At 46.3% G+C, this 115,343-nt stretch carries 100 protein-coding genes and 1 pseudogene (1 of these 101 running past the window's edge); 33 read left to right on the top strand and 68 right to left on the bottom strand.

Translation table 11 applies throughout. From position 1 onward, the window contains the following. Positions 1–258 precede the first annotated feature (258 nt). The 23 genes from ACFFJH_RS14680 to ACFFJH_RS14790 all read right to left on the bottom strand — a co-directional run bounded on the left by ACFFJH_RS14680 (position 259) and on the right by ACFFJH_RS14790 (position 23,964). Positions 259–1,050 (bottom strand): TIGR00266 family protein, encoded by a 792-nt coding sequence (locus tag ACFFJH_RS14680; RefSeq protein ID WP_390213643.1) that lies wholly within the window; start codon positions 1,048–1,050, stop codon positions 259–261. Between the two features lie 141 nt (positions 1,051–1,191). Further along, positions 1,192–2,256, bottom strand: coding sequence for an acyltransferase family protein (locus ACFFJH_RS14685; RefSeq protein ID WP_390213645.1), 1,065 nt, complete (start codon positions 2,254–2,256; stop codon positions 1,192–1,194). 8 nt (positions 2,257–2,264) lie between these two features. Further along, positions 2,265–3,194, bottom strand: coding sequence for a hydroxymethylglutaryl-CoA lyase (locus ACFFJH_RS14690; protein ID WP_390213647.1), 930 nt, complete (start codon positions 3,192–3,194; stop codon positions 2,265–2,267). A 1-nt stretch (position 3,195) separates the two neighbouring features. Beyond that, positions 3,196–4,128, bottom strand: a complete 933-nt coding sequence (locus tag ACFFJH_RS14695) for a 2-hydroxyacid dehydrogenase (protein ID WP_390213649.1) — start codon at positions 4,126–4,128, stop codon at positions 3,196–3,198. Between the two features lie 249 nt (positions 4,129–4,377). After that, complete coding sequence (locus ACFFJH_RS14700; protein ID WP_390213650.1) at positions 4,378–6,387, bottom strand: acetyl/propionyl/methylcrotonyl-CoA carboxylase subunit alpha; 2,010 nt, start codon at positions 6,385–6,387, stop codon at positions 4,378–4,380. 23 nt (positions 6,388–6,410) lie between these two features. After that, complete coding sequence (locus tag ACFFJH_RS14705) at positions 6,411–6,644, bottom strand: hypothetical protein (RefSeq protein WP_390213651.1); 234 nt, start codon at positions 6,642–6,644, stop codon at positions 6,411–6,413. A 25-nt stretch (positions 6,645–6,669) separates the two neighbouring features. After that, positions 6,670–7,716 (bottom strand): biotin synthase BioB, encoded by a 1,047-nt coding sequence (bioB, locus tag ACFFJH_RS14710; RefSeq protein ID WP_390213912.1) that lies wholly within the window; start codon positions 7,714–7,716, stop codon positions 6,670–6,672. Between the two features lie 22 nt (positions 7,717–7,738). Then, positions 7,739–8,425, bottom strand: a complete 687-nt coding sequence (bioD, locus tag ACFFJH_RS14715; RefSeq protein WP_390213652.1) for a dethiobiotin synthase — start codon at positions 8,423–8,425, stop codon at positions 7,739–7,741. Positions 8,426–8,645: 220 nt separating this feature from the next. Then, entirely contained in the window at positions 8,646–9,830 is a 1,185-nt protein-coding gene (gene bioF / locus ACFFJH_RS14720) for an 8-amino-7-oxononanoate synthase (protein ID WP_390213654.1), read from the bottom strand. Further along, entirely contained in the window at positions 9,827–11,182 is a 1,356-nt protein-coding gene (gene bioA / locus ACFFJH_RS14725; RefSeq protein WP_390213656.1) for an adenosylmethionine--8-amino-7-oxononanoate transaminase, read from the bottom strand. The genes bioF and bioA overlap by 4 nt, the downstream gene beginning before the upstream one ends. Before the next feature lie 163 nt (positions 11,183–11,345). After that, the gene (locus tag ACFFJH_RS14730; RefSeq protein WP_390213658.1) at positions 11,346–12,128 is read right to left on the bottom strand and encodes an enoyl-CoA hydratase/isomerase family protein; all 783 of its coding nucleotides are present in this window, start codon (positions 12,126–12,128) and stop codon (positions 11,346–11,348) included. Positions 12,129–12,294: 166 nt separating this feature from the next. Beyond that, positions 12,295–13,917, bottom strand: a complete 1,623-nt coding sequence (locus tag ACFFJH_RS14735) for a carboxyl transferase domain-containing protein (protein WP_390213659.1) — start codon at positions 13,915–13,917, stop codon at positions 12,295–12,297. Positions 13,918–14,085: 168 nt separating this feature from the next. After that, positions 14,086–14,463, bottom strand: a complete 378-nt coding sequence (locus tag ACFFJH_RS14740; protein WP_390213660.1) for a YchJ family protein — start codon at positions 14,461–14,463, stop codon at positions 14,086–14,088. Between the two features lie 361 nt (positions 14,464–14,824). Further along, entirely contained in the window at positions 14,825–15,154 is a 330-nt protein-coding gene (locus tag ACFFJH_RS14745) for a DUF2185 domain-containing protein (RefSeq protein WP_390213661.1), read from the bottom strand. 22 nt (positions 15,155–15,176) lie between these two features. Beyond that, positions 15,177–15,569 carry a rhodanese-like domain-containing protein gene (locus ACFFJH_RS14750; RefSeq protein ID WP_390213662.1) on the bottom strand — a complete coding sequence of 131 codons (393 nt, stop codon included), beginning with the start codon at positions 15,567–15,569 and terminating at the stop codon, positions 15,177–15,179. A 165-nt stretch (positions 15,570–15,734) separates the two neighbouring features. Further along, on the bottom strand, positions 15,735–16,340 hold the full coding sequence (locus ACFFJH_RS14755) for a 2-hydroxychromene-2-carboxylate isomerase (protein ID WP_390213663.1): 606 nt from the start codon (positions 16,338–16,340) through the stop codon (positions 15,735–15,737). Positions 16,341–16,476: 136 nt separating this feature from the next. Further along, the gene (locus ACFFJH_RS14760) at positions 16,477–17,622 is read right to left on the bottom strand and encodes an acyl-CoA dehydrogenase family protein (RefSeq protein ID WP_390213664.1); all 1,146 of its coding nucleotides are present in this window, start codon (positions 17,620–17,622) and stop codon (positions 16,477–16,479) included. Positions 17,623–17,653: 31 nt separating this feature from the next. Further along, positions 17,654–18,322: an SDR family oxidoreductase gene (locus ACFFJH_RS14765; protein ID WP_390213665.1), complete on the bottom strand. Its 669-nt coding sequence runs from the start codon at positions 18,320–18,322 to the stop codon at positions 17,654–17,656. 4 nt (positions 18,323–18,326) lie between these two features. Next, a complete protein-coding gene (locus ACFFJH_RS14770) occupies positions 18,327–18,722 on the bottom strand; it encodes a DUF4279 domain-containing protein (RefSeq protein ID WP_390213913.1) in 396 nt (131 codons plus the stop codon). Between the two features lie 115 nt (positions 18,723–18,837). After that, positions 18,838–20,019 carry an acetyl-CoA C-acetyltransferase gene (locus tag ACFFJH_RS14775; protein ID WP_390213666.1) on the bottom strand — a complete coding sequence of 394 codons (1,182 nt, stop codon included), beginning with the start codon at positions 20,017–20,019 and terminating at the stop codon, positions 18,838–18,840. A gap of 152 nt (positions 20,020–20,171) precedes the next feature. Then, a complete protein-coding gene (aceK, locus tag ACFFJH_RS14780; RefSeq protein WP_390213667.1) occupies positions 20,172–21,935 on the bottom strand; it encodes a bifunctional isocitrate dehydrogenase kinase/phosphatase in 1,764 nt (587 codons plus the stop codon). A gap of 206 nt (positions 21,936–22,141) precedes the next feature. Beyond that, positions 22,142–23,326 (bottom strand): isovaleryl-CoA dehydrogenase, encoded by a 1,185-nt coding sequence (locus ACFFJH_RS14785; protein ID WP_390213668.1) that lies wholly within the window; start codon positions 23,324–23,326, stop codon positions 22,142–22,144. 236 nt (positions 23,327–23,562) lie between these two features. After that, positions 23,563–23,964, bottom strand: a complete 402-nt coding sequence (locus ACFFJH_RS14790) for a MerR family transcriptional regulator (protein ID WP_212685270.1) — start codon at positions 23,962–23,964, stop codon at positions 23,563–23,565. A gap of 211 nt (positions 23,965–24,175) precedes the next feature. Here ACFFJH_RS14790 and ACFFJH_RS14795 point away from each other — a divergent pair, with 211 nt between their 5' ends. Further along, a complete protein-coding gene (locus ACFFJH_RS14795; RefSeq protein WP_390213670.1) occupies positions 24,176–25,252 on the top strand; it encodes an MBL fold metallo-hydrolase in 1,077 nt (358 codons plus the stop codon). Between the two features lie 120 nt (positions 25,253–25,372). On the opposite strand, the gene ACFFJH_RS14800 is transcribed toward ACFFJH_RS14795, so the two are convergent. Continuing rightward, a complete protein-coding gene (locus ACFFJH_RS14800) occupies positions 25,373–26,359 on the bottom strand; it encodes a sodium-dependent bicarbonate transport family permease (RefSeq protein WP_390213672.1) in 987 nt (328 codons plus the stop codon). 102 nt (positions 26,360–26,461) lie between these two features. On the opposite strand from ACFFJH_RS14800, the gene ACFFJH_RS14805 reads away from it, so the two are divergent. Continuing rightward, on the top strand, positions 26,462–27,346 hold the full coding sequence (locus ACFFJH_RS14805) for a LysR family transcriptional regulator (protein WP_390213674.1): 885 nt from the start codon (positions 26,462–26,464) through the stop codon (positions 27,344–27,346). Between the two features lie 76 nt (positions 27,347–27,422). On the opposite strand, the gene ACFFJH_RS14810 is transcribed toward ACFFJH_RS14805, so the two are convergent. Next, on the bottom strand, positions 27,423–28,271 hold the full coding sequence (locus ACFFJH_RS14810) for a hypothetical protein (RefSeq protein ID WP_390213676.1): 849 nt from the start codon (positions 28,269–28,271) through the stop codon (positions 27,423–27,425). A gap of 80 nt (positions 28,272–28,351) precedes the next feature. On the opposite strand from ACFFJH_RS14810, the gene ACFFJH_RS14815 reads away from it, so the two are divergent. Then, the gene (locus ACFFJH_RS14815) at positions 28,352–29,104 is read left to right on the top strand and encodes a helix-turn-helix domain-containing protein (protein ID WP_390213677.1); all 753 of its coding nucleotides are present in this window, start codon (positions 28,352–28,354) and stop codon (positions 29,102–29,104) included. A gap of 125 nt (positions 29,105–29,229) precedes the next feature. On the opposite strand, the gene ACFFJH_RS14820 is transcribed toward ACFFJH_RS14815, so the two are convergent. Further along, positions 29,230–29,685: an FKBP-type peptidyl-prolyl cis-trans isomerase gene (locus ACFFJH_RS14820; protein WP_390213679.1), complete on the bottom strand. Its 456-nt coding sequence runs from the start codon at positions 29,683–29,685 to the stop codon at positions 29,230–29,232. 295 nt (positions 29,686–29,980) lie between these two features. Between ACFFJH_RS14820 and ACFFJH_RS14825 the strand changes: the two genes are divergently transcribed. Next, positions 29,981–30,583 (top strand): dienelactone hydrolase family protein, encoded by a 603-nt coding sequence (locus ACFFJH_RS14825; protein WP_390213680.1) that lies wholly within the window; start codon positions 29,981–29,983, stop codon positions 30,581–30,583. Between the two features lie 114 nt (positions 30,584–30,697). Here ACFFJH_RS14825 and pbpC read toward each other — a convergent pair whose 3' ends face one another. Further along, complete coding sequence (gene pbpC / locus ACFFJH_RS14830; RefSeq protein ID WP_390213914.1) at positions 30,698–33,064, bottom strand: penicillin-binding protein 1C; 2,367 nt, start codon at positions 33,062–33,064, stop codon at positions 30,698–30,700. A gap of 154 nt (positions 33,065–33,218) precedes the next feature. Further along, entirely contained in the window at positions 33,219–34,148 is a 930-nt protein-coding gene (locus ACFFJH_RS14835) for a LysR family transcriptional regulator (protein ID WP_390213681.1), read from the bottom strand. A gap of 614 nt (positions 34,149–34,762) precedes the next feature. Between ACFFJH_RS14835 and ACFFJH_RS14840 the strand changes: the two genes are divergently transcribed. The 7 genes from ACFFJH_RS14840 (at position 34,763) to ACFFJH_RS14870 (ending at position 43,438) form a co-directional block, all read left to right on the top strand. Beyond that, positions 34,763–37,048, top strand: coding sequence for a TonB-dependent receptor (locus ACFFJH_RS14840; protein WP_390213682.1), 2,286 nt, complete (start codon positions 34,763–34,765; stop codon positions 37,046–37,048). Between the two features lie 195 nt (positions 37,049–37,243). After that, positions 37,244–38,128, top strand: a complete 885-nt coding sequence (locus ACFFJH_RS14845; protein WP_390213683.1) for an alpha/beta fold hydrolase — start codon at positions 37,244–37,246, stop codon at positions 38,126–38,128. A gap of 41 nt (positions 38,129–38,169) precedes the next feature. Continuing rightward, a complete protein-coding gene (locus tag ACFFJH_RS14850) occupies positions 38,170–39,396 on the top strand; it encodes a substrate-binding domain-containing protein (RefSeq protein WP_390213684.1) in 1,227 nt (408 codons plus the stop codon). A gap of 7 nt (positions 39,397–39,403) precedes the next feature. Beyond that, the gene (locus ACFFJH_RS14855; protein WP_390213685.1) at positions 39,404–40,228 is read left to right on the top strand and encodes an ABC transporter ATP-binding protein; all 825 of its coding nucleotides are present in this window, start codon (positions 39,404–39,406) and stop codon (positions 40,226–40,228) included. Next, the gene (locus ACFFJH_RS14860; RefSeq protein WP_390213686.1) at positions 40,221–40,955 is read left to right on the top strand and encodes an ABC transporter ATP-binding protein; all 735 of its coding nucleotides are present in this window, start codon (positions 40,221–40,223) and stop codon (positions 40,953–40,955) included. The genes ACFFJH_RS14855 and ACFFJH_RS14860 overlap by 8 nt, the downstream gene beginning before the upstream one ends. 339 nt (positions 40,956–41,294) lie before the next feature. Further along, on the top strand, positions 41,295–42,302 hold the full coding sequence (locus ACFFJH_RS14865; RefSeq protein WP_390213687.1) for a branched-chain amino acid ABC transporter permease: 1,008 nt from the start codon (positions 41,295–41,297) through the stop codon (positions 42,300–42,302). A 53-nt stretch (positions 42,303–42,355) separates the two neighbouring features. Beyond that, positions 42,356–43,438 (top strand): branched-chain amino acid ABC transporter permease, encoded by a 1,083-nt coding sequence (locus ACFFJH_RS14870; protein ID WP_390213688.1) that lies wholly within the window; start codon positions 42,356–42,358, stop codon positions 43,436–43,438. A 69-nt stretch (positions 43,439–43,507) separates the two neighbouring features. Here ACFFJH_RS14870 and gloA2 read toward each other — a convergent pair whose 3' ends face one another. The 5 genes from gloA2 to ACFFJH_RS14895 form a co-directional block, all read right to left on the bottom strand. Beyond that, positions 43,508–43,915 carry an SMU1112c/YaeR family gloxylase I-like metalloprotein gene (gene gloA2, locus ACFFJH_RS14875; protein ID WP_390213689.1) on the bottom strand — a complete coding sequence of 136 codons (408 nt, stop codon included), beginning with the start codon at positions 43,913–43,915 and terminating at the stop codon, positions 43,508–43,510. 28 nt (positions 43,916–43,943) lie between these two features. Continuing rightward, positions 43,944–44,264 (bottom strand): quaternary ammonium compound efflux SMR transporter SugE, encoded by a 321-nt coding sequence (sugE, locus tag ACFFJH_RS14880; protein ID WP_390213690.1) that lies wholly within the window; start codon positions 44,262–44,264, stop codon positions 43,944–43,946. 117 nt (positions 44,265–44,381) lie between these two features. After that, positions 44,382–44,897, bottom strand: a complete 516-nt coding sequence (locus ACFFJH_RS14885) for a GNAT family N-acetyltransferase (protein ID WP_390213692.1) — start codon at positions 44,895–44,897, stop codon at positions 44,382–44,384. Positions 44,898–44,925: 28 nt separating this feature from the next. Then, the gene (locus ACFFJH_RS14890) at positions 44,926–45,822 is read right to left on the bottom strand and encodes a thioredoxin domain-containing protein (RefSeq protein WP_390213693.1); all 897 of its coding nucleotides are present in this window, start codon (positions 45,820–45,822) and stop codon (positions 44,926–44,928) included. A 375-nt stretch (positions 45,823–46,197) separates the two neighbouring features. Next, positions 46,198–46,983 (bottom strand): SDR family NAD(P)-dependent oxidoreductase, encoded by a 786-nt coding sequence (locus ACFFJH_RS14895; protein WP_390213915.1) that lies wholly within the window; start codon positions 46,981–46,983, stop codon positions 46,198–46,200. A 190-nt stretch (positions 46,984–47,173) separates the two neighbouring features. Between ACFFJH_RS14895 and ACFFJH_RS14900 the strand changes: the two genes are divergently transcribed. Both ACFFJH_RS14900 and ACFFJH_RS14905 read left to right on the top strand, forming a co-directional pair. Further along, the gene (locus tag ACFFJH_RS14900) at positions 47,174–48,085 is read left to right on the top strand and encodes a LysR substrate-binding domain-containing protein (protein WP_390213694.1); all 912 of its coding nucleotides are present in this window, start codon (positions 47,174–47,176) and stop codon (positions 48,083–48,085) included. 162 nt (positions 48,086–48,247) lie between these two features. Continuing rightward, positions 48,248–49,087: a substrate-binding periplasmic protein gene (locus tag ACFFJH_RS14905; RefSeq protein ID WP_390213695.1), complete on the top strand. Its 840-nt coding sequence runs from the start codon at positions 48,248–48,250 to the stop codon at positions 49,085–49,087. A gap of 5 nt (positions 49,088–49,092) precedes the next feature. Here the strand turns inward: ACFFJH_RS14905 and ACFFJH_RS14910 are convergent, their stop codons facing one another. Further along, entirely contained in the window at positions 49,093–49,548 is a 456-nt protein-coding gene (locus ACFFJH_RS14910; RefSeq protein WP_390213697.1) for an Lrp/AsnC family transcriptional regulator, read from the bottom strand. 197 nt (positions 49,549–49,745) lie between these two features. On the opposite strand from ACFFJH_RS14910, the gene ACFFJH_RS14915 reads away from it, so the two are divergent. Further along, positions 49,746–50,381 (top strand): LysE family translocator, encoded by a 636-nt coding sequence (locus tag ACFFJH_RS14915; RefSeq protein WP_390213698.1) that lies wholly within the window; start codon positions 49,746–49,748, stop codon positions 50,379–50,381. A 268-nt stretch (positions 50,382–50,649) separates the two neighbouring features. Here the strand turns inward: ACFFJH_RS14915 and ACFFJH_RS14920 are convergent, their stop codons facing one another. The 4 genes and pseudogenes from ACFFJH_RS14920 to ACFFJH_RS14935 all read right to left on the bottom strand — a co-directional run bounded on the left by ACFFJH_RS14920 (position 50,650) and on the right by ACFFJH_RS14935 (position 53,227). Further along, entirely contained in the window at positions 50,650–51,312 is a 663-nt protein-coding gene (locus ACFFJH_RS14920) for a hypothetical protein (protein ID WP_390213700.1), read from the bottom strand. Positions 51,313–51,403: 91 nt separating this feature from the next. Further along, positions 51,404–51,502: pseudogene (locus ACFFJH_RS14925) on the bottom strand (methyltransferase); the annotation flags it as partial. Between the two features lie 20 nt (positions 51,503–51,522). After that, positions 51,523–52,380 carry an alpha/beta hydrolase gene (locus ACFFJH_RS14930; protein ID WP_390213701.1) on the bottom strand — a complete coding sequence of 286 codons (858 nt, stop codon included), beginning with the start codon at positions 52,378–52,380 and terminating at the stop codon, positions 51,523–51,525. Between the two features lie 319 nt (positions 52,381–52,699). Then, positions 52,700–53,227: a hypothetical protein gene (locus ACFFJH_RS14935; RefSeq protein WP_390213702.1), complete on the bottom strand. Its 528-nt coding sequence runs from the start codon at positions 53,225–53,227 to the stop codon at positions 52,700–52,702. Positions 53,228–53,461: 234 nt separating this feature from the next. On the opposite strand from ACFFJH_RS14935, the gene ACFFJH_RS14940 reads away from it, so the two are divergent. Next, positions 53,462–54,253, top strand: coding sequence for a tetratricopeptide repeat protein (locus ACFFJH_RS14940; RefSeq protein WP_390213703.1), 792 nt, complete (start codon positions 53,462–53,464; stop codon positions 54,251–54,253). Positions 54,254–54,322: 69 nt separating this feature from the next. On the opposite strand, the gene ACFFJH_RS14945 is transcribed toward ACFFJH_RS14940, so the two are convergent. Continuing rightward, positions 54,323–55,297 (bottom strand): hypothetical protein, encoded by a 975-nt coding sequence (locus tag ACFFJH_RS14945; protein WP_390213704.1) that lies wholly within the window; start codon positions 55,295–55,297, stop codon positions 54,323–54,325. A gap of 373 nt (positions 55,298–55,670) precedes the next feature. After that, positions 55,671–56,177 (bottom strand): nuclear transport factor 2 family protein, encoded by a 507-nt coding sequence (locus ACFFJH_RS14950; RefSeq protein WP_390213705.1) that lies wholly within the window; start codon positions 56,175–56,177, stop codon positions 55,671–55,673. A gap of 285 nt (positions 56,178–56,462) precedes the next feature. On the opposite strand from ACFFJH_RS14950, the gene ACFFJH_RS14955 reads away from it, so the two are divergent. After that, complete coding sequence (locus ACFFJH_RS14955) at positions 56,463–57,428, top strand: alpha/beta fold hydrolase (protein WP_390213706.1); 966 nt, start codon at positions 56,463–56,465, stop codon at positions 57,426–57,428. A 138-nt stretch (positions 57,429–57,566) separates the two neighbouring features. On the opposite strand, the gene ACFFJH_RS14960 is transcribed toward ACFFJH_RS14955, so the two are convergent. Both ACFFJH_RS14960 and ACFFJH_RS14965 read right to left on the bottom strand, forming a co-directional pair. After that, positions 57,567–57,989 carry a hypothetical protein gene (locus ACFFJH_RS14960; protein ID WP_390213707.1) on the bottom strand — a complete coding sequence of 141 codons (423 nt, stop codon included), beginning with the start codon at positions 57,987–57,989 and terminating at the stop codon, positions 57,567–57,569. Positions 57,990–58,337: 348 nt separating this feature from the next. After that, entirely contained in the window at positions 58,338–58,814 is a 477-nt protein-coding gene (locus ACFFJH_RS14965) for an RDD family protein (protein ID WP_390213708.1), read from the bottom strand. 515 nt (positions 58,815–59,329) lie between these two features. Here ACFFJH_RS14965 and ACFFJH_RS14970 point away from each other — a divergent pair. After that, a complete protein-coding gene (locus ACFFJH_RS14970; protein ID WP_390213710.1) occupies positions 59,330–59,995 on the top strand; it encodes a TraB/GumN family protein in 666 nt (221 codons plus the stop codon). A gap of 94 nt (positions 59,996–60,089) precedes the next feature. Here the strand turns inward: ACFFJH_RS14970 and ACFFJH_RS14975 are convergent, their stop codons facing one another. From ACFFJH_RS14975 to ACFFJH_RS15000, 6 genes are all read right to left on the bottom strand, one after another. Further along, positions 60,090–63,491, bottom strand: a complete 3,402-nt coding sequence (locus tag ACFFJH_RS14975; RefSeq protein ID WP_390213711.1) for a methylmalonyl-CoA mutase family protein — start codon at positions 63,489–63,491, stop codon at positions 60,090–60,092. 315 nt (positions 63,492–63,806) lie between these two features. After that, positions 63,807–67,403 (bottom strand): indolepyruvate ferredoxin oxidoreductase family protein, encoded by a 3,597-nt coding sequence (locus ACFFJH_RS14980; RefSeq protein ID WP_390213712.1) that lies wholly within the window; start codon positions 67,401–67,403, stop codon positions 63,807–63,809. A gap of 523 nt (positions 67,404–67,926) precedes the next feature. Next, positions 67,927–68,673, bottom strand: coding sequence for a LytR/AlgR family response regulator transcription factor (locus ACFFJH_RS14985; protein ID WP_390213714.1), 747 nt, complete (start codon positions 68,671–68,673; stop codon positions 67,927–67,929). Positions 68,674–68,696: 23 nt separating this feature from the next. Next, positions 68,697–69,794, bottom strand: coding sequence for a sensor histidine kinase (locus tag ACFFJH_RS14990; protein WP_390213715.1), 1,098 nt, complete (start codon positions 69,792–69,794; stop codon positions 68,697–68,699). After that, positions 69,767–70,699 carry a LysR substrate-binding domain-containing protein gene (locus ACFFJH_RS14995; RefSeq protein ID WP_390213716.1) on the bottom strand — a complete coding sequence of 311 codons (933 nt, stop codon included), beginning with the start codon at positions 70,697–70,699 and terminating at the stop codon, positions 69,767–69,769. The genes ACFFJH_RS14990 and ACFFJH_RS14995 overlap by 28 nt, the downstream gene beginning before the upstream one ends. A 106-nt stretch (positions 70,700–70,805) precedes the next feature. After that, complete coding sequence (locus ACFFJH_RS15000; protein WP_390213718.1) at positions 70,806–71,855, bottom strand: GGDEF domain-containing protein; 1,050 nt, start codon at positions 71,853–71,855, stop codon at positions 70,806–70,808. A gap of 638 nt (positions 71,856–72,493) precedes the next feature. Here ACFFJH_RS15000 and ettA point away from each other — a divergent pair. From ettA to ACFFJH_RS15015, 3 genes are all read left to right on the top strand, one after another. Then, positions 72,494–74,161 carry an energy-dependent translational throttle protein EttA gene (ettA, locus tag ACFFJH_RS15005; RefSeq protein WP_390213719.1) on the top strand — a complete coding sequence of 556 codons (1,668 nt, stop codon included), beginning with the start codon at positions 72,494–72,496 and terminating at the stop codon, positions 74,159–74,161. A gap of 74 nt (positions 74,162–74,235) precedes the next feature. Beyond that, positions 74,236–74,652, top strand: coding sequence for a flagellar basal body-associated FliL family protein (locus tag ACFFJH_RS15010; protein WP_390213720.1), 417 nt, complete (start codon positions 74,236–74,238; stop codon positions 74,650–74,652). 55 nt (positions 74,653–74,707) lie between these two features. Beyond that, entirely contained in the window at positions 74,708–75,298 is a 591-nt protein-coding gene (locus tag ACFFJH_RS15015; RefSeq protein ID WP_390213721.1) for an IMPACT family protein, read from the top strand. Here ACFFJH_RS15015 and slmA read toward each other — a convergent pair. The 3 genes from slmA to argB all read right to left on the bottom strand — a co-directional run bounded on the left by slmA (position 75,293) and on the right by argB (position 77,992). Continuing rightward, positions 75,293–75,865, bottom strand: coding sequence for a nucleoid occlusion factor SlmA (gene slmA / locus ACFFJH_RS15020; protein WP_390213722.1), 573 nt, complete (start codon positions 75,863–75,865; stop codon positions 75,293–75,295). The genes ACFFJH_RS15015 and slmA overlap by 6 nt on opposite strands. Before the next feature lie 23 nt (positions 75,866–75,888). Beyond that, the gene (locus ACFFJH_RS15025; RefSeq protein WP_390213723.1) at positions 75,889–76,587 is read right to left on the bottom strand and encodes a pyrimidine 5'-nucleotidase; all 699 of its coding nucleotides are present in this window, start codon (positions 76,585–76,587) and stop codon (positions 75,889–75,891) included. A gap of 481 nt (positions 76,588–77,068) precedes the next feature. Then, positions 77,069–77,992, bottom strand: a complete 924-nt coding sequence (gene argB / locus ACFFJH_RS15030) for an acetylglutamate kinase (RefSeq protein ID WP_390213724.1) — start codon at positions 77,990–77,992, stop codon at positions 77,069–77,071. A gap of 90 nt (positions 77,993–78,082) precedes the next feature. On the opposite strand from argB, the gene ACFFJH_RS15035 reads away from it, so the two are divergent. From ACFFJH_RS15035 to ACFFJH_RS15055, 5 genes are all read left to right on the top strand, one after another. Beyond that, on the top strand, positions 78,083–78,667 hold the full coding sequence (locus tag ACFFJH_RS15035; RefSeq protein WP_390213726.1) for a sigma-70 family RNA polymerase sigma factor: 585 nt from the start codon (positions 78,083–78,085) through the stop codon (positions 78,665–78,667). 7 nt (positions 78,668–78,674) lie between these two features. Next, a complete protein-coding gene (locus tag ACFFJH_RS15040; RefSeq protein WP_390213727.1) occupies positions 78,675–78,881 on the top strand; it encodes a zf-HC2 domain-containing protein in 207 nt (68 codons plus the stop codon). Positions 78,882–79,013: 132 nt separating this feature from the next. Beyond that, positions 79,014–79,718, top strand: coding sequence for a GTP cyclohydrolase I (folE, locus tag ACFFJH_RS15045; RefSeq protein ID WP_390213728.1), 705 nt, complete (start codon positions 79,014–79,016; stop codon positions 79,716–79,718). 48 nt (positions 79,719–79,766) lie between these two features. After that, entirely contained in the window at positions 79,767–80,192 is a 426-nt protein-coding gene (locus tag ACFFJH_RS15050) for a BLUF domain-containing protein (RefSeq protein WP_390213730.1), read from the top strand. Between the two features lie 147 nt (positions 80,193–80,339). Beyond that, positions 80,340–81,422, top strand: coding sequence for an FkbM family methyltransferase (locus ACFFJH_RS15055; protein WP_390213731.1), 1,083 nt, complete (start codon positions 80,340–80,342; stop codon positions 81,420–81,422). Positions 81,423–81,430: 8 nt separating this feature from the next. Here the strand turns inward: ACFFJH_RS15055 and ACFFJH_RS15060 are convergent, their stop codons facing one another. The 5 genes from ACFFJH_RS15060 to ACFFJH_RS15080 form a co-directional block, all read right to left on the bottom strand. After that, the gene (locus ACFFJH_RS15060) at positions 81,431–83,449 is read right to left on the bottom strand and encodes a M48 family metallopeptidase (RefSeq protein ID WP_390213732.1); all 2,019 of its coding nucleotides are present in this window, start codon (positions 83,447–83,449) and stop codon (positions 81,431–81,433) included. Positions 83,450–83,503: 54 nt separating this feature from the next. Beyond that, positions 83,504–84,091 (bottom strand): LemA family protein, encoded by a 588-nt coding sequence (locus tag ACFFJH_RS15065; RefSeq protein ID WP_390213733.1) that lies wholly within the window; start codon positions 84,089–84,091, stop codon positions 83,504–83,506. Positions 84,092–84,205: 114 nt separating this feature from the next. Continuing rightward, the gene (locus ACFFJH_RS15070; RefSeq protein WP_390213734.1) at positions 84,206–84,877 is read right to left on the bottom strand and encodes a BON domain-containing protein; all 672 of its coding nucleotides are present in this window, start codon (positions 84,875–84,877) and stop codon (positions 84,206–84,208) included. Then, a complete protein-coding gene (locus ACFFJH_RS15075) occupies positions 84,870–85,466 on the bottom strand; it encodes a phosphoheptose isomerase (RefSeq protein ID WP_390213736.1) in 597 nt (198 codons plus the stop codon). The genes ACFFJH_RS15070 and ACFFJH_RS15075 overlap by 8 nt, the downstream gene beginning before the upstream one ends. A 205-nt stretch (positions 85,467–85,671) precedes the next feature. Continuing rightward, positions 85,672–86,064 (bottom strand): YraN family protein, encoded by a 393-nt coding sequence (locus tag ACFFJH_RS15080; protein WP_390213737.1) that lies wholly within the window; start codon positions 86,062–86,064, stop codon positions 85,672–85,674. Positions 86,065–86,128: 64 nt separating this feature from the next. Here ACFFJH_RS15080 and rsmI point away from each other — a divergent pair, with 64 nt between their 5' ends. Next, positions 86,129–87,034 carry a 16S rRNA (cytidine(1402)-2'-O)-methyltransferase gene (gene rsmI, locus ACFFJH_RS15085; protein ID WP_390213738.1) on the top strand — a complete coding sequence of 302 codons (906 nt, stop codon included), beginning with the start codon at positions 86,129–86,131 and terminating at the stop codon, positions 87,032–87,034. A 58-nt stretch (positions 87,035–87,092) separates the two neighbouring features. Here rsmI and ACFFJH_RS15090 read toward each other — a convergent pair whose 3' ends face one another. The 6 genes from ACFFJH_RS15090 to ACFFJH_RS15115 all read right to left on the bottom strand — a co-directional run bounded on the left by ACFFJH_RS15090 (position 87,093) and on the right by ACFFJH_RS15115 (position 94,460). After that, entirely contained in the window at positions 87,093–88,286 is a 1,194-nt protein-coding gene (locus tag ACFFJH_RS15090; protein ID WP_390213739.1) for a septal ring lytic transglycosylase RlpA family protein, read from the bottom strand. After that, complete coding sequence (gene rodA, locus ACFFJH_RS15095; RefSeq protein WP_390213741.1) at positions 88,286–89,395, bottom strand: rod shape-determining protein RodA; 1,110 nt, start codon at positions 89,393–89,395, stop codon at positions 88,286–88,288. Before rodA ends, ACFFJH_RS15090 begins: the two co-directional genes overlap by 1 nt. A 1-nt stretch (position 89,396) precedes the next feature. After that, positions 89,397–91,553 (bottom strand): penicillin-binding protein 2, encoded by a 2,157-nt coding sequence (mrdA, locus tag ACFFJH_RS15100; RefSeq protein WP_390213742.1) that lies wholly within the window; start codon positions 91,551–91,553, stop codon positions 89,397–89,399. 90 nt (positions 91,554–91,643) lie between these two features. Next, a complete protein-coding gene (gene mreD / locus ACFFJH_RS15105; RefSeq protein WP_390213744.1) occupies positions 91,644–92,162 on the bottom strand; it encodes a rod shape-determining protein MreD in 519 nt (172 codons plus the stop codon). Next, entirely contained in the window at positions 92,162–93,226 is a 1,065-nt protein-coding gene (mreC, locus tag ACFFJH_RS15110) for a rod shape-determining protein MreC (RefSeq protein ID WP_390213746.1), read from the bottom strand. Before mreC ends, mreD begins: the two co-directional genes overlap by 1 nt. 190 nt (positions 93,227–93,416) lie before the next feature. After that, entirely contained in the window at positions 93,417–94,460 is a 1,044-nt protein-coding gene (locus ACFFJH_RS15115) for a rod shape-determining protein (protein WP_186916616.1), read from the bottom strand. A gap of 549 nt (positions 94,461–95,009) precedes the next feature. On the opposite strand from ACFFJH_RS15115, the gene gatC reads away from it, so the two are divergent. The 3 genes from gatC to gatB all read left to right on the top strand — a co-directional run bounded on the left by gatC (position 95,010) and on the right by gatB (position 98,563). Then, positions 95,010–95,312: an Asp-tRNA(Asn)/Glu-tRNA(Gln) amidotransferase subunit GatC gene (gatC, locus tag ACFFJH_RS15120; protein ID WP_390213748.1), complete on the top strand. Its 303-nt coding sequence runs from the start codon at positions 95,010–95,012 to the stop codon at positions 95,310–95,312. A 106-nt stretch (positions 95,313–95,418) separates the two neighbouring features. Further along, entirely contained in the window at positions 95,419–96,873 is a 1,455-nt protein-coding gene (gatA, locus tag ACFFJH_RS15125) for an Asp-tRNA(Asn)/Glu-tRNA(Gln) amidotransferase subunit GatA (RefSeq protein WP_390213750.1), read from the top strand. A 217-nt stretch (positions 96,874–97,090) separates the two neighbouring features. After that, positions 97,091–98,563 (top strand): Asp-tRNA(Asn)/Glu-tRNA(Gln) amidotransferase subunit GatB, encoded by a 1,473-nt coding sequence (gene gatB / locus ACFFJH_RS15130; protein WP_390213751.1) that lies wholly within the window; start codon positions 97,091–97,093, stop codon positions 98,561–98,563. 169 nt (positions 98,564–98,732) lie between these two features. Here the strand turns inward: gatB and ACFFJH_RS15135 are convergent, their stop codons facing one another. The 6 genes from ACFFJH_RS15135 to cysC all read right to left on the bottom strand — a co-directional run bounded on the left by ACFFJH_RS15135 (position 98,733) and on the right by cysC (position 107,177). Continuing rightward, positions 98,733–99,938, bottom strand: a complete 1,206-nt coding sequence (locus ACFFJH_RS15135; RefSeq protein ID WP_390213753.1) for a glycosyltransferase — start codon at positions 99,936–99,938, stop codon at positions 98,733–98,735. Next, on the bottom strand, positions 99,935–100,582 hold the full coding sequence (locus ACFFJH_RS15140; protein WP_390213755.1) for a class I SAM-dependent methyltransferase: 648 nt from the start codon (positions 100,580–100,582) through the stop codon (positions 99,935–99,937). Before ACFFJH_RS15140 ends, ACFFJH_RS15135 begins: the two co-directional genes overlap by 4 nt. Before the next feature lie 23 nt (positions 100,583–100,605). After that, positions 100,606–103,047 carry a glycosyltransferase family 2 protein gene (locus ACFFJH_RS15145; protein WP_390213756.1) on the bottom strand — a complete coding sequence of 814 codons (2,442 nt, stop codon included), beginning with the start codon at positions 103,045–103,047 and terminating at the stop codon, positions 100,606–100,608. Further along, positions 103,047–105,014: a glycosyltransferase family 2 protein gene (locus ACFFJH_RS15150; protein ID WP_390213758.1), complete on the bottom strand. Its 1,968-nt coding sequence runs from the start codon at positions 105,012–105,014 to the stop codon at positions 103,047–103,049. The genes ACFFJH_RS15145 and ACFFJH_RS15150 overlap by 1 nt, the downstream gene beginning before the upstream one ends. A 104-nt stretch (positions 105,015–105,118) precedes the next feature. Next, entirely contained in the window at positions 105,119–106,180 is a 1,062-nt protein-coding gene (locus ACFFJH_RS15155) for a DUF4214 domain-containing protein (protein WP_390213760.1), read from the bottom strand. Between the two features lie 376 nt (positions 106,181–106,556). Beyond that, complete coding sequence (cysC, locus tag ACFFJH_RS15160; RefSeq protein WP_390213762.1) at positions 106,557–107,177, bottom strand: adenylyl-sulfate kinase; 621 nt, start codon at positions 107,175–107,177, stop codon at positions 106,557–106,559. Between the two features lie 303 nt (positions 107,178–107,480). Here cysC and ACFFJH_RS15165 point away from each other — a divergent pair, with 303 nt between their 5' ends. The 4 genes from ACFFJH_RS15165 to ACFFJH_RS15180 form a co-directional block, all read left to right on the top strand. After that, the gene (locus ACFFJH_RS15165; RefSeq protein WP_390213764.1) at positions 107,481–110,612 is read left to right on the top strand and encodes a glycosyltransferase family 4 protein; all 3,132 of its coding nucleotides are present in this window, start codon (positions 107,481–107,483) and stop codon (positions 110,610–110,612) included. A gap of 70 nt (positions 110,613–110,682) precedes the next feature. Further along, a complete protein-coding gene (locus ACFFJH_RS15170) occupies positions 110,683–113,157 on the top strand; it encodes a sulfotransferase (RefSeq protein WP_390213766.1) in 2,475 nt (824 codons plus the stop codon). 93 nt (positions 113,158–113,250) lie between these two features. Continuing rightward, positions 113,251–113,940 (top strand): class I SAM-dependent methyltransferase, encoded by a 690-nt coding sequence (locus ACFFJH_RS15175; RefSeq protein WP_390213768.1) that lies wholly within the window; start codon positions 113,251–113,253, stop codon positions 113,938–113,940. A gap of 55 nt (positions 113,941–113,995) precedes the next feature. After that, positions 113,996–115,343: the 5' portion of a class I SAM-dependent methyltransferase gene (locus tag ACFFJH_RS15180; RefSeq protein WP_390213769.1), read on the top strand. The gene runs 71 nt beyond the window's last position; the window shows 1,348 of its 1,419 coding nt (coding positions 1–1,348); its start codon is at positions 113,996–113,998; its stop codon lies beyond the right edge, outside the window.

Below are 115,343 nucleotides of genomic sequence, written 5' to 3' on the forward strand. Positions count from 1 at the left end.
GGACAAGGTCGCTTTGACTCTAGACTTCGTCGGATTACTTAACCGAGCACCTGATCCCGTGACCTTTAATGAGATACTTAATCAGCCTCATTCTGATACCGTGACTCTCATCGGGCAGTTTATTCATTCTGATGAGTATATTGGGCGGTTTATGGAGTAATAATTTAACTTAAACACAGTTCTGAAAACCTAAAAGGGGAAAAGCAATTTGCTCTTCCCCTTTTACATTTGAGTAGCTCACATTAAGCGTATCGTCGACTAATTTCTCTCAAACAAATTACCCAAGCCACCCAGCACTGATCCTTCTTCGCCACCACGGCTACCACCGATTTTAGAAGCACCAACGATACGATTCGCCATGCGTGCCAACGGTAAGGATTGCAGCCAAACTTTACCTGGGCCGCGCAATGTCGTGAAGAAAATACCTTCGCCGCCGAACAGAGCGGTTTTCACACCGCCGACAAATTGGACATCGAAATCTACATTGCTAGTGAACGCTACCACACAGCCAGTATCAACACGTAAAGTTTCACCAACTTGCAAGTTTTTTTCTATCAAGGCGCCGCCTGCATGTACGAACGCAAGCCCGTCACCTTCAAGTTTTTGCAAGATAAAACCTTCACCACCAAAGAAGCCCGCGCCTAAGCGTTTTTGAAACGCAATGCCCAATGACACACCTTTCGCAGCACAAAGGAAAGCATCTTTTTGACACAGCAAGGTGCCACCCAATTGATCCAAATGCACGGGTATAATCCGACCAGGATATGGTGCACCAAAGGCGACCTTGCGCTTTACCGATCCTTGATTGGAGTACACCGTAGTGAACAAAGATTCACCAGTTAATAAGCGTTTACCTGCCCCCATTAAAGAACCTAACAAACCGCCTTGAGATGCCGAGCCATCGCCAAAAATAGTTTCCATCTGAATCTGATCTTCCATGTAAAACATAGAGCCAGCTTCACCGACCACGGCTTCGCGCGGATCAAGTTCAATCTCTACGAATTGCATGTCGTCGCCAAAAATCTGATAATCGATTACATCCATTGCCATGATGATTCCCTCTTTTCTTATTAAAAAATTCTGCGGAAGATAATCCAAATTGCAGAAAGTGCTGTGCATTTTAACCAGAATTTTTTGCAGTATTAGAAAATTTTTCCGGTAAAAATTTTCTATGAATACCGAAGTAGGAATTTAGCGCGTGCGTGAACGCAAGGCTAGTATGGGTCGCTCTACGCCATGCCAAGAGCCAGCAGCACAGATCAAAGTCAAATAGCTAGCACAGATAGCAAGCGAAGAAACAGACCAGCCTGAATAGGCTGCAATCAAAGTTTGCTGTAAAGGAAATGCGTATAAATACACACCATAGGAATAGTCACCAAAACGATTGAAACCACGAATCAATCCAGCCGGGACATAGGCTAAATACAGCAGCACATACGGCAAGCTCAGATAATACACCATCAAAAAAGCATGGCCGCTGATGGTCAAACTAATCGCGCTTGCTACGACGATACCCATCATGATTTTTCCTGACATAGGTATACGGTAACGAAGCCAGTAGAAAACACATGCAATAAAAAAGAACCAGACAAAACGCAGCAATTGCAAGTGCAGTAAAAAATAACATTTATCTGATACAAACCAAACGCCTAAAAATACCGTCAATGCAGCGATCAAAGCGACGACATGAGAACGAAATTTCACAACATAGAAGTAAGTAACGCAAGTGAACAACAATAAAACATACATACTCAATTCGTAGATCATGCTCCACAAAGAACCGTTAACGATGCCCGCCAGATGATGTCCTTCAAACACACCGGGTAAGTAAAATTCGACATCCGCCATCAGTACCGCATTCTTCAACAGATAACGCCAGGTCTGTGCTTCATGTAGATAGCTAGAGAAATCAAGTCGACTAAAACAAGCACCCAAGACAAACACGCTGAATAGCAGCATTACCCACAATGCAGGAAAAATTCGCAATGCACGCGCACGCAAATAATCGTATGCGTTTTGGCTGCGCATTAAACTCGTACAAACTAAGAAACCGCTAGTGACGAAGAAGATATCGACCGCCATGGCGCCCAGATTTTTACCAACTCTAGTAGCGAATGGCTCAGGCTGGCCGAGCATGGCAAAGCTATGGCTGATTAAAACAGCAAAGGCTGCCAGCAAGCGTAACAAATTAAAATTATTGTCTTTGCCGACAGCGAGTTCGCCCAGAGTAGATGAGGAAGAAAAAAACTTTAGCACATCAAATATTAAGCAAGACGCTTCGCCGCAATCGCATTCCCTGCGCGACTAACCGCCTTGCGTCCTAGGTGTTGAGAAATGAACTGACCAGCATCGACCACTTGATTGAGATCGATCCCAGTATGCACGCCCAAGCCTTGCATCATGAACAGCACATCCTCGGTAGCCACATTACCCGTCGCACCTTTGGCATACGGACAGCCGCCGAGACCGGCAACAGAAGAGTGGAAAATGCTGACGCCAACTTCCATGCTGGCGTAGATATTTGCTAAGGCTTGACCGTAGGTGTCATGGAAGTGACCAGAAATTTGCGCGATCGGAAATTCCTGCGCAACGCGTTGCATCACGGTTTGTACATGACGTGGCGTACCGACGCCTATCGTATCGGCGATGTCGATCTCATCGCAGCCGAGATCACGCATCAACTTCACCACACCAGCGACTTGTTCTGGTGTGATTTCACCTTGATAAGGGCAACCGAAAGAACAACTGATGCTGCCGCGCAAACGCAGACCATGCTGTTTCGCCGCCGCTGCCACATCGCGGAAACGCTCTATCGATTCCGCAATCGAACAATTAATATTTTTTTGCGCGAAGGCTTCGGATGCCGAGCTAAAGATCACGACTTCATCAGCGCCAGCCGCTAAGGCAGCTTCAAAGCCCTTCATATTCGGTGTCAAGGCAGAATAAATGACACCTGCTTTGCGCGTTATGCCTGCCATGACTTCCTTCGAGGTCGCCATCTGCGGCACCCACTTCGGCGACACAAAAGAAGCGGCTTCAATATTCGCGAACCCAGCCTTCGTCAAACGATCGACGAGTTCAATTTTGACTTCCGCTGGAATCGTCTCTTTTTCATTTTGCAAGCCATCGCGTGGACCGACTTCGACAATCTTGACGCGCAACGGCAAATTCACTTGTTTCGCTAATACGACCATTTCAATATCCTTTCGATTGGTCAACCACACCACGCACAGTTTGGCCTTGTTCCAATGCCTGCATCTTTTCTGCAATTTGCGCCACGCTTTGCTCAAACAAACTTAATGCAGATTCGTGTGGCGTAATCTGTATGCGTGGCTCTTGCCAAAACGGATGATCAGCAGGCAATGGCTCATGTTGAAATACGTCTAAAGTCGCACCAGCAATATGTCCGCTTTGTATGAGCTCGAGTAGATCTTGTTCTACCACATGAGCACCGCGCGCCACATTAATCAAATAAGCTCCACGCGGCAATTGTTCCAGCGTCGCTCGATTCAAAATATGACGTGTTTCTGAAGTCAATGGCAAGATACAGACTAAGACACGTGAAGCGTTCAAAAACGCAGACAGCTCCTGTTGGCCGTGATAGCAAGTCACACCCTCGATGTGTTTTTCACTGCGACTCCAACCATGCACGGGAAATTCAAAATGCTGTACCGCCTGCAAAATGCGCTGCCCTAACACACCCAATCCCAAGATCCCGACGCCAAATTCACTTTTCTTATTCGGTGCCAAACATTGCCATTGTTTGGCATTACGATGCAGCTCATAAGTATCGAAACGACGGAAATGACGCAGTAGCGCATAGCTGACATATTCAGCCATTTGCACCGCCATGCCTGCATCGTCCAGACGAATTAAAGGTACACCGCTAGGCAAAGCACTTCCTAACTGCAATATCGCATCAACTCCTGCGCCTAAGACAAAAATCGCCTTCAGATCTGTACGCCCCTCGAGCATCGCTGCTGGCGGTTTCCAAACAATCGCATAATCGGCTGGCGCCGTATCATTGGGCTGCCATTGCCTCACTTCACAATGAGCAAAGACCTGACTGATTTTCTTAAACCATTTTTCAGCGTTCGGACTATCAGCGCAAAACAGGATTTTTAACATGGATATGGTGAAAATAAAATTCGATACAAAACAATGGCTATTAAACTGAGATTCGCAGTTTTTAGGGCGGGTGCAACCCGCGCCGCCTACATTTTGAGTCACTGCGCAGCGCGGGTTACACCCGCCCTACGAAACTCGGCTAACATCCCCTCCCCCTTCAAGGGGAAGGAGTATTCATCCTACATCACTTGTGCAATCTTCCCTCTCTTTGTTTAGCAGGCATGCGAGCAAGAAGTTCGACTAAGATCTTCACTGCTTAAAATTCAACAAAGGCGCACCTTCTGTCACCTGATCACCAACCGCATACAAAACTTCTTCAACGACACCATCATGTGGTGCAGAGATGGTGTGTTCCATCTTCATCGCTTCCATAATCAACAGCGCCTCACCTTTCTTCACTTCTTGGCCATTCTTCACCACCACTGCGACGATCTTGCCTGGCATCGGGGCGGTTAAACGGCCGCCTTCTGCTTCGGCTTCGCCCGCATGTGCCATCACATCGTTGTAATGCAAATCGTAGTGTGTACCTTGGCTAAATACGTGGAAATGTTCGCCATCGCGGACCACCGTGCCTTTCACGGTTTGCTCAGCAATGGCTAACACGACATCGTCACCACTGCGCGACACTAAGCGTACGGTTTCGCTGTCGCCATTTGCAGCGATGATCCATGCATCTTGCATGTAGGTCACTTGCACTGCGTGCGTTTGATGTTCTTCGGCGAATTGCAATCCACGTTGCATGTAGCTATTCATGCGCCAGCCTTGACTACTTTGCCATGGATCTGCGCCTGTCGATTTTTCTGACTGCAACAAGGACACTGCAGCCAAAGACAAGATTGCTAAATTGGCCGGAGCTGGCGTAGGGAATAAGGCAGCTTGATTGCGTTCGATCAAGCCCGTATCTAAATCCGCCGTTGAGAAAGCTTGACTGGTAATAAGGCGCGATAAAAATGCGATATTCGAATTCAAGCCAACAATCTGATATTGCGCTAGTGCTTGCGCCATGCGCGCCAAGGCTTCGGTTCTGTCTTTGCCCCACACGATCATCTTCGCAATCATCGGGTCGTAGAAAGGTGAAATCGTATCGCCTTCGCGTACGCCACTATCAATCCTAAACGCAGCGGGATCTGGCGAACCACCGAGTTCAAAATTCACAGCGCTCGGCGTACGTGCGTGGCGCAAAGTACCGATCGATGGCAAGAAACCTTTTTCTGGATTTTCTGCATACACGCGCGCTTCAATCGCGTGGCCATGAATCTGCAATTGCGACTGTTGCAAAGGTAATTGTTCACCCGCTGCGACACGTAACTGCCACTCTACCAAATCAGTGCCTGTGATCATTTCGGTGACAGGATGTTCCACCTGCAAACGCGTGTTCATTTCCATGAAATAGAAAGAACCGTCTTCGCCGTTAACACTTTGTTCTGCGATGAACTCCACCGTACCTGCGCCGACATAACCGACCGCTTTCGCTGCCGCTACCGCCGCTTCACCCATCGCTGCACGACGCTCCGCCGTCATGCCAGGAGCCGGTGCTTCTTCCAATACTTTTTGATGACGACGTTGTACCGAGCAATCGCGTTCAAACAAATAAACGCAATTGCCATGGGTATCAGCAAACACTTGGATTTCGATATGACGTGGACGTTGCAAATATTTTTCAGCAAGCACTTTATCGTCGCCAAAAGAATTGATCGCTTCGCGCTTACAAGATGCCAAGCCATCTTTGAAGTCCTTGCTGTGCTCAATCACACGCATGCCTTTACCACCGCCGCCAGCACTGGCTTTCAACAACACAGGGTAGCCGATGCCATCCGCTTCGTTTTGCAAGAAATCAGGATCTTGGTTGTCGCCATGATAGCCAGGCACCAAAGGAACATTGGCCTTTTCCATCAAAGACTTGGCGGCAGATTTACTGCCCATCGCTTCAATCGCTGACGCTGGCGGTCCAATGAAAGCGATACCCGCTTTCGCACAGGCATTCGCGAACTCACTATTCTCAGACAAGAAGCCATAGCCCGGATGGATCGCCTGCGCACCCGTCGCCAATGCGACTTCGATAATCTTGTCGGCACGCAGATAGCTTTCTTTCGCTGGCGCTGGGCCAATCAATACCGCTTCATCGCACACCGCCACATGCTTAGCATTGGCATCCGCTTCGGAGTACACCGCAACAGTCTTAATGCCCATGCGACGGGCTGTCGCGGCAACACGGCAAGCAATTTCGCCACGATTGGCGATGAGGATTTTGCTAAACATGATTTTTGTCTTTCTTCTCTAATTCAAATATTAACAAGCTCGAGTTGAACATCTTTTTCTTGAAAACCGAGCAGCCATACCGTACCGCCTAATTTGTCGCTACATTCCAATTCAAAACCTGGTGGGTTATCATAAATTTCAAGTATCGTCGCTATGTCACCTACTTGCGGAGGCCGAGTATTGAAGGCGTCACCCAAACATAACTCGTCACTATTAATTGCGATCAAGCGAACAACGTCATAGATCTTGAAACTCATTTCATTCTCCATGTAGTCAATCAAATTAACTACAACCACCAGCCTTCTTCTCCACCACACCACGCGTCTTCAAACCTAATTTCTCCAACAGGACTTTATCGTCTTCAGCCTCTGGGTTATCAGTGGTCAGTAATTTATCGCCGTAGAAAATCGAATTCGCGCCAGCCACGAAACACATGGCTTGCACTGCTTCGCCCATTTGACGACGGCCTGCCGACAAACGTACGCGGGCTTTCGGCATGGTGATACGCGCTACGGCGATGGTGCGTACGAACTCCAAAGGATCGAGTGGGTCGAGGCCATGCAAAGGTGTGCCTTCCACTTGGACCAGATGGTTCACTGGCACAGATTCAGGGTAAGGGTTTAAGTTCGCTAATTGCGCGATCAAACCAGCACGTTGACGACGACTTTCACCCATGCCGACGATACCACCACAACACACTTTCAAACCTGCTGTGCGCACATGTCCCAAAGTATCCAAACGATCTTGGTAATCACGTGTCGATATCACGTTGTTGTAGAACTCAGGTGCGGTATCGAGATTGTGGTTGTAGTAATCCAAACCTGCCGCTGCCAAACGCTGCGCTTGCTCTTCTTTGAGCATGCCCAAAGTCGCGCAGGTTTCTAAGCCCATGGCTTTCACTTCGCGCACCATGGTTTCGACTTTTTCCATGTCGCGGTCTTTCGGCGAACGCCATGCTGCGCCCATACAGAAACGGGTCGCGCCGCTTTCGCGTGCTGCTTTCGCTGCATCTAACACCTGACGCACATCGAGCATTTTCTTGGCTTCAACGCCGGTATCGTAACGCGCTGCCTGTGGACAATATCCGCAATCTTCCTCGCAGCCACCAGTCTTAATCGACAACAAGGTCGCGAGTTCAACATCACCGTTCGGGAAATTCTCACGATGGATCTGTTGGGCTTTAAAGAGCAAATCATTGAACGGCAATTCGAACAATGCCATTACTTCATCAACCGGCCAGGTTTCGGCCGTGATGGTCTTTACCGGCGCTTGAAACGTCATCGCCTGTGCATTGCCTTTTGCATCACCGATGCCCGCTGTTTGTTCCATGATTGGTTCCATATTCACTTCCTTACTTCAATAAATTCAAATCTAAATACTGACTCGCTTGCACTACTTGGTCTGCAGCTAAGCGCGGCACTACACCTAAACATGGCGCGCCTAGGCGCTGCCGTAATGCTTCTACATTTTCATCAAAGAACCGCATTTCCGTGTCAACCGTATTCGCCACCCATGCGGCCAAACGCAAACCGCTAGCGCGAATCGCTTGCGCCGTGAGCAGTGCATGATTGATACAACCCAAACGCATCCCGACCACCAGAATCACCGGCAAGCCCAAACGCTGCGCCAAATCGACGGTACTGGATTCATCATCGAGCGGCACACAGAATCCACCTACCCCTTCCACCAAAACCACATCCGCGAGACCTTGTGCTTGTTGATAGCCGTACTGAATATGCTGCACATCCATCTTCACGTTTTCTAACTGCGCCACAATATGCGGTGCCGCTGGGGTGCGCATCAAATAAGGCACCACGATTTCTTGTGGTGCTTTCACGCTGGATGCGGCAAGCAAACTATCGACATCTTCGTTATGCAAAACACCGTCGATTTCATCCGCACCCGAAGCGATAGGCTTCATTCCCAACGTCGATCTTTCTTGCTGGGTGAAAGCGCGCAGCAAAGCCGACGTAATGAAAGTCTTGCCGATTTCGGTATCTGTGCCAGTGATGAAATAATCGTTTGTTCTTGTTTGCATTGCTCAAATTTTTATTCTTAAAACTATTCGTTACTACTCAAATCTCGTAGGGCGGGTGCAACTCATCACGTCATTCCCGCGAAGGCGGGAATCCAGTGTCGTTTAGTTCAGTAACGTCTCGACGTAAAGTCACTGGATGCCGGATCAAGTCCGGCATGACGCTTAATTGAGTTCGCGACACATCTGAAAATCACGCACCCAATTAAGCACTTATTTCAATTCACTCTTCCAAACCATTCACAGCATCAATCAACAAAGCCAAATCTTCTGCCGTATGCGCGGCCGACAAAGTAATACGCAAACGCGCTGTACCTTCTGGCACCGTTGGCGGCCGTATTGCTGGCACCCAGAAACCTTGTTCGTATAAACTTGCCGCGGCTTTCAAACTTTCCGCGTTATCACCGATCACAATCGGTTGCACCGCTGTATCTGATGGCATGAGCGTCCAACGCTTCAACTTTAAGTCACGGCGCAGTTGGGCAATCAACGCCTGCAAATGAGCACGGCGGGCTCGCCCTTCTTCGCCCTGAATAATATCTAAACTCGTCAACAAGGCATGTGCCAAGGCCGGCGGTGCAGCGGTCGTATAAATGTAAGGACGTGCTTTGTTCACCAACCATTCGATCACATCGGCATGTGCCGCCACGAAGGCTCCACCGACACCGGCCGATTTGCCCAAGGTGCCCATGTAGACCAAGTTAAGCGAACGCAGATTAAAGTGTTCTAAGACGCCACGCCCATTGGCACCTAAGGCACCGAAGCCATGGGCATCATCAATCACCAACCATGCATTAAACTCTTCGCACAAGGCGAGCAATTCTGGCACGGGGGCTAGATTGCCATCCATACTAAAGACGCTATCGCTGACCACGATTTTCGTCGGAGCAGAGGAAGCTTGCAGCAAACTGCGTAAGGTCGCGACATCCCCATGCGGATAAACATTCAACTTTGCGCGCGACAATTTAGCGCCATCAATCAAAGACGCATGATTCAGCGATTCGGAAAATAATTCTGTCTCTTTGCCTGAGACGGCAGCCAACCCAGCGAGTACGGCGAGATTAGCCATATAGCCAGTGCAAAAATACAGGGCACGCGCGTTCAGCAGGTGCGGCGACACAAATTCCGCCAAGCGATCTTCAAGCAAGGCATGGGCGCGACTATGGCCGCTAATCAAATGCGAAGCACCGCTACCAACACCATATAAGTCCGCACCTTCTTGCAACGCAGCGATAATTTTTGGATGCGCTGCCAAGCCGAGATAATCATTACTACAAAACGCCAGCATATCGCGACCGTCAACTTTGACACGCGGTGCACTCGGGCTCTCTGCATGACGGCGGCGTCGACGCAAGCTCTTGCTGTCTAGGACTGCTAATTGATTTTGGATTTGATCGAGCAAAATCATGCAGCTTCTCCCATCACATGATTGAAGACTTTCAGCATGCGTTCACCCACCAAACTCACTTCTTCTGGATTCAAAATATATGGCGGCATCAAATACACGGTGTTACCAATCGGGCGTAACAATAATTCTTCTTGCAAAGCCTGCGTAAAGAAACGGCGCGAGAATGTTTTTGCAGCTGCAGCGTTGGCATTATCAAACACGGCATCGAAAGCCCACATCATCCCCTGCTGACGGAAATGTTTGACTTGATGATGTTGCGCGAGTGGCTGCAAAGCCTCGGTGATGCTCGCCGCCTTCACGCGATTTTGCGCCAACACATCATCGGTCTCGAAAATTTCCAAGGTCGCCAATGCGGCGCGGCAGGCCAAAGGATTGCCGGTGTAAGAATGTGAATGTAAAAATCCACGACGCACATCGCTATCGTAAAAGCCTTGATAAATATTCTCACGCGTCATCACCAAAGACAGCGGCAAATAGCCACCACTAATTCCTTTGGATAAGCAAACAAAGTCAGGCCAAATTTGCGCATTTTCGCAAGCGAAGAAAGTGCCGGTGCGACCGCAACCGACCGCAATTTCATCGGCAATCAAATGGACTTGGTATTGATCGCACAAAGCGCGTACCAAACGCAAATACTCTGGATCATGCATGGCGAAACCGGTCGCACATTGCACCAAAGGCTCTAAAATGACCGCAGCGATCTTGCCAGCACGTTCCTGCAAGCAGCGCTCCATATCGGCTGCCGCACGGCGCGCGACATCCATCGCTGTTTCCCCCTCTTGCGCCAGACGTGCATCTGGCGAAGCGACCACATGGGCGTTGCGGATCATGGGCCCGTAAGCGTCGCGGAATAAAGCCACATCAGTTACTGCCAGCGCGCCTATGGTCTCGCCGTGATAACTGCCTTTCAGGCAAATAAATTCTTGTTTCTCAGCTTGACTTTGATTGCGCCAAAAATGGAAACTCATCTTCAAGGCGATTTCGGTGGCAGATGCGCCATCCGAGGCGTAAAAGCAGTGACCAAGCACTCCACTAGTTAAGGCCGATAATTTTTCAGATAAGCGAATCACAGGCTCATGCGTAAAACCTGCCAACATCGCATGCTCTAATTGATCGAGCTGATCTTTGAGCGCTGTGTTGACACGTGGATTCGCGTGGCCGAACAAATTCACCCACCATGAACTTATCCCATCAAGGTAACGCTTACCTTCCATATCGACCAGCCACGCACCACGACCATGACTGACCGGAATCAAAGGCATGGTCTCGTGGTGCTGCATTTGCGTGCAAGGATGCCACACGCTTTGCAGACTACGTTTTACCCAGTCGGATGTGCTAGCTGATGTATTCACTGCGTTCAATCCTACTCCAAGATCTTTTCTTTTCCATCACATCAGAAAACTTCACTGAAAGATACGAGAAAAACAGGCCATTTAGCCGAAATTATGCACATTACGCATCTAACCTAGCTTTCACTTTTTTGCCTGATTAGAGCAAGCCCTCCATTATACTTGATCACCCCAACCAGCTCGGCTTACGCTTCTCGAGGAAGGAACGCACGCCTTCACGACCTTCATCCGAGGCGCGAATCATGGCAATCCCTTCTACGGTATTTGCAATCAAGTCGGGCGTAATTTCACGACCACCGACATCGCGCACCAAAACCTTCGCTTGGGCAACCGCATTGGGACTATTGGTCACCAAAGCTTTCACGATCTCCGCCACTTTGCCTTGTAAAGCATCCGCTGCCACTACCTCATGCACAAAGCCCATACGCAGAGCTTGCGCTGCATCGAAACGTTCTGCGGTTAAGAAGTATCGACGAGCGGCATTTTCGCCCATCGCTTTAATCACATACGGAGAAATCGTGGCGGGAATCAAACCTAACTTGACTTCACTCAAGCAGAACTGTGCAGTATCGACAGAAACGATCACATCACAAGCCGCGACCAAGCCCATACCACCGGCATAGCAGTCACCTTGAATTTGCGCCACCACAGGTTTCGCGCAGGTATAGATGGCAGATAACATCGAGGCCAAAGCACCCGCATCGGCAACATTCTCCGCATGCGTATAGTCGGCCATCTTCTTCATCCAATTGAGGTCAGCACCCGCGCAAAACGCAGGACCATTGGCCGCCAACACAATCGCGCGAATACTGGTATCGCCACTCAATTCATTAAACACCTGCGTAATCTCAGCAATCGTCGTTTCGTTAAACGCATTGCGTACATCAGGACGATTGAGCGTAACGGTGGCAACTTTGTTGTCGCGCGTGAGGGTGAGGGTTTGGTACATAAGACTTCCTTGTTACGATTTTCTACAACTTTTCTGGAGGTACGGACACTACGAAAAATTCAATGATCGGGATGCAGTGCAAGGCGCACACCGGAGCAATATGTCGATATTGCGAGGATTTGCAACGCCGCAATGCGCCCGAGCATTGGATTTAGCGTAGTGGACGTCACATTCTGAATATCCCAAACTTAGCATCTGGAATCGGCGCATTCAAAGCCGCACTCAAGCCCAATCCCAAAACCATACGCGTATCCGCTGGATCAATCACACCGTCATCCCACAAGCGCGCTGATGCATAGTAAGGATGGCCTTGGTGTTCGTATTGATCTTTGATTGGTTGTTTAAACGTCGCTTCTTCTTCGGCACTCCAACTACCGCCTTTGGCTTCGATACCATCACGACGCACCGTTGCCAATACGCTGGCGGCTTGCTCACCGCCCATCACGGAAATACGCGCGTTCGGCCACATCCACATGAAGCGCGGTGAATAAGCACGGCCACACATACCGTAGTTACCAGCACCAAAACTGCCGCCGATAATCACGGTGAATTTCGGTACATTCGCCGTCGCCACCGCCGTTACCATCTTGGCGCCATTACGCGCAATACCTTCGTTCTCATATTTACGACCAACCATAAAACCGGTGATATTTTGCAGGAACACCAGCGGGATCTTACGTTGGCAGCACAACTCAATGAAATGCGCGCCCTTCAAGGCAGCTTCAGAAAACAAGATGCCGTTGTTGGCGACGATACCAACTGGCATACCGTGAATATGCGCAAAACCGCAGACTAAGGTCGTACCATAACGCGCTTTGAATTCATCGAAATGGCTACCGTCAACAATACGGGCAATCACTTCACGCACATCGAAAGGTTTGCGTGTATCGACTGGAATCACGCCATATAATTCTTGCGCAGGAAACTTTGGCTCTTCGACAGGTTTCAACACTACAGTCTGTGGTTTGTGGCGATTCAAATGTGAAACGATGCCGCGCGCCAAAGACAATGCATGCGTATCGTTTTGCGCCAGATGGTCAGCCACACCAGACAAACGCGTATGCACATCACCACCACCAAGGTCTTCCGCACTCACCACTTCACCGGTCGCGGCTTTTACCAAGGGCGGCCCCGCCAAAAAAATCGTGCCTTGATCTTTGACGATAATCGATTCATCACTCATGGCTGGCACGTAAGCGCCGCCCGCTGTACAAGAACCCATCACGACCGCGATTTGCGGAATGTCTTTGGCGGACATATTGGCTTGGTTGTAGAAAATACGACCGAAGTGATCGCGATCTGGGAACACTTCATCTTGATTCGGCAGGTTCGCGCCACCGCTATCAACGAGGTAGATGCAAGGCAAATTATTTTGCTCGGCGATCTCTTGTGCACGCAAATGTTTTTTCACCGTCATCGGGAAATACGTACCGCCTTTCACCGTCGCATCGTTACACACGATCACACATTCTTGACCAGCCACCCGACCGATACCTGTGATCACACCCGCGCTCGGTGCCGCATCCGCATCGTTCTTTTCTTTATACATATTGAACGCGGCCAGTTGTGAGAATTCCAGGAAAGGCGTGCCTGGATCGAGCAACATTTGTACGCGATCTCGCGGCAACAATTTACCACGCGCCAAATGCTTTTCACGCGCGGCCTCGCCGCCACCTAGCGAGATCTGGGCGATCTTGGCTTTGAGGTCATCCACAATCGCTTGCATCGCCGCAGCATTGGTTTTGAAGTCCTCTGAACGAGGGTTAAGTTTGGACTCTAGAGTTGTCATAATTTTTTCCGATTACTGATTGGGCTGTGCTCAATTTCATAAACCTTTTTTACCCCTCAACGCCGAGACGCTGAGGCGCAGAGTAAAACCTTAAGAGAGAGGTTTTCTCTGTTTTCGATGTTCTCAGCACCTCCGCGTCTCGGCGTTGAGGGGTTTTCTACTTATCTTTTATTCATAAATTCCATCTACATAAAACCATTTACCATCGAATTTCACGAAGCGACTTTTTTCGTGCAGTCGATGGGCTTTGCCACCAATTTTGTAACGCGCCACGAATTCCACCATGGCTTCTTTGTCTTGCGTTGTGTGTTTCTTTACTTCCAAACCTAACCACTTGGTCGGATCACCATGAACGATGGCTTCTTTCGGACAAGTCCTCTCATCCCAAGTCGCTCGCAAATACGCTTCGTCGTTGAGCGTATAGGCCGTGTAGCGCGAACGCATTAATGCTTCTGCCGTTGGTGCGGCTTCTGCGCCGCTGATGTAGCGGCCACAACATGCTGCGAATTCTTTGTTGGTGCCACAGGGGCAGATTGTTTTACTCACGCTTTACCTATTTGTTTCTTTGTAGGGCGGGTGGAACCCGCGCTGCTTTCTTTACATCCGTTCGACGCGGACTACCTGCAAACTACTTATTCATTTCAATTTCAAACTGAGCCAAGCTCAACCTTTACAGGTCGGGGGTGGCCCGACAGCCAGTTACCTTTTTTGCTTCGCCAAAAAAGGTAACCCAAAAAAGGCGACCGCACTAAGTCGCCCTTCGGGTTCCCAATGCTGCACAACAAAAAATGGGAAAGTGTTGGAACTCGCCTTCGGCTCAGACAACAACACTTTCTTTTTCCATTTTCTGTTGCGCATCATTGGCGACTTAGAAGCGGGAGGACAACCCAAACTTCAGCCAACCTCTTTACTCGACCAGAACAAAGTCTCCCTCATCATCTCTTTCGAACTTACATCCGCATTCCGAATCTATAAAAGGAAGGATCGATGGGTCGTAATTTACAATTGTATTCACGTCGTAAATATCATGCTTGCTAGAATCAGCCATGTATGCTTCATCTTCATCGCCTGCAAAAAAACACCACCCACTATCTTCTTCCCGAATTGGATCTCGTCGGTACATATAACCAACTGGGCGACCATCTACAACAATCCGGTCTGTTGCGAAGCAGCCTCCCAATCCAAGAGCAATCGGCGCAATTTCTTCTTTCGAAAGCTTATATTTTTTCTCAGCCATATTAATATCCATAATCCCGAAATCACTTTTTCTCTTTCACCGCCGTAGGCGCACCAGCTGCTTTCCATGCACCGAAGCCGCCGTCGATGTGGGCGACGTTTTCTAGGCCCATGTCTTGCACTGTCTTCGTCGTCAATGCACTGCGCCAGCCGGCTGCGCAGAATAGAATGAATTCTTTTTGTTCGCCAAACACAGGTTTGAAATACGGTGAATCAGGGTCGATCCAAAACTCGATCATGCCACGTGGTGCATGAAAGGCGCCGGGAATAATGCCTTCGCGTTCCAATTCGCGAATATCGCGCACATCGATGAACTGCACATTCGGATCTGCAAGTTTCGCTTGCGCTTCGGCCACGCTATACGTTTTGATCTGCGCGTTGGCTTCTTCCACCAATTGTTTGTAGCCTTTTTTCATTTTGCATCCCAATAAGTTCAAGCACTACAGGTCGATAAAAAATTCAGAAAACCCCTCAACGCAGAGGCGCTGAGACGCGGAGTAAAACCTTAAAAGAGAGGTTTTCTCTGTTTTCGAATTTCTCCGGGTCTCTGCGCCTCGGCGTTGAGAGGTTTTATTTCAACATCAAAACCCGCCTGTGGCCAACCATTTTTCTAATTGCGGCAAACGATCGTTGCCCCAGAATGGTTCGCCATCGACGATCATCCATGGCGCGCCAAACACGCCTTTGCTGACTGCTTCTTCGCAGGCTGCTGCCAATTGCGCTTTGTACTTTTCATCTTTGCAGGCCGCTGCCGCTGCTTCACCATCGAGTCCCATGGCGCTCACAAACTCGGCTAACCAAGCAATTTCATTCATGCCAGCCGGGCCTGAGAAGTAAGCCTTGGTCACGGCGCGGGTGAATTCACCGACACGGCTCGGCGCAACTTCTTTCATCCACAAGCACACACGTGCTGTGTTTTGCGTATTGATCGGAAATGGTTCTGGCAAAGTAAAAGGAATCCCCGCATAACGCGCTGAACGTTCCATATCATGCTTGTGATAAGACGCCATGATCGGTGGACGCATCGTCAGTGGACTGGAGTTGGTCGTTTTGAAGACCACCCCTAACAACACGGGTTTCCAATCAATTTCATAACCATACTTCGCCGCCAACTCCTCGATCACCTGCGTGGTCAAGTAGGCATAAGGTGAAACGTAGTCAAACCAATATTCGATGCGTTTGTTCATATCATTCCCTTTATCTAAAACCCCTCAACGCCGAGGCGCAGAGACTCTGAGAAATTCGAAAACAGAGAAACCTCTCTTTTAAGGTTGTCCTCTGCGACTCAGCGTCTCTGCGTTGAGGGGTTTTGGTTTCAACGTCTCAATCCATCAACCCACGGCCAATCAAAATCTTCTGAATATCCGAACTACCTTCATAGATCTGGCATACACGCACATCGCGATAAATGCGCTCGACTGGGAAGTCGCTCACATAGCCATAGCCACCGTGAATTTGGATCGCATCAGAACATACTTTTTCTGCCATTTCGGACGCAAACAGTTTTGCCATGGCGGCTTCTTTTAAACATGGTTTGCCAGCGTCTTTCATACTCGCTGCATGCCAAATCAATTGGCGTGCAGCTTCGATTTGCGTCGCCATGTCGGCCAAGCGGAATTGCACAGCTTGATGTTCAAAAATTGCTTTACCAAATGTGCGTCTATCTTTGGCGTAGGCTAAGGCTGCTTCGAACGCCGCGCGTGCCATGCCCACTGATTGCGAAGCGATACCGATGCGACCGCCCTCCAAACCGGACAAAGCGATCTTATAGCCCATGCCTTCTTCACCAATTAAATTGGCGTCGGGGATGCGGCAGTTTTCGAACAAGATCTGCGCGGTGTCTGACGAGTGTTGTCCCATTTTATGTTCGAGGCTGGCAACGATATAACCTGGCGTTTTCGTATCGACCCAGAATGCACTTATGCCTTTTTTGCCCGCTGCTTTGTCGGTCACCGCCATCACGATCGCAACATCGGCGTGCTTGCCGCTGGTGATGAATTGCTTCACGCCATTTAATACGTATTCATCACCTTCGCCGCCTTTTTCTAACCTCGCGGTAGTACGCAAATCAGAGGCGTCACTACCTGCATGCGGTTCGGTCAAACAAAACGCACCGAGCTTTTCGCCGCTGGCGAGTGGACGTAACCATTGTTCTTTTTGTTCTGCGTTGGCATACATCATACCGATGCTGCAGACCGGGCAATTATTCACGGATACGACAGTAGAAGTACCGCCATCACCAGCAGCGATTTCTTCCAGCACCAAGGACAGTGAAAGATAGTCCATACCAGCGCCGCCCAATTCTTCTGGAACCGCCACGCCATACGCACCCATCGCCGCCAATTCTTTGAGTTCTTCTGCGGGGAAATGATGCTCTTTATCCCAACGCGCGGCATTTGGTGTGATGCGCTCTTGTACAAAGCTACGCACGGCGTCGCGGATCATTTCGTGTTCTGATGTTAGTTGCATGTGTTACTCGATTCTAAAATTTTAAAAAAAGCTACCAAGCCAACGGCGATCCGTCACAATTCAAAAACTGCCCATTCTGCGCACGACTACTATTTGCAATCACCTCGCGCATGCCAGCGACGCTGACATCAACGCTAATCTCTGCGCCTGCGCCACCCATATCCGTTTGCACCCAACCTGGATGAAACGCGATGCACGTGGCTTTTCGCGTGCTGAGCGATGCATCTTTCAAGACCGAATTCAAGGCTGCTTTGCTGGCGCGATACAACCATGCCACATTGTTTTCGCGCAGAGCGATGGAGCCCATGCGTGAAGACAAGACGGCTAACTTGCCACTCGCGTTTTCGACCATGGGCAAAACTAAAGGCAATATGCGCATCGCGGCTAACACATTGGTGTGCATGACTTGATCAAACTCTTCTTGCTGCGGCGATTGCAAGCCATTGGTTCTGCTACCGAAGATACCTGCATTCAAAATGGCGACGTCGATCTTCTCATCGTCTAAGCGCCATGCAAGACCTGCACAGTCGTTCAAATTGTTCACATCGAGCGGCAAGGCCTCACAACCATGCACGGTCAAATCCGCCAGATCTTCGGGCTTTTGTGCTGTGGCAATCACGCGCCAACCTGCGGCTTTGTATTGGCGCGCGAATTCACGACCGATACCGCGTGAGGCTCCGATGATTAATGCTGTTGGCATTGCTTTACTCCGTTACTCTATCAATATCAGACTTCATGTTAGAAAAAATTTCATCATCGTCACCAGCAGCATAAATATCAAAGTCGATGTCGATTCCTCTTTCACCAAGCATCAGAAGTGTTTGAGGTGACAAGGAAAGTCCATCGTTGCTACTATCCAAGAAAATTCCACAAAACATATCAACACGAAAGGTCTGCGTTAAGCTTCTCCACATATTGAGGTCATCAGATGTCTGCAACAAGATTGAACGGATCTGTGTGTCTAGGTTTTCTGGTTCAGCATACTCAGCAAGCAATCGCCAATTACCACATTTCACCAATCTCTCACGCCCAGATGAGTGCTTCACAACTTGCCCCTTAAATTCAGCGACGGTTGGCTGGCATTTAAGTAAACGCGTAATCTCGTCTGGCTATAAATCATCGCCGAAGATTCTTAATGTTGCGGATGAATGATGGACTTTACCCATAATTTCTCTATTGATTGAAAGGCTGACACAATCAACCTTTCGTCATCAATTACACCAACTCAATCGCCATCGCGGTCGCTTCACCACCACCGATACACAAAGAAGCCACGCCGCGTTTGCCGCCACGTGCTTTTAATGCACCGATCAGCGTCACGATAATACGTGCGCCTGATGCGCCGATTGGATGACCGAGTGCGCAAGCACCACCGTGCACGTTCATCTTGTCGTGTGAGATGCCGAGATCATGCATCGCTGCCATAGGCACTGCGGCGAAGGCTTCGTTGACTTCAAACAAATCAACATCCTCTGTCGTCCATCCTACTTTTTTGTAGAGTTTTTCAATCGAGCCAACTGGTGCTGTGGTGAACCAGCCTGGTTCTTGTGCATGCGTTGCATGACCCAAAATTTTTGCGATCGGTGCTAAGCCCAATTCTTTCGCTTTGGATTCACGCATCAAGACCAAAGCTGCTGCGCCATCGTTGATGGAAGACGAAGATGCTGCTGTGATGGTGCCGTCTTTTTTGAAGGCTGGCTTCAAGTTTGGAATCTTGTCGAGCTTGGCTTTCAATGGGCCTTCGTCTTTGTCGATCACCACATCGCCGCCACGACCAGACACTGTTACCGGTGTAATTTCCCAAGCAAAAGCACCACTAGTTGCTGCGGCTTGTGCGCGTGTGACCGAAGCGATGGCAAACGCATCTTGTGCTTCGCGTGTAAAGCCATATTTGCTGGAGCAATCTTCTGCGAATGTGCCCATGGAACGACCCTTATCATATGCATCTTCCAAACCGTCGAGCATCATGTGATCCATGATCGTGCCGTGGCCGATACGATAGCCGCCACGTGCTTTAGGAATGATGTAAGGTGCGTTGGTCATCGATTCCATACCGCCTGATACCAGCACCTCGTTACTGCCAGCGAGCAAGGCGTCGTAAGCCATCATGGTCGCTTTCATCGCTGAGCCACACATCTTAGACAAAGTGACTGCGCCAGTCGAAAATGGCAAACCCGCTGCCAACAAAGCTTGGCGTGCTGGTGCTTGACCTTGACCTGCCATCAAGCAGTTACCAAACAAGACTTCTTCGATCAATTCTGGTTTAACGCCAGCACGTTCAACCGCAGCCTTAATCGCCACAGCACCGAGTTGGCTCGCTGTCAAAGAAGCGAAATCACTTTGAAACGCGCCCATAGGTGTACGAGCGGCGCCGACGATTACGATAGGATCATTCATGGTTTTCTCCAAAATTATTGATAACTACTTTTTAAAATCTTTTTTCAACCGCAGAGGCGCAGAGAACACAGAGGAAATCTCTTATTTTCTGCATGCTTGCACCCGCACTACAAAAACCCTGCGTACTCTGCGCCTCTGCAGTTTACCCTTTTCTAATTCACAAACCTGATACTTTGAGGATAGGGAAACACATCATCCACCTTACCCTTCACAATTCGATCTTTACGTTCTTGCCAATACTGTGCTGTCAGCAAGTCCGCATGGTGTTTCATAAAATACTGTTTGACCTTAGCGTTACCCAGCAAGAAGGTACCGAACTGTTCTGGGAACACATCGTTCTTTGCAATCGGGTACCACGGCTCTGCTGACATTTCATCTTCTTCATTGCGTGGTTGCGGGATGTTCCTGAAATTGCAGTCAACAATGGTTTCAATCTCATCGTAGTCATAGAACACCACCCGCTTATGTCGAGTCACACCAAAATTCTTGTACAACATATCGCCTGGAAAAATATTCGCTCCGACTAACTCTTTGATCGCGTTGCCGTACTCAACTATCGCATGTTCCATCGCTGCGTCATCGCCTTTTTGTTCAGCCTCAGTCAGCCAAATATTGAGTGGTGTCATGCGGCGTTCGATGTACAAATGTTTGATGATCACTTCATCATCGCTCACTTCTAAAATCGAAGGCGCATAGCGACGAATTTCTGCCAATAAGTCTTCGGAAAAACGTGCGCGCGGAAAAGCCACATCGGAATACTCTAAGGTATCTGCCAAACGCCCGACGCGGTCATGGTTTTTAACCAGTTGATACTTTTCTTTAATCAGCGCTTTGGTCGTTTCTTTCGGCGGCGGGAAGCTATCTTTGATGAGCTTGAAGACGTAGGGGAAAGATGGCAAGGCAAACACCAACATCACTAAGCCACGAATACCAGGTGCAGCCTCAATCATGTCGGAGGAATACTTCAGATGATGCAGGAAGTCACGATAGAACAAATTCTTGCCGTGCTTTTGCAAACCCAACATCGTGTAAATTTCACTGCGCGGTTTGCGCGGCAAAATGCTTCGAATGAACTGGACATAGGCCGATGGCACATCCATATCGACCATGAAGTAAGCGCGCGTGAACGAAAACAAGACCGTGATATGGATGTTTTCGAACAAGATCGTGTCGAGAATTAATTCCCTATTTTTATTGTGAATGATGGGAATCACAAACGGCATTTCCTGATTACCGTTGATACTTTTGCCGATGATATAGGCGGCTTTGTTACGGAAGAATAAGCTGGCTAAAACTTGCAACTGATGATTCGGTTCGAAACGCGCATCACCAAATTGCTCCAACAAGCGCGCTTCAACTTTTGCGATGTCCGCATCAAGGTGCGCAAATGGTGTTTGTAGCTGAAAATTAGTGACGATACGTTTTAAGCTAAAGCTCAGACCATCAGCGGCTGGATAGTACACGCGATAAGTCGCGGGCGTGTCTTCGCGTTCGATGTAATCGGTCGCAGTCGCTGGACGCACAAAGATAAAATCATTATGGAAATAAGTACGATGCAAGAGCTTAGTGCAAACGGTATTGAAGAAAGTTTCCGCTAACTCAGGTCGCAAATGATCGATCAGCAAACCCATGTAGTGCAACTTCACCTCGCGCCACACTTCATCGGTTAAATCCTCTTTGTCGTATTCATCCTCAAGAATTTGAACGCACTCTTTAGCACGACGATCATAGTAAGCAATCCGCTCGCGGGCATCCTCCTGCGCCGCTTTCCAATCCGCCTTCTCAAACCGCTGCTTCGCCAACTGCGTAGTGGCACGAAACAAGCGGTAATGCTTATCAAAACCGTCGAGTATAGTCCTTGCAATGTCGAATGCAATTTGCGAAGACAACAGTTTTGGAAAGGCTACTTGGGGCATTCTTATTACCATTTAAAACCCCTCAACGCCGAGACGCTGAAGGGTTTATTTCATGCAAATAGAATTGTAGGGCTGTTGCTACCCGCACGGACTTCAAATCATTCCAACGGCGCGGGGTTCACCCGCCCTACAAAAATTTCAAACAATCTCTCTTCTAAGATTTTGCTCAGCGCCTCTGCGTCTCGGCGTTGAGGGGTTTTGATTCCTTAAAGAGTCTCCGCAAAAAGTTCGCGGCCGATCAGCATTCTGCGAATTTCACTCGTACCCGCACCAATCTCATACAGCTTCGCATCACGCCACAAGCGACCCACTGAGTACTCGTTGATATAACCATTGCCACCCAAAGTTTGGATCGCTTCGCCTGCCATCCAAGTTGCTTTTTCAGCGGAGTACAAAATCGCGCCAGCTGCGTCTTTACGTAGAGCACGTGTCGCTTCTGGTGTTTTAGCACGTACACAGGCTTCGCCGACCGCATAGACGTAAGCTTTGCATGCCATCATGGTGGAATACATATCGGCAATTTTGCCTTGCATTAATTGGAATTCACCAATCGCTTGGCCGAATTGTTTGCGTTCGTGAATGTAAGGAACCACCACATCCATACACGCTTGCATAATGCCTAATGGGCCGCCCGACAACACAGCGCGCTCAAAGTCCAAGCCAGACATCAAAACATTGACGCCTTTGCCAACACCGCCGAGCACGTTTTCTACTGGCACTTCGCAATCTTGGAATACCAATTCGCCTGTGTGCGAACCGCGCATGCCGAGCTTGTCGAGTTTTTGCGCAATGCTGAAACCTTTGTAGCCTTTTTCGATGATGAAAGCAGTCATGCCACGTGGGCCGGCTTCCAAATCAGTCTTCGCATACACGACTAAAGTGTCTGCATCTGGACCATTAGTGATCCACATTTTATTGCCGTTCAAGACGTAGCGATCGCCTTTCAAATCAGCGCGCAATTTCATACTGACGACGTCGGAACCCGCGTTTGGCTCGGACATCGCCAAAGCTCCAACGTGTTCACCAGAAATCAATTTCGGCAAGTATTTTGCTTTTTGTTCTGCATTGCCGTTGCGATTAATTTGATTCACGCACAAATTTGAATGCGCACCATAAGACAAACCAACGGAAGCAGAAGCGCGAGAAATTTCTTCCATAGCGATGATGTGCGCGAGGTAACCCATATTCGCGCCACCGTATTCTTCGGAAACCGTCATACCGAGCAGACCCATTTCGCCCATTGCTTTCCACAGGTGCATAGGAAATTGGTCTGTTTTGTCCATTTCGGCTGCGAGCGGTGCGATTTCAGCCGCTGCAAATTGTTGAACTGCTTCGCGCAAAGCGGCGATGTCTTCGCCGTGATCAAACGTTAAACCTGGTAAGTGCAACATAGTGTCCCCAATCTAGGTAGTAATGATATGACTTCAAGCCGCTGTGACTCGCTCACTCTACTAACAGTCAGTAGAAGCTAAGCTTGAGATTATATGCTTGCCTGAATGTCGAAAAATTTGGCAAAACAAATTAAAAGTTCATTTCGCGTCAGTCAAAAATGATACTTGCAATTGACGTTAACGTAAACGTCAATTGTAAGTATTTAGTCCTTGTTCTTGTAGATATTTACGAATATTCAGGAGTTATTTTTTGCTTTATTAACAATTTCCAATAAACGCTGGCTTTCTTCTTCGTGCGCGGTGATTTCCCCGAGCATCACTTCGATGTCTTCACGTTGTTGCTCCAAAGAAGCACGATGCTTGGCCAAAACCTCTAAGAAACTCTTTAGCTGAACTTCGGTATCTTTGGGCGAGTCATACATCGTCACCAGATGCTTGATTTCCGAAAGGCTTAATCCCAAACGCTTGCCACGCAATGTCAATTTGAGGTGCGTGCGCTCACGTGCCGAGTACACACGATTGCGTCCGCTGGGGCCTTCGCGGCTAGGACTGATCAAGCCCTGATCTTCGTAAAAGCGAATTGCGCGAGGTGTAATATCAAACTCTTTTGCTAATTCGGTAATTGTATAAGTTGCCATTGCTAAATATTTTTTATTAAAACAAACAATAAAGTTATCTTAAAAACACCCAAAAAATCTCGGTGAATGCTCGCAAATAGCGAGATAAGCCCAACATCAATTGTGTTTTGAATTTAGAATCTTACCTGAAACGCAGTTAACGTAAACGTCAATTTAATGTATTGGCCTTCAACCCTGCAGCGAACACCTGTTGCGTCACATACACAAAGCTATGAATCTCTTAGAACAAGAATTGCACTACCCCCTCGCTAACCAGATACCCGAAGCGGGACAAGCGATAGAAATTGCCCCGGGAATTTTGTGGATAAGAATGGGATTGCCGTTCGCCCTGAATCACATCAATGTGTGGTTGATCGAAGATCACTATCAAACCGACCAAGGCAAAATCCGCGGTTGGACCATCGTCGATTGCGGCATCAATAGCGACACAACGCGGGATGCCTGGGAAGTTTTGTTTGCCTCTCATCTCAAAGGTTTACCAGTTGTACGCGTGATCGCCACCCACTGCCATCCCGATCATGTTGGCAGTGCTGATTGGCTGTGTACCTTGTGGAATGCGCCGCTTTACATGAGCACAGGCGAATACGCATTTGCGCGCATGATGTCAGCAGGTCTGCCCGGCGTAGATGGTTCGGCGATGTTTCCGCATTTCCGCAAACACGGCTTAGTCACCGCCGAAATGCAAGAAAAAATTCAAGAACGTAAAACCTACTACACGCGCTTAGTACCGACCGTGCCAACTTCTTACCACCGTCTACAAGATGGACAAGAATTAATGATAGGTGAACATGCGTGGCGCATCATCACAGGTTTTGGCCATTCACCTGAGCATGTTTCGCTATATTGCGCAGATTTAAATTGCCTGATTTCTGGCGATATGGTGTTGCCGCGTATTTCTACCAATGTCTCAGTATTTGCCGCAGAGCCAGAAGCGAATCCGGTGAAACAATATCTCGACTCTTTAACGAAGTACGCGGATTTACCAGATGATGTGTTGGTATTGCCTTCGCATGGCAAACCATTCACGGGGATTCATACACGTATCCAGCAATTACGCGATCATCACGCCGAACGTTTGCAAGAAGTATTAGATGCCTGCGTGACACCGCTGTCAGCCCACGACATCGTGCCCATCATGTTTAAGCGTGCGCTCGATGCGCATCAACTGACTTTTGCATTGGGCGAAGCTCTAGCACATTGCCATTATTTATGGCTGGAAGGAAAACTGAAACGGGCGCTAGGCGAAGATGATGTTTATCGGTTTACGACAAGCAAACAAAACGCCTGACAGGATAGATGAATACCGATGAGACTACTTAATATGCCGCTAGCCAGCGGCATATTAAGGCTTAACATATTCTTCCAGTTTTAATTTAAGCTGATGTCGCTGCACCAAAACAATCCGGGCTTAAACACTATTTGCGACTTGTACGTACAGTGGAATACCAAATAGCAAATTAAGTGGGAAAGTCAATCCCAAAGACAGCCCCACGTACAAGGTAGGATTCGCCTCTGGAATCGCATAACGAACCACGGCAGGTACTGCAATATACGACGCACTCGATGCTAGCACCATCAGCAAAATCGCATCTCCTGTTGGCAAACCACATAACTTCGCCAAGCCTAATGCCAGACCTGCATGAAACAAAGGTGCCACGATCCCAAACACAAATAGTAACGGTGACTGACGCAACAAACCTGGTACATTTTTCGCCGCAAGCAAACCCATATCGAGCAGAAAGAACGCCAGTAAACCCTTAAACAAATCAACCGAAAAGGGACGCATCACCATCTGACCCGCCTCGCCACTAATCATACCTATCAGCAAAGACCCAAGCAAAAGCAATTGAGCGCCATCAGTAAAAGATTCATGCAGCAACTGCGTAATCGATAAGCGAGCAGACGGCTGAGTTGATGAGAGAGTTTGATCCCCATGACTCGCAACTTGTCCCTGACGCAAGCGATTAGCGAAAATAATCGCAATAATAATGGCAGGAGATTCCATCAAGGCCATCGCAGCTGCCATATGACCACCAAACTCTATCTGTCGCGAGTCTAATATCTGAGTCGCAGTAATAAAAGTAACAGCACTCACCGAGCCATAGGTCGCTGCCACAGCAGCTGCATCAAATTTAGAAATAAATCGTTGTAGCACTTGATAGGCGATCAGCGGGATAAAGATCGCAAGCAACACCGCACATGCCAAACTCACTACCACATCGTTGGAAAAGCCAGTTTTCGCCAGCGCAAAGCCACCTTTCAAACCCAGGGCCATCAGCAAATACAAAGAAAGAAAACGCGAAATAGGTGTTGGTATCTCTAGATTTGATTTAAATAGCCCAGCTAATAAACCAAACAAAAAAAATAAAATTGCGGGATCAGTAAAACTATTCATCGGTATGGAGTTGGACTTAAGAGTGAAATTGGGCGCCATTGTATGCAGCCAAACACATAGAGTAAAATCAATTTTTACTATACTAATCATAGATAAAATACGATGAATATCACCTTCCGCCAGATGAAAGTTCTATTAGCCGTTGCCGAGCACGGCAGCATCACCGCCGCGGCACAAGCGTGCTTCATCACGCAGCCCACGGTCTCTATGCAACTCAAAACCATGTCGGACGAGGTCGGTTTATCTTTATATGAAGTGATAGGAAAACGTGTTTTCCTAACCGCTGCAGGTGAAGCGGTGGCACAATCAGCACGCCTGATGCAAGATGAAATTAATTTTTTAGAACAGACCATCAGTGCCATGAAAGGGCATACTCAAGGACGCTTACGCGTTGCTTTAGCGAGTACCGCTAAATATTTTGTACCGCGCATGCTAGGTTCCTTTTATAAACAGTACCCCGAGATAGACATTGCTTTCGAAGTGCTGAATCGTGATGGAGTCGTCAGCAGACTCAAATCCAATGCAGATGATTTATACATCATGTCCATTCCACCTGCAGATATGGATATAGAGCGTCATCGTTTCTTAGAAAATCCACTAGTGGTCATCGCCGCTTTGGATCACCCACTGTCTACCAAAAAACGATTGAAACGAACACATATCGCGAATGAATTATTCGTGTTAAGAGAGGCAGGCTCAGGCACGCGCTTGGCATGTAATCATTACTTCGAAACGCATCAATTTAAGCCTAAGGTCCGCTTAGAATTAGGCAGCAATGAAGCCATTAAACAAGCGGTTGCTGGAGGTCTAGGCCTGGCGGTTATTTCAAGGCATGCCTTGCACCAAGAACCAGAGATTGATGGACTTGTAATTTTGCCTGTAGAAGATTTTCCCATCCACTCAAATTGGTGGATCATTTTTCCAAAAGGAAAACGACTCTCCCCTATCGCAAGCATTTTTTTAGAACATTTGAAAAAATGCACCTGAATATACTATCAAGTCAAAGAAAAATAGTGTCGTAGTTCAGGGCTTAAATTGGCTCAGATATGTTACGACGCGAATTTCACTTGGCACGCTTCAACCAGCTCCCAATAATCACCGCAGCCGCACCACTCGCGCATAGATGTTTGATCGTATGACCGCTAATAAACCCAGTCTGCATAAAAATGGCTTCGTCATACATTTCGGTGATTTTTGCCAGCACATAAAGGCCGATGGCGATGGCATAAATCCAGCGTGTCCGGGCAGCGACTTTATAAATAGTCTGCCAGATAGGAATCAGTACAACCGCAAGTAATTGTAATGCGAGATATGGTCGCAGATCCCCGGTTTTCTGCCACCAAAATACTGAAGCTGTGGCAAACGACAAATAAACCATCAGGTCACGCACCACGAGGTAGGATGAACAGATTTGTCTACTCTCGCTGCGCACCGCAATCATCAGACTGGCGCAGGCTAAAGCAATTGGTAATCTATCCCAAAACAAGCGGTTATCATCTGGCGCCCAATGATAAAAGGCAGAACCAAAACTGGTTGCCAATATGCACAAAACGAACATCAAATAAGCGATGTCTGTAGGCTGCCACTGATGTCCCCGCCGGATAAAATGCCAGTAACTCGCCAACATACCGACTAAGCCAGTAAGTGCAAAAGTGAGATTACTCAAAACATCCATAGCATTTGGAATATGACCATACGACGTGGTATCGACAAACGCATGATAATGCTCATACTGTGGAATCGCTCCATGAATCAACATGATCAGTGCGCACGCCAAGACCAAAACTCCAGGTAAATATCGCCATGTCGTATGCATCTGTGTCACCGTATTTATGGATAAATCGAAGGTACGGACTATGTAATAGTGTGCGGCAAACGCAAACTCTGATTTAGCAAGTCTAATTATTTGCATAAGAAAGTCGCAAGGAGAGATACTCAAGCGCTAAGCATGATGCTACAGTGTGCAAAATCATTAGCTCTATCGACGACCCCATGACGGAAATCACACAGTTACTCAATACGATCAAATACCAGCTCAAGCAACAGGCCAAAACCTATCGTGATGTGGCTGATGCCTTGAACTTGTCGGAAGCCAGTATCAAACGCATGTTTAGTCAGCGCAGCGATGCGCCGATCAGCTTAGATCGCATCGTTGAGATCAGTCATTTTTTAGGTTTTAGTCTGGCAGAGTTGGCACAAGAAGCCAGTTTGGCGCAAGAGAAATTAAGTACGTTGACGCCCTTGCAAGAGAAAGAATTGGTGGCCGATCATCAATTGCTACTAGTTGCGGTATGCGCGATCAATCACTGGAGCATGCAGGACATTTTAGAAACATACGCACTAAGTGAGCCTAGCTGTTTGAAGAAATTACTGAAACTGGATCAACTGGGCCTCATCACGCTGCTGCCGGGTAATCGCATACGTCTCAATATCAGCCGCGACTTTGATTGGTTGCCCCAAGGTCCGATCAAAACTTATTTTAAAAAAGAAGGACTACCTGAATTTCTCGACGCACATTTTCATCAAAGCAAAGAGAATTTTATTTTTACGCATGGCATGTTGACCGAAGCGGCTGCGATGAAATTACAGACCGAGATGCGTCAATTAAAACGCCGCTTTGCAGAGCTGCATGCGGAAAGTTTGCAATCCCCATTAAAAAAACGCGATGGCATGGGTTTATTAATGGCGATGCGTCCTTGGGAACCTGAAGCTTTTTCTAAACTTCGCAAACAACAGATTAAGTAAAATCAAATTGAGTAAAATCAGCGGATCTGTATCGATCCGCCTACCAACGTGAACTTCTCTATACCTGCGCGAAAACTGAACTTATTTCAAGCTAACTATTTTAGAGCTCACGATTGTAGAGCTCACTATTTCACGTCAACTAACAAGACTTCAAATACCAAAGCCGCATCATCTGGAATCGGACCACGTCCGTCACTACCATAAGCCATCTCGCTAGGAATCACTAAAGTTCGTTTACCACCAACGCGCATGCCAACCACACCAACATCCCATCCTTTGATCACTTGTTGCGCTCCCAAAGTAAACGTAAACGGCGTGCCTCGGTCTAATGAGCTATCAAATTTTTTTCCCTGAAAGTGCGCAACACGCTGATCGTATAACCACCCAGTGTAATGAACCGTCACGGTATTGCCAGTGCGCGCTTCGGCACCTCCACCCAGCACTTCATCAGTCATCTTTAGCTCCCGAACTTGGGCCGAACCGCGTGCCAAATTCTCTTGCGCAGCGGATCCATCCTTAGGCTGACATCCGCTCAAACTCAACATACACAAACTAGCTAGCAAACAACAAAAATACTTCATATCAATTCCACTTTATCAACGACTTTTGAATCGTTAAACTTACGCATACGTCCGATGCTAATCAGGTACCGATCCGGTACTAACTAAGCAACTTAACTAAGCACTAAGTAAATTTGAAAAAGCGCGATCATACGATTTCCTCCAAAAATATTTGAGATTCATAAGTAAAAAGAAAAACAGGACAAAACCTAGCAAGAACCCTAAGTAGAAATATCCTACTTGCCTTTTACCCCGATGTCCGCTACCCTGCGCGCTCTTTTTGTTTTCACTTCAGCCAGCGCTGAATATAGCTGCAATGCGCGCCACCGTTTTAATCGCAACTGACGTCTTTGGAAATACCCCTGCCATCGCTAGTTTATGTCGTCAACTCAATGCCTCTTGCCTTGTGGTCAGTCCCTTTGAAGCTGACTTTCAAGCTGAAACTGAACAGCAAGCTTATCAAGCTTTTTTAGCCAGCGGTGGTGTAGCGACTTACGCAAAAAAAATCCACGCGCTGATAGAGGAACAAACGCAACTGCGCCATGTCATTGGATTTAGTGTTGGCGCGAGTGCTTGGTGGATGAGTAGCGCAGCGCGTTCAGCTCACTTACAAACGGCGAGCCTATTTTATGGTTCGCGGATTCGTAACTATCTCGATTTACCAAGTCACTGCCCCACACATTTTGTTTTTGCGGAACATGAAGCGGCATTTCAAGTTGGTGATGTCGTGAAGCGCTTACAAGAACACGGACATCAAGCGGAGATCGCTTTGGGCTGTCGACATGGATTTATGAATCCGTATTCCTCAGGATTTTCCTTAAAAAACCAAACCCGCTATTTAGAAATCTTGACGGCCAAAGTGCAAACAAAAATCCAACCTGAAGAAAAGCTTTGTGTCGCACAAAAATTAGTTGCTTAAGCTAAGTCACTAAGAAAGCAAATTCTACGTGAAATAGTTGGCGAGAAAATTACAACGTGGAAGATTTGGCATGTAAAGACTCAAGCAAAATTTTATAGACGAATTGAAATTACATTAGCGCTTATCAACTGAAAAACTCACACTCGCGACATGACCTGCAGCGTCAATCACTGTGATGCTATGCTCACCCGCGCTATTGATGACGAAGGTTTGACGCTTTTTCGGGCCTAGCGCAACTTGCCTTCCGTCTAACAGCCAATAATGCTGACCGCTTCCGCCCACCGCATCGAGCGTTACCGGAATATCGCTCTTTCCCGGCACAGTGCGTAAGCGGCTATCTTGATTTAATCCCATCAGGCGTATACTGCCCACACTGTGAATCTGAGGGCAGTCGGGCGACCATGGAACCAGTCCCAGCTCCAGCTTTTGTTGCGGCGTCAACCATGCTTCTAATAATGCAGGCCAACGAGCAACTTCACGTTGCTGCGCTTGCGGATGACAAGCAGGCGTCGTGCGCAAATGACTGATAGGATCGATCCATATCGTCTCCACCAAACTGCGAGCGCGCAGACGATCAGGCAAAGTAGGAGGAATCGTATCGCGCAGTATCCAAGCGCTGCGCTTTTGATGGCAATGCTCAGCCGCGGTTTGGCTCGCCGCCACACCCAAAGGCCAACAAATTTGCGCCACACTGACATCCTTAGGACGCACCTGACTCAAAGGCTCACTACGGGGTAACGCTAATGCAATTTGCTGCAATAACGGTGCGGCGACATTAGCGCCAAAAAATCCAGGATTCGGTGTGCCATCAGGTCGTCCTATCCATACTCCCAAGGTGTAGCGACCACTGACACCCACCGCCCAAGCATCGCGAAAACCATAACTAGTACCGGTTTTCCACGCCAGACGCACACCGCTGTTGTCCGCTTCGACAAAGGGTTGATCGGGATGCCCACCACTTTCTAAAATGCTGCGAATAATAAATGCAGCGCCAGCACTCATCATGCGTGCCTCTCGCGCTGGTGCATCGGGCGTGATTCTCGGCGCCCCCGCCATACCACCCATTGCTAAGGAGCGATAGGCGCCCACCAATTCTTCTAAACTGGTTCCCGCGCCACCCAAGATCACACTCAAATTCGGCTCCACGTCTTTAGGCAAACGCAGACGCAAACCTGCACTCGATAAGCGCGCGGTGAAACGTGTCGCACCAATTCTATCCAAGAGATCAACCGCAGGTACATTTAAAGAGCGCTGCAAAGCCTCCGATACACTCACTGGTCCCGAAAAATTCGCTTGAAAATTTCCCGGATCGTAGCCACTAAAAGACTGTGGCGTATCGGCCAACAAACTCTCGGAGTGTATGATGCCATCGTCCAACGCCATCGCGTACAAGAAGGGTTTTAAAGTCGACCCAGGAGAGCGGATGCCCCGCACCATATCGACATGATTAAAACGCCGTGCATCAGAAAAATCTGCCGAACCTGCATAACCCAGCACTTCCATGGTTTTACTATCCATGACCAAAGCTGCCATAGAAACAAAACGTGGCAATTGTCCGACCTTATCCGACAACATGCGCTCTAACATGGTTTGCACTTCGCGATCCAAAGTCGAACGGACTATCGTCGCTTCGATAAGATTTTTACCTACGGCACGGGCGCGATCACGCCGCGCCGCCTGATGCAGACGTTCGGCGGCGAGAGGTGCCAACCAAGCGGCGCGAGGCGGATTAGCGCCGACTCGTTCTATCAAAGCATCTTCCACTTCCGTAGCGCTCCAATGCCGCAATTGCGCCATACGTCGCAACACCTTATCGCGAAATTTTTGCGCTAATTCGGGATGACGATCAGGACGTAGACGCGACGGTGCTTGCGGCAATACGACTAGCAAAGCGGCTTCGGCCGACGACAACTGTGTTGCACTCTTTCCTAAATAACTTCGGCTCGCCATTTCTACACCTTCGACGATGCCACCCATAGGTGCATGATTTAAATACAGGGTCAAAATCTCACGTTTAGAAAGACGTAGCTCTAGCTGGATAGCGCGTAGAATTTGCCGTAATTTTCCTGACAAACTATGTGGCACAGGCTCTATCGCACGTGCTGCCTGCATCGTCAACGTAGAACCACCAGAAATAATTTCACCGTGTCGCAACCATTGCCATGCTGCGCGCCCCAAAGCCAAGGGATTAACTCCCGGATGCCAGTAAAACCAACGGTCTTCGTAAGTGAGCAGCGCGTCCAAGTATTTGGGAGAAACCTGAGCGGGTGTCACGGGATAACGCCACATACCATCGGCATCAGGCCAGCCTCGCAAAGGCGTACCATCGCGCGCGACCACCACCAAACCCGGCGCATCCACAGGAATCGGTGGGGGAAACAATTGGTCTAGCAATAAGAGACAACTCAAAAAAAACGCAGCGCTAGCACGCAGTTTATGTTGACGACACCAATGGAAAACCGCTTTAAAACGACTGTGCATTGCGATGATAGAGAAAGTGAATTTGGGAACTAAATTAAAATCTGAATTGAGAGAGTACAAAATACTCACTTAATCTCAGACGATACCCGCAGTTTATTACAAGCAGCGGGTATGTCGGATTAATTTCGACGCACTATATGAGTGGGGTGCCATGTCATTTAAGCACAAGACTTTCCGCATCGCCCGGCAAAATAAATAAATGCGGATTTTTTTCTGCTAAATCGCGTAATAAATTCCACACAACGCGCACTCTTTGCAAGCGATACAAATCGGTAGGCGCAACCAAGCAGAAGGAACGTTCAGCATAAAAATGATTCGCCAAAACACGCACCAAACGACCATCATTGGGCACCGCATAAGGTGGTGCCAAAATCAAACCTAAACCCAAAGCAGCGGCTTCGCATTGTGCTGCCAGGCTAGTGCAACACATGCGTCGATGCGGCGTAAAACCGAGTTCGCCCATGTAATTAAGCCCACTACTGGCAAGCCTATCCTGCACATAATCAACAAAATCATGTTTAATCAAATCAGCATGTTCTTTGATCGGTGGGTGCTTGGCCAAATACGACGGCGCACCGTAGATATACATACGAAAACTAGCAAGTCGGGTGACCATATACCGCCCCGTGCTCGGCGGATCGAGCATCACACCGAGATCGGCTTCGCGATTAGCGAGGTTGGCAAAACGCGGTAATAACAAGAGATCGACACTAAGATCCTGATGTGCTTGCAATAGCTCGACCAGAGCTGGTGCAACAATTCGTGAACCAAAAATCTCGGGCACCCCCAGACGCACAATGCCTCGTACTGAAATCTGTGCCCCCGTTAATTCATCCTGCGCAGCCGTTACCGCGCTTTCCATTGCTTCTGCATGCGGCAATAAAGCTTGTCCCATTTCTGTGAGCTGATAGCCTTCGCGGCTACGATCAAATAGTGTTGCCCCTAATTGTTCCTCTAAGCGATCAATTCGACGAGCAACTGTCGTGTGCTCCACCGAAAGTCGACGCGAAGTACCAGACAAAGTACCAGAGCGTGCCAGTTCTAAAAAATAACGTAAATCCGTCCACTCGGGTAAGGTAGTCATAGCACTCCAGATTGATCAGTTGCGCGTCATCTTGACGCTGGTAACACGCTTCGCTTTTTCGAACGAGACAGTTTCATTGTGCATCAAAGCACATAAATTTAGCAAATACCTGCTTTTCGCGCAAAATTGATTTCCAAATAAGACAAAAATGCGCCGAATTAGCGCATGGCGCTATTTGTTGCGCGCTTACCACGTGCATCATTTATCTTGCATTGCACAATTTTGGGGCTAATTTCCGCCTAAATCCTAAGGAATAGGTCAATTCTGGCTTAAATTCAAATTTACTATAGTGAAAAGACATGCATGTGCATTTATGCACAGTGAGTGGGCAGTTCCTCGACTTTCTAAGCACTTTGAATTCAGACACACTGCCATCCGTGCTATTGCTGATACCGATATTGGTGCTTATGCATACCACCAGAGAGACCTCTGCAAAAGCGTAGCGAGTATTGAAAACTCGACTTCAAATGCGCGGTAGCTAGTGCAAAGGTCTCCTGGAAACAAACGCACTTTACAAGACGAATGCAAGACCACTTCGATAAGCCGCCCATTGCAACAGATTTGCATGCTTCGGTTTGATCGGATAAAAAAAATCGACAACTCTGGAGACCATCATGACTGCATCAAAGAAATCACAGCGCAAGCTCGCCCTGCTCAGCCGTTCAGCAGCCGCCATTCTTGCTATTTACGGTAGCGGCTTTACACAGGCTCAAGCACAATCTAATGACGCAAGCGCCAAAGCCAGCGACGACACGCAAATTGCCAAAGTCGTCGTCAGTGCGCGCCGTCGTGAAGAAACCTTACAAGACGTGCCGGTATCTGTGACCGCCTATAGTGCAGAGCAAATCTCCAAAAGCGGTATCGCCGATATCACTGGCTTAGCATTAACTTTACCCAACACGACATTGAGCGCATCGCGTGGCACCAATTCCACCTTAACGTCCTTCATTCGTGGCGTAGGCCAACAAGATCCACTCGCAGGTTTTGAATCTGGTGTCGGCATCTACCTTGACGATATTTATCTGGCTCGACCACAAGGTGCGGTCGCTGACATTTACGACGTTGAGCGCGTAGAAGTTTTGCGTGGACCACAAGGCACTTTATATGGTCGCAACACGATAGGCGGTGCGGTCAAATATGTGACACGCAAAATGGGTCCAAACACCGATATGCGTCTCAAGGCATCAGTTGGTAGCTACGGACAAATGGATGGCGTATTCACCGCTAGCACACCGATCTCCGATACGGTACGTGTCGGTGGTACGCTGGCCAAGTTCAAACGCAATGGCTTCGGTAAAGACTTCACGACGGGCGAAGACAACTACAACAAAGACATTTCTGCCGCACGTCTGAGCGCTGAATTTATGCCGAACAGTTCTCTGTTCATCCGCATCTCAGCCGACACCAGCCAAGATGATTCTAATGCCAAACACGGTCATCGTTTAACTGTCGGCAAAATCTCAGGCGCGCCAATACTTAGCAATGTATACGACACGCGCGCCAACTTGAATACCGCGCTCGGACACAAACAACAAGTCACACAATCAGGCGTTTCCGCTTTGGTGGAGTACCAAATTCAGCCTGATTTAATGTTCAAATCGGTCACGGCATCACGTCATGATAAATCCTTTGCGCCTATCGATTTTGATTCTTTAAGCACGGTCGATTTTGACGTACCCGCGCTCTACAAAAACAAACAGTTCAGCCAAGAATTCCAATTGACCTACACCGGCAAATCGGTACAAGGTGTGGCGGGCGTGTACTACATTGATGCCAATGCCTACGATAAATTTGATGTGCGCTTACTCGGCACCTCGACCTTCACTGAAGGCGATATCGATACTAAAGCCTGGGCTGCATTCGCTGATGCCAGCTTCGATTTGAGCAAAGATTTTAGCCTGTCCGTCGGTGGTCGTTACACCGTGGACAAGCGCGAAGCCAGTATCTTGCGCCAAATCTATCTCGGTACCGCTGGCTCACCAGCCATGGGCAATCCATCTGCCGTATTCTTCAGAACCGATACCAATTTAAGCAAAGCCGATTTGCACCGCGAAGACAAAAAATTTACGCCACGCATTTCAGCTAGCTGGAAAGCCAGTGCCGATCAAAATGTGTATGCGTCTTGGACTGAAGGTTTTAAAGGCGGCGGCTTTGATCCACGTATGAATTTGGTCGGTTCCAAACTGAGCTTAGACAAAGCCAAGCAAGGTTTCTTACCTGAAAAAATCAGCACCTTTGAACTTGGTCTCAAATCCGCCTTTGCTAACAATAGTGTGCTCACGAATGTCGCGGTGTTCCATAGCGACTACCAAGATGTACAGATCCCAGGCTCGGTGGCGATTGATACCAACGGCGATGGCAAAGATGATAGTTTCGCAGGTGTCACCACCAATGCAGGTAAAGCGAAGATTGACGGTATAGAAATCGAAGCAACCGCGCGCGTCACCGATGCATTTAGCTTGTCCGGTATGCTCAGCTATATCGATGCTAGATACACTAAGTACATCGGCGCAGGTAATATCGACGTCGCTTCACAACGTGTATTCCAAAACACGCCGAAACAAACGGCCAGCTTACGCGCCAATTACGATTGGTCTATGCCTGTGATGGGAAATGCTGGCAAGCTAAGCTTAAGTAGTAGCGTGGCATTCCGTGGCAAAACCTATCAGTTCGAGACGCCGACACCAATTCTCGATCAAGACAGTTACAAATTATGGGACGCGAGCTTGGTCTGGACACGTTCTGATAACGCGGTGCGTATTGGTTTGCACGGGAAAAATTTGAGCGATACACGCTACAAAGTGGCAGGTTATTTATTCCCAACCTTAGGTGAAGGCAGCACGACTGCTTTCTATGGTAATCCGCGCACTTACACCCTGACTTTGGATTATCGTTTCTGAGCTACCTCACTCTCTCGTTTCTAAGACCTAAATGGCGGGGCGGATCTGGTATGCATCTGCGACTTCATTTCATGATACGTTTTAGAAACTTCGGCGACCAGCTCAAGCTGGACTGGTCGCTTTTTTTGTAGAGAAATGAATGTACAGGACTTGTTAAGCAACTCGTCACACTAACTCCACCGGAACCGGAACATCGTGAGCGATTTTAAAGAAATCTATTTTCAAAGCAAGGATGGCCTGCGCTTGTACGCTCGTGACTATGCAGGCAACTCGAATACAGGCTCAGCTAAATCCAAACTACCTGTGATCTGCATCCATGGTTTAACCCGTAATTCCTCTGATTTTGACGAGCTCGCACCGTGGATAGCGCTACAAGGCCGACGTGTTTTAGCAGTCGATGTGCGCGGACGTGGACGCTCACAACATGCCAGCAAAGTCAGTCACTATCATCCTATGGTATATGCGTCCGACATCATCAGCCTGACACAGACCTTGAGGATTAGTCGTGCCGTTTTCATCGGCACCTCAATGGGTGGCCTAATCACCATGAGCTTAGCATTACGAAAATCTAATTTAATTGCGGCGGCGATCTTGAACGATGTTGGCCCCGTGCTGTCACAAAAAGGTTTGAACCGCATCGCCTCTTACGCGGGAGAAGGCAGCCATTGCCGTACGTGGGAGCAAGCCAGAGATTACATACGTGACATCAATCAATCGGCCTTTCCCAATAATAGCGAACAAGAATGGGACAAATGGGCGCGCCGTGCCTTCGCCCAGAACGCACTGGGAGAATTGGAATTGCAGTATGATCCTCTGATTGCGACACCTTTAAAAACAGGCAAACTCAAAGCAAGTTCATGGATTGCCAAATGGGCGTTTCGCCGCTTAACTAAGCACCGTCCTTGTCTTTTGGTGCGCGGTAACATTTCTGATTTATTAGAACAAGAACAGGCTAGCTATATGTTAAGCGTTGCACCTCATATGCACTATGTAGAAATCCCAGAGATAGGCCATGCGCCCATGCTCACCGAACCAGAAGCAAAATCAGCCATACAAAAATTCTTAAGCCAAGTGGACTAGAGCCACAGTCTCAATAACCAAAAAAATATCAGGAGTCAAATATGTCTATCAAGTCACCCACGATCTTTCAACGCAAACGTCTTGCGATCAGCCTTAGTTTGTTGGGCGCTTTCCTCGGCAGTTGCGTTCATGCCAGTTATGCCGTCGCGCAAGACATCAAGGTCGCCCTGATTGCCGGAAAAACTGGCGCCTTAGAAGCCTATGCTAAGGAAACCGAAACCGGCTTCATGATGGGTTTGGAATATATGACGGGTGGCAAGATGGAGATCAACGGTAAGAAGATCAAAGTCATCATCAAAGACGACCAAAGCAAACCCGATATGGGACGCACCTTATTAGCTGAAGCTTATGGCGATGACAAAGTTGATATCGCCGTAGGTACTACCTCATCAGGTTCTGCGTTAGCGATGTTACCGGTGGCTGAAGAATACAAAAAGATTTTGATTATCGAACCTGCGGTCGCCGATGCCATCACAGGTGATAAATGGAATCGTTATATCTTTCGCACCAGCCGCAATTCCATGCAAGACGCCTTAGCTGCCGCCAGCACCATTAAAGCAGGCGGTAGTATCGCCTTTTTAGCGCAAGACTACGCCTTTGGGCGCGATGCGGTTAAAGCCGCCAAAGAAGCTTTAGCAACTGCGGGTTCTAAAGCTAAGGTAGTGCACGAAGAATATGCAGCGCAAACCAGCACCGACTTCACCGCACCGGCACAAAGAATTTTTGATGCGCTAAAAAACAAACCAGAACCGCGCATCTTACAAATCGTCTGGGCGGGTCCTAGTCCTATGAATAAATTGGCCGACTTAAAACCGGAACGTTTTGGCATCAATCTGGCTCCCGGCGGCAACATTTTGCCCGTCATGAAATTATGGAAGTCTTATGTCGGCACCCAAGGTACGATTTACTACTACTATGATTTCCCCAAAAATAAAATGAATGACTGGTTAGTCGCCGAGCACACTAAACGTTTTAAAGCACCACCCGATTTCTTCACCGCTGGTGGTTTTGCTGCGGCCAGTGCAGTCTACACGGCTTTAAGCAAAGCACAATCAACGAATACTGAAAAGCTGATTACTGCCATGGAAGGCATGGAATTCGACACGCCTAAAGGTAAGATGAACTTCCGCAAAGAAGATCACCAAGCGCTGCAATCCATGTACCACTTTAAGATCAAAAAAGATCAAAAAAATGAATGGGATTTGTTAGAACTGGTGCGCGAAATTCCTGCTAATGAAATCCCGGTTCCTGTCAAAAATAAACGATAAGATTTTCATGCAAAAAGCTAGCACACCGTCCTTGCCAACACCCTCCTTGAGCACCCGCGACTTGAGCATACGCTTTGGTGGCCATGTCGCGGTCAATCAAGTCAGTGCTGATTTTTATCCTGGAAGCTTAACCGTCATAGTCGGCCCTAACGGTGCGGGCAAAACCACCTATTTCAATTTAATCTCAGGTCAGTTAAGTGCAAGTTCTGGTAGCGTACATTTAGGCGGCAAAGATATCACCGCATTCGGCGCAGCAAAACGTACTCGCGCTGGCATAGGTCGCGCGTTCCAACTCACCAATTTATTTCCGCATTTATCAGTAATAGAGAACGTCAGGCTAGCAGTACAAAGCCGCACTGGTATTGGTTTCTCGATTTTTTCCTTGTGGTCTAGTTATCAGCAATTAATCGAACGCGCAGAATACTATCTGCAGCGAGTCGCTTTAGCTGATCGGCGCCAAGATAAGGTAATTAATTTGTCGCATGGTGACAAACGCAAATTGGAAGTCGCTTTGCTACTGGCGCTAGAACCTGAGGTGATGATGTTTGATGAACCCACCGCTGGTATGAGCGTGGACGAAGTGCCGGTGGTACTCGACCTGATACAAGAAGTGAAAAACGAAAAGCAAAAAACCATACTATTGGTCGAGCATAAAATGGATGTCGTACGCAGCTTAGCAGATCGCATCATCGTCTTACACAATGGCACACTGGTTGCTGACGGTGACCCGGTCGAAGTGATGGCATCGGCTATTGTACAAGAAGCTTACTTAGGTACAGGCTTAGATACAAACTCAGTTACAAACTTAAGTACAGGAGTCGCTCGTGCATAGTCCGACTCCAGCCCTACTCACCCTAGAAGGCGTCCATACGCACATCGCCGAATACCATATTTTGCAAGGCGTAGATCTAATTGTGCCACGTGGTCAGCTTGCTGTTCTGCTAGGTCGTAATGGCGCAGGTAAAACCACGACGCTGCGCACCATCATGGGACTATGGCATGCAAGTGGCGGTAAGATCGTTTTTGACGGACAAGCTATTACCAGCAAAAGTACACCAGATATCGCACAAGCCGGAATCGCTTATGTGCCGGAAAGCATGGCGATCTTTTCGGATTTAACGGTGAAAGAAAATCTGCATTTAGCGGCACGCAGCGGCCCTATGGATACCGCGCGATTGGAGTGGATTTTCGGTTTTTTCCCGGCGTTAAAAAAATTCTGGAATTACCCAGCAGGCAATCTCTCAGGTGGACAAAAGCAAATGGTCGCCATCGCCCGCGCCATCATAGAACCTCGCAAATTATTACTCGTCGATGAACCAACCAAAGGGCTAGCACCCGCCATCATCCAAAGCCTGATCGCGGCGTTTCAAGAACTTAAAGCGAGTAATACCACGATATTACTTGTCGAACAAAATTTCAGTTTTGTGCGTAATCTGGGAGACACCGTATCGGTGATGGATGACGGTCGTATTGTCCACGCTGGCAGCATGCAAGAGTTGGCTGAGGATGAAGAATTGCAGCAGAAGTTACTGGGTTTATCCTTAGCGAGTCATCAGTGAAATTTACGATGATTTATCTTGCTAAAGGTAGTTTGGGTCAAGCGAGGCGTGTGCTGGTCGGGGGTAGCCCAACAGCTAGTTACCTTTTTTGCTTCGCCAAAAAAGGTAACCCAAAAAAGGCGACGCTCTACACTGCCCTTCGGGTTCCCAATTGTGCGAGACAAAAAATGGGGAGTCGCGGAAACTCGCTACGCTCAAACAGCCGCAACTCCTTTTTCCATTTTCTGTCTCACACAATTGGCAGCGTAGAAGCGGAAAAACCGATATCTCCACTTTCTATAGAACGACACAAACTAGCGCAACATCGATAAGCAATATCAGAGCACAACAGGAAATAATATGAGTAACTCGACCGAATTACCCAAAACACCCAGAGACCTCGCACCTCTATTATTGGTGCCGATGATTGCACTGATCATGCTGCCTTTAGTTGGTAGTTTTCCGACTTGGTTGACTTTAACCATCGCTGGTCTCGCGATGGGGATGATGATTTTTATTATGGCCAGTGGTTTGACCTTGGTCTTTGGTTTGATGGATGTACTTAACTTTGGTCATGGTGCCTTTGTCGCCGTCGGGGCTTATACCGCAACCATGGTGTTGATTCCACTCAAAGGTTGGTTGGAAATAGACTCATTGGGGATGAATTTGGCGGTGCTTGGTTTAGCAATGCTAGTCGCGATGCTGGTGACTGCGCTCATAGGTTGGGCCTTTGAGCGACTGATCATCATGCCGGTGTATGGGCAGCACCTAAAACAAATTCTGATCACCATGGGCGGCATGATTGTTGCGGAACAAGTATTAGGCGTAATCTGGGGTGCAGAACAAATTCCCCTGCCTTTGCCTGAGAGTCTGCGCGGCGCGATCTTTATCGGCGATGCGGCCATCGAGAAATATCGTCTCATCGCGATGGTCGTTGGTTTGAGTGTCTTTGCCGCGATGTTTCTTATCCTGAACCGTAGCAAGCTCGGTTTATTGATACGCGCAGGTGTAGAAAACGGTGAAATGGTAGAAGCACTAGGCTATCGCATACGCCGTCTATTTGTCGCGGTGTTTGCGGCAGGATCGGCATTAGCTGGACTGGGTGGTGTGATGTGGGGGCTGTACAAAGAAACACTGATCACAGCGATGGGCAGCGAAATCATGGTGATGGTGTTTATCGTCGTCATCATTGGTGGACTCGGCTCAGTCGGCGGTTGTTTCATTGGCGCTTTACTGATGGCGCTGGTCAGCAATTATGCTGGTTTTTTGGTGCCTAAATTAGCGTTGATTTCCAACATTGTTTTGATGATGTGTATCTTACTATGGCGACCCGCTGGACTGTATTCAGTCGGTCGTCGTGGCGCCTAAAATGAATAGTAGCGCCAAACCATTACCTCAATAAATAGCAAAGACTTAGACCTATGACTACCGCTTTGTTTCGCCAACTACTATCCGACGATCAGCCACGCAGCCGGGTCTTGTCCGGTTTGCTAGTTTTGATTTTTTTGGGCCTGCTGACTGCGCCCTTTATCACCAGTGGCGCACGTCCCTTAAATACGGCAGCGACCATTTGCATCTATATTATTTTGGTAGCGTCGTATGATTTACTACTAGGCTACACGGGTATCGTTTCTTTCGCACATACTATGTTTTTTGGCATAGGTGCTTATGGAGTAGGTCTGGCGCTAGCCAGTCAAAATCCTAGTTGGGGCTGGATTTTTGTTGGTGTCGTCTTGGCGTTAATATTGACACTGGTGCTAGCCTTACTCATAGGTCTGTTTGCATTGCGAGTCCGAGCTATTTTTTATTCTATGATTACCCTAGCAGTGGCTTCCTCATTCGCGGTATTTGCATCACAGTTATCTGATTTTACGGGCGGTGAGGATGGTAAAACTTTCCGTGTGCCTGAGTTATTAACACCGGGTTTTCAACTATTTGAAAACTATATTTTTGGCCGTACCGTGGATGGAAAAGTCATTACCTACTACATCGTCTTCTTTGCTTGTCTGCTGTTATTTTTATTTTTACTGCGTGTCGTCAACTCTCCCTTCGGGCGCGTCTTACAGGCGATACGTGAAAATGAATTTCGCGCCGAAGCGCTCGGCTATCGCACCGTCTTGTATCGTGTCTTAGCGAACTGCCTAGCGGCTTTGGTAGCCGCTTTGGCAGGTGCTTTGATGGCTTTATGGTTGCGTTATGTGGGACCGAAAACCATGCTGGGATTTGAAGTAATGACCGATATCTTATTGATCGTGGTGATTGGTGGAATGGGCACCCTATACGGTGCGGTGATCGGTGCGACGCTATTCATCATCGCCCAAAATTATCTTAAGAATGTGATGGCGCAAGGCTCGGAAGCATTAGTCGACTACCCCGTATTAGCACAAATCTTTCATCCTGATCGTTGGATGCTATGGCTGGGTGTTTTGTTTATTTTGTCTGTTTATTTTTTTCCCATGGGCATAGTTGGAAAACTAAGAAGTAGCAGACAAGGCGACAAATAGGTGTAGCGTTCTAGTAGATAAGGACTTAGTTAATTCGCCGATTAATCAATCTGTTATTCAGACAATTAATTAGTCAATTAGTGCGTTCGAGTTTAATTCATATAATTCCAAAGGCAAGCCATCAGGGTCAGCAAAAAAAGTAAATCGCTGTCCGGTATATTCATCCACTCGAATCGCTTCCACAGCGATTCCTTGCGCCTCTAGATTGGCCTTACATGCATCAAGATCAGCGACCGAAAAAGCGAGGTGACGTAGTCCTTGAGCTTCTGGATAGGAAGGTCGTGGCGGTGCATTGGGGAAGGAAAATAATTCGATTTGGCCGCCATCGGGCAACGCCAAATCACACTTCATAGATTGACGCTCAGGACGAAAATGTTCAGCCAGTACCCGCAAGCCTAGTAAGTCCACATAAAACTGGCGTGACACCGCGTAGTCAGAACAGATGATTGCCACATGGTGAATTCCAAGCAATTGCATAAATCGGCTTTATAGACTTCTAATAAACTTAATGTGGTGTAGTCAATTTCAGCCCAACGATGCCAGCGACAATTAGTAATAAGCTAATCAGGCGTCCCACATTCGCGGCTTCGGAAAATAAGATCATACCAAGTAATGCCGTTCCAACTGCGCCAACGCCCACCCAAACCGCGTACGCTGTCCCAACTGGTAAGCCCTTCATTGCGATACCGAGCAAACCTACACTAATCAACATTGCAGTCGCGGTTAAGACACTAGGCCAGAATCGAGTAAAACCCTCGGTATACTTTAAGCCTATCGCCCAAGCAATTTCAAACAATCCTGCTACGACTAAAATTAACCAATTCATGCCTATCCCCACTCGATTAAGAATTGGGGTCGTCCCCGAAAAAAAATACATCTGGCATGCCGAGTATGGCAGAGCTAACTGTGCCGCCAAGAATGAGGTCGTCCTCATAGCGGTAGTTTACCGCACTGGCGCTAACTCTGCTTGGCGCCGCATAAAACGAGCATCCGCGCCATAGCTGGCTAGTTTTTCGGAAAATAGAGGATTTTCGGAAACGACTTCAAAACCAAAACGACGCCAATATGACACAGAATTTTGGACTGCCACCAAACAAGCTAGTGGCAGGCGATATTGCTGCTGCACTTCAAAAAAACGCTGTATCAAAGCCTTGCCAGTCCCCGTGCCTCGCAGTGCAGGAACGACTGACAAATCATGTAAATACAAACAGTCTGGATGAGCGGGTAGTTCGCAGCTACTGGCGTTCAAGCTTGGTGGGGCGGACGATAACCAAGGCAGCGCAAACAGATAGGCTTGCACTACGCGATTCGACTCGGCCACCAGACAAGTCGTAGGACTGGCATCAAACTTTGCCTGTAAAGAAGCGCGGGATTCTGGAATATCGCCCGAATAACAAGCTGCCTGTATCGACATGATGCTATCAAAATCGGAGGCTTGCATCGAGCGAATTTCACACATAATCATGAATCTTTATGAGCGCTCAGAATTATTTATACCAACCGCGCGCACTGGCTTTATCCGCGCGAAATTGTGAGTACAAGCTAGATGGATAGTCGTTGAGTACTTCTGGAGACCAGAATGACTTATGCGTGCCTTGATCCAATTGCGCTTTAAATTCTTTGAAATCAGTATCTGGCGTCAACGGCAAACCATTATCGGCAAACATAAAGGGATATCCGGTGCGAATATTGAGCGTATTCATGATGATATGAAAATCTCTGGCATCCGCGAAGCCTAAACTACATCCGGGGACATTATTATTCGGATACTGCAAAGTCGCTTTTGCAACACCCTCACGCCAGACTTTGGCGTTATTCGGTGCGCACCAGATATTTTGTACATTCTGTCTGCGTTGAGGATCCCGATTATCGAGCGCGCTCGGGATAATAAAAAAGCTGACGTCTAATTTATCACCTGCATTAGCCAACATTTTTTCGAACTGTATGCAGAATGGGCAATCATGCGCAGACAGCAAAAGCACTTTATTAGTGCCCTTACCTTGCTTAATCTGAATTAACTTATCGAAGCGAATATTGTGCAATACCGCGTTCAATAATTTAGTTTTTTCTTGATTCGTAATTGGCTCTGCTTTTTGTACTGGCTGAGTCCAGTTTTGAATACTGACATTATTGGTTTCCAATACCAAGGTCGCCGCATCATTAATATAATAAACAGCGGCATTAGGACCAAATTCAACACGATATAAATCTTTGAAAATCGTTTCTTTCACCGCACTCGCATTGTTGAAAAGTTTTTTGGCAATCGCAGTAGCACTAGCGAGATCAGCGTGTGCTGGCGCTGCGAACAAACTTGCACAAGCAAATCCCAATGCGAGCTGCATCGCACTGCTCATACGACGAATTTTAGAATTTTTTAGCGACATAGATAATTTCATACAAAGTACTCTCAAAAAAATCTGCCCTAAGCAGAACAAAGGGATCACAAGTAACACCAACGCAAAATCCAACCAAGTAGATCCTGCCCCAGACTATCTTAGTCGGGGGGGACCGATGAATTTCGTAGGTCCTCAACTACTTTATTATTGGCTAATAAAACTTAGCAGCTTAGTGTAACGTGGACTTTAGATTTATTGTTGACATTGCATGAAAAAAATTTTACTTCGGACATGCTTTAATTGAGATGAATACCTATGCACTGCGCTTCACAAATGAAGATCAAACATTAACTGCGTGGTCTTCATTTGATTCACATAAGTATTGTTCTGGTAGTTCGCTTCAGCTCTTATCTTAATCAACTGTTATAGAAACATACCACCAGAGGCTTCAATTCTTTGACCATTAACCCATGCCATGTCGCCAGCCAGCAAAGACGCAACCGCTGCACCAATATCATCCGGTAATCCTGCGCGTCCCAAGGCGGTCTGACTGGCGACAAATTGGTTCATCTGCGGATTATCACGCACAGCAGCATGACCAAAATCGGTTTCTATCGCACCTGGCGCAATCACATTCACGCCTATCCCACGCGCCCCCAACTCTTTCGCGAGGTAGCGGCTCAAAACTTCAATCGCCCCTTTCATTGCTGCATAGGCGGAAAATCCCGATAAAGTAAAACGACTCAATCCGGTAGAAACATTGAGAATCCGCCCACCATCTGCTATCAAAGGCAGCAAAGCTTGAGTCAAAAAGAACACGCCTTTAAAATGAATTTGCATCAATTGATCAAATTGTGCTTCGGTCGTCTCAGCAAACGCCATGTGTATCCCGATGCCTGCATTATTCACCAAAAAATCTAAGTGCTCGCGCTGCCAATGAGTCACTAAAACTTGACGTAAATCTTGCACAAATCGAGGGAAGGATGCTATTTGCGCTACATCAAAAGCCAAAGCGACAGCACGACCTCCTATCGCTTCGATTTGCGCGACCACGGCTTGTGCGTCTTGCTGCTGACTTTGATACGTCACAATAACATCGACGCCTTGACGGGCTAAATGCAAAGCAGCGCTTTTACCGAGGCCGCGACTACCGCCTGTGATTAAAGCTATCTTTCTGCCTGAGTTTTTATTACTACCGACCGCGTGCATATCGATCGCATTTACTGTATTCATCTGATAACTCCATAGTTTGTTGTAGGAAGCTGAACCTTGTCGTCCAAGCATGATGCGTAGTCTACTATTGGATTATTCGTACATAAACTAGCTAAATTTGATTACACTATTCAATTTATTCGAACAATAATCAGCATCTACGCAAACTAAGCGAACTAAGCGAAATATGAACTCACTAGACGCAATGCGCATTTATGTCAGAGTGGCCGAGCTGGCGAGTTTCACACAAGCAGCTGACAGTTTGCATTTACCCAAAGCGAATGTCTCAGGCGCGGTCAAACAATTGGAAACCGAACTCGGAACTCGGCTGCTGCATCGCACCACACGTTCTGTACAAATGACGCAAGACGGTTTGCTGTTTTATGAACGCTGTAAAGATGTGCTTAGCGATATGAATGAGCTACAAAGCATGTTCCAACAAGATGATGCTCAGTTGCATGGTCGCCTACGTATCGACTTACCTATTGGTATCGCCAGAAACATTCTGCTTCCCAAGTTACCTGAATTTTTACAACAACACCCTCACTTAGAAATTGAACTGAGCAGTACAGATCGTCGGGTTGATGTAATACGTGAAGGTTTTGATTGCGTAATACGCATCGGGCAACTCGACGATAGTCATTTAATTGCGCGCCCGCTCGGCCTGTTGCCACAAGTCAACCTAGCCAGCCCTCGATATTTAGAATTAATGGGCGAACCCAAAAATCTGACAGATTTGGAACAACATTTTTTGATCCACTATGCCAGCAATTTAAGTAATAGCATTCAACAGAAACAACGAGGTTTTGAATACTGGGATAAGACGCAAATTCATTTCCTGCCTATGCATGGCAAGTTGACAGTGAATAACAGCGATGCATATCAAGCGGCGTGTCTAGCTGGATTTGGAATTATTCAAGCTCCTTTGATTGGCGCACAACACCTGATCCAAGAGGGGAAATTAGTAGAAATTCTAAGCAGTTATCGAGCGCCTGCATTAGCTGTTTCCCTGCTGTATGCAGACCGCAGACATATTGCCAAACGCACACAAAAATTCATGGAATGGGCAGCGACTTGCCTACAAGCTTATTTGGAATAAGTCACAGGTAAAGCCGATTAGCGACCATTACCTAGCATTTGTCATTCTATGCTTTCGATCCTGTTCAGCTTGAGTTAAGATCATTCTAATCCATTAGTTTTATCGCGATCTTATTAAGAATTTCCCTGAATAGTTTGTCGCATTCATTCTATCGTCAGATACATGGCACGTTTTCTTTACTGTCTATGCTTCGCCTGCTTATGCTGTGCGCTCAGCACCATAGGCACGGCTAGTGCTGTCGATGCGACGCTATCCAAGTCAGACCATCCTAAAACTGTCACAGTCACTGCGCCAACCATCATCACAGTTTTTGTCCAAGAAGCCTTGGACTCTAAAGGCCATCCATTGCCAGTGAGTAGTGGCTTGTTGAAATTTTTTCAGTTCTTTGATCGTAACGCAGGCCTACACCTGCAGGCGGTCACCGTTCCGTGGAATCGCGCCAAACAAATGACATTAGACGGCAAAGGCATCATCTGGGGATTTTCTAAATCACCTGAACGTCTTATGCACTATCGTTTTTCCGAGACGGTGATGAAATCTCGAATCTGGGCAATCGGCTATGGCGAACCACAACTGGCGTTACGCTCCATCAAGGATCTGAAAAACAAAACCATTAGCGTGGAACGCGGCGTCAGTCACGGCATGGAATTTGAGTTGGCGAAAAATAAGATTTTCAAAATTGATGAAGACGCTGCACAAGCCTCAGCGCGCTTTCGCAAACTAATCGCCAAACGTTCTGATGTCTTGCTATGGGGTTTAGTTCAGTTTGATCGCCAAGACTTATTTTTAGACTATCTGCATAAAACCTATTTACCCGGCTTGCGCGATCCAGAGTTATTGGGGAAAAATTTTTACGCTTCCCCCACTCCCTTATTTTATGACTCCATACATTTTGCCAGTGCCAAAGGTCAGCTCGAAAACGAAATGAAAAAAATCGATGCCGCAATTAGGCAAGGTTTTAAGAGCGGAGAGCTAACTAAGTTAGTGAACGTACTCAATTAGGCGGCTTACCATTGGATCTGATCGGCTGGCATCACCTCTCGGTCAGTGCACTGAGTCGACAGCACAATCGATGTTTGTGTTTTACCGATTTTGCCTAAGGATAGAATCAGGCTTTGCAAATGTTCAGGCGCGACTACCCCGACCCGCATCATCGCGCATTGCTCGCCTGTCGTCGCATACAAACCTAGAACCTCGGGATGGTGCTGCGCCCACAAATCGAGTGCAGCGTGCGAATCAACCGTAATATGAATTAAGGCTTCAAAACTATAACCCAGAGCGCGTAGCCCCAAACGCGTGGTAAAGCCTTGCAAGATCTGAGCCTCTTCTAAACGCCGGACACGCTCCGCTACCGCCGGCGAAGTTAAATGTATGCGTCGCCCAATTTCTGAGAAACTCAAACGCGCATCACTCTGCAAAAGAGTCAAAATTTTGCGGTCATAACTATCGATCTCAAACTTCAAAGTAAACCTCTCTCAATACTTTCAATTTTGCAGGAACATAAAGCCTAAAACCTTACATTTTGCATGGCGCTTTACTGTCTGACACTCTAGCATAGACAGCTCAAATACTCGATTTAGCCAAGTTCTAACTTAGTCAAAAACGTGATCGATTTGAAATTTTCTTAAGTAAAAAAATCTAATTAAAGAAAGAAAAGAGCATGAGCGAAACAAGCAATCTGTGGCTGTACTTTTTGGTGACTTCTGGGGTCATTATTTTGCCAGGCATGGACATGGCCTTTGTCATGGGAAGCAGTATGAAAGGTGGTTATCGAGCTGGCTTTGCGGCGGTGGCAGGAACGATGGTGGGCGGCATCTGCCATATGATTATAGGTGCGACAGGTGTCGGCGCCATCCTCACTTTAATCCCTTGGGCCTACAATGCAATACTAATCGGCGGATCGGCCTATATTGCTTACTTAGGCTGGAGGCTAATTCAACTGAATAGCTTGGCAGGCCCGGATGCAGAACAAGGCGCGGCAAATTTACAAAAAAGTTTTGTAGGAGCCCTCGCGACCTGCATGCTTAATCCCAAAGCCTACCTCTTCATGCTGGCAATTTTCCCGCAATTCATAAGACGTGATGGCGACTCAATCTGGTTACAAACGAGTATCTTGTCGCTCATCACTGCTGGTACACAAATGATCGTATATGGGGCGGTGGCAATTATGGCGGTACAGGCCCAACAATTCTTGACCAAGCGACCGCGCACTAACGCACTCATCGCCAAAGGCATAGGCGTTTTATTGATCACCGCCGCAGGCCTGAGCTTGTTTGGCGGTTTAACACGCAATTAGGAATGTATGTGAAGTTACTTAGTTAAGCAACTAAACTAAGTTGCTAAATCACCTTACTGAGTCAACTTAAATGCCTGAGCTAATAAGATTGGATGACGAATGATGAACGGTCTAGCGGTGTAGTCTCATCTACTACTAGAGTGACCAATTCGTATTGACCACTTTGTTTTAGGCGCGACCAAACTGTGTGCCGATTTCTGAGCCAATTCATGTGCACAATTTGTACGCCAATACTGACCGCGCCTAAAACCCTACAACACAACTTGATCTATCGCTTAATATCGACTTTGTCTTTCAAGGCATTCTTTAACTGCATAGTTTCATCATACAAGGTCTCAAAATCAACTAAGTTCAGTGTCATTCTCCACACGATTTGTGGTTTAGAACCTGGACTCATTGCCAAACGCACAGCTCGTTTACAGTTGGCATAGTTGTCTAAGTTGGCGGCATAATTAATTTGCAAACCTGCTGCCGCTTCGCATTGTGTCAATGGCACGCTGGCATCCTTACCCGCACGTTTTTCCACCCATGACGCCTCGGTAGTGCCACGCACGGCAGCAGGAGTGCCATATTTCGCCGACATATTTTTGACCAAATCAGGCGCTAGGACTTCTACGTTAAAACGTTCACTGCGGCTTAATGCGACCACCTTGGAACTCACAGGACTAAAAGCCACCATCAAGAAATCCGGCTCCAAATTTCGACCGTCTTTTTTGTAATGGGCGGTTGCGATGCGCTCAGGCAAACCTGCTTCGGCTTTAAATGCACTCTTGCGCCAAAAATAATAACCTTCATTTTTTAGCGCCAACTCCATCTCGGTTTGAGTATCGCCAATTTTGACGCCTACCGTTTCCATACCTTTAACGGTAGTTTGCGCTTGCGCGACTTGAGTCAGTGTTGCACCGGCTGTTATCACTGCAAACAAAGACATAAGTAAATTTTGTTTTAGCATATTTGTGTGAAATAAATAGGTTGGTTATTTGGCTATTCGTTTATTCGTCTAGTGTTTTTCTAGTGTTCTATCAAGGCTTCACAAACTTCAAAGTCATACGATCACTTTCACCTATCGCCGCATAGCGGGCACGATGGTAATCTCCGTTTGCGAATGAGGGTGTTAGTGACCGACGTCATCTGCTCAAACTTAATTTAACTGTCTTAGCAACTCGCAGTACAAACGTTTCGCTTGAGCGTCATCCGACAAATTGCTATGCGTTCCATTTTCTACCATCCAATACTGCTTATCACGACTAGGTATACTCTCGAATAATTTTCTACCCAAATTCGCTGGCATGGTGCTATCTTTCTCACCGGTGATTACTAACACTTTCCCTTGATATTGAGAGAGTGCATTTTGATTGTCGATGGTCTTTAGATTATCTGAAATAGTGACCGACACTATCGGTTTCGCATACCAAGGAATTTGCGCATCAACCACCTCTGCCGGTGTAGTACCACTTCCTTCTAATACCAAGGCGTCAATCGTGCGATTGGCTGCAATATGACTCGCCATAAATCCGCCCAGAGAGTAACCATAAACGAGCAACTTACCTTGTGTCTTCGCACGTACCTGGTCGTAAATGCGCAAAGCATCTTCTTTCAGAAGCAAGGCATTGGGCTTACCATTGGTACGTCCATAACCACGATAATCAAAAGTTGTAAAATTGGCCGGACAGGTTGCCGATAACTTAGCAAGCAAAGGCGCATTTTCATCAACATGAGTCAAATTGCCACCAAAATACAATACCGTTGTTTTCGCATCCGGCAGAGAAACATGTACACCTCTAATTTTTACCGCATCCCCATTCCCTTGCGGCACAACAATCTCTTCTTCTTTCAACTGTGCTTGAGCTAATGTTTTCTGTAACTTATCCTGATCAAAAACACCTTTGGTTTTATATCCCGTTAAATTATCTGGGCGAATCAGATCAAGATCTTTCACAACGATTGATTGACAAGCACTTAAACTACAAACAGCCAGCATGACCATTAATAAACGCATCAATTCCTCTCCTCTCAACTTTAATTAGAAATGTTAGAAATATTCGGCGACAAATCGCGTCGCAGATTATTTCAACAATTGATTTTTTTGACAATCAAATTTTGTGTCAAATTAAGATGAACAAGGATTTACTAGATTAACGTTACGATTCTATTGATGAGTGGTTTTTACTTGATCCCCCTATATCTAATCGCTGAGTCTGCATGGCAACAGTCAACTTCTCTACGATAATCTATTTCACCGTGGATATTAGCTGGTTTACCCTTTTAGTTTCCCACGCAACATGCCGTACAAATACGCATGAGATAGGCTGTCATTGCTATGTCATGTCGTCTATATCTGAACCAGTTTTAAAATAGCGCTTAGCCTTCTTTGAAAACGCAAGTGCGTAGGCCCACCAGATCAACAACACAGAAAAAAATACGTATCTTCCAACAAAACCACCCATACGTTCGGCATCATTTGCATAATAAGTGGTATTAGGAGACAGTATGATCACAGCCAGTAGGAGTGCCAGCAAGCACAGACAGACCCACTTACTCCAGTTACGACGTCGATGCAAAGAAATCGCTGTCCACACACTACCGAGTATCAACCCACTTACCCAAAAAATACTAAACAACACGCGCCCAGAACTAAGATTGGAATAACCCAAGCGAACGACATCAGCCATTCCTCTAAATAGACCCATCACAAACAAGCCCACAAAAACATAAAGCAATATCTGCATCAGCCAGACGCTAATTGGGCGCTTGACCTTTTCTGTTGACATCAAGGACGATTCAGCAATGTCGAGATGCGTCGAAGAGGCGTATGGATTAAATGCTTGTTCAGTATCAGTAGGCATGGACTTGAATACGTTTTGAATTATCAAAGTACAACAATAACATCAGCGTAGACACTTAACAACAAGCAGATTAGTGAGCGCTCAAAGCCCTTCGCGAAATACACAAGTACCAGCTCACGCTACTCGTGGTTCTACTTTGCGCTGCATCGCGCTTTTCGTTTATCTACACTTTATCTTTTGAAGATGATGCTGACACTTCCGCTATGATTGAATAGCTAAAACCAAAGCGCTTATATGAAATTATTTCTTATCGTATTGAGTTTGTGGATAACACAAACCACCTATGCCAACGTCAATCCACTTGCTAGACCTAACGCAACACAAGCAGCATCCTTGCTAACGCAAACGCTAGCACTAGCCAATCAAAACAACGCTAAAGCACAGTATCACCTTGGTATGTTATTGAACAACGGTATGGGTGGCGCAAACAAAGATCCAGTACAAGCCTTTATCTGGTTCCAAAAAGCAGCGAGTAATGGCGACCTATTAGCGCATTACAAAGTCGGCTGCTATTACGCAGGTCAATTCGCCGGAGAAACAAACATAGCAGTTGATCCTGAGCTGGCTATGAAATTCAAACTCATCGCAGCAAATGGCGGCTATGCTTTAGCACAACACGATGTCGCTTTGATGTACATGAAACAAAAGGACTGGAAACAAAGTGCTTATTGGAGCAAACAAGCTGCCGATCAAGGCGAGCTAATGGCGATATTATTTTATGCCTCGTTCGTATCCAATCCACTGTTCGAACAATATGATCCATCGACAGCTTGGGTCTATGGAAAAATCGCATCAAACATACGCCAACTAGAGCTGCAAAGTGGTCAATCTCAAACCGCCAGCAATCTCCAAGCAGACAAGAATCTTCAAGCATTTCTAGATAAACTCGATGCCAATTTCACGCCAGAGCAAGGTGAAATAGCGCAAGCCAAAGTACAGGAATGGAAAGCACAGCCTAGCGCAATTAGCTTAGAAGCTAAACGCGGTATTGAGGCGCTTAAAGTGCTATTGGGAGATCTACATTGACGTGCCCTGCGATCCCCCTAAAGATCAAAACAAATCACAATTTAAGCATAATATCGTGACTATTTTGATCTAGAACTGCGGCTTATTCGCGCGCGCTTTCTCTTCGGCTTCACGTTTTTGCTTCAAAGATTCCGCTTGTAGCGAATTCATTTTGTTCACATCGCGTATCAGCGCTGGTGAATACATCACTATGTAGTACTGTTGAATCAAATCTGTATTCGATGACATGTACGCACTGACGTTCAGCGCTAAGGCACAAGTATTACGGAAGTTATTGGGAATGGTCACAGAATCAGTAATCGGTACATGCATAGTGTACTGTGGTGAAGCACAAGGTCCCGATTTAACATTCACATCATGCGACGCGTATTGCTGCCCATTCACAGCATAAGACCACGCAAAATGCGGATAATTGGGACGATTGCGTTCAGAGATGAGCGAATTCGGGGCATCATATTTCTCAAATAATGCGTTTTTGAATGTTTCCAGTAGAAGTGGTTGATCTTTCGGTAGTACGATGTGACGATCAACCAGCCAAATGTTACCAGCCTGATTAAAATACACGGTGAGCTGATCAGTAGGTATAGCGTTCGGAGGGCCCGCTTTCGCAGTCACACCTTGATAATTATTGACCATAATTTTCAGCGTTTCTATGCGATAAGCTGGATTGAGCTTTTTAATGATGGGCAGGGCATCATTCACATTCATTCCCAAGCTAATACCACCAATCTCTGGTTTGCGGATAGACGCAGCAAACTTTCCAAAAGAATTAGAATCAAGCAGCAGACCTGCTGTGCCCGGACGAGGCAACCCATCCAATTGCACGAAGCCCTCTTTCGCCGGAACAGAGCCTACACCACTGGGCGTAGCTGCTCCAGGGTTGTTAGCCGTACTATCAGTTTGCCCTGGTTTAGACGCACTCGGTTGTCCCTCTTGGACACTCTCCTTAATAATTTTCTTGAGACTAAATCCGGATGACTGTGCATTGACATGGCTGGGTAACAAAACGAGACTTGCAAGGCAAAGTGGGGCAATTATTTTCATGAATGGGTCCAAGTAGATTACGAAAAAATATCGACAGGCACCAATGCAAAGCGCCTTATCCAGAGAATTCTTAGGCCAGATATACTTGGGCATTGTATGAGAGTTGATGCAACAAACCAATTCATTTTTACAACTCTTACAATTTAATAAGTCCTTGTTTTGCTTGCTGTGAAATATGCAGAACTAAATGTCACCCGTAATAGTTAAAGAAAGGAAATGTGAGCCGCGCTGCCAGAGTCAATAAATTATGACGGCAGTAATTTGATGAACAAAAATATCTGAAGATTAAATTCTCCAAATCGATTTATTCCACTAGCAAAGGCAGTGCGACTCAATTTATTTAATTCGATAAAGTAAGCTTTCAGAAGCAAGCTTACTTCTTGGCGGGCAGACGCTTACCCTGTTCTACTTTTTTGACGGCAGCCACCACTGCATTGGTCGCATCATTGGGAACTGCAATCGACAATTGATAGTGCACAATTTCAAAGCCTGCTTCGGTTTTCCGTACCACGCCTGATGCTTGGCAAATCCCCATTTGCGTATTTAACTGCTCATCAAACCAAATAATAGATTGATCTGGGGTCATTGCAATATGCCGATTAAAGGCAGTAAAAGCCCAAGCAACTGGGCGTTTAAAATAGGGCTGCGCCCATACTTTAAAATCATCGCGCACCCAACGCTCGGTTTTATCGGTGCCAATATACACACCATCTGGGGCAATCTTGTCAAAATAAGCCAAACGCGAATGAGCTGCATCATCGTGCCACTCGTCTAAAAACTTAGCCAATTTAGTCTTGGTTAGCTCAGGGCTATCAGCGGCAAATGCTTGTCCCCAAAAAAGCAAAGAGAAGAAGCCAAAGACGATCAACAATTTTCTCATTATTTTATCCTTTCAATTTCATTAAAATAAGCCAAGCATGTTAATGCAATTCAGCTGATCTGCACAAATGGAAAAAAGTAGGCCGCCTTAGGTGTCTATACCGCAGTCGACACCATCCAACCAGTACACATTACTCAATAGGTCAATTTAGAGTCCACTAAATCCTTAGACTTTGACTAGATTCATCAACGAATAAGAAGCAATCGGCGAATTGCCAAACGGCGCGGACTACGAAATAATTGCGCAAGAGAGGGGATATCTCTACTGAACAAGGAAAAGAACGCAATGCCTCGTTACGCCATCTTTCGTACCTTCTTATTTTCAACTACGCTGTTACTAACATCTAGTTTCACGTCCACTTGTCTTGCACAAGAAATCGAGCAAGCCGCAAGCGACGTCAAGACAACTCCAAGCGTCTCCTTGAATTCACAGCTAACTGAAATAGAATCCGTGATGGTGGAATTCGCAGAGCAGCGAGTCGCCAATGCCCAAGCAACGATCATTTTCGAAAACGGTTTATTGTTAGACCTGACGACATGGAAAGCGGTCGCAGCTGGACTCAAGCAATGCTGCAATCTCTTTTTCTACAACCGCCCTGGTGTGGGACGCAGCACTGCCGGTAGCTCTGACATCAGCCCCGAGTCGGAAAGTCAACGATTACAGCGCCTTTTAGCACAACGAGAATTGTCGGGACCTTACATCTTGGTGGGACATTCACTTGGCGGACAATATGCACAGGCATACGCCATGCGCTATCCAGAGCAAGTCGATGGTCTCGTTTTGGTAGATGCTTTACCACTCGGTGTCGCCAAGCCCTACCATGAGTTTCCATGGTTTACCCGAGTTGGCCTATGGATCTTCACGTCACAAGCAGCGCGCCAAGAAATCGCCAACATCGAACCCTTGGGCAAGTATGTGATGGAGAGAACCAGCGTGTATCACAAACCCATAATACGCATCGTCGCGCAATCTCCCGTACAACAACACAAGCCGCAAGGCCTGATCAAAGATTTACTACGCGGCGTGATCTACGCCGAAGACTTCGGCGTATGGGCAATTGATCCTGAAGTCGCCGAGGAACGCATGAGCACTTTTTATCCTCATGCAGAGAAACGAACTATGCCAGCTAATCATCGGATACAAGAACAATATCCGGAGGTAGTGATTGAGACGATATTCAGCGTGATCGAAAAAACTAAAGTCACCCCGACCAGCTCTAATAATGCATCGATTCCAAGGCAAGAAAAATAGGTGAAGTTGATCAACTCGTAGGGCGGGTGAAACCCGCGCCGCCAGAATTTTCAGGATGCCGTGAAGGTAATTTGACGCAAGAGAAAATATTTGAACGATAAATCGTTAAAGAGATTTACAGCGCGGGTTGCACCCGTCCTACGTAGCGTTCGGAAAAGTTAAGGACACATAAGCGTCATCGGAAGAACCAAACCAACCACTGCCATTGAACGCGTCGTCAAACAGAGCCTCGACTTCTTCTATCCGCACCATAATTTCTTCAGAAATATACAAGACCTCTGCGATTGTTCCTCCTTCCATCCAATGACACATTGAATTGTGCTGTTCTTTCGCTAGCACATAACTTTTACCCCAAAACAAGACTAAATATCCGTCTGGCTCCCTAACTTCACCGCAGCGCATTAGAAAAACATAGATGTCTCTATCGCGATCAACGATCCATTGTCCAATCGAAAAACCAAGACGCTCTTCACCAGGGAAATGATTCTTGAGAACGTCGTATTTTTCTGGATACTTACTCAGAAGTTCTTCGTTACTGATTTTCTCGACAACAAAGGCCATTTTCTATTTCTCATTCGAACTAAACAAACAGTTATTTTATTGCTTTAGTATTGTAAGACGAGTGAAACTCGCGCCACCAAGATTTTCAAAATGCTGCGATGGTAAATTGTCGCACCAAAATTATTCGAACGAAAAATCATTCAGGCTATCTATTGCGCGGGTTGCACCCGCCCTGCAAAACTGTAACACCCGCCCTCAATAAGATCACATAGTTTAGTATCTGTAACTCGTATGGGTGTCAGAAACCCTAAGGCATCAACTTCTTTTCAGCTACAACAACGAGTAACAATATATGTTTGCAATTGCAAGGTTCGCGTTGTCATCCAGAGAAGTGGAAAAATAAGCGCCTTACAAATAAGGCTTAGAATGAATCACAACCCGCGTTCTAGAAATACTGTCATGCCAACCGCGTTCAGCAAATAAAAAAGAAAATGCCTCGAAGGGGATAAAGCGGCATGCCGTTCTGCCCAATACCTGTCCAAAACTAACACGACCACCCTCTTCATTTACCACTCGGGTACCAAAGAGTAATTTCCCAGGCGTCCGTCCCCACAGAAATTCAAAAAATCCAAAATACAAAAAGAGAATGGGAACGCCGAGAACAAGATCTGGAGTTTTCTCCATAGCACGAACGCCGTCTTCGCCAAAGACTATGGCCACAACAACGCCAACGATAAATGCCAAAAGTAAATACCCAAGGTAGTCAACGACTAGCGTCCCAAAACGCCTTCCATTACCTGCCAAATTTAGCTTCCCGGTCACAGCACCTTCCGGCAAAAGCACCTCAGCTGTGGGCGGAGAATAAGGGTTCTGTGTCTGATCCATAATGGCTATCCATTTCATTCAAAATAAAATTATAAATATTTTATATGTAAAATACAATAATACATTACATCGATTAAAAAGATTCGAAGTAACAAGTCAATTTGCAACTTTCCGTATCGTAGAACAGGTGCAACCCGCACCGCCGGAATTTTCAGGATGCCGTAAAGGTAATTTGACCCAAGAGAAAATATTTGAACGATAAATCGTTAGAGAGATTTACAGCGCGGGTTGCACGAGCTCTTCAAACACACATCTCTATCAATATTGAAAACATTACTTATCCTATCTATAATTTTCCCAAATTATTGTTTAGCACTACTGATTTGGATAAAAAGAGGAGGGCAAATGTGTTTTTTCGTGTTGCGATTAAGTTTAATTTTGATACTTTTGTTTTACCCAAAATTTGGTTTCTCAATTGAAAATGTAGTTTGCCCCGATCGACCAGAAAATGAAGATCTCATTTCCAATTCTAAGATTGTTATCTTTGGTGAAGTACATGGAACATCAGAAGTGCTATGTATATCGGTGGATTACTATGCCGATTAACTCAACAAGGGAAACAAGTAATTTTAGGTCTTGAATTGCCTATCACAGAACAAAATCAACTCGCAAATTATCTTTCCAGTGCAGGGAAGAACAACGATAGAGATACATTGACACAGAGCGAATTTTGGCAACGCCCTTCTGACCGACAAGATGGACGGAGTAGCGTCGCAATATTAAACCTAATTGAACAAGTTCGTTCTATGCGTGAACACGGGGCAAAGATCTCAATTTTGGCAATCGATGCAGACCCGAAAGATGGAATCTTGGACAGAGACGAATTTATGGCAAGCACCGCTAGAAGAGCAATCCATTCAATCGAAGATCCCACATTTATTGCTTTAGTTGGAAATATTCATGGCAAAAAGAATCTCGGAACTTTTTTTGATCGCAACTACGAATCATTCGGCTACAGGTTGAGAGAATTGGGGCCAACAACAGTTAACATCAAATTCATCAGCGGGACTGCGTGGATATGTAATGGAAAAAAATGCGATATTCAACCGATCTTTAATACGAGGAAAATAGACACAAGCAAAATCGGGTTCCAGCTAAACCGAGACGATTCTACGGAATATGACTTGACGCTTATTCTTACCAATAGCCATGCATCTCTTCCTGCAAAATCCATACACTAACTACTTCCCGCATCAACATTCGAGTGAGTGCCTCAGTTTCAACAACCTACGCAGTATTGCGCCCGCCAATTAAACTGATTGACGGGCGAAGAACTTACATATTTCTACGATACTGCCCACCCACTTCAAACAACGCAGTCGTAATCTGCCCCAACGAACAAACCCGTGCAGCATCCATCAATTTCGCGAACACGTTTTCGTTGTTGATTGCTGCTTGTTGCAAAGCCGCGAGTGCTTGTGGTGCGACGTCGGCGTGGCGTTGGTGAAAGTCTGCCAAGCGCGTGAGTTGCGATTGTTTTTCTTCCTCTGTTGAACGTGCCAATTCGATTTTCTGTACGGTTTCGCCACCTTTTGGATTGCGGAAGGTGTTGACGCCGATGATAGGCAAGGTGCCGTCGTGCTTGAGGTGTTCGTAGTGCATGGATTCTTCTTGAATCTTGCCGCGTTGGTAGCCGGTTTCCATCGCACCTAAAACGCCGCCACGTTCAGCGATGCGTTCGAATTCTTGCAAGACCGCTTCCTCGACGAGGTCGGTCAATTCTTCGATGATGAAGCTACCTTGAATTGGGTTTTCGTTTTTCGCGAGACCCCATTCGCGGTTGATGATCAATTGAATTGCCAAGGCGCGACGGACTGATTCGTCGGTCGGTGTCGTGATCGCTTCGTCGTAAGCGTTGGTGTGCAAGCTATTGCAGTTGTCGTAAATCGCGATCAAGGCTTGCAGCGTGGTGCGGATATCGTTGAAGTCGATTTCTTGTGCATGCAAGCTGCGGCCTGAAGTTTGGATATGGTATTTCAACTTCTGGCTACGGTCATTCGCACCATATTTATCGCGCATCGCCACCGCCCAAATACGACGAGCAACGCGACCCAAGACCGTGTATTCTGGGTCCATACCGTTACTGAAGAAGAAGGACAAGTTGGCCGCAAAATCATCGATGTGCATGCCGCGCGCCAAGTAGGCTTCAACAAAAGTGAAACCGTTCGACAATGTGAAGGCCAATTGCGAAATCGGATTCGCACCGGCTTCGGCAATGTGGTAACCTGAGATCGACACGGAGTAGAAATTACGTACTTGGTGACGCACGAAATACTCTTGAATATCGCCCATCACTTTGAGTGAAAATTCGGTCGAGAAGATGCAAGTATTTTGACCTTGGTCTTCTTTCAAAATATCCGCTTGCACCGTACCACGCACATTCATCAAGACCCATGCGCGGATTTTTGCGGCTTCATCAGCGGTCGGCTCGCGCTTATTATCAGCACGGAATTTATCCATTTGCTGATCAATCGCCGTGTTCATGAAGAAGGCCAGAATCGTTGGTGCTGGGCCGTTAATCGTCATCGACACTGAAGTCGCAGGATCGCACAGATCAAAACCATCGTAGAGGACTTTCATGTCTTCCAAAGTAGCGACGGAGACACCGGAGTTACCGATCTTACCGTAGATATCTGGACGAATCGCTGGATCTGCGCCATACAAAGTCACAGAGTCAAACGCAGTCGACAAACGTTTGGCATCCATACCTTGCGACACCAATTTGAAGCGACGGTTCGTACGATATGGATCACCTTCACCGGCGAACATACGGGTTGGGTCTTCGCCTTCGCGTTTAAAGGCAAATACACCCGCCGTGAATGGGAATGAACCTGGAACGTTTTCTAACATCAACCAGCGCAAGATTTCGCCATGATCTTCAAAGCGTGGCAATGCGACTTTACGAATCGTCGTGCCAGACAAGGACTTTTGCGTGAGGCGTGTACGAATTTCTTTGTCGCGAATTTTGACGACGTATTCATCGCCCGCATAGGCCTTCTGCATGTCTGGCCACATGGCGACTAATTTTTTAGATTCGGCGTCGAGCTTATTGTCGCGTTCGGTAATTAACTCATCAATCTCTCCAAACATGTCATTCCCGCCCCCGACTAAATCATTCGAGGACAGGCTACGGCGGGAATCCAGCGTCGTATTCTCAACCGATTCAGCATCGACGACCTCAACGTCACTGGGTCCCCGCCTACGCGGGGACGACAGAGAAGCGGCCAACATCTGCTTGGTAGCTTGCAATTGTTGGCGTTCACGGGCAATACCAACTTGTTTGTAAGTGTGCTTGTGGTAAGCGCGCACCGTATCGGAAATCTCCGCCAAGTAACGAGTGCGTGCTGGTGGCACGATTACGTTTTGCGCACTGGATGTTTTGGTATTTGCTACAGCAAGTTTACTAGGCTTCGCTTTCAAACCGCGCGCGACCAACTCGGGCAAAATGCCTTGATACAACGCTGTCACACCATCATCATTGAAGCGCGAAGCTTGCGTGCCATACACCGGCATTTCATCCGGCTTTTTGCTCCACATTTCGCGGTTGCGTTGATATTGTTTGGCGACATCGCGTTGTGCATCGAGTGCGCCTTTGCGGTCGAATTTATTGATGGCGACAAAGTCTGCGAAATCGAGCATGTCGATTTTTTCTAACTGAGAAGCCGCACCAAATTCTGGTGTCATTACATACATCGATAAATCGACGTGCGGCACAATCGCGGCATCACCTTGGCCGATACCAGAAGTTTCAACGATCACCAAATCAAAGCCTGCTACTTTGCAAGCGGCGATCACGTCAGGCAAGGCTGGAGAAATTTCTGAGCCTGCTTCACGCGTTGCTAAAGAACGCATAAAGACTTTGACTTTGCCCTTCCATGGATTGATCGCATTCATACGAATACGGTCACCGAGCAAAGCGCCGCCGGACTTACGGCGTGAAGGATCGATGGAGATCAAAGCGATATTCAGTTCGTCGTCTTGATCGAGGCGGAAACGACGAATCAACTCATCCGTTAAAGAAGACTTACCTGCGCCGCCAGTACCTGTGATACCGAAGGCTGGCGTCTTAATCGCTTTGGCAGATTCGATGATTGTTGCGCGCAAAGCAGCGTCCACTTTATCGTTTTCTAATGCGGTAATCAGTTGCGCTAATGGGCGATGTTTGTCGGCTAGCTCGCCTTGTTTTAAAACATCTAAGCTGGTTGGTGCAAATGGCGAGAGATCGATATCGCATGCTTCGATCATCGATAAAATCATACCAACCAAGCCCATGCGTTGACCGTCTTCCGGGCTGAAAATACGCGCCACACCGTAAGCATGCAAGTCAGCGATTTCATCCGGCACAATCACGCCACCACCGCCACCAAATACTTTGATGTGTGAACCACCGCGCTCTCTCAAGAGGTCGATCATGTATTTGAAATACTCGACGTGCCCGCCTTGATAACTGGAAATCGCAATCCCCTGCGCATCTTCTTGCAAAGCCGCTGTGACGATTTCCTCGACCGAACGGTTATGGCCTAAGTGAATTACTTCGGCACCATTCGCCATCAAAATACGGCGCATGATATTGATCGAGGCATCGTGGCCATCGAACAAGGATGCTGCCGTCACAAAACGGACTTTATTGCTAGGTTTGTATTCGGTTAACTTCTCGGCGATGGATAGATCGGTCATGTTGTTTTCCTTTTTGTTCATTCGATAACTGCTTATGGCAATTACGCTATGCTTCGATTATATGACGTTTCGATTTACGTTTACGTTCACGTCACTTAGAAATTTCAGTTTTTTGTTGGTTTTGGCTTTTTGACTCCCTTCTCCCGCAAGCGGGAGAAGGGTTGGGGATGAGGGGATTTCAGCTTAGTAGCAAAGTGTGCCCTAGAGCTATATTTCTGCTCACTAAATCTTACTTTTACACTTATTGCGAACTTTGCATTTTCTGAACTACCCTCACCCCAACCCTCTCCCGCCTGCGGGAGAGGGAGTTTAAGATCAAGCCACCTGCTGTTTGCTAGGCACACTCATCAAAGCCGCTTTCTCAACATGATAAGCCTGCATGGCTTTTTCTTTCACATGGCCGAAACCGCGAATTTTCTCAGGCAAGCTAGCAATCGCGACCATTTGATCGAGGTTGTCAGCATTGAGTTTGTTCAATAAAGACAGCATGGTATCGCGGTAATCTGCAATCAAAGCACGTTCTTGGCGACGTTCTTCGGTGTAGCCGAAGATGTCGAGCTTGGTGCCACGCAGGCCTTTGAATTTCGCGAGCAATTTGAAGGCTTGCCACATCCATGAGCCATATTGCGCTTTGACCAAGCGGCCTTGCGCATCTTTCTTGGCAAATAGCGGTGGCGCCAAGTTGAACTTGATACTGAAGTCACCTTCGAATTGTTGTTTCAATTTCTCAGTGAATTCGCCATTGGTGTACAAACGAGCGACTTCGTACTCGTCTTTGTAGGCCATCAATTTGTAAGCATATTTCGCCACGGCCATGCTTAAGCGATTGCCTTTAGCGAGCTTTTCTTCAGCACTACGCACGGCATTGACGAGCTCTTGATATTGAGCGGCGTATCCCGCATCTTGGTACGCAGTCAGCTCGGCGACGCGACGTTTGATGACGCTGTCCAAACTTTGCGGCATCTGCACGACGACTGGTTTGGCTGGGAAGGCGATGTTCTCCACGCGCTTCAAATCAACCGCGGCACGACGGCCCCACAAGAATGCCTTTTTGTTTGCATCGATGGCGACGCCGTTCAATTCAATGGCGCGCAACAAAGCCGCTTCAGACAAAGGAATCGCGCCTTTTTGGAAAGCGAAACCCAGCATGAACAAATTAGTCGCGATCGAATCACCCATCAAAGCCGTCGCCAACTTCGTCGCATCGACGAAATCAACATTGCCACCGACGGAATCAGAAATCAAACGCTCTGTTGACTCTAAAGGGAATTGCCAATCTGGGTTCTTCGCAAACGCACCGGTTGGTTGTTCGTGGCTATTGATCACAGCACGCGTACGACCTGCACGCATTTTCGAAATCGCATCGTGTTGGCCTGCGGTCAAAATATCGCAGCCCAAAATCAAATCGGCTTCACCGGTTGGAATACGTTGCGCACGCAATTTACTGACTTTTTCCACCACGCGAATATGCGACGTCACCGAACCATTCTTCTGCGACATGCCCGTCATATCCAACACAGAAGCGACCTTACCTTCCAGATGCGCTGCCATACCAAGCAAAGCACCGACGGTGATCACACCGGTGCCGCCGATACCGTTCAATAAAATATTGTAGGACGTATCGCAGCTTGGCAGGGTCGGCAATGGAATATCACCGAAATCGTCGGTCTTCGCTACACCCGTTTTCGACTTCACTAACTTGCCACCTTCGACAGTCACAAAGCTAGGGCAGAAGCCTTTGACACAGGAATAATCTTTATTGCAGGATGATTGATCAATCGCGCGTTTGCGACCAAACTCGGTCTCGACCGGCATGATGGAAGTACAGTTTGATTGCACACCGCAATCGCCACAACCTTCACAAACCGCATCGTTGATGAACATGCGTTGGTTCGGGTCGGGGAATTGACCTTTCTTGCGACGACGGCGTTTCTCAGCAGCGCAGGTTTGATCGTAAATCAACACCGTGGCGCCTTCGATCTCGCGCAATTCGCGTTGTACTGCATCCATGTCTTTGCGATCATGCAAAGTCACTTGACCAGGCAAACCACTGCGGTCCGCATAGCGGCTCAAATCTTCGGTGACCAAGGCAATGCGTTTCACACCTTCGGCTGCCATTTGTTGCGCCATCATGGGGACGCTGATGGTGCCATCCACTGGCTGTCCACCTGTCATCGCGACCGCATCGTTATACAAAATTTTGTAAGTGATGTTGACCTTGGCTGCCACTGCGGCGCGAATCGCCAAATAACCAGAGTGGAAGTAAGTACCATCACCCAAATTTTGGAAGACGTGAGGCAACGTGGAGAAAGCCGCTTGGCCTATCCATGGTGCGCCTTCACCACCCATGTGTGTAGTCAGCTTATTGAACTCAGGATAAATCGCGGTGGCCATCACGTGGCAACCGATACCTGCTAGAGCCAAACTGCCTTCTGGCACTTTGGTGGACGTATTGTGCGGACAACCTGAGCAGTAGTACGCTGGTCGCGCTGGCGTGTTGACTTGTTTGGTCAAGACTTCGTCTTTGGCTTCCAAGAAAGCCATGCGCTCTTTGATTAAATCACTCGTGTGGAAGCGCGCAATACGTTGGGTAATCACGCGCGCAATTTGCGATACTGAGAAGTCGGCTTTTGACGTCAACAACCATTCACCGCGCGGTGCAACCCATTCACCTTTTTCATCGAACTTACCAATCACACGTGGTCGCACATCGTCGCGCCAGTTGTACAGTTGTTCTTTGAGTTGGTACTCGACCATTTGACGTTTTTCTTCGACCACCAAAATTTCATCGAGACCTTGTGCAAACTCACGCACACCATCTGGTTCCAAAGGCCATGGCATAGATACTTTGTATAACCGTATGCCAATCTCTGCCGCCATCTTTTCATCGATGCCGAGATTCTCAAACGCTTCCAACACATCGAGATAAGACTTGCCGGAAGCAACAATACCAAGCTTCGCATGTGGGCTATCTATCGTCACATGATTGAGTTTATTCGCACGCGCGTACGCCAAAGCCGCATAGATTTTATAGTCTTGCATCAAGGCTTCTTGCTTACGGGCTTGTATGCCTAAAGTGTCGAGCGATAAACGCGTATTCAGACCGCCTTCTGGCATCACAAAATCTTCGGGAATTGTGATTTTCAAACGGAAGGGATCGGCATCGACAGAGGAAGTCGATTCCACCGTATCGGCCAAGGCTTTGAAGCCGACCGCGCAACCGGAGAAACGCGACATGGCCCATGCATGCAAACCCAAGTCTAAGTATTCTTGGACATTAGCCGGATACAACATTGGAATCATGCAGGCGGAAAAAATATGATCGGACTGATGCGGCAAGGTCGAAGAGTAAGCGCCGTGATCATCACCCGCCACCAAGATCACGCCACCGTGTTTCGAGGTGCCAGCATGATTCATGTGTTTGAAAACATCGGCACTACGATCAACGCCCGGGCCTTTGCCGTACCACAGACCAAATACGCCATCGTATTTGGCAGGGCCAATCAGATCGACAGTTTGCGTACCCCATACTGCGGTAGCGGCTAAATCTTCATTCACACCGGGAACAAATTTAATATGATTCTGTTCCAGTAATTTCTTGGTTTTCCACAAAGTTTCATCCAAACCACCGAGCGGTGATCCGCGATATCCTGAAATGAAACCAGCTGTATTCAAGCCAGCGGCGAGATCACGCTGTCTTTGTATCATCGGCAAGCGCACTAATGCCTGAATGCCTGATAAGAAAATCGTACCGGTATTGGATGTGTATTTGTCATCCAGAGTGACTGGTGCCAACGGTGGCGCAGAATTGGAAACGACGGAGGATGTTGCTGAGGCTGTAGGTGCTAGGGTAGACGAAAGCGAAGACGCTTCCACCGGACCAGCAGATTTCATTGCTGTGTCGGATGACATGGTAGAGCTCCAAAAAATTTGTGATTTTTGTGTGCAAAGAACTTGGGCTGCGTCCGGTAAGACACAAGTCTGTTCTGAGCTTATGGGAAGGTAATCGCCATAAGTTCAAGTTGCATCGGCTGAGATGGCAGCCATTTTAATTCAATTCAGGCCTGATACCCAAGAAAATGCCCGTCAATACGGTCGTTTTTCATCAGAAAGTTTCTTAAAACCTAATGAGCCGCACCACAATTCCTATGAACGGCGCTTGAACATCAGGTTTTAATACTTTACGTAGTTTCAGGCAAATCTGAATCGGAGACATCAAAGAAAGCTTTCGAAATACCGGGATGGAGACCACACCCATTCGCTGCAGCGCTTTCTCGACTTCCTTTGAAATCTGCTGTGTTCACAGTGTAGTGAGACTTCCTGCATTTGAAAAATACGGAATTAAAATAGGGGTATAAGTAAAATTGATATCACCTAAAAAGTACTATTTAGCGCTAGAAAATAGTATCGACTGCTATCTAGTTATACTTAGTAATCACGACTTTAGGCTAGACAATATCTGCTCGCGATATTGTCGGCTACATGGAACCAGTGCACCGCTGCGTAATTGAAATTCCCCATCGCCTTTTCCGGATAAGCGATTTTCAAAACTGACGATCTGATCACGTCGCACCAGATAACTGCGATGACAACGTGCATATGCACTTCCCAAGCGTTGCGCTGTCATCAGCAATGTCTGACGCAACATATGCGAATTTTCCGGAGTATGCAGCAAGACATAATTATCTGCCGCTTCCACCCAATGAATATCAGAAACAGCTAGCACGATCACCCGTCCACGCTCTTGAATAATCATAGGCGCAGCTTCACTCAAGGTATCCGCTTTTTTGTTTTGGAGGGCTAAAGATTTACTGATTTTTTGCAGAGCACGCAAGAAGCGCTCTTCATCGTAGGGCTTGAGCAAATAATCAATTGCATTGGCATCAAACGCTTGTAATGCAAATTGATCGTAAGCGGTGACAAATACAATGAGTGGTGCTGGCTCTGGCAATTGTTGTGCCACACTCAGCCCATCCATTTCCGGCATGTGCATATCTAGAAAAACGACATCAAACGATTGCTGCCCTATGAGCGATAAAGCTTCCACCCCATCTCTTGCTTCTACAATGTGAGTGGGTTCTGCCTTTAACTGTGCGCCGGCATGTTCAACAAGAAGCCGACGCAATTTTTCACGCGCAGGACGTTCATCATCGACTATCAGTATTCGTAATTCTTGCCTCATGCAATTCCCCATACAATTGCGTCCTAGTTGCTAGAGTCTTGGGACACAATACGAACTTCGGAGCGCACGCCTGCAGGGAGGTTTTGTTCAATGTAAAAACTGGCCTGATCACCGTACATCACTTCTAATCGCTGACGCAGATTATTCAAACCGATACCCGTTGGATTCGATCCTAGACTACCCATATTATCTTCGACGATCATACTAAGCACATTCTGAGTCAAACTGGTTTTGATACTGATATGTGTCATTACCGAACGCTTTTCTACCGTATGTTTAAAGGTATTTTCCAATAGCACTTGCAAACACATGGTCGGCACTTTGCATGTCAGGCTACGCGGGTCAATTTGCCACTCAATACTGACTCGATCAACAAAACGCAATTGCATTAATTCAGCGAAAGCGCGTAGCAAATCAATTTCCCGCGCCAAAGTAGTTTCTGTTTGCTCACCCAAGTCCAGAGTATGGCGCAACAATTCTGCCAGACGACTGATAGCCGTGTCGGCCGCTTTCAGATCTGAATACATCAATGAAGAAATAGTATTCAAGGCATTGAACAGAAAATGCGGCTGAATTTGCTGACTCAATCGTTGGATATGGGCTTGTTGCAAAAGTCGAGTGGCACGCTCGGCATTCGCTTTTTCTTCTATCAGAAATAAATACGATTGAACGCCGAAGACGGCCACATAAAATAGACCGAAAAATATGGATAACTTTACAGACTCATAAACAAATACTTCTAGCCAAGGATCGTGCGAATAGCTGCACCCGAGCAAAGCGTATACAGCATGACGTATCGAAAAAGTGACGCAAACAAAACCAATACAAACTAGAGGAAGATAGGCAATCAAGCGCATAAACCAGCGCCGTGGTGTTTGCTGCAAAGACTTATTCGTTAAAAGCGGCCACTGCAAATAGAAAATAATCGTGCCGACAAAAGCAGAAGAGCTTTCCCAAAAAATGGGCTCCCAAATATGCTGACCACCATCACGTCGATAGTCTTGCACAGCCACTGCAACCATCAAAGCCCAAAACAAGATCGTACCGCCTATCGCACTGGCTTTGCCCAAACGGATGTTGTTTGCGCTTCCCATTAGACCAGACTCGTAGTACCTAGCCATTTACCACCAAGGCTAAGATCGCGACTAAGATCTAACACCAATTTTTCTACGGCCATAGCGGCATTGGTGAGAGGGATATTTTTTGATGAGCAGAGTACGACAGTACGCGATAGGTTGACATCGCTAATCGGTGTAGCACGCATTTCGCCACGCTCGATTTCAGGCAGCAAGGGTGACATTGGCAAAATAGTTGCCCCCATATCTGCCAGAATCGCCGATTTTAAAATCGCAATCGACGTAATATCGATCACATGTTCAATTCGCAGTCCTTGATCACGCACGACTTGTTCGATTCTTGGCCGCACACCGTGCTGTATGCTCGGTAGAATTAGAGGAACTTGCAGTGCTTTTGCGAGCGTGATGGATTTGCGCTTGCAGGCAAATTGCGAATCGGCACGGGTGATAAACATCATCTCTTCTTCCACCAAGGGCTTGGTGGTGAATTTACCCAGTTGTCCATCATCAAACAGAACTGCTAAATTTAAACGCCCCGATGCCAACTGCTCGGTCAAATTCCCAGTTAATTCCTCTGTCAGTTGAAAAACGATATCAGGAAAGGCCGCGCGCACCGCGCTCAGCAGTGGAAATGCCAAAGCACCCGACGCGCTCTGCGGAATACCCAGCGCTACCGTACCGCTAGGTTTGTCGGTCGTTTGATTGACCGCCGATTTGGCATCAGCAACTTGCTTTAAAATCGCTAAGGCATGTTCATAAAAAATTTTACCTGCATCGGTCGCTTGCATACCTTGTGCGGAACGATGGAGCAAGCTAGTTCCTAGTTCTTCTTCTAGCTGTTGTATCTGTTGGGTTAATGCAGGTTGTACGATGTGCAGTACGCGGGCTGCACGCGACAGAGAACCATGATCAACGATGGCAACAAAGTAGCGTAGTTGACGTAGTTCCATAAGTCGGATGAGTGCCTAAAAAACGAGTCGATTTTTAGGCAAATTTGAGAGTTGAAAGGGTTGAGAAAGGGTTGAAATATTTAAGAGATTTAAAATATTGGAGCGCTTAGAAAAATTCCACGCTATCTTGCGAATGTTCAATATGCAAAGCGCCCGATTGAACCAAATCTTCGTAATGACAAACGCGATTACGTCCATTGCTTTTCGCAAAATACAAAGCCTGATCGGCGCGTCCTATGATACCTACGGCAGGTTCAAATGGATCTATGTGAGCGAAACCTATGCTGATGGTCACCGTACCAACTTGCGGGAAGGGATAGCGCGCTACATTTTCACGGAAACGTTCAAAAATCATTTGCGCATCTTCTTTGCTCGTTGAACGCAGCAAAATCACAAACTCTTCACCACCGAAGCGAAATAATTTATCCGTAGGACGAAATGAAGAACGCATCAAATTAGCGACCAAAATCAATACTTCATCGCCATACAAATGACCAAAAGTATCGTTCACACGCTTAAAGTGATCAATATCTAAGACTGCCAGCCAATGCTGTTTTTCGCGATTACTATCACGACGTTCAACTTCGACTAATTCAGGGTTATCATGCAATTGTCGTTGCAAACCTGTGCGTATGATTTTCGAGAAATTATCGTCAAAGGTTTTTCGATTCAATAAACCTGTCAGTGAATCACGTTCGCTATAGTCGAGCAAATTTTGGAAATTACGATACACCACCAAAATACCGCCCATAACTTCTTTGGTATTTTCAGAATACACAGCAGGATTGTAAATTTCTAAGCAAACGTTGACTTTGTCGTTCATCCAAATAGGCAACCAAATCGTACGATTGCCATGATCGTCAGCATCTTCAATAACACTACTATGCTGCATCAAACCTGCTGCTAATTTTGGAAGCTGCTCAATAGGTACTTCAGGTGTCAGATGATCCAAATGATCTTCGCTAGCTTCTAACTTGCCTTCTGCGATGGTGATCTGTGCTTTAACAAAAGTCTTCTCGCCTACGTGCAAGACGTCCAAAACCCTAGCACGTGACGCATGAGTCAGCTCACTGAGTGCAGAAATTACGGAGATATTGAGCAAATCATGGTCGCGATGTCCCGTGATTTCCATCAAATGTTTGATTATTGATTCCATAAAGACGATCGAAGAAGCAGCTTTCAATGAACAAACTAAAACAACAATATGATAAGAACTACTGCTATTGATTAGCACTAACAACTAGGCCAGTGACTTCAATGTAATGCAATCGTTTCATCAATAACGCATTTAGAACTCATGACTCACTTACTTTATGCCATGCAGTGATACCACTTTTGAGAAAAAATACAATCTCAAACTATACCATTATTTTGTTTTCAAAATAACTATTTTCAAACTTCATGCAATTATCTTAACGCTATATGAAGGCTTAGGAAAAATTGTTCCAGCTAAACGACTAGAACAAGCCTAATCAGGTTCTGCATCCATCCGCACCAAGACTAAGCAAGGACTAATAACAAAACATTCTCCAGCTCACATCTAACAGATGATGCCACAAATTGAGTAAATGTTGTGATAGTGCAAGTCGGGATTAGCTTTGCTACATTTTTTGCAAATCAAATTTACACTCACTACCAGCACATTTTTCGAAAACTACTCAAGCCTTTAGAACGAGACATTGAGTCATGCAATGTACCCTATTTTTCATTTTTTTTCATACTCTCACTGCCTGATCTTATGTGCATGAGGTATCCTAACGACTTCGCATTTTCCCCAATATAAGAATCCCAAAAATGGCCAATTACGTCTATACCATGAACCGGGTCGGCAAGATCGTCCCACCTAAACGTCAAATTCTGAAAGATATTTCCCTCTCCTTTTTCCCAGGCGCCAAAATCGGCGTGTTGGGCTTGAATGGCTCAGGTAAATCTTCTTTATTAAAAATCATGGCGGGTATCGACAAAGATATTCAAGGTGAAGCCGTACCTATGCCGAATCTGAACATCGGCTATTTACCGCAGGAGCCGCAACTCGATCCTGAACAAACCGTGCGTGAAGCAGTAGAAGGCGCGTTGGGTGAGGTATTTGAAGCCAAAGCAAAATTGGAATTAGTGTATGCCGCCTATGCCGAAGAAGATGCAGACTTTGACGCACTGGCGAATGAACAAGCGCGCTTGGAAGCTATCATTTCCACCTCAGCGGGTGATAACGTGGAATTGCAATTAGAAATGGCGGCTGATGCATTGCGCCTGCCACCTTGGGATGCCAAGATTGGTGTTTTATCTGGCGGTGAAAAACGCCGTGTCGCTTTGTGTCGCTTATTGCTATCGAAACCAGATATGCTCTTGCTCGACGAACCGACCAACCATTTGGATGCGGAATCAGTCGATTGGCTGGAACAATTTCTATTGCGCTTCCCGGGTACCGTGGTAGCGATTACACATGATCGCTATTTCTTGGACAATGCTGCTGAGTGGATTTTGGAACTCGATCGCGGCGCAGGTATCCCGTGGAAAGGTAATTACTCTTCTTGGTTAGATCAAAAGCAAGCGCGTTTAAAACAAGAAGAAGCGACCGAATCGGCACGTCAAAAAGCCCTACAAAAAGAATTGGAATGGGCACGTCAAAATCCTAAAGCGCGCCAAGCCAAGAGTAAGGCACGTTTGGCACGCTTTAATGAGATGAGCGAACACGAATACCAAAAACGTAATGAAACACAGGAGATTTTCATCCCTGTCGCCGAGCGTTTGGGTAATGAAGTCATCGAATTCAAAAACGTTAGCAAGTCTTTTGGCGACCGCCTCTTGATCGACAATCTGAGCTTCAAGATTCCACCCGGTGCGATTGTCGGTATCATCGGCCCGAACGGCGCAGGTAAATCAACGCTGTTCAAAATGATCAAAGGCATAGAACAACCCGATAGCGGTGAAGTAGTGCTCGGTCAAACGGCAAAAATTTCACTGGTTGATCAATCGCGTGAAGACCTCGGCAATACCAAAACCGTGTTTGAAGATGTTGCCAATGGCGCGGATATTTTGACCGTAGGTCGTTTCGAAATGCCTTCACGCGCTTACCTAGGACGCTTCAATTTCAAAGGTGGTGATCAACAAAAAATCGTTGGCAATTTATCTGGCGGTGAACGTGGTCGTTTGCATTTGGCAAAAACGCTGCTGCAAGGTGGTAACGTCTTATTACTCGATGAACCATCGAATGATTTAGACGTAGAAACATTGCGCGCCTTGGAAGATGCTTTATTAGAATTCGCCGGTAGCGTGATGGTGATTTCGCATGATCGTTGGTTCTTAGATCGTATCGCGACGCACATCTTGGCATTTGAAGGTGATTCACAAGTGACTTTCTTTGACGGCAACTATCAAGAATACGAAGCCGATAAGAAAAAACGTTTGGGTGAAGAAGGTGCAAAACCTAAACGTATTCGTTACAAACCTTTAACGACCTAAAAACGACCTAAGTCAATTTAGCCACTGCCACATTACGTTTTTCACTCAAGTATTACCTCACTCAGGAGTTCGCCATGCGCAAAACATTATCTACTTTCGTGTTTGTAATGAGTTCACTCCTGAGTATGAGTTTTTGCTGCGGCATTGCGCACGCCAATGAAAAAGCCAGTGCATCGGCTGGATCTGGCGCGCCTGTGGCACGCCTCGATTCCTTCGTCGTTAATTTGGCTAGCTTTGATCGCTATCTACAAACCGTGGTCACTTTACAACTCGCCGCCAACGATGTCGCCGAGAAAGTCAAACTCTATATGCCCATGGTACGCCATGTCGTCATCATGACTTTAAGCAGCAAGGAGTCTAGCGAGTTACAGAGTATAGAAGGCAAAAAAGTGTTGATCGAAGAATTGCGAACCAAGATCAATCAGGTTCTCGAAACCAAAGGCGATAGTGGCGTGAATGACGTTTTTTTTGAAACCTTTGTAATCCAATAATCTAACTTAGGTTTAGCTGCAACTTTAGCTGCAACAAGAAAGACCTCGCACCGGTATGCATCAATTGAAATCGGCTGTCCATGCCGAAATAGAAATTAAAAAAAGCCGTTTTCTCGGTCAACTTTATCCCATCTTTTCGCGTGCAGAAGCACGTGCCTTACTCACTGAAATCCGCGCCCAACATCCCAACGCCGTACACGTATGCTGGGCTTTGTTATGCGAAGGTGATTCTGGCTTGGATGATGACGGCGAACCTTCAGGTACAGCGGCTAAACCTATGTACAACGTCTTAGTACATAAAGATTTGTTCAATGTTTTGGCAGTCGTAGTCAGATATTGGGGTGGCACTAAATTAGGTGCTGGCGGCTTAACCCGCGCCTACGGTCAGGCCATCTCGGATGCATTCAAAAATGCGGAGCTGATCCCTATTGAGGTGCTCAGCGAGATACAACTCAGTGTGAATTTTTCGGATGAATCATCACTGCGACGGCTATGCGAAAATCATCTCGGGCAGATTCTCGATGCGCAATATAACGATAGAGCAATCTTGAACATTCAACTCAAAGCCAGCGAGATCGAGCGTTTTTATGAAGAAGCGCACAATTTACTGCGTGGCGACATTCAACGTCTCTCGCCCGAACTATAAAAGTAATGCTAGTTGTATGCTGGCGTGTTCAGTTGGACTCGCCTTGAATCCAGTTTTGGCGTAACGCTGCCAACGCCCCAACACATAATTGGTCAATAAATTGGCTCGCATCGCCACTTCCGACTCCGCTACTTGCCCCTGCACTCCGGCTTGGCGCAAAGCCTGTTTATAAGCCAACTCCACTCTATCCATAAATTGATTCATACGCACTTGCAAACGCTCATCCTCGTTGACCAAAGCGTCACCAATTAAAACTCGCGTCATCCCGGGATTGCGTTCAGCAAAACTAAGCAGCATCAAGCTAATGCTATGCGCCTGTTGGATGCCATCTTTATGTTGTTGGCTAATTTGATTAATGAGTCCGAAAACCGTGGTCTCGATAAATTCAATCAGCCCTTCAAACATCTGTGCCTTACTCGCAAAATGGCGATACAAAGTCGCTTCCGAAACATCAATCTTCGCAGCCAGTGCTGCCGTCGTGATTTTCTCGCCTTTAGGATTTTCCAGCATCGCTGCTAAGGTTTGTAAAATCTGGAGCTTACGCTCACCTGGCTTAGTGATAGACATAATTTTCTGAGGAGAGAGGGCGACTAAAAAATACCAAGTTGACGCAAACGTCGCGGCAATTCGAAGACTGATTTTACTGTGATATCGGCACTGGCAGAAATACTTTTCTGTTGCACATGTTGTCCATGACCTGTGACCATCACGGTACGCAAACCAATTTGTTTGGCCGCGACTAAATTTGCCACACTATCCTCGACCAAAACACATTGATTCGCTTGCCAACCGTGTTGCGCTAATAGTTTGCGTAAATACGGTTTGCTGGGCTTAGGATGCGATTTCCCATGCACGCGCATATTTTCAATTGAGATATGCGCGGCAAAATGGCGGTGAATATTAAAGTGTCTGATCGCTTGTTTTGAATAGTCTTGTGGCGCGTTGGTGAACAAGATTTTTTTGCCGGGAAGTCGCGCTAGTATTTTGGACAAGCCGCGCTCTCTGGTGAGCAAGTCCGGCAAGTGCTCAAACTTGTGCGCTTCACGTAGGAATTCTTTTTCATCAACGCCGTGGTGAATGACCATGCCTTTTAGAGTTGCGCCGTATCGCTTTAAGTAGCCAACTCGTAGTGCTTCTACGGTGGTGGCATCGGATGGATGGTTGGCGTCTTTCAACACTTGCGCGATGTAGCGCGTCATGTTGTTGGCTATGCTGGGGAAGATAGCTGAGCTGGCATCGTGTAGGGTGTTGTCTAGGTCGAATAGCCAGATGGTTGGTTTTGTTTGCATTTCGCTTTGGCTTTACGTTTTGAGCAAAGCTCATCGTCCACAGGTCGGGGGTGGCCCGACGGCCACTCACTTTTCTTGCTTCGCCAAGAAAAGTAAGCAAAAGAAGGCGACGCGCTATCGCTGCCCTTCGGGTTCCCAATTATGCGCCACAAAAAATGGGAAAGCTTCGAAACTCGCTTCGCTCAGACAACGAAGCTTTCTTTTTCCATTTTCTGTGGCGCACAATTGGCATCGCTAGAAGCGGGAGAATCCAAAACCCGAACAACAACATAATGCGCCCGAAAATGGAATTTATGCTAGGGGGGAACGGATCATCGTACCGAACACCTGCTCCATCAAAATCTCCAACAGTTCTCGTAGGGCGGGTGAAACCCGCGCTGCTTGGGTGTTCTATGTGCTGGCGGCGCGGGTTTCACTGCCCTACCTTTTTGCGCCACCTAAGTTCCAGAATCGAAACTGAAATTACGACAAGGCATCGCCATCAATGGCTGCGAATCATCGTGCCGAATGCTTGTTCCGTCAAAATCTCAAGTAGCAAAGAATGCGGGATGCGGCCGTCGATGATGTGTACGGTGTTCACACCTGATTTCGCAGCATCTAGGGCTGAGGAAATCTTCGGTAGCATGCCACCTGAAATCGTGCCGTCTGCGAACATTTCGTCGATTTCTCTGGCGGATAAATCGGTTACTAAGTTGCCTTGTTTGTCCAACACGCCAGGAATATTCGTCATCATGATCAGCTTTTCGGCTTTCAGGATTTCGGCGATTTTGCCTGCAACTAAGTCGGCGTTGATGTTGTAGGCTTGACCGTCTTCGCCGAAACCGATTGGTGAAATAATCGGAATGAAAGCGTCGTCTTGCAGGGCTTTGACGACCGCTGGATTGATCGCGTCGATCTCGCCAACGAAGCCGATGTCCAAAAATTCACCTGGGTTTTCGCGATCGGGCATTTTCATTTTGCGAGCGCGGATTAAGCCACCGTCTTTGCCTGTCAAACCGACCGCTTGACCGCCGTAATGATTGATCAACATGACGATATCTTGTTGCACTTCACCGCCAAGTACCCATTCCACGACTTCCATGGTTTCTTCGTCCGTAATACGCATACCTTGCACGAAAGTGCCTTGTTTGCCGACTTTTTTCAGCGCGTTGTCGATTTGTGGGCCGCCACCGTGCACAACGACTGGATTCATCCCGACTAATTTGAGCAAAATCACGTCGCGCGCGAAGCCGTGTTTTAAACGTTCTTCGGTCATGGCGTTACCGCCGTATTTGACAACGATAGTTTTGCCGTGGAATTTACGAATATACGGCAAAGCCTCTGCCAAGATTTCCGCTTTAATTTCCGCATCGACGCCTGCTAAACGATCGGATGTTTCATGGAGAGTGTTTGTCGTATTGCTCATATTAAGGTTATCCTATGAAGTATCGAGGTCTTAGCCTGAATTTTACAGGCAAAAGCGACGCTCGTTAAAATCCATCAGGTATTTTTATTCATGTCCCACATTGCGGAATTACATCAACAACTAGAGCGCATGCGTCCAGCTTTGCAACGCTTTGCCATGCTACAGCTAAGAAATGCCGACCATGCGGAAGACGCAGTACAAGAAGCCTTGTTAGCGGTGCTAGAAAAACCCGAGAGCTTCAGTGGCAAATCTACTCTACGCACCTATGTCATTGGTATTTTGAAATTCAAAATTATTGATTTTCTCAGAGCGAGTAATCGTGAATCACAACTGGCCGATTTTGCTGGAGAAGATCAATCGGATGACGATATTGTTGATCATTTGTTTAATGCAAACGGCCACACCGTGGAGGCGGCCAGCGCTTGGGGCGCGCCGGAAGCAAGCCTGCAACAGCAAGATTTCTTCAAAACCTTAGAAATTTGTTTGGAAAAATTGCCGACGCAAACGGCACGCGTATTCATGATGCGCGAATGGTTAGAATTATCGACCGAAGAAATTTGTAAGGAATTGGCCTTAAGTACGTCTAATCTTTGGGTACTGCTGTACCGCGCACGTTTGCGTTTGCGCGAATGCCTGGAATTAAACTGGTTTGCCAACACCTCATCCAAGAAATAGAGTTTTTATGCGCCTCTTTTATACCTGCAAACAAGCTCATCAAAAGCTTTCAGAAAACTTAGATCGTGAGCTAAGTCTGGTGGAACGAACACAGCTAAAAATTCATCTGGGCATGTGCGACTCTTGTACCAATTTTGGACGCCAGATGAAGACTATCCGAATGGCGATGCAGGCAATGGCAAAAGGGAAATCATCTGATCAGGATGAGCCATAAATCCGGGATTGTTAACTTAAATGAACCGCTAAAAGCACACGCATGAAAAACACAATGCTGAGGATTCAGTTACCATAGCAACTTATTGTTCGCCTTCTTGCTTTTTTGGCGCTCGCGCCGACTGGATAAATAATGCCAACCGACTCCCACTACCAAGCAGTTTCCCCTATACCTGTCTCACAACGTATACGTGAACGTATCGTCAAGGCCAAGGTACGTTATCACGCCAATGACAATATCGCTGACTTCATAGAACCTGGCGAACTCGATCAGTTGTTAGCAGAGGTCGAGGGCAAATTGCGTGAAGTGCTTGAAAGTCTAGTCATAGACACTGCCAGTGATCACAACACTTTGGATACCGGCCGTCGCGTTGCCAAGATGTATCTCAATGAGATATTCAAAGGCCGCTACCTACCTATGCCACCCGTGACCGAGTTCCCGAATGCCTCCCATTTGAATGAGCTGATGATCATAGGCCCGATTACGGTGCGCTCGGCTTGTTCCCATCATCTCTGCCCTATCATAGGCAAAGTCTGGATCGGTGTCATGCCAAATGAACATTCGAATCTGATCGGCTTGTCCAAATACGCACGCATCGCCGATTGGATTATGAGTCGTCCACAAATTCAAGAAGAAGCCGTAGTGCAGCTCGCCGATACTTTACAAGAGAAAATGCAACCCGATGGCTTAGCGGTCGTGATGGAAGCCGATCACTTTTGCATGCATTGGCGCGGTGTGAAAGATATGGATTCAAAAATGATTAATAGCGTGATGCACGGCTCATTCTTAAAAGATCCGAATTTGCGACGCGAATTTTTATCACTAATTAAGAAATAAATCGACCATAACGATAGCCACAACACCAACCGTGATAGGGAAACCAAAATGTTAGTTCGTCTTCTATATGCCAGCCGTGCCGTCGATGGCAATCTAAGTGATACTGTACAAAGCATCATGCAACAATCGCGCGATCACAATCCTCAGCATGGAATCACGGGCATTCTTTGCCATAGCGACCAAGTATTTATGCAGGTGTTAGAAGGTGGACGAGAAGCTATCAATGCCCTATACAGTCACATCTTACGCGACCCACGCCATACAGATGTAATCTTATTGGACTATGAAGAAATCAGCCAGCGCCGCTATGCGGGTTGGACTATGGGACAAGCTAATCTCGGCAAAATCAATCCCTCTATTTTATTGAAATATTCCGCCTTACCTGAGCTAAATCCACATAGGATGTCAGGAAAAATGTCCTTGGCTTTAATCGAAGAATTAATGGCGTCAGCAGCCATTGTGGGACGCGCTTGATATAATGGTGGGTATTCATTCGCTTTGGCTGAAGTATATGAATTAAAATAATGAATTGGGATAGCCAAAATCCCAATCTCTATATCGGCCTCAATGCCTACCCAAGCACCAAGCCAAACACCCACCCTAAAGCGCGTAAGGCAAGCAATGTTTTTCAAAAAACTATTCTCCCCCAAGATATCCGACACTAGTCTACCTCTCTCAGCCGCCAACACAACATCAATCAGCCCGAAAGTAGGGGCTAATCCGATTCAACAATTCGGTGATTGGGATTACGCAGAATTAACTACGTCCGAAGATATTTTTCATTGCTTTCGTTTGATTTTAGGAAGGGCGCCCAATCGCGAAGAATGGCCAGGTCATAGCTTACAAATTGGAAAGCCACTTGACCTAGTGCTAGCAAGCTATATCAATTCATTAGAGTTTGCCCAGCGGCAGGAAAAGCTCGTGGTAAAACGCGAAGTGAAACAAGTCCAAAAAATTCGCATTAATGAAGTCGATATGATCGTTAGTCCAGACGACTTGGATGTGGGGGCGCACCTCGTCAATGGCGAATATGAGCCTCACGTTACCAAAGTCTTTCGCCAGCAGATCACACATCGCAAAATGAATATCATCGATTTGGGCGCGAACATAGGATATTTCACCATGTTAGCGGCTTCAATGATAGATCCGGATGGACAAATATTTGCGGTCGAACCAAGCGCAGACAATGTAAAACTGATTGAATTAAGCCGCCGACAAAATGAGTTTAACAACATTCAAATTATCAATACTGCGGTAGGTGAAACCATAGGCATTTTGGGCTTGAATGGGTCTTACAGTAACGGCACCACGGCCAGCTTATCTAACAACGAACAGTCCTTATTAGATAGCACCGTAGTACCTTGTCTGCCATTGGATAATTTGATTCCAGCCGAAACCCGTATCGACCTGATCAAGATTGATGTCGAAGGCTACGAATATCGGGCTTTAATGGGGGCGAAACGCTTACTTAGCACTTGGCATCCAATAATTATCAGCGAATTTAGCCCTGACTTTATGCCACTCACTGGTAAAAATGATGGCCGAACCTATTTACGGTTTTTATTTGAACTCGGATATCATGCCGCCATCATTGAGCGCGATGGTAATCTGCTAGAAACAGGGCAAGATGTGGAAAAACTGATGGAATACTACGAAAAATTAGGTGAAGATCATGTTGATCTTTTATTCCGCTACCCAGCCTAAATTGAAGATTATTTTACTTCAAACAATTCTGGTACTGGCGCATCCAGCGCAGCACAAACACTGCGCAATAGATTGACTCCATCACTACTTAAATTATTGCCTCCTGCTTTGAGCATTAGGCGTATCACAAAAGGTTTCGCCAGCGGCGCCAGCTGCTGGAATTTATCTAAGGCTCGTTTCACCTCAAAGAAATCCAAGGCGTCGCGCGCTACAAATTGCTCTGCCGTTAAAGCTAGTTCTGGCATGCTGCTGACTGAATCTAAATAAGCCTGCTGCGCATGATCAGCCGCAAACTCGGTAGTCGCCATCAAAGAAACCAACAAGCCAGTTTCTGCTTTGAGCTGAGCTAAGCCATTATATTTAACGCCGACATCGCGTCCGGCTGATGGACTGAGCCGCCGTTGCAATACAATTTGCAAAACGAATTCTGACTGGGTCACGATTTGATCCGCCGCAATTAAACGCGCCGCAATGCCCAACAATTGCTGTCGCTGCTCAGGATTCAAAAATTTCAGCGCGGGCATAGCCAAATCCAGCACCGCAAAATGCATGCTTGTAGGCAGCGTCTCGACCGCCTCATGCAACAGCGTCACCAATGCGCATTGTTGAGCGGCAGATTGACGCAAAATATCTAGCTGCAATTGATAACTTACTGGGTCTTTTCTATCCAACAATAAAGCATAAACCAAAGCATTCGCTGCTTGAGGATTGCGCGCCGCTTGTACTATTTCAGAAGGGATTTGCTGCTTGCTTGGTGCGGTGGGCGTGGATGATGCAGTGGATGAAATGGGTGTACTGGCCTCAGAATTCCCAACTGGGCGATAGCCAAATTCAGGATGAAATCCAACAGGCGAAACGTCTAAGGGCGAAGGCAAGCCGGTAGGTGCTGTGTTGTAATTAATGCGAGGGCTTTCACCAGCATCAGAATCGGAACCTGAGCCTGCTGCGAAACCCATAGCAGCACCAGCAGGATGCGTCACCTCTTCCGTAATTTCACTGGCATCCAGAAAAACCACGCTGCGTCCATATAGACGCTGCAATCGGGTTTCGATTGGCGGATGGGTGGCAAATAAACCGGATAATAAGTTAGGTCGTGCCGCGCCCAAAAACATATGGGATAACTGCTCTACATTGTGATGCTTAATGCGCGAACCGCATTTGTTTTCACGAGTTAGCCCACCTATCTTACGTAAGGCTCCGCCAATGCCATCAGGGTTACGAGTAAACTGTACCGCACTTGCATCTGCCAGAAACTCTCTCTGACGCGACACCGCCGATTTGATCAGTCGTCCAAAGAAAATACCGATATAACCGATGACAAATAGTGCCGCACCGAACGCGATAAAAATCAATTGCAACGGTGGACCTTTGTCATCTCGACTACGCGAACCACCTATGTGGGAACCAATATCGAGCAAAGTCCGCCCAAAACCTGCCAACATCTGTATCCCGAAAAGAACGCCGATTAACTTCACGTTCATGCGCATATCACCGTTCAGGATATGACTAAATTCGTGGCCGATTACGCCTTGTAACTCGTCGCGACTAAGGCGTGTTAATGTCCCTCGCGTCACGGCCACTACCGCTTCATTTTGGTGATAACCAGCAGCAAAGGCATTAATCGCATCTTCATCATCCATCACATACACACGTGGACAGGCAATACCCGACGCCAATGCCATTTCTTCCACAATATTCAATAGACGTCGCTCTTGCAATTCTCGCGAATCTGGGGAAACTAGACGGCCTCCGGCCATACGCGCCACCGCGTCTCCCCCTTCTCGCAAGCGCGACATCTCGAATAAAGTACCGCCACCGATAAACAAAAGCACCACACCGGTGTTAGTCAAAAAGAAAAATCTCGGATACAAATGTGCACCAGCTAAAGGTTGCCCCTTCATCCAGATCCACAATAAGGCTAGCGTAAAATTCACCGCTAACACAATTGCGATCACCGCCAACGCAAATAAGAATAGTAATTTCTTACTCTCTTTATGCGCCTGCGCTTGATGTTCAAAAAAATTCATAGGCCTTGGTCTGGATAGAAGATAGGCAAAAGCTGGTGGTTTGCGGACTCAGATTTAAAACGACACTTTGACGGCTTTACGTTCCTCTGGTGCCTCTGTCGCCTGCAATAATTCACCCGTTTTAAAACCAAACATACCCGCAAAAATATTGCCCGGAAATTGTTCGCACGCGGTGTTGTACTGCATCACGCTATCGTTATAGGCTTGACGCGCGAAGGAAATTTTATTTTCGGTGCTGGTTAATTCCTCTGTCAATTGCAACATGTTTTCATTGGCTTTGAGATCAGGATAGGCCTCTGACAAAGCAAACATTCTTCCTAAAGAAGAAGCTAATGCACCTTCTGCATTGGACAGTTGATGTACCGCCGCCGCATTGGCAGGATCAACCGCAACTTGTGCATTGGCCGTCACCGCCTGATTGCGCGCTGCAATCACGGCTTCCAAAGTTTCGCGCTCGTGCTTCATATAGCCTTTTGCGACTTCCACCAAATTCGGAATCAAGTCGTAGCGACGTTTTAACTGCACATCGATTTGCGCAAAACCATTTTTGAAACGGTTACGAAAACTAACCAAATTATTGTAGGTACTAATCGCCCAGAAAACGAGCGCGGCAATCACCACCAGGAAAATAATAAATCCCATGTTGTTCTCCTAAAAAATAGGGCGACATCAAATGATGTAGCCCTGAAATAAATATGCGAATAAGTGAGCGAATAAATGAGCCAATAAGTAAGCTAATAAAGAAAAAAAATAAACTTACTTATTGTCTTCGTTCAAATCGACTTTACTGGGTGTTGCCGTCATCGACTTCAGTTCATCTTCAGTAATATATTCATATACTTTGACGACTTTGCGCACGCCGTTCACGCCTGCAGCAACGCGCGCTGCTAAATCGCCTTCACGATGCGTGACGCGTCCCATCAAATATACAGTGCTAGCTTCGGTCACCACTTTAAATGCGCTACCGTATAAATCCTTAGTATCCACAAATGAGGCTTTCACTTTGGTTGTGATGACCGTATCAGAAGAGCGTGAAGAAAAATTCGACAGACCAGCAACCACGATTTCATTTTGCACCGCAGTCACGCCTTGGACCGCGCGCACTTCTCGCTCAGCCGCTGCTTTAGCCGCCTCGTCTGCCACTTCACCAGTCAATAAGGCACGTCGATTAAAGCTATTCACGTTGACATGAGCAGCATCACCGAGCACGCGTCGAATCGCAGCTTCACCTTTTAACACGATCGCCTTATCTTCGGTCTGAGCGCCAAAAGTACGTCTATCTGTCGCAGCCAAAGTGCCCATCACAGCACCACCAACAACCACCGCCACACAGCCTTGTAAACTCACCAAAGCAGCACTCGACAAACTCAATACCAAAAGCGGACGCACTAAACGTTTTGCCAACGGGTTCCAGACTGATTTACTCATCTACATCACCTCCAAATAAGGCGGCATCAATGCCGTCACACATACAGTGTATGGTTAACAAATGAACTTCTTGAATTCGTGCCGTTCTATCATGCGGTACGCAAATATGAACATCCGCGTCCGTCAAACATGAACGCATTTCACCTCCACCTTTACCCGTTAAAGCGATCACGCGCATATCGCGTTCTAATGCGGCATTAACCGCATTCAATACACTCACCGAATTACCCGAAGTAGTAATCGCCAACAAGATATCGCCAGCCTGACCAAAGGCTTGAACTTGTTTAGAGAACACCTCTTGAAAACTATAGTCATTGGCAACTGCGGTCATGATCGAACTATCGGTTGTCAAAGCCAGTGCAGGTAAAGGCAAACGTTCACGTTCAAAACGACCCACCAGTTCTGCTGCAAAATGTTGGCAATCAGCGGCTGATCCGCCATTGCCGCAGGCCAAAATCTTATTGCCATTCGATAAAGCAGTGAACATCAGCTCTATCGCTTGCTCGATAGGATCGGCGAGCAATTCGGCTGAAATCATTTTGAGTTCTGCACTTTCCTGAAAGTGCGAAAGAATGCGTGGATTTTTCATAGTGCGGCGATTATAACTTGAGCTAAGAGAAAGTAAGCAGGCGAAAGGCAGGTAATATTTTCACATATTTACCATGTGCCGGTCTTTCCTGCGAGGATCGACGATAAAACAGGGGAAGTTATCGCACAATAAGTCTCACATTAAGTCTGACACTGAGCTGCAAACTAAGTTTCACACTAAGTCGGCTACAAGCCAAGCTCAAAGCCTAAGAGATGATATTTTTCAACCAAAGTAGCTGCTCGGCCTCAATCGCGACCAGATCAAAGCGGCAGGCTGGCTGCGTTTTTAGGTTTTTTAAATACACTTGCGCCGCATGAACTAAACGTTTTTGCTTGCTCGCGGTCACGCTTGCCAAAGCGCCGCCAAATTGCCCGTTACTGCGCTTTCGCACCTCAACAAAGACCAAAAACTCGCGATCGCGCATAATCAAATCAATCTCGCCGCCCTTGCATAAAAAATTACGCTGTACCAACTGCAAACCCTGCGCTAACAGGTGGTGTAAGGCCTGATCCTCGCCCTCATCACCAGTAATCTGCTTATCGGTACGTGGTCGCCCTAGCTTAGAAAGTCCCTTTGCCAGCCAATTTGATTCCGTCATAGCGTACAATTCCCCCTAAAATCTTTGCTTCATCCTCTGCAAACGTCCTATCGACTAAGGCATCATGCAAACAGACTCTATCACGCCCCTTCATCCCACTGCACTCTTAGAGGCGGTGGCTCAGCAAAGCTATCCTAACGCCTGTCTGTATGTGGTGGCAACGCCTATCGGCAATAGTGCGGATATTTCCTTACGTGCATTACACGTATTGGCGCTGGCCGATGCGGTCGCGTGTGAAGATACGCGTAATACTGCTCAGCTCATGACACGCTATGGCTTGCACAAAACTTTACTCGCCGCACATCAACATAATGAGCATGAAGTCGCTGAAAAAATTATCACGAGACTTCAAGCAGGTGAGAGAATCGCTTTGGTTTCAGATGCCGGTACACCAGCGGTGTCCGATCCAGGCGCCATTATTGTGGACGCGGTGCGAGCTGCGGGCTTGCGCGTAATTCCCTTACCTGGCGCTTCGGCCGCACTCAGCGCATTATCTGTCAGCGGTTTAATCAATGATCAGTTTTATTTCCTTGGCTTCCTGCCTAGCAAAGCAGGACAGCGCGATGCGGTATTAGAGAATCTATCGAGCATGCCAGCTAGTATGATTTTTTATGAAGCACCACATCGCATCATCGAGAGCACAGCGGCGCTTTGTAAAGCTTTTGGCGCGCAACGTCAGGTCGTATTTGCACGAGAGTTGACCAAGTTATTTGAAGAAATTCATCGCTGTACTTTAGGCGAAGCGGCTGACTGGTTAGCGCAAGACACTCACAGAGAAAAAGGCGAATACGTGGTATTGGTTGAAGGTGCAAAAGCCGACGCTGATCAAAATGATCAGGAAGCCCGACGCGTGCTTAATATTTTATTAGAAGAGCTATCGGTTAAACAAGCTGCCGCGCTCGCCGCTCAAATTACCGGTCAAAAGAAAAATGCACTGTATCAACTTGCATTAGAGATGAAGGCGACTTAAGTCTTAAGTCTTATGACTATCATTAGCCTCCTTCATTTACACAAAACATAATGCGCTGTTAGCGACTAATCACTATCGGTTTAGCGCTACCCAAAGCCAATTGTTGCGCGACTTGACTTGCTGCATCGCGGCTCGCAAAAGGACCACTTTGCAGTCGATACAAATTCCCTTGTTGTACGATTTCAAATTGCAAATCGCGCGCCACTGCTTGATCGCGCAAAAGCGATTTCAGTTGCGTCAAACTTGCTTCGGCATTGGCTCGGATAGCGAAGGCAGCGAACTGTAAATAGAACGCATTGCCACTGTTGTTATTGACTGAATTACCGGAATTGGCTGTACCTGCATTAGTGGTACTTGTATTGACCATATTTGTATCGACAAGGCTCTTGTTCATAGAAGTCTCTTCTTGCGCCTTACGCTCTTGCGCTGCGATCAAAGTTTCTAATGAAGGACGTTCAGAATTGTTTGCACCAGATACAGGCGCAGTTACCGCAGGAGTTACCGCATTTGTGGGTGCAAGTGCAACCTGATTAGCTCGATTCTCGGCCATCTTGGCAATATCTTCTGGCAGCAAACGTTCAAGCTCAACCTCGCTACTGCCCTTACCTAAATACCCTAACTTTAAGGCCGCGGTATAAGACAAATCCATAATTCGGCTAGAGTGAAATGGACCACGGTCATTAATTCTGACGATGATTTGTTTACCATTACTTAAATTAGTCACCCGCGCATAAGACGGAATAGGCAAAATTGGATGTGCCGCAGTGATCTGATACATATCATAGGGCTCGCCCGATGAAGTACGCTTACCGTGAAATTTTTTGCCATACCAACTGGCGATGCCGCGTTGTTTAAACGGTGTGGTGCTATCGATAATAGGCGTGTACGTTTTACCAAATACTTTATAGGGCTTATTGCCAGTGCGAGAGTAAGACTCAAGCACTGGAATAGGATCAACTGTCGATTCCAAATCAGGCGGAATTTCCTCTCCCGGGCCATCATCTTGATAATAGCCACCACGACCCGAATTGGCTTTCGGTAGGGCAGGCGCGTTGTTAGTTGTTTTAGCGGGTAACGCGGAACTGTGTGAAGGTGTTTTGGCTTCGCTTTTTACCGCTTCTGATTTATGCGTTGCAGTTTTCGGTGCACTACCGCAAGCACTCAACAAGAAAGTAACGAGAGTAAGCAGACCTAGCGATAGAGCGGCGCGGGTACGAGATTTTTTTTGTGCTTGCACGGTGTTCCTATCCATCACGATTTCATCAACTTACGATTGTGCTGCACGCTCATTAAAATGCCCAAGCCCATGCCCAAAGTTACCATCGCAGTACCGCCAAAACTCATAAATGGGAGTGGTACACCAACCACCGGCAAGATCCCTATCACCATTCCCATATTTACAAACGAATAGATGAAAAATGCCGTCGTGACCGCGCCTGCCATCAGGCGTGAGAACAAGGTTGGCGCATTCGCTGCAATCATCAGCCCCCGTAATATCAATAGGAAATATAAAGCCACCAAAAATAAGCTACCAAAGAAACCGAACTCTTCCAAATACACAGCGGAAATAAAATCGGTCGTATGTTCTGGAATAAACTCTAAATGAGATTGCGTCCCCTTGGTCCAGCCTTTACCCGTGACACCACCGGATCCGACAGCAATCGTCGATTGAATAATATGAAAACCTTTGCCCAGCGCATCTTTACTCGGATCAAGCATCACCATGACGCGATCACGCTGATAATCGTGCAGGCGTGGCCAGACCACTGTGGGGATCAAAATCGCTGCCGCTAAAATCAATCCAATCAACAGACGCCAAGATAGTCCAGCGAAGAAAATAACGGAGAATCCTATCGTGCCCACCAACAAAGTAGTACCCAAATCAGGTTGCTTGGCGATCAATGCGGTAGGCACACCAAGAATTATTGTAGCGATCAAGAAATCACGCCAACGCAAAGAGCCTTCCCGTTTTTGAAAATACCAAGCCAACATCAAGGGCACAGCGATTTTCAAAATCTCTGAAGGTTGCACCACCACGCCCACATTCAACCAACGACGCGCACCCTTTTTAATCATGCCAAACATCGCTACCGCAATCAGCAAAGCCACGCCCAAGGTGTACAAAGGGATCGCAAAACGCATCAAGGTTTGAGGAGGAATATTCGCCACAAACCACATCACAAAAAAAGCGATCACAATGTTGCGCATGTGATGTTCTAAGCGCCCAGGGAAATCCATACCTGCCGAATACATGGTCACGATACCGGTTGCCACGATCAAGAAAATAAGAATAGACAAAGGTCCGTCAAACACAGTGAAATAATTGCGAATGCGTTGCCAGTAGACAGCTTTATTATCCATATTATTTTTTCACCTCCACGGGTTTCTTGTCGGTGGCAGGCAATTTTGCAGGCACATTCGCTGCCTCTTTTCTATCGACGATGACCGCGTTATTTTTTTCTGGTGGCGGCGTTGGTACTGGTGCTGGAATTGGCGCATTGGTAGATTTTTTTACTTCTGGCTTAGACGTTGCCGTAGCATCTGGCTTGATGGCGGGTGCAGTGGCAGGTGCCAGTGCTGTGTCGCTATGTTCATGTTCCGCCTCCTCATCACTACCACGCAAATCTTCCGCTGTAGGCGCGGGCATAGGCACTGGGGATTTGTCGGTCGGGCGTTTGCCGAGCAAATAGTAATCAATAGCACGTCGAACGATAGGCGCTGCCGCTTCAGAGCCATACCCACCATTTTCTACAATAATGGCAATCGCAATCTTAGGCTTATCTAAAGGCGCAAAAGCGATATACCAAGAGTGATCACGATGGCGCAAAATCGCATTTTTTGTACCATGCTTCTCGCCCTTCTTCATAGCAACCACTTGTGCCGTACCCGTTTTACCGCCCGACTGATAAGCCGCGCCCGCAAACACTTTTGCCCCAGTTCCTTCTCGTACCACACCAGCCATCGCGTTTTTAATGAAATCAATATTCTCTTGCTTGAGTGGGATACGGTAGCTTTCTTTAGGTACCGTCAGAGTGCGCGCGCGCGTCTGCGGATCTTCCACCATCTTCACCAAATGCGGCTTCATCACCACGCCGTTATTCACCAAGTTAGCGGTAGCGTGCGCCATCTGCAAAGGCGTAAAAGTATTTTGCCCTTGGCCAATCCCGAGAGAAATCGTATCACCCGGTATCCAGCGTTGATTCGCGGTTTTTTTAAAAGTTTCACGCTTCCACGCGCTCGACGGCAAGATGCCTTTACGTTCGTGCTCCAAATCGATACCGGTAATTTGACCCATACCAAATTGCTTCATGAAGTCGTGCATCACATCCACGCCCATATCATTGGCCAGTTGATAAAAATAGGTATCACATGACAAAGCAACGGCGCGGTACATATCAACGAAACCATGGCCGCCAACTTTATCATCTCGGAATATTTTATTACCAAAGGCAAAGAAGCCAGGATCAGAGATTCCTTGCGTCATGGTGCGCTTGCCTAACTCTAAAGCGGCCAAAGCCATGAACGGCTTATACGTAGAGCCAGGTGAATAGGCTCCTGTTAAAGGACGATTTAAAAGTGGAATATTTTCAGAGGTATTCAATTCATTCCAACTCTGCTGGTCAATCCCCTCCACAAACAAATTAGGATCATACGTGGGCATAGACACGAAGGACAATACATCACCAGTTGCGGGTTCAATCGCGACAAAAGCACCACGACGCTCGCCGAATGCTTCTTCCACGATTTTTTGCAATTCAATATCGATAGATAAAATTAAATTTCTACCCGCAGTCGGAGAATTACGTGACAAAGTACGGACAGGTCGGCCACCGGCTGACACTTCTACTTCTTCAAAACCAGTCGTACCGTGCAAGATTTTTTCGTAGCTTTTTTCCAGTCCTTCTTTGCCTATATACAGCGTGCCTTTGTAGTTGGCCGCATCATCACTGTCATCCAGCAATTCAGCATCACGTTTATTGATACGACCAATATAACCAATCACATGAGAAGCGACGTCGCCTAAAGGATATTGGCGGAACAAGCGCGCTTGCACATCAACACCAGGAAAACGGTAGCGCTGGGCAGTAAAACGGGCGACTTCTTCATCCGATAATCGAGTTCGGATAGGAAGACTCTCAAAACTCTTAGACTCTTCTATTAATTTGCGTAAGCGCTTACGATGTTTAGGCTGAATATCGACTAGAGCAGACAATTCATCGATCAGCGTGTCGAGATCTTTGGTGATTTTGGAGGGTGTAATTTCCAGCGTATAAGCCGAATAATTACGCGCCAGAATGACGCCATTTCTATCCAAAATTAAGCCACGATTAGGCACAATCGACACTAAGGAAATGCGATTCTCATCCGCTTTAGTGGCGTAAGTATCGTGCTTAATAATTTGCAGCCAAACGAAACGTCCAATCAAGATACTGAAACAAAGGAAAGCAATCAGACCTAGCGCAATCAAACGCACACGAAACAAGTACAGCTCGCGTTCGGTATTTTTTAGTTCTGTCATATTTCCAATTTCGCTTCTCTATGCGCTTAGCTTATAGTCGGTAAGGGAGCCTTCGTTCTGATCAGATTATCGTCAATCTGCACGCAATATCTAAATCGGGCGGGTATGATCTTTGTCCACGGCACGACGTTGTGGCGCTAACAAAAGCCAAGTCGCAACAGGCCACAATGCAGTGGTCAAAATACATCCCAGAAAAAACAACCAGCCCGGAAAGTGTGCATCGGTAGAAAGCAATAAGCGCACCGCGAGCTGTATCAGCTGCACACCTAAAAATAAAGGAAAAACTTGAAAACTCTGCACCAAAGGTGGGAACCACAAAACCCGACGATGGATAGAAATCGCAAAATACGACAACAAGGTGAAGGCCAAAGCGTTCTCACCTAAATACACGGCGTCATGGACATCCATTAAAACGCCCATCACAAAAGCGACACCGATACCGACTTTGCGTGGCTGATGAATACTCCAAAATACCAAGACTAGCGCCACAAAATCAGGCACGCCCACCACATTCCCCCACGGGAAAAGATTCAATAAAAACGCCAGCAGTAAGCTGAGCGCAATAAAAAACGAATTAACGGGCAATAAAATATAATGTGGATGATTCATTATCTCACCTCTTTGACTGAGGTCGCAGGCACACTGACTGGCGCGGCCTCGGTTGGATTAGCTGGGTTGGCTGGCTTAGCTGTCGTGGCCGGTGCTCCGTTTGGTGCTGCGCTCTCTTTAGCCGCGTCCACGCTAGGCTCCTTTGTGGCATCCTTGACTGAATCGCGAGTTACTTTGCGATTGATTTTTTCTTTTTTGGCTCTCGCTTCCTCGGACTCTGGCGGAGGAAGATTATCAGTATCGACTAATAAGATTAATAATTGCTTGTGCAAATCAATCCCCGCAAGCGGTGCGCACAGGACGACCTCAAAGGTATTGGTAGCCTTATTTTCAATCTGCGCCACTTTAGCTACTTGCAAACCGGCGGGGTAAATGCCATCAATCCCCGATGTCACTAAAATATCGCCGGGCTGCACATCCGCATTGCTGGTCACACGCATATCCAAAAAGGCAGAGCGTCCGCGCCCGTTAATCACACTGCGTAAACCATTACGTTGAATTTGCACAGGAATCGCTTGATTTTTGTCGGTCAACAAAGTCACTTCGGCGGTCAAAGGAAACACGCGTGTCACTTGCCCGACCACGCCATGCTCGTCAATCACAGGCTGACTTAAAGTAACTCCGTGCTGCGAACCTTTGTTCAGAATAATTTTACGATTATAGAGATCACGGGCATCGTATAAAATTTCAGCCAACACTGATGCACTTGGGGTGCGCGCCTTTAAATCAATTAATTGGCGCAAATGATCATTTTCGGTTTGCAGCAATTGCGTCTTTTGAACTGCCTGTGCATTACTAATCTGCTGTAACTTCAAGGAGTTCAATTCTTTTTGTAGCGCGGAGGTCGAAGAGAAATAATCTGCCACATTCTGCGCGGCATCTCTGGGCATCAAAACCAACATCTGCAGCGGGTAAAGAGCCGTGCCAACAACTTGACGTACCCGCACCAAAGAATTGATACGAGAATCAACCAACAACAAGGCGATAGAAAGAATGGCGAAGAAAACCACTTTCACACGGGCGGACGCGCCTTGTTTGAAAAGTGGTGGTGGACTATGTTGCATAGTATGACGCCGGGTGCAAAACAATAAGCCAAAAAAAATTAAAAAAAGATCTGGCATTGCAGCGTGCCAGATCTCAATTTAAATGGATTTTTTACTCGACATCTCGCCTAGGAAAAATCAAAGTCAAAAACTAAAACAATATCCTGACGAGAGCGAAGTACAAGGTAATTTACGCAGAAACTGCAAGCAATTATTCGTAAGAGAACAAAGAACCCAATTTATCCATACGTTCTAATGCCATGCCAGAGCCGCGTACCACGCAAGTCAAAGGTTCTTCAGCGACCAACACCGGCAAACCCGTCTCTTCCATCAACAAACGATCCAGATCACGCAACAATGCGCCACCACCAGTCAACATCATGCCTTTTTCAGCGATGTCAGCACCGAGTTCTGGAGGTGTTTGTTCCAAAGCATTCTTTACAGCGGAAACAATGTTATTCAATGGATCAGTCAACGCTTCCAAAATTTCATTACTAGAAATCGTGAAAGAACGTGGAATACCTTCAGACAAATTGCGTCCTTTGACTTCCATTTCTTTAATCTCTGAACCTGGGAATGCAGAACCGATGGTTTTCTTAATCGCTTCGGCTGTTTGTTCACCAATCAACATACCGTAGTTACGACGGATGTAGTTGACAATCGCTTCATCAAACTTATCACCGCCGACGCGCACCGAGCCTTTATAAACCATACCGCCGAGTGAGATAACACCGACTTCTGTCGTACCACCACCGATATCAACCACCATAGAGCCAGTTGCATCCGACACTGGCAAACCAGCACCAATCGCCGCGGCCATCGGTTCTTCGATCAAATACACTTGGGATGCGCCAGCACCCAAAGCAGATTCACGAATCGCACGACGTTCTACTTGAGTAGAACCGCAAGGGACGCAAATGATAATACGTGGGGAAGGCTTGAAGAATTTGGTGTCGTGCACCATGCGAATGAACTGTTTGAGCATTTGCTCAGTAACGGTGAAGTCAGCGATAACGCCGTCTTTCATAGGACGAATTGCTTCGATATTCCCAGGGACTTTACCCAACATTTGCTTGGCTTCTTTACCGACCGCTTGGATGGTCTTTTTGCCGTTAGGGCCACCTTCCTGACGGATCGCCACCACGGATGGCTCGTCCAAAACGATGCCTTGACCGCGCACATAAATCAAAGTGTTGGCAGTACCTAAGTCAATTGCCAAATCATTAGAGAGATAACTACGAAAAAAACCGAACATGTAAATTCCTGTGTGTGCTGTGTTGTCACAATGTCTTTAAAAAACGCACAAATCTGCGCAAAAAATTTTTTCACTCTGAGTCAAAATCTGCATCACATTTAAAAATAATCAAAACTATTTTGCGACATTATTTTTACAATGACTTTTGTGACGAAGGCGTATTACCCAAACCCCAGCCTTTCTCAAAATGCATCCCCCACGAAATACAACGCACTTTAAAGAAAAATAAACACAAAAGACCGAAATTAAGAAAAGTTAGCTACGCATTTCTACATTAAGCCGATTTCAGATTCAACTACTTAAATCGCAAAATAAGCGTTCAAACTAAGCATCTTCGGCGATTTTAAGAGTATTAACCCGACATTCTACCTTATAATCCTAGAAATCATAGGCAATCCATTAAATTGAATTCAAGCTATTTTTCCGCCGTTTTCGACGCCGCTTTCAGGGAAAAATGCACAGCAATTTAAGCAAGTGGAATTCGACATTTTTATTATCACAAACACATTATTAACTCATTTTTTGGCACGCCTTGTGGCGTTATAAACCATGTCATTAGAATTAAACGATGTAAAACGTATCGCCAATCTGGCACGACTTGAATTATCCGAAAATGAAGCCAATAGCACATTAGAAAAACTTAATGGTTTTTTCTCTATCGCTGAGCAACTAAAAGCGGTTGATACGACTGGCGTTGCGCCATTAAGTCATCCAATTGCCAGCGTCATGCCGGAGATTTGCCTGCGCCTACGTGAAGACAAAGTCACCGAAAGCAATCATCGCGAAGACTATCAACAAGTCGCACCCGCAACCCAAGACGGCCTCTACTTAGTACCAAAAGTCATCGAGTAGAAGCTCAGATCCGCTGCCAATACCAGCCATTTTAGGCATGCCGATCGCTCAACTAATACGCTCGCCGGCATGCCGCAACGACACAAAGAATACGCTGAGAAAATCCATGCATACGCACTCACTGAAACAACTCTCCGCCCTACTACAGAGCAAACAAGTCTCCGCTACGGAATTGGCGACCCACTATTTAAACCGCATTGAAGCCAGTAATCTCAATGCTTTCACCCATGTTGATCGGGCTTTAACCTTGGCACAAGCCACTGCCGCTGATCTGCGCTTAGCGCAAGGTGACGCGACTGCATTAACAGGCATTCCTATCGCGCATAAAGATATTTTTGTGACGCGCGACTGGCGTTCCACAGCAGGTTCTCGCATGTTGGAAAACTATGTGAGTCCATTTAATGCGACTGTGGTTGAATTATTCAATCAAGCGGGCACAGTCACTCTAGGCAAGCTCAATTGTGATGAATTCGCGATGGGTTCTGGGAATGAAAATTCGTATTTTGGCGCCGTCAAAAATCCTTGGGATATCACCGCAGTACCGGGAGGCTCTTCCGGTGGCTCCGCCGCCGCTATCGCCGCGCGTTTAGCACCCGCGGCTACTGGCACAGATACGGGTGGCTCGATCCGCCAACCGGCTGCCTTCTGCGGCGTGACGGGCATCAAACCTACTTATGGCAGCGTCTCACGCTTCGGCATGATCGCCTTTGCCTCGTCACTTGATCAAGGCGGCCCGATTGCGCAAACCGCTGAAGATTGCAGTTGGCTATTAAACGCGATGACGGGTTTTGATGAAAAAGACTCGACCAGCGTACAACGCGACAAGGAAGATTTTTCACGCGATCTCAATCAAGACATCAAAGGCTTGCGCATCGGTGTGCCACGTGAATTTTTCAGTGCAGGTCTCGCCAAAGATGTCGAACAAGCGGTGCGCGCTGCATTGGCAGAGTACGAGAAAATGGGCGCTATCTTGGTCGATATTTCTCTGCCAAAAACCGAGTTGTCGATTCCCGTGTATTACATCATCGCCCCCGCCGAAGCCTCATCCAATCTTAGTCGTTTTGATGGTGTGCGCTATGGTCATCGCGCTGCGGAATACAAAGATCTTAACGACATGTATCGCAAGACCCGTACTGAAGGTTTTGGCGATGAAGTCAAACGTCGTATTTTGACCGGCGCTTATGTGTTATCGCACGGTTATTACGACGCTTATTATTTACAAGCACAAAAAATTCGCCGCTTAATTGCACAAGATTTCCAAGCTGCGTTTGAACAATGTGATGTCATCATGGGGCCGGTTGCACCGACGGTAGCGTGGGATCTCGGTGACAAGTCAGATGATCCGGTTGCCAATTATCTCGCCGACATTTTTACTTTATCCACGAGTTTAGCAGGCTTGCCTGGGATGTCGATTCCTTGTGGTTTTGGACAACGCGAAAAAAATAGTAAGCGTCCGGTTGGCTTACAAATTATTGGTAATTATTTTGCGGAAGCGAAGTTACTCAACGTCGCGCATCAATATCAGCAAGCGACCGATTGGCATACAAAGACACCAGAATAGAAGCAAATAGCAAGGCTCTCACATCCATTAAAGTTAAGGATAGAAATTTGTAGGGCGGGTGAAACCCGCGCCGCCAAAACGTCGAGCAACTGAGCAGCGCGGGTTTCACCCGCCCTACGAGATAGCCAGACTGGATAGCAGCGCCTCTAGCCCTCTAGCCCCCCCCTAGTGATAGAGAGTAGCTTAGAAACATAAATACACCATTTAAGGATTGATTATGCAATGGGAAGTCGTTATCGGTTTTGAGACACATGCACAGCTCAAAACTAACTCTAAAATTTTCAGCGGTTCCTCCATACAATTTGGTGCGGAAGCGAATACGCAAGCTAGCCCAGTTGATCTGGCATTACCAGGTGTATTACCTGTAATGAACAAAGGCGCAGTAGAAAAAGCCATACAATTTGGCCTAGCCGTTGGCGCGACTATCGCGCCAGAATCCATCTTCGCGCGCAAAAATTATTTCTATCCTGATCTACCTAAAGGCTATCAAATCAGCCAATTTGAAATCCCCGTAGTACAAGGTGGCACCGTCACTTGCGTGGTTGAAAAAGACGGCAAATCGGAAGTCAAAGTCATAGAACTCACGCGCGCGCATTTGGAAGAAGACGCTGGCAAATCTTTACACGAAGATTATCAAGGCATGACCGGCATCGATCTCAATCGCGCTGGCACACCGCTATTAGAAATCGTGACTGAGCCTGTGATGCGTAGCGCGGCCGAAGCGGTTGCCTATGCCAAAGCTTTACACTCCTTAGTCATGTGGCTGGATATTTGCGACGGCAATATGCAAGAAGGTTCCTTCCGTTGCGATGCCAATGTCTCGGTACGTCCTGTCGGCCAAAAGGAATTCGGCACACGTTGTGAAATCAAAAATCTGAACTCCTTCCGCTTCCTCGAAGAAGCCATCAATATCGAAGTGCGTCGTCAAATCGAACTGATAGAAGATGGTGGCACCGTAGTACAAGAAACCCGCCTATACGATCCCGATCGTAAAGAAACGCGCTCCATGCGCAGCAAAGAAGATTCACAAGACTATCGCTACTTCCCCGATCCCGATCTGCCACCATTGCGCATCAGCCGCGAATGGGTGGAGCAAGTACGCAGCACCATGCCAGAGCTGCCAACAGCCATGCGTGAGCGCTTCATCGCGCAATATGGTTTATCGGATTACGATGCCATGATCGTCACACAATCAAAAGCCATGGCGGCCTATTTTGAAGCGGCGCTAGCGACATCACCAGCAGGTGACAAAGCTACACAAGCCAAGCAAATTGCCAACTGGCTGATGGGTGATGTTTCCTCCACTCTCAATCGCGAAGGCATGGACATCGCCAGCATTCCAGTGAATGCCGCGCAACTCGCTTTGTTATTGCAACGGATCGCCGATGGCACGATTTCCAACAAGATCGCCAAAGAAGTTTTCGCCGCGATGTGGCAAGCACCTTCTGATGATGTGGATCTGGCAGACCAAGTAATTGAAGCCAAAGGCCTTAAACAAATTTCGGATGTCGGTGCGCTAGAAAAAATTATCGATGAAGTGATGGCGGCCAATCAGCAATCAGTCGATGAGTATCGCGCCGGTAAAGAGAAGGCCTTTAATGCATTGGTTGGTCAAGCCATGAAGGCGACTAAAGGCAAGGGCAACCCAGCGCAGGTGAATGAGTTGCTGAAGAAAAAATTAGCAGGATAAAAAATCCATCAGGAATAAATAGAAGCCCTAACCACCATCACAGCAAATCGAGGCCATAAGAGTACCGAGTAACGCGATGTGATGTGGTAAACGGCTTCTATTTCGCTCACTCATTAAAATCTAAAACGATTTTTTTCTAGCGAGATTCGGCACCACCCACACGATAGCGCTAGATACTGCTAATCAATTTCATTTGCTGCTTTACGCTATTTTCCACATGTAGCTCCGGAAAATGGACGCTATGTCTGACACTAGTTTTTGTTTGCAACTGTCGAATCGCCTTCTCTGCAAACGCGTCATAATCAAAGAAGTCAAATGTTTCCACACCTAAGCGCTCTGCGAATTCCGTCACAGGCTGCGTGCCCGATGCCAGTACAGGCAAGCCACTCAATGCGGCCTCTAAGAACGACCAAGACAATACAAACGGTGTCGTCCAATAAGAATGGACTTTACTAATACTCAGTAGATCCAAGTAAGTTTGGTAAGGGACTTTCCCCAAAAAGTGAACTCGACGCATGTCTAATTCGTGCCCGACTTCTGCCATTAAATGCTCGCGCCAGCTCAACGAATTTGGCGCGCGATGTCCGTAACTCAATCCATCACCGCCGACAATTAAAACATGTGCATTCGGTCGATTACGCAGAATATTCGGTAAAGATCGCATTAAGATTTGGAAGCCGCGCACTGGCTCTAAGTTGCGCGCCACATAACTCAATATCTCATCGCCGGGCTTAAAACTTAAAACGGCATGATGTTCATTGGCAGCGATCTTAAGACGCGCGTCGGCGTTGAATTGTAGATTCGCGACATTGATACCGTCATGTATGACCGTGATCTTCTCTTGAGCCCAACTCGGGTAAGTACTTTTCTGCCACTTTGTCGGTGAAATCGCAGCATCAGCAATTTCCATACTGAGTAAATTGGTCGAATTCTTTAGACGTAAGCGACAACGTTGCTGAAAATTAAGCAGTGGAATCTCAGGATCAAATCCGACATCTTGACCTTCTAAGTTGTAATAGAACTCACAATAAATAATTAATTTCGACTGCGGAAATACATCCTTCATGAATAGAGCTTCACCCCATCCAGGATGAGCAATAATAATGTCAGGTACAAATCCTTCATGCTTTAATTGCATAGCAGCCGCAGCACATGCTTCCGCCAACAAAATTTTTGACTCTTGATCTTTAAGAAGCGGATGTGTTTCTGGCGCCGCGGGTCGCAGCAAAGTATATGGCCGCAGCATCACCCCTGGAATAGGATTGTGCTGGGACATCGTGAGCGCAACTACTTTGTTTTGCTTCTTTTGCGCCAGGTGCGCGGCAAGGTAGACAAACTGGCTGGGGAAGTTCTGATGTATAAATAAAACGTTCATCGCAGTACACTTTCTAATTCCTGAAATATGCTTGCGCTCGTTGCTGGCAAGGTTGCCAATGCCCACAAATCCCAACGTTGCCCCTCATGAACACGCACCTCGCTGAAACCAGCATCAAGTAAGACTTTACCCAATAGGTTGGAGGTAAATCCAGTGCGATGTGCCATGTAGTGATGGCCATGAGCGATGGATGCTTGATGCCCAAACATCACATCCATTGCCGTAATTGGTCCCACGCCAGATTGATACAAAGTCTGATCCAAATCGTTGTATGTCACATATTTTGCTATCGCTCGAATATCTGGAACGGTAATTAAAACAAATCCACTGGGCTTTAAAACTCGTCGAAATTCTGCTAAAGCAATTGGCACCTCAAAGGAATTAACATGCTCCAAATTATGTGACGACCATATCGCATCCACACTTGCATCAGCAATCGCACTCAAGTCGGTAATACTGCCAAGGATATCGGGATTCACCTGCGGGTCAATATCTAAACGAATTTCATCCCACTGTGCAGATTGAAAAAAGAGCGGCAAGGATCCACGCCGTGATTGTCCACAACCCACATGAAGTAATTGAAGGTTTTTTCCCTCGGTCGCGAAATGATGTTGGTCTGCCATACTTGGTAATTGAGTGTGCATAAATTACTTATTCTAAACACCGATTAGTCACATTTAAATAAACCCGCAGACCGCGGCGAGCGATCTCGAGGAGGTAGGGCTAGACCCGCAAACGCATGACGATGCGAATCAAGATTAAGACTAGGATGGTATGCTGGATCACGCAACAAACATGCTCCCCAGCGTTGACGGAAAATATTAATTTCACGTTCCGCCCTAGCTCTCTTCTGCGGCGTGTCTTCATGTCCTCGGCTGGCAGACTCGGCATGCAATAAGTGCGCATAAGGCGTCCATATAATCGACTTGCCCAATTGGCGCAGCTTCAGACATAAATCAACATCATTAAAAGCCACTGGAAATGCATCGCCATCCATGCCGCCCACAGCAAGATAATCACACTTACGCAAAAACAAGCAGGCCGCAGTCACACTACTCACTTGTTGCAATAATTGGTTACGGCCATGATCTCCCCAATCTTGATCGGCGAGCCGATTACCGAAATGCGCGGCCACATTTCCGACTCCTAGGAGCACACCGCCGTGTTGTACCATACCATTTGGCCAGAGTAATTTAGCGCCGACCGCCCCCACGCCTGGCCGTAACAAATGGCTCATTATCTCGTCAAGCCAACCATCATGCAAAGCCTCGATATCATTATTAATCAGACCAATAACCTCGCCCTTTGCGACATCCACGGCTTGATTATTTAAGGTCGCGAAATTAAATACACCGGGGATAGACAGAATTTTTATCCCCTGTTTCGCGATACGCTGAAAGTAGGTTTTCGTCTTGGTCTCAACGGAATCGTTATCGATCACGATAATTTCCAGATTGGGCCAATCAGTATGGGCTTGCAAAGTACTGATGCAGCGACTCAGTAAGTTGACTCTATCCCGCGTTGGAATAATTAAAGTAACGGCGGTATTCCGTTCCGATTGACTTAAATGCCGGCAAATTCGACGCGCCGAAAAAGTGCCTGTATTCGGATTTTGCGGCAAAAGTCTAGACTCAGGCTCCAATACTTGTAACGCTAACTGCGCGGACTCAGTACGTGCCTGCTTCTCAGATTCACTCAAGGCTGAGTTTTGCTGATACAACACTCGTGGCACATGCACAATAGCACTCTCGGCTTGCGGCCAAACAGCTGACAACATTTCCCATGCAAACTGCGCCTGAGCCGAAGGCATAGCTTTTTGATTCAGGTAAGCTTCAAGAACGCTACAGCGAACCAACATAAGCTCTAAAGGATAGTCGCTTGCAAGCGCATATTCAGGATTCCAAGCGGGTTTAAACCAAGGCGTTCCAGCACACTCACTATCGGTGTAGACAATTTGTGTATCGGGATTCGTGAAACCTTCCAACGCGCAGCTCAACGCATGCGGCAACAAAGTATCGCCAACACGGACGCAAGCGATCACATCACATTGATCGTCGAGTGCATTTTGCAACATGCTAGAGAAGGACGGTAGTGCTCGCTGCCGAGGTTTTTTCGCAGGTTTATTTTGCCAATCAGATTGCAAGTAAATTTGCGGCTTAATATCTTGCTGCGCTAAGCTCGATAGGGTGTCTTCTAAAGCCTGCGTCAATTCAGTGGCGTGAGAATTAGCTTGCTCAAAACTTCCTGCACACAACATGATCCCTACACGCAGTTTTGGCAATGCCTTTTTCCGCGCAAGATCATTTGTCGGCGCCACTTCAAATAACGATGACCACTCCTTGTAGGAACACATGCCCAAACTACGGGGTAAGTAACGTTCGTAGGACTCGAGCAATTGTGCCAGCACTGGCTCGCGATCCGGATCAATCAAGGTCTTGCCGCCTGTCGCGTAACAGCATACCGCAACTGGACTGCCATTTAATTCATTACCCAGCGCATCAGTAACCCGAACCAGATGTTCTACCCCATCAGCCAACTCAAGAGGCAAATTTAATTCAAAACCATGTGAACCAACATCATATGATCGTAAGGCGGGATGCAATAGATTCGCTTTGGTTTGGGCTATAAGCGAGTCACCTAAGAACGCTTTTATTTCTTGGTGCGCTGCGGCATCGCGGGAATCAATGCACCAGCCCAATAAGCATAAGGCACTATCAGAAAATACTTTGCTAGTTAACGCCGTTGGAGGCTTGCGCGGCACTTGTAAATCGATAGCCCCAGGGAGTATCACATCGATGTTGGCGACACGAACCGTCAGGCTGCCATTTTGTTGTTGAAAAGCGCTCCCCAAATCTGCCACAAACCCGTGACAAAAATCAAAAGTCGAATGATGCAAACTAGACTCGGAAAGAAGTGCCTTAATCTCAGTTGCCAAATCACTGCGCATCACATCAGCGATGACACTACCAATGACCTCACTGTTAAGGCATACCTCCAACACGACACGTGCATTAGGGTCCAGCACATTGAGTGCCCAGCCATACAATAAATTGTTATGCATGCCATCTATAGCACCGTGCCACGGTGACGGCGAAGTTGATTTGTCCATCAGCCTTTATTCCAATTATTTAAATAGCTTATAGGATCAAAATTCTCGTCGATCTGAACCTGTTTTATGTTTAACGCGACTAGCTCGCTACTTTCAGTTAATACTTCTTTGCAGCCAGCAAAACCCAACATGACAGTATCGTTCAAAAGTGAAGATTTTTGCGTGGCGATAGAAGGTAATACATCGACCACTCCTGTATGCCACAAGGCCTCACTCACCTCACCGATAATTAGAAGACGCAAGTTCGAAAGCCTATCATCAGCATCACAAGTTGCGGCGAGGGTTGCTAGATAACGAGCTAACTGTAGAATTTTATGAGAGAACGAGGAACTCATTCTATTTTCCCAGACCACAATGCGCTCCCAACGACTAGGCAAAGCTGCTGGCAAAACCCGAACCCCGGCAGTCTTGGATGTATTCGTATTTTTTTCGAGTCGACTTAACCAAGAATTTTGTTGGCTCAATAAACCTTCATGTATCAGTTTGCGAGCGTTCTGCAAAGGGTCGTCTTTTATAAAACGGTGATAAGCGTCGTAATAATGTGGGTACCGCGATGCAATGACTCGCCGGTTTTGAGCCACTCTATAGGTCTTTTCAGGACCAAACGAGACACCACCTGCATGTGCGACGAATACCCCGGTGGCGACCAGATGACGATAACCGTTAGCGCTAGCGCGCAGACACCAATCAACCTCCTCACTATACCCGCGAGTTAAATGGTAGCCATCCAACAAACCAATGCGACGAATAACATCTGACTTCATTAGCATCGCGAAACCACAGCAAGCGGGCACTTCTATCTCTGCTATTTGCCCAGAGTCTCGCAGTGCTGCGACATACGCGTCAATACTTACTAATTGCTCAAAACTAGGCACTGGATTGTTATCTGCAATCTTTGGAAAACTACTGATCTCACCATTGTTTGACCACGGTGTCACGGAAGCGATATCGGGTGCACTGTACAGTGCATTAACCATTCTATCTATCCAATTGGCATGCACTAAAGTATCCGCATTTAACAACAAGACATCATCACCCAAATTTTTCGCATAACGCAAACCGCGATTAACCGCCTCAATAAAACCAAGATTGAAAGTATTACGAATCAAGCTGATCTTTTCTTCCGCGGCCAGGGAATCTAAGTATTGAGAAATAGCAGGCTCCGGACTGGCATCATCAACAACCAATACGCGTACACGAGTCTGATTGTGCGATAAGCTCTGTAAGACACTATTCAAACATGCTTGTACTTGACTCAAGCCGCGATACACAGGGATCAGGACACATACCTGAGCCGTTTTCAAGCTATCCGCATCTTGGACTACAACCGGCAGCTCATTTAACTCAGCGTTAAATGAAAGTTCTTGACTAACATCGGAGAAATTTAATGGCGAGCCTTGAAGCAACTCTGGCGCAGTAAGATGCTCAACATCGACAAATGCCAATGACCATACTTCATTCGGCTGTGGACAATCTATGCTAAAAGCCTGTCCATCCGCCGCTAAAGCATAGATGAATTGTCGGCTCTCGTTCGTAACAAGCAAATGTACGGTCTCGTACGTCCCATCAACCTGCAAGGGTGCAAAAATCCTCCCGGCAATCGATGAGCCATCCCTCCAACAAGCACCGAACCGTGTCAGCTCAGCCTTATTTATTTGCTTAACCAAAGCGAGATATTGTTGAGTCTGGCAGCGTGCAGGTAGAAACAAAGGTGCTAAATCACGCACACTTTGCAGAGCGCCAGCATTACTCCAAGCAGCTAACATCGCGTCCTGCAAAAAGACATCTTGAGGATCTGTGCGCCAAGCAAAATACCAAGCCTTTGACGCGAACTCTGGCTGACAAGTGTGCAGAATCTGCGCTCGCAAAATCGCTGCGATACTTTTACTTGGAAATCGTCGGCACACATATTCAGCGGCGATTAATGCACTAGCAAAATCGCCAACCTCGAGCGCCTGTAATGCCATATTAAGGATAGCGTCAGCCCGGGAAGAAGGAACGCACGACTCAAAAAAAAGGGGGGCAAAAGCCCCCTTTCTGTTATGCATAATAATAATAATAATAATAATAATTATATAATGCCCGTTATAATCGATACTGAACCAACAATTTGTGCTTCTTGTTGTGGCGCTTCATGCAAAATATTTTGTATGGCAATCGTAGCAAAACTTGAAATAACATCAGCCCTTGTTTGCCCGTGATTCAATTGATCCAACCAATAAGCCACACCTGCATCTTCACCAGCACGATTAAACGTATTTTTGTACAAACCTTGGATAAAATCTAGGCTGCTCTGTGAAATATACGGCGCATATTCACTCGATGCATAGAACGCATTAGTAATTTGCTTTAAAGTCGCCCCAGCTTTGGCAACATCAAACCAGTAATTCAAACCACCAGCGTCAGGGTCACGGCCAAACATTGAATGATACAAAGTAGTTATTTGTCCTTCTAATGAATTTTTAGCAAAGATTAAAGCATTACCGTTGTCCAACTGAACGTACTGGATTTTTGAAATATCCGTAGTCTTGCGCGTTGTCATATCAGTTACGATAGCATGACCATTTTGCGCTGTAACTTGATAGTTAGAAGCATTGCCTGACAACTTCACAACAGCATAATCACCACTACCACCAACGATAGAACTATTACCTAAGCCAGCTTCAACAGTATCTATTCCGTTACCAGTTCTAACTGAGCTATCGCCGGTACCCAAAATTATCTTCGTATTTCTCGCATCATCAATAGTAATTTTATCATTGCCAGCAGTACCGACAACGACACGACCTACGTTTGGTTGTAACACATTGTGATCGGAACTTGAGGGAATTGATGCCGCAGCATCATTAATCGTCGCAACCACCCCACCTCTACCTTGGAAAATCACGACAGGAGCATTCGCAGGCGGCTTAACAGTCGTAGTAAATGTATCAGAAGACGTAACCAATACGACTTCAGCGCCAGAAGCAACCGTCACGTTCCCATTCGCGTCTGGACCAACCTTATCAAAGTGAACTGTAGCGTTATCTCTAGTGGACAATGCCAAAATTTGATTAATAGTACTTTCACTAAAAACAGTCGCATTTGATTCCTTTAATGCCGCTTTGACTGTATTTTGATCGCTATCGTACATGCTGTACTCCTTGAATATTGGGCATTTCCAGAAAGTTTCTTAGACTAAGTTAAAATTATAAGTCAGATTTCTCAGAATACAACAGGAAGTTTACGTAAAAATCCACAATTTGTTTGCTCATATTTTAATCAGCTTAGTCACGACTGCATATACAAATTACCAAAATAAAGTAAATAATCTAAGAATGCCTACAAAGACAGGGACAAAAATATGTTGTTTTCTCTGCGCAGACACCATAAATTCAAAAGCTAGACTAGTATTCTTAAGCTCGGTACTAAAAACGAAGCACATTGCGCAAAGTGCCAGTTCGTATTTACATCTAGTATTAGCAAGTCAATTTATTGGCTATGTTGGCTATTTTAGGCGCATAAATAATTCAATTTGCTTTGTGATCTTTGACGTATCCAACACGGGTCAAGTAGTCAATTATCTCGTTCACACATTCTTCAATCGCATGTTCGCCCGTGTTGACCACTATCTCTGGCGACTCAGGCGCCTCATAAGGTGAAGTTAGTCCCGTAAATTCAGCAATAAAGCCAGAGCGCGCTTTTTTATACAAACCTTTAACGTCGCGCTGCTCACATACTTCTAGCGGACATTGGCAATAAACCTCAACAAAATCTTTTTCCGCAACTAACGCTCTCACGCGAGCTCTATCTTGCTTAAATGGTGAAATAAATGCTGCAATCACGACCACACCCGCATCCAAAAACAATTTAGCAACTTCGCCTACGCGACGTATATTCTCAACCCGATCTTGGTTCGAGAAACCTAAATCACCACAAAGCCCATGTCTAACATTATCGCCATCCAACACAAATGATCGCATCCCATGTTGGAAGAGATACTGATCCAATGCTTGAGCTAGAGTGGATTTGCCCGCTCCTGATAGACCTGTAAGCCAAATAATGCAACTGCGGTGGGCGTTTTGCTTTTCACGTTCTTGACGACTTACCTGTGTTTGCTGCCAATGAACATTCATACTAACTTTAGACATAGCAAGCTTTTCCCTTAATTACTAAAGCATAGTTACTGACGGTTGGCGGATATCCATATCCTTAACAAAACCAGTGCAACTTCAATTAAAACAAGTAAGCATGTTTATGCTTTACGCAACACCATGCAAGATTCTGAAAAACTGATGAGCAGTCAATAGGTCATCATCTTTTCGATAATTGCAATTCAAAGCGAGATATGGTTTGTATTGCTCTTACATAATTTAACATGCGATACTGGTCTTTAATCGCTCGACTATTAGTAATTTCTGTCAGTAACGAAATACACTTTCATTAAATAGCTTATGAAAAAATCGAATGCAAATCTTACACTGGCGACTAAAAATATGGCACACATCCTCCAGAATAAACAATCACAAATAACAAAAAAAAATAAGCTACTTTCTAACAATAATGACGTGAGTGGAGTCGGTAAAAAATTCAGCAAACATGCCGCCATAACGATTGCCTCAAAAAATTATATAAGCTTAGCGGTAACGCTTGCTGAATCTTACAAGTTGCATCACCCATCGAATGATTTCATCATCATTCTTGTGGACAAACCGAATGGCATGGTACCTACAGAATTCGTGTTTGGTGCTGAGGTAATCGAAATCTCCGATTTGCAGATACCAGACTTAGGTCAATTCATCTATCGCTACTCCATTATGGAGCTAAACACAGCGGTAAAACCATTCGCGCTCTCCCATTTATTCGGCACCAGAAATTACGAAACACTTTTGTACCTCGATCCTGACATCTTTGCCTTTCGACCATTTACCGAAATTTATGAAGCACTGGACACAACTTCGATTGTTTTAACACCTCACATGCGGCAGCCTTTTTTTGACGATGCGTCCCCAAGCGAAACGGCTATTTTACAAAGTGGTACATATAATTTGGGGTTCATTGGACTAAAAAAAGGAAACTCATCAAAACTATTTCTTGATTGGTGGATGAGTAAACTATATCGCGACTGTATAGTTGATATCGCGAACGGATTGTTTGTCGACCAAAAATGGGTTGATTTGGTGCCTAGTTTTTTCCCTGATCATAAGATCATCTATAGCCCAGCCTATAACGCAGCCTATTGGAATCTTCATGAACGTGCAATTAGCCATTCCGATTCGACATGGTATGCGGACGATGTGCCTATCGCATTCTTTCACTTTTCAGGTTACTCTCCTTTTGCGCCTACTCAATTATCGAAACATCAAAATCGCCATAAGCTAGAAAATTTGCCAGAATTAAAAAAACTAGTTTCTGACTATGGTGATCGTCTCATTTCTAATTTCTATGCCCAAACCTGCGAATGGCCATATGCATTTCAAACTTTGGCTAACGGGGTAGAGTTACCTTTACGAATGGTGAACCTAATAATGCAATGGGCAGCACGAAATCAAGTGCAAATGCCGGATCCATTGACAGAACCGAACACCTTTTGCAAAGCGCTGATGAGCAAAGGCATATCGCTCGATCACCCTGGATGTGTGTTGCTCTATGAGTTTATTCTGAAAAGCAGACCGGACGTTCGTAACGCCTATCCAATGGCGCTTATTGACAGTTGCGATAAAGGATTTGCATCGTGGATCAACAACTCGGGAAAATTTGAAGGCTATGTCGGCGGACTGAACGCTTTTGAAGATACGGATCAGATTTACGATTACGTTGAAGACATTTTTTATCGTTTACGCAATGCTAGTCCACCACGTGTTGATGTATTCAAAGCATTTCAAAATATGTGGAAAGACAAAAAAGTATTTTCCTCTTTCATCAATTGGATAGAAACTTACGGTGTTAAGGAGTTAGGCCTAACATTAAATCATGCAAAGAAGTTATCCCATGCTACTCCAGGTATTTTCAAAATCTTAAATATCTATTTTTTACGCGGCGATCTACAGAACAGCCATCCAAGTTTATATGACGCAACCGAAGTTATGAAACTCATAGATCAACTTCGGCGCGAGCGCTACATCAATAATACTAGCTTAGAAGAAATTTCATTATTTTCAGAATTTGCATTACAAGAGCGAGAATTGATTGAAAAAATGCGTTTTATGTATTCGCACTTTGGGAAGAGTAACCCACGTGCAATTAATTTGTATTCCATAGAAGAGCAACGACAACAACAACGACTTCAATTAAATTCCGCCACAATCTTAAACTGGTTGCAGACCGAAGATTTTTTTAGTCCAATTGAACATTTCTATTCACGCTATCCAGATAAAATTCCTGCCTTAGATGATTATGAAAAATGGAGTGTGAATGGGTTATCGCCAGCAAGAAATTATCATTTTTTAGAGCAAATTCGAACTTGCCTAACAAATTCAACATCGAACGACATCTTAATCAATTTTGCTGGCTACTTAAACGTTCCAAGTGGCATGGGAGAAGCGGCTCGCAGTATCCATGAAACCTTACAGCAAAAAGATCTAACTACGGCTGCATTCAGCCTTCCAAATCCACGTGCTTGGTGTGATGAAATCCCAAACACAGCATTGTTATTCGGTTGGCCGAAGAGTCGAGCCACTGTTTCAATAACAGTAGCCAATGCGGATTCGAAAAATTTACTTAATACAATTTTACCTAAAGATTATTGGGCAAAAAAAAACATCGGTTATTGGCTCTGGGAGACGGAAGAACTCCCGTGTCAGTTCAAATCTGCTGAAACAAATTTTGATGAGATATGGACATCAAGTGAATATGCTGCAAATGCGATCAGAAAGACTGTAACGCTTCCTGTTAGAGTTGTACCATTGACGCTTGATCTTGCTGCTATCGATATGGCTAAGAGTGATCGTGCAAATTTTGAATTACCCGTAACTGGTACGCTTTTCGGCTTTACTTTTGATCCCCTAAGCGTGCTAGAACGAAAAAACATACGTGGTTTGATCAAAGCATTTAAGCAAGCCTTTAACGAAGATGACGATTGCTATTTAGTGCTTAGGGTAAACGGCAAAACCCAAGGTGCCTATGACTATGAAATGATTCGGGCAGAAGCAAAATCAACAAAAATAATTTTCTTTGAGTCCACTTTATCAAGACAAGATGCATTTAATTTTATGAAGTCTCTCGACGTCTATGTATCCTTGCATCGATCTGAAGGGTTTGGTCTAACTTGCGCGGAGGCAATGGCTTTAGGTAAACCTGTTATTGCGAGCAATTATTCTGGCAATCTAGATTTTATGGATACGTCGAACAGTATATTGATCACCACAAACGTTATTGAAACGAGACGGGCCCACGGGCCTTATCCAAAGGGAACAAAATGGGGAGACCCAGACTTGAATGAAGCTGCGCAAGCTATGCGAGCAATGATAGATAAAACCGCTCGACTTACCTTAGGAGAAACTGCGGCGATATCGATACGTAAGACCTTAGATCATGCACGGATCAAATTAATCACGCGATCGCTCCTTGAATCACTGTTGAAGTAATTACAAATTCTGAAATTTATTTGTTAGCTTCATCATATTTGTTTCATCCTATCGAGAAATCATTTTTCGCATGCACCTAGAATTTAAAAAACTCCCCACTCACCCAGATCTCGAGCTTGGTATCTGCTTTGCAGATTGGGATCGAAAAGCAGTCAATGGCAACTCAGTGGGAATGTTTATTTGGATATCCTCTACTAAAGGGAGTCCCGCTTGCCAAGAACTTCTACTGAGAGACGGGGATCATTGCATCGCAAGATTTTCAGTTTTTCACAAAACACACTCTGTCTTATCTAGACTTTGCCCAGATAGAGTAGACGATTCAGTTTTTATTCATCTATGCATTAATCGACTAATACTTCGGCAAGAAGGAAATATCTCCGTTTTGGTGGCAGACGAGCACGGAGTGAGGCACCACCTCGGTACTATAGAGTTTCACGAAAATACGTTCGATACAAATGAAAAGCCGACGATAGAATTAGGGGCGAGACCTATTTTAATTTCAAGTTTAGGGAGATCTGGATCTACCGTCTTAGCAAACAGTATTGGTCTTCATCCGGAGGTTTGTTTGATTGGCCGCTACCCATTTGAGTATCGTTTCTTTTCATATTGTCTTCACGCAACCTATATTCTAACGTCACCAGCCAACCACGATTTTTCAATGGGGCCAGACGCGTTTGAGAAAGTTAATGTATTCAATACGGGCTTTAATCCATTTAATTTTCGTGGCTTTGACCGACTATTAGACAATGATGATCTTCGTAATTTCTACGAAACGGAATTCACTCGTGATACCGCCGCGCATTTTATGCAACAGGCGAAAACAGCGATCGAGAAAGTAATATCTACTAAGAAAAATGCGACAGCATTTATAGAAAAAGCAGTGGGTACCAATCTAAGTAATCTCGCAGAAAACATATACCCAAATATAAAAGAGATTGTTCTATTACGCGGCTTTTGGGATATGGCATTATCGATGATAGCCTTTGATGCTAAGCGAGGAACTAAATCGTTCTATTCAGAAAATCCCGATGATTGGTTGATTGCTCGCGCATATCAACACTGCAATCTAACTATTCGCTCCCGCATGAAAGGAAAGATACCAGTTATATACGAAGACCTAGTCGGGAATCCTGAATTATGCCTAACCGAACTAGCAAGAAAACTTGATCTAAGCCAAGACCCCGAATCAATTACCTCAATGCTTGAGCCATTTAGAGGGTCGGCTTACCTAGAAAAACATAAAACTGATAAAAATAAAAAACAAGAGATTAGAAAATGGTTTTCAGAAGATGCCGTTCGTGCAGCAGAAATATTACTATCACAGTGTGCTGAGAACAAAGAAAATACTCGATATGAACTTGCAACTTGGACTGGCGATGTTAATGTCAAGTCTGCCACAAGTGACGCAAATAATCACCCCTCAAAAAAAAGAGATCTCTTTACTGCGAGCTTGACCGAAGCATTTGGGTGGGCAGCAGCACTTGAAAATACACGCACAAGGCAAAATAACAACCAGCTAAAGCACGAAATTGCAGCTCTTGAAAAAAACTATTCAGCTCAAATACTTGCACACTCAAAAAGAGCAAGTGCTTCAGAGCAATATTGTGCTTCGCTCGAGGTCGAACTCGATAAACATAAAAAAACCTTAGAACTCGAACGTGCGTTCTTTAAAGAAAAATTGGCGTCAAATAATCCAGAATTAGTGAATGCTCAAATTGCAATTCATATAAAAAAAACCAATCAAGTCGAGGAATATGCAAAATCACTTGAGGATAGTCTAGAAAAGATTCGCAGACAATATCGATTGGAATCAGAGCATCATGCCGAAGAAATAGATGCCTTAACAAACAACCTTAATGCAGTCATTCAACGCGCTGAGCATGCAGAACAATATGCAAAAACATTAGAAACTGAACGAGCTCGCCTTAATAACTACATAAGAAATCAAGACTCTATGCATCATGAAAAAGACGTTCGATATCAAGCAGAAATCGAAGGTCTTAAAAATAATTTTGCATCCCAGATTCTAGATTACACCCAACGAGCGAGCCGTGCCGAACTCTATTGCGCTTCTCTTGAAATTGAACACGAAAAGCTCAAACAGACCTTATCGCTTGAAAAATCAAGTTTTGAGACGAAATTAGAAGCTGAAAAACAAATTCTCGCTCATTTGAATAGAGCGAAACTGGCAGAAGAATATGCACAGTCCATTGAAAATGAACTAAAGAAAAACCATATCGAATGGCAGTCGCAAGTAGAACTTCATGCACTGGAATTAAGTTCATTGTCAGGAAATATACAAAAACTCATAGAACGAGCGGAACGCGCCGAAGAATATGCAAAGGCATTAGAGTCGGATCGTGCACAACTCAACGAATCCTATACAAATGAACATAACTTGCTAATCAAAAATCAAAAACTTTATGCTGAAGAAATACAGGCGGTAGTTGATCGCGCCTGTCGATCTGAAGAATATTGCAAATCACTAGAGATCGAAATTTGCAAACTTAAAGATGCAGGCAGAAAAAATTCAAAAAAAAATTAAAACCTTCCATGATATGTATGAACAACTAGATCAAGCAAGTCAGAAGTTTTTACTTCCCCTTTTATAAATATTCACAAATAAAAAGGAATAATAATGGATCAAGCAGAAGCTGAACGCTTAGTTAAGTTACATTCACATTGGCACCACAAATTTGAAATTTTCCCTAACGTCATAACCCCCGGCTCTTACAATCCTAAATTTTTGTTGGATAAATTGGGGCTCCCAGCTGACCTAAACGGAAAAAGTATACTTGATATCGGCGCCTGTGATGGATACTACTCGGCTGAACTCTTCGCTCGTGGCGCAAACGTAACTGCACTAGATTATCGGCCTAAAACTACTTCTGGATTTGCGATTATGGAGAAAGTTAGAGAGATCAGCATCCCACATATAGTTTCAAGTATATATGATATCAACGAAGACATAGGTAAATTCGACGTAGTGCTACTTTTAGGCGTTATTTACCATTTACCAGACATTCCCTCAGCATTATGGAAATTACGAAAAATCTGTAAGGAGACAATTTTTATCGAGTCCTATGTAGAAGATTTTGGTACAGAACAGCCAATGGCACGCTACTATGAGGCCGCGACTCTATACGGAGATAGGACAAATTTTTGGGCGCCTAACGTTCCTTGTATGGAGTCAATGGTACGCGACTGTGGCTTTATAATTAAGAACACACATAAGTGGAATGATCGTGCAATGATTGAGGCAAAAGCAAATGGATCAGATCTCAAAATGAAACTTGCTTACGGTACTTTTCCTACGGCAAATAGCTAATTCTGTAGCAACCTATTTGATTGATACGACCACAGCTATAAAACGAGATAAATTAATGGAAATCAACAAAATCAATAACTTGAAAGCAAATGACGATTGTCTCTTAGGTTTCTATATCTCGGGGAGATATCTTAGGGGGATAACTGTGAATTTACAGAATCCGACTCTCCCAATGACTGCTGAAATTTTAGTGAATGGCCATTTAATGGCAAGCGTCTGTTGTATTGGAATACTTTACGGCCACCTACTCAGTAACTACCTCAACGGTGAGACTGCCTTAAAAATCGGCCATCATAGGGAAATACCTGGAGGCTTTGAATTTTTCCTCTCCGATTACTTACCACTGAGCTCACCACTAAATATTTCTGTCCGCGCAAAAATGGGACACAGAGAATGCGGTTACGTTGAAGAGACTATTGATCTCGCTTCTGATACATTTCAACGCCTTAAACCATTAATCGATTTGCGCCCACTAATTCGCTTTAACGCCTTATCACAAAATGATAATACGATAATCGTCAGCGCAATCTGTAACGCAAGCGAACTTGAACATATCAGTATGCACGGAGAAAATTGTGAAATTACCGAGCTTACCTGCTGCCCGTCCATACCACACTATGTCTTTCCAGAAAAGATTAGCGGAATAAGTCTTACCGCAAAACTCAATATTATTGACCCAAAATTGGAAGCAAAGGTAAATCTTACAAAAAACGGACTGTCCTTTGGTCAATTTAGTGACTCTTTTTTTATTCCAGCAAATCTGGGCAAAAGTTTCGATAAGGCAATAGTGCCAATGGAAGAACAAATAGATCGCGTAATGGCATCAAAAAGTAAACTCGACTACCTTTTTTCTGGATACGCCTCTTTCAAAACAATACAGAATTTGCTCGCAAAATATACGCATTTGACGATTACGCACGATTTATCGATACTAGATTGGGGCGTCGGTTGTGGCAGAGTCGCACGTCATTTTATTGATGCGAACTGCCAAGTCACTGGTGTAGATATTGATCCACAAAATGTGGCTTGGTGTCGACACAATCTATTAGGACAATATGACCATATATCTCCCCAACCACCGACCAATTTACCTACCAATAGCATTGATTTAGCATTTGGAATTTCCATTTTTACCCATCTAACAGAGGACGACCAATTTAAATGGCTTGAAGAGTTACAAAGGGTAATCAAACCGGGTGGGTACGCATTAATGACAATTCAATCAGAATATGCATTACTTCGCGGTCAAGAGCCTACACGCAGAATATTGAGTCTAAACGAATATGGTATTGACGACGCTGTTATTGGAACAAGACTAGACGATGTAGTCGGAAAAAAAAGCGATTACTACCGTGAGACTTTTCATCAACATCAGTACATCATTCAAAACTGGAGTAGGTGGT

The organism is Affinundibacterium danionis (assembly GCF_042432465.1).
Classification (GTDB): domain Bacteria; phylum Pseudomonadota; class Gammaproteobacteria; order Burkholderiales; family Burkholderiaceae_D; genus Undibacterium; species Undibacterium danionis.

Excerpts from the sequence above, each read along its gene's own strand:
- ACFFJH_RS15115 (WP_186916616.1), bottom strand. The coding sequence starts at position 94,460 with ATGTTCGGTTTTTTTCGTAGTTATCTCTCTAATGATTTGGCAATTGAC.
- ACFFJH_RS14785 (WP_390213668.1), bottom strand. The coding sequence starts at position 23,326 with ATGTTGCACTTACCAGGTTTAACGTTTGATCACGGCGAAGACATCGCC.
- ACFFJH_RS14730 (WP_390213658.1), bottom strand. The coding sequence starts at position 12,128 with ATGTACCAAACCCTCACCCTCACGCGCGACAACAAAGTTGCCACCGTT.
- ACFFJH_RS14960 (WP_390213707.1), bottom strand. The coding sequence starts at position 57,989 with ATGGCCTTTGTTGTCGAGAAAATCAGTAACGAAGAACTTCTGAGTAAG.
- cysC (WP_390213762.1), bottom strand. The coding sequence starts at position 107,177 with ATGTCTAAAGTTAGTATGAATGTTCATTGGCAGCAAACACAGGTAAGT.
- mrdA (WP_390213742.1), bottom strand. The coding sequence starts at position 91,553 with ATGACAGAACTAAAAAATACCGAACGCGAGCTGTACTTGTTTCGTGTG.
- ACFFJH_RS14950 (WP_390213705.1), bottom strand. The coding sequence starts at position 56,177 with ATGAGAAAATTGTTGATCGTCTTTGGCTTCTTCTCTTTGCTTTTTTGG.
- bioF (WP_390213654.1), bottom strand. The coding sequence starts at position 9,830 with ATGATTTTGCTCGATCAAATCCAAAATCAATTAGCAGTCCTAGACAGC.
- ACFFJH_RS14810 (WP_390213676.1), bottom strand. The coding sequence starts at position 28,271 with ATGCAAATAATTAGACTTGCTAAATCAGAGTTTGCGTTTGCCGCACAC.
- ACFFJH_RS14680 (WP_390213643.1), bottom strand. The coding sequence starts at position 1,050 with ATGGCAATGGATGTAATCGATTATCAGATTTTTGGCGACGACATGCAA.
- ACFFJH_RS15055 (WP_390213731.1), top strand. The coding sequence starts at position 80,340 with ATGTTTTTCAAAAAACTATTCTCCCCCAAGATATCCGACACTAGTCTA.
- ACFFJH_RS15140 (WP_390213755.1), bottom strand. The coding sequence starts at position 100,582 with ATGCACACTCAATTACCAAGTATGGCAGACCAACATCATTTCGCGACC.
- ACFFJH_RS14885 (WP_390213692.1), bottom strand. The coding sequence starts at position 44,897 with ATGTGTGAAATTCGCTCGATGCAAGCCTCCGATTTTGATAGCATCATG.
- ACFFJH_RS15080 (WP_390213737.1), bottom strand. The coding sequence starts at position 86,064 with ATGACGGAATCAAATTGGCTGGCAAAGGGACTTTCTAAGCTAGGGCGA.
- ACFFJH_RS15090 (WP_390213739.1), bottom strand. The coding sequence starts at position 88,286 with ATGGATAGGAACACCGTGCAAGCACAAAAAAAATCTCGTACCCGCGCC.
- ACFFJH_RS14945 (WP_390213704.1), bottom strand. The coding sequence starts at position 55,297 with ATGAAAATAATTGCCCCACTTTGCCTTGCAAGTCTCGTTTTGTTACCC.
- ACFFJH_RS15025 (WP_390213723.1), bottom strand. The coding sequence starts at position 76,587 with ATGCAAACAAAACCAACCATCTGGCTATTCGACCTAGACAACACCCTA.
- ACFFJH_RS14775 (WP_390213666.1), bottom strand. The coding sequence starts at position 20,019 with ATGAATGATCCTATCGTAATCGTCGGCGCCGCTCGTACACCTATGGGC.
- folE (WP_390213728.1), top strand. The coding sequence starts at position 79,014 with ATGCCAACCGACTCCCACTACCAAGCAGTTTCCCCTATACCTGTCTCA.
- ACFFJH_RS15015 (WP_390213721.1), top strand. The coding sequence starts at position 74,708 with ATGCATCAATTGAAATCGGCTGTCCATGCCGAAATAGAAATTAAAAAA.
- argB (WP_390213724.1), bottom strand. The coding sequence starts at position 77,992 with ATGAGCAATACGACAAACACTCTCCATGAAACATCCGATCGTTTAGCA.
- ACFFJH_RS15065 (WP_390213733.1), bottom strand. The coding sequence starts at position 84,091 with ATGGGATTTATTATTTTCCTGGTGGTGATTGCCGCGCTCGTTTTCTGG.
- ACFFJH_RS15175 (WP_390213768.1), top strand. The coding sequence starts at position 113,251 with ATGGATCAAGCAGAAGCTGAACGCTTAGTTAAGTTACATTCACATTGG.
- ACFFJH_RS15145 (WP_390213756.1), bottom strand. The coding sequence starts at position 103,047 with ATGGACAAATCAACTTCGCCGTCACCGTGGCACGGTGCTATAGATGGC.
- ACFFJH_RS14995 (WP_390213716.1), bottom strand. The coding sequence starts at position 70,699 with ATGGAACTACGTCAACTACGCTACTTTGTTGCCATCGTTGATCATGGT.
- ACFFJH_RS15070 (WP_390213734.1), bottom strand. The coding sequence starts at position 84,877 with ATGAGTAAATCAGTCTGGAACCCGTTGGCAAAACGTTTAGTGCGTCCG.
- gatB (WP_390213751.1), top strand. The coding sequence starts at position 97,091 with ATGCAATGGGAAGTCGTTATCGGTTTTGAGACACATGCACAGCTCAAA.
- ACFFJH_RS15060 (WP_390213732.1), bottom strand. The coding sequence starts at position 83,449 with ATGAATTTTTTTGAACATCAAGCGCAGGCGCATAAAGAGAGTAAGAAA.
- ACFFJH_RS14750 (WP_390213662.1), bottom strand. The coding sequence starts at position 15,569 with ATGAAAAAAGGCTACAAACAATTGGTGGAAGAAGCCAACGCGCAGATC.
- ACFFJH_RS15035 (WP_390213726.1), top strand. The coding sequence starts at position 78,083 with ATGTCCCACATTGCGGAATTACATCAACAACTAGAGCGCATGCGTCCA.
- ACFFJH_RS14825 (WP_390213680.1), top strand. The coding sequence starts at position 29,981 with ATGCGCGCCACCGTTTTAATCGCAACTGACGTCTTTGGAAATACCCCT.
- ACFFJH_RS14980 (WP_390213712.1), bottom strand. The coding sequence starts at position 67,403 with ATGTCATCCGACACAGCAATGAAATCTGCTGGTCCGGTGGAAGCGTCT.
- ACFFJH_RS14955 (WP_390213706.1), top strand. The coding sequence starts at position 56,463 with ATGCCTCGTTACGCCATCTTTCGTACCTTCTTATTTTCAACTACGCTG.
- gatA (WP_390213750.1), top strand. The coding sequence starts at position 95,419 with ATGCATACGCACTCACTGAAACAACTCTCCGCCCTACTACAGAGCAAA.
- ACFFJH_RS14695 (WP_390213649.1), bottom strand. The coding sequence starts at position 4,128 with ATGTTAAAAATCCTGTTTTGCGCTGATAGTCCGAACGCTGAAAAATGG.
- ACFFJH_RS15155 (WP_390213760.1), bottom strand. The coding sequence starts at position 106,180 with ATGTACGATAGCGATCAAAATACAGTCAAAGCGGCATTAAAGGAATCA.
- ACFFJH_RS15040 (WP_390213727.1), top strand. The coding sequence starts at position 78,675 with ATGCGCCTCTTTTATACCTGCAAACAAGCTCATCAAAAGCTTTCAGAA.
- ACFFJH_RS14790 (WP_212685270.1), bottom strand. The coding sequence starts at position 23,964 with ATGGCAACTTATACAATTACCGAATTAGCAAAAGAGTTTGATATTACA.
- ACFFJH_RS14840 (WP_390213682.1), top strand. The coding sequence starts at position 34,763 with ATGACTGCATCAAAGAAATCACAGCGCAAGCTCGCCCTGCTCAGCCGT.
- ACFFJH_RS14755 (WP_390213663.1), bottom strand. The coding sequence starts at position 16,340 with ATGAACAAACGCATCGAATATTGGTTTGACTACGTTTCACCTTATGCC.
- ACFFJH_RS14690 (WP_390213647.1), bottom strand. The coding sequence starts at position 3,194 with ATGGTCGTATTAGCGAAACAAGTGAATTTGCCGTTGCGCGTCAAGATT.
- gatC (WP_390213748.1), top strand. The coding sequence starts at position 95,010 with ATGTCATTAGAATTAAACGATGTAAAACGTATCGCCAATCTGGCACGA.
- ACFFJH_RS14735 (WP_390213659.1), bottom strand. The coding sequence starts at position 13,917 with ATGACAACTCTAGAGTCCAAACTTAACCCTCGTTCAGAGGACTTCAAA.
- ACFFJH_RS14820 (WP_390213679.1), bottom strand. The coding sequence starts at position 29,685 with ATGAAGTATTTTTGTTGTTTGCTAGCTAGTTTGTGTATGTTGAGTTTG.
- slmA (WP_390213722.1), bottom strand. The coding sequence starts at position 75,865 with ATGTCTATCACTAAGCCAGGTGAGCGTAAGCTCCAGATTTTACAAACC.
- ACFFJH_RS14760 (WP_390213664.1), bottom strand. The coding sequence starts at position 17,622 with ATGCAACTAACATCAGAACACGAAATGATCCGCGACGCCGTGCGTAGC.
- mreD (WP_390213744.1), bottom strand. The coding sequence starts at position 92,162 with ATGAATCATCCACATTATATTTTATTGCCCGTTAATTCGTTTTTTATT.
- ACFFJH_RS14990 (WP_390213715.1), bottom strand. The coding sequence starts at position 69,794 with ATGGCTAGGTACTACGAGTCTGGTCTAATGGGAAGCGCAAACAACATC.
- ACFFJH_RS15170 (WP_390213766.1), top strand. The coding sequence starts at position 110,683 with ATGCACCTAGAATTTAAAAAACTCCCCACTCACCCAGATCTCGAGCTT.
- pbpC (WP_390213914.1), bottom strand. The coding sequence starts at position 33,064 with ATGCACAGTCGTTTTAAAGCGGTTTTCCATTGGTGTCGTCAACATAAA.
- ACFFJH_RS14915 (WP_390213698.1), top strand. The coding sequence starts at position 49,746 with ATGAGCGAAACAAGCAATCTGTGGCTGTACTTTTTGGTGACTTCTGGG.
- ACFFJH_RS14835 (WP_390213681.1), bottom strand. The coding sequence starts at position 34,148 with ATGACTACCTTACCCGAGTGGACGGATTTACGTTATTTTTTAGAACTG.
- ACFFJH_RS14985 (WP_390213714.1), bottom strand. The coding sequence starts at position 68,673 with ATGAGGCAAGAATTACGAATACTGATAGTCGATGATGAACGTCCTGCG.
- ACFFJH_RS14930 (WP_390213701.1), bottom strand. The coding sequence starts at position 52,380 with ATGCGTTTATTAATGGTCATGCTGGCTGTTTGTAGTTTAAGTGCTTGT.
- ACFFJH_RS14905 (WP_390213695.1), top strand. The coding sequence starts at position 48,248 with ATGGCACGTTTTCTTTACTGTCTATGCTTCGCCTGCTTATGCTGTGCG.
- ACFFJH_RS14805 (WP_390213674.1), top strand. The coding sequence starts at position 26,462 with ATGAATATCACCTTCCGCCAGATGAAAGTTCTATTAGCCGTTGCCGAG.
- ACFFJH_RS15150 (WP_390213758.1), bottom strand. The coding sequence starts at position 105,014 with ATGGCATTACAGGCGCTCGAGGTTGGCGATTTTGCTAGTGCATTAATC.
- ACFFJH_RS14900 (WP_390213694.1), top strand. The coding sequence starts at position 47,174 with ATGAACTCACTAGACGCAATGCGCATTTATGTCAGAGTGGCCGAGCTG.
- ACFFJH_RS15165 (WP_390213764.1), top strand. The coding sequence starts at position 107,481 with ATGAAAAAATCGAATGCAAATCTTACACTGGCGACTAAAAATATGGCA.
- ACFFJH_RS14920 (WP_390213700.1), bottom strand. The coding sequence starts at position 51,312 with ATGTCTTTGTTTGCAGTGATAACAGCCGGTGCAACACTGACTCAAGTC.
- ACFFJH_RS14800 (WP_390213672.1), bottom strand. The coding sequence starts at position 26,359 with ATGAATAGTTTTACTGATCCCGCAATTTTATTTTTTTTGTTTGGTTTA.
- rodA (WP_390213741.1), bottom strand. The coding sequence starts at position 89,395 with ATGGATAATAAAGCTGTCTACTGGCAACGCATTCGCAATTATTTCACT.
- ACFFJH_RS14940 (WP_390213703.1), top strand. The coding sequence starts at position 53,462 with ATGAAATTATTTCTTATCGTATTGAGTTTGTGGATAACACAAACCACC.
- ACFFJH_RS14975 (WP_390213711.1), bottom strand. The coding sequence starts at position 63,491 with ATGACCGATCTATCCATCGCCGAGAAGTTAACCGAATACAAACCTAGC.
- ACFFJH_RS14705 (WP_390213651.1), bottom strand. The coding sequence starts at position 6,644 with ATGAGTTTCAAGATCTATGACGTTGTTCGCTTGATCGCAATTAATAGT.
- ACFFJH_RS14765 (WP_390213665.1), bottom strand. The coding sequence starts at position 18,322 with ATGCCAACAGCATTAATCATCGGAGCCTCACGCGGTATCGGTCGTGAA.
- ACFFJH_RS14965 (WP_390213708.1), bottom strand. The coding sequence starts at position 58,814 with ATGGATCAGACACAGAACCCTTATTCTCCGCCCACAGCTGAGGTGCTT.
- ACFFJH_RS14700 (WP_390213650.1), bottom strand. The coding sequence starts at position 6,387 with ATGTTTAGCAAAATCCTCATCGCCAATCGTGGCGAAATTGCTTGCCGT.
- ACFFJH_RS14855 (WP_390213685.1), top strand. The coding sequence starts at position 39,404 with ATGCAAAAAGCTAGCACACCGTCCTTGCCAACACCCTCCTTGAGCACC.
- rsmI (WP_390213738.1), top strand. The coding sequence starts at position 86,129 with ATGCAAACAGACTCTATCACGCCCCTTCATCCCACTGCACTCTTAGAG.
- bioB (WP_390213912.1), bottom strand. The coding sequence starts at position 7,716 with ATGGAACAAACAGCGGGCATCGGTGATGCAAAAGGCAATGCACAGGCG.
- ACFFJH_RS14870 (WP_390213688.1), top strand. The coding sequence starts at position 42,356 with ATGACTACCGCTTTGTTTCGCCAACTACTATCCGACGATCAGCCACGC.
- gloA2 (WP_390213689.1), bottom strand. The coding sequence starts at position 43,915 with ATGCAATTGCTTGGAATTCACCATGTGGCAATCATCTGTTCTGACTAC.
- ACFFJH_RS14850 (WP_390213684.1), top strand. The coding sequence starts at position 38,170 with ATGTCTATCAAGTCACCCACGATCTTTCAACGCAAACGTCTTGCGATC.
- ettA (WP_390213719.1), top strand. The coding sequence starts at position 72,494 with ATGGCCAATTACGTCTATACCATGAACCGGGTCGGCAAGATCGTCCCA.
- ACFFJH_RS14890 (WP_390213693.1), bottom strand. The coding sequence starts at position 45,822 with ATGTCGCTAAAAAATTCTAAAATTCGTCGTATGAGCAGTGCGATGCAG.
- bioD (WP_390213652.1), bottom strand. The coding sequence starts at position 8,425 with ATGCAAACAAGAACAAACGATTATTTCATCACTGGCACAGATACCGAA.
- ACFFJH_RS15000 (WP_390213718.1), bottom strand. The coding sequence starts at position 71,855 with ATGGAATCAATAATCAAACATTTGATGGAAATCACGGGACATCGCGAC.
- sugE (WP_390213690.1), bottom strand. The coding sequence starts at position 44,264 with ATGAATTGGTTAATTTTAGTCGTAGCAGGATTGTTTGAAATTGCTTGG.
- ACFFJH_RS14935 (WP_390213702.1), bottom strand. The coding sequence starts at position 53,227 with ATGCCTACTGATACTGAACAAGCATTTAATCCATACGCCTCTTCGACG.
- aceK (WP_390213667.1), bottom strand. The coding sequence starts at position 21,935 with ATGCCCCAAGTAGCCTTTCCAAAACTGTTGTCTTCGCAAATTGCATTC.
- ACFFJH_RS15135 (WP_390213753.1), bottom strand. The coding sequence starts at position 99,938 with ATGAACGTTTTATTTATACATCAGAACTTCCCCAGCCAGTTTGTCTAC.
- ACFFJH_RS14745 (WP_390213661.1), bottom strand. The coding sequence starts at position 15,154 with ATGGCTGAGAAAAAATATAAGCTTTCGAAAGAAGAAATTGCGCCGATT.
- ACFFJH_RS14970 (WP_390213710.1), top strand. The coding sequence starts at position 59,330 with ATGTATATCGGTGGATTACTATGCCGATTAACTCAACAAGGGAAACAA.
- ACFFJH_RS14795 (WP_390213670.1), top strand. The coding sequence starts at position 24,176 with ATGAATCTCTTAGAACAAGAATTGCACTACCCCCTCGCTAACCAGATA.
- ACFFJH_RS14895 (WP_390213915.1), bottom strand. The coding sequence starts at position 46,983 with ATGCACGCGGTCGGTAGTAATAAAAACTCAGGCAGAAAGATAGCTTTA.
- ACFFJH_RS15075 (WP_390213736.1), bottom strand. The coding sequence starts at position 85,466 with ATGAAAAATCCACGCATTCTTTCGCACTTTCAGGAAAGTGCAGAACTC.
- ACFFJH_RS15010 (WP_390213720.1), top strand. The coding sequence starts at position 74,236 with ATGCGCAAAACATTATCTACTTTCGTGTTTGTAATGAGTTCACTCCTG.
- ACFFJH_RS14815 (WP_390213677.1), top strand. The coding sequence starts at position 28,352 with ATGACGGAAATCACACAGTTACTCAATACGATCAAATACCAGCTCAAG.
- ACFFJH_RS15050 (WP_390213730.1), top strand. The coding sequence starts at position 79,767 with ATGTTAGTTCGTCTTCTATATGCCAGCCGTGCCGTCGATGGCAATCTA.
- ACFFJH_RS14865 (WP_390213687.1), top strand. The coding sequence starts at position 41,295 with ATGAGTAACTCGACCGAATTACCCAAAACACCCAGAGACCTCGCACCT.
- mreC (WP_390213746.1), bottom strand. The coding sequence starts at position 93,226 with ATGCAACATAGTCCACCACCACTTTTCAAACAAGGCGCGTCCGCCCGT.